At 59.0% G+C, this 115,343-nt stretch carries 105 protein-coding genes and 3 tRNA genes (1 of these 108 only partly in view); 36 read left to right on the forward strand and 72 right to left on the reverse strand.

Going from position 1 to position 115,343, the window contains the following annotated elements; translation table 11 throughout:
* Nucleotides 1-36: 36 nt before the first annotated feature.
* Complete coding sequence (syd, locus tag WCL58_RS19855) at nt 37-585, reverse strand: SecY-interacting protein (protein WP_038878762.1); 549 nt, start codon at nt 583-585, stop codon at nt 37-39.
* A gap of 63 nt (nt 586-648) precedes the next feature.
* On the opposite strand from syd, the gene queF reads away from it, so the two are divergent.
* From queF to xni, 3 genes are all read left to right on the forward strand, one after another.
* The gene (gene queF / locus WCL58_RS19860) at nt 649-1,494 is read left to right on the forward strand and encodes an NADPH-dependent 7-cyano-7-deazaguanine reductase QueF (protein WP_147840322.1); all 846 of its coding nucleotides are present in this window, start codon (nt 649-651) and stop codon (nt 1,492-1,494) included.
* A 192-nt stretch (nt 1,495-1,686) separates the two neighbouring features.
* Entirely contained in the window at nt 1,687-3,051 is a 1,365-nt protein-coding gene (gene ppnN, locus WCL58_RS19865) for a nucleotide 5'-monophosphate nucleosidase PpnN (protein ID WP_336851513.1), read from the forward strand.
* Nucleotides 3,052-3,105: 54 nt separating this feature from the next.
* Nucleotides 3,106-3,864 carry a flap endonuclease Xni gene (gene xni / locus WCL58_RS19870; protein WP_336851514.1) on the forward strand — a complete coding sequence of 253 codons (759 nt, stop codon included), beginning with the start codon at nt 3,106-3,108 and terminating at the stop codon, nt 3,862-3,864.
* A gap of 39 nt (nt 3,865-3,903) precedes the next feature.
* Here the strand turns inward: xni and rlmM are convergent, their stop codons facing one another.
* The 4 genes from rlmM to WCL58_RS19890 form a co-directional block, all read right to left on the reverse strand.
* The gene (gene rlmM, locus WCL58_RS19875; RefSeq protein ID WP_336851515.1) at nt 3,904-5,007 is read right to left on the reverse strand and encodes a 23S rRNA (cytidine(2498)-2'-O)-methyltransferase RlmM; all 1,104 of its coding nucleotides are present in this window, start codon (nt 5,005-5,007) and stop codon (nt 3,904-3,906) included.
* Nucleotides 5,000-5,395: a DUF423 domain-containing protein gene (locus WCL58_RS19880; RefSeq protein ID WP_025160235.1), complete on the reverse strand. Its 396-nt coding sequence runs from the start codon at nt 5,393-5,395 to the stop codon at nt 5,000-5,002. Before WCL58_RS19880 ends, rlmM begins: the two co-directional genes overlap by 8 nt.
* Before the next feature lie 51 nt (nt 5,396-5,446).
* The gene (locus tag WCL58_RS19885; protein WP_004931894.1) at nt 5,447-6,364 is read right to left on the reverse strand and encodes a transcriptional regulator GcvA; all 918 of its coding nucleotides are present in this window, start codon (nt 6,362-6,364) and stop codon (nt 5,447-5,449) included.
* A gap of 385 nt (nt 6,365-6,749) precedes the next feature.
* Nucleotides 6,750-6,974: a YgdI/YgdR family lipoprotein gene (locus WCL58_RS19890; RefSeq protein ID WP_025304050.1), complete on the reverse strand. Its 225-nt coding sequence runs from the start codon at nt 6,972-6,974 to the stop codon at nt 6,750-6,752.
* A gap of 196 nt (nt 6,975-7,170) precedes the next feature.
* Between WCL58_RS19890 and csdA the strand changes: the two genes are divergently transcribed.
* Nucleotides 7,171-8,376: a cysteine desulfurase CsdA gene (gene csdA / locus WCL58_RS19895; protein WP_336851516.1), complete on the forward strand. Its 1,206-nt coding sequence runs from the start codon at nt 7,171-7,173 to the stop codon at nt 8,374-8,376.
* 19 nt (nt 8,377-8,395) lie between these two features.
* Nucleotides 8,396-8,830 carry a cysteine desulfurase sulfur acceptor subunit CsdE gene (gene csdE / locus WCL58_RS19900; protein WP_336851517.1) on the forward strand — a complete coding sequence of 145 codons (435 nt, stop codon included), beginning with the start codon at nt 8,396-8,398 and terminating at the stop codon, nt 8,828-8,830.
* Here csdE and tcdA read toward each other — a convergent pair.
* Both tcdA and mltA read right to left on the reverse strand, forming a co-directional pair.
* Complete coding sequence (gene tcdA / locus WCL58_RS19905) at nt 8,821-9,627, reverse strand: tRNA cyclic N6-threonylcarbamoyladenosine(37) synthase TcdA (protein ID WP_129993592.1); 807 nt, start codon at nt 9,625-9,627, stop codon at nt 8,821-8,823. The two genes, csdE and tcdA, sit on opposite strands and share 10 nt — an antisense overlap.
* A gap of 84 nt (nt 9,628-9,711) precedes the next feature.
* A complete protein-coding gene (mltA, locus tag WCL58_RS19910) occupies nt 9,712-10,848 on the reverse strand; it encodes a murein transglycosylase A (RefSeq protein WP_004931884.1) in 1,137 nt (378 codons plus the stop codon).
* Nucleotides 10,849-11,064: 216 nt separating this feature from the next.
* Between mltA and WCL58_RS19915 the strand changes: the two genes are divergently transcribed.
* The 3 genes from WCL58_RS19915 (at nt 11,065) to WCL58_RS19925 (ending at nt 11,417) form a co-directional block, all read left to right on the forward strand.
* Nucleotides 11,065-11,141 (forward strand) — tRNA-Met (locus tag WCL58_RS19915).
* A 57-nt stretch (nt 11,142-11,198) separates the two neighbouring features.
* A tRNA-Met gene (locus WCL58_RS19920) sits at nt 11,199-11,275 on the forward strand.
* A gap of 65 nt (nt 11,276-11,340) precedes the next feature.
* A tRNA-Met gene (locus WCL58_RS19925) sits at nt 11,341-11,417 on the forward strand.
* Nucleotides 11,418-11,507: 90 nt separating this feature from the next.
* Here WCL58_RS19925 and amiC read toward each other — a convergent pair.
* Complete coding sequence (gene amiC, locus WCL58_RS19930; RefSeq protein WP_336851518.1) at nt 11,508-12,761, reverse strand: N-acetylmuramoyl-L-alanine amidase AmiC; 1,254 nt, start codon at nt 12,759-12,761, stop codon at nt 11,508-11,510.
* Nucleotides 12,762-13,001: 240 nt separating this feature from the next.
* On the opposite strand from amiC, the gene argA reads away from it, so the two are divergent.
* Nucleotides 13,002-14,327 carry an amino-acid N-acetyltransferase gene (gene argA / locus WCL58_RS19935; RefSeq protein ID WP_049296158.1) on the forward strand — a complete coding sequence of 442 codons (1,326 nt, stop codon included), beginning with the start codon at nt 13,002-13,004 and terminating at the stop codon, nt 14,325-14,327.
* 37 nt (nt 14,328-14,364) lie between these two features.
* Here the strand turns inward: argA and recD are convergent, their stop codons facing one another.
* The 12 genes from recD to rppH all read right to left on the reverse strand — a co-directional run bounded on the left by recD (nt 14,365) and on the right by rppH (nt 33,007).
* Nucleotides 14,365-16,215 carry an exodeoxyribonuclease V subunit alpha gene (gene recD, locus WCL58_RS19940; RefSeq protein ID WP_201966090.1) on the reverse strand — a complete coding sequence of 617 codons (1,851 nt, stop codon included), beginning with the start codon at nt 16,213-16,215 and terminating at the stop codon, nt 14,365-14,367.
* Nucleotides 16,212-19,763, reverse strand: coding sequence for an exodeoxyribonuclease V subunit beta (gene recB / locus WCL58_RS19945; RefSeq protein ID WP_336851519.1), 3,552 nt, complete (start codon nt 19,761-19,763; stop codon nt 16,212-16,214). Before recB ends, recD begins: the two co-directional genes overlap by 4 nt.
* A complete protein-coding gene (ptrA, locus tag WCL58_RS19950; RefSeq protein ID WP_070913928.1) occupies nt 19,760-22,648 on the reverse strand; it encodes a pitrilysin in 2,889 nt (962 codons plus the stop codon). The genes recB and ptrA overlap by 4 nt, the downstream gene beginning before the upstream one ends.
* Nucleotides 22,649-22,880: 232 nt before the next feature.
* A complete protein-coding gene (gene recC / locus WCL58_RS19955) occupies nt 22,881-26,252 on the reverse strand; it encodes an exodeoxyribonuclease V subunit gamma (protein ID WP_336851520.1) in 3,372 nt (1,123 codons plus the stop codon).
* A 32-nt stretch (nt 26,253-26,284) separates the two neighbouring features.
* Nucleotides 26,285-26,641, reverse strand: a complete 357-nt coding sequence (locus tag WCL58_RS19960) for a prepilin-type N-terminal cleavage/methylation domain-containing protein (protein ID WP_060441346.1) — start codon at nt 26,639-26,641, stop codon at nt 26,285-26,287.
* Nucleotides 26,631-27,077: a YgdB family protein gene (locus WCL58_RS19965; RefSeq protein ID WP_060441345.1), complete on the reverse strand. Its 447-nt coding sequence runs from the start codon at nt 27,075-27,077 to the stop codon at nt 26,631-26,633. Before WCL58_RS19965 ends, WCL58_RS19960 begins: the two co-directional genes overlap by 11 nt.
* Nucleotides 27,074-27,652, reverse strand: a complete 579-nt coding sequence (locus WCL58_RS19970; protein ID WP_070913907.1) for a prepilin peptidase-dependent protein — start codon at nt 27,650-27,652, stop codon at nt 27,074-27,076. Before WCL58_RS19970 ends, WCL58_RS19965 begins: the two co-directional genes overlap by 4 nt.
* The gene (locus tag WCL58_RS19975; protein ID WP_070913906.1) at nt 27,646-28,149 is read right to left on the reverse strand and encodes a prepilin peptidase-dependent protein; all 504 of its coding nucleotides are present in this window, start codon (nt 28,147-28,149) and stop codon (nt 27,646-27,648) included. Before WCL58_RS19975 ends, WCL58_RS19970 begins: the two co-directional genes overlap by 7 nt.
* A gap of 174 nt (nt 28,150-28,323) precedes the next feature.
* Nucleotides 28,324-29,118, reverse strand: a complete 795-nt coding sequence (gene thyA / locus WCL58_RS19980) for a thymidylate synthase (RefSeq protein ID WP_016929918.1) — start codon at nt 29,116-29,118, stop codon at nt 28,324-28,326.
* A 7-nt stretch (nt 29,119-29,125) separates the two neighbouring features.
* Nucleotides 29,126-29,998 (reverse strand): prolipoprotein diacylglyceryl transferase, encoded by an 873-nt coding sequence (lgt, locus tag WCL58_RS19985; RefSeq protein WP_015378920.1) that lies wholly within the window; start codon nt 29,996-29,998, stop codon nt 29,126-29,128.
* A 222-nt stretch (nt 29,999-30,220) separates the two neighbouring features.
* Nucleotides 30,221-32,467 (reverse strand): phosphoenolpyruvate--protein phosphotransferase, encoded by a 2,247-nt coding sequence (gene ptsP / locus WCL58_RS19990; protein ID WP_038878700.1) that lies wholly within the window; start codon nt 32,465-32,467, stop codon nt 30,221-30,223.
* A gap of 12 nt (nt 32,468-32,479) precedes the next feature.
* The gene (rppH, locus tag WCL58_RS19995; RefSeq protein ID WP_004931849.1) at nt 32,480-33,007 is read right to left on the reverse strand and encodes an RNA pyrophosphohydrolase; all 528 of its coding nucleotides are present in this window, start codon (nt 33,005-33,007) and stop codon (nt 32,480-32,482) included.
* 696 nt (nt 33,008-33,703) lie between these two features.
* Here rppH and mutH point away from each other — a divergent pair.
* The 4 genes from mutH to WCL58_RS20015 all read left to right on the forward strand — a co-directional run bounded on the left by mutH (nt 33,704) and on the right by WCL58_RS20015 (nt 36,828).
* Nucleotides 33,704-34,390: a DNA mismatch repair endonuclease MutH gene (gene mutH / locus WCL58_RS20000; protein ID WP_060441344.1), complete on the forward strand. Its 687-nt coding sequence runs from the start codon at nt 33,704-33,706 to the stop codon at nt 34,388-34,390.
* Nucleotides 34,391-34,490: 100 nt separating this feature from the next.
* A complete protein-coding gene (locus WCL58_RS20005; RefSeq protein ID WP_049273516.1) occupies nt 34,491-35,207 on the forward strand; it encodes a TerC family protein in 717 nt (238 codons plus the stop codon).
* Between the two features lie 155 nt (nt 35,208-35,362).
* The gene (locus WCL58_RS20010; RefSeq protein ID WP_038878690.1) at nt 35,363-35,581 is read left to right on the forward strand and encodes a YgdI/YgdR family lipoprotein; all 219 of its coding nucleotides are present in this window, start codon (nt 35,363-35,365) and stop codon (nt 35,579-35,581) included.
* A 206-nt stretch (nt 35,582-35,787) separates the two neighbouring features.
* On the forward strand, nt 35,788-36,828 hold the full coding sequence (locus WCL58_RS20015) for an NADP(H)-dependent aldo-keto reductase (RefSeq protein ID WP_060423007.1): 1,041 nt from the start codon (nt 35,788-35,790) through the stop codon (nt 36,826-36,828).
* 35 nt (nt 36,829-36,863) lie between these two features.
* On the opposite strand, the gene lplT is transcribed toward WCL58_RS20015, so the two are convergent.
* From lplT to WCL58_RS20030, 3 genes are all read right to left on the reverse strand, one after another.
* Nucleotides 36,864-38,048, reverse strand: a complete 1,185-nt coding sequence (gene lplT, locus WCL58_RS20020) for a lysophospholipid transporter LplT (protein ID WP_060423003.1) — start codon at nt 38,046-38,048, stop codon at nt 36,864-36,866.
* Nucleotides 38,048-40,201: a bifunctional acyl-ACP--phospholipid O-acyltransferase/long-chain-fatty-acid--ACP ligase gene (gene aas, locus WCL58_RS20025; protein ID WP_336851521.1), complete on the reverse strand. Its 2,154-nt coding sequence runs from the start codon at nt 40,199-40,201 to the stop codon at nt 38,048-38,050. The genes lplT and aas overlap by 1 nt, the downstream gene beginning before the upstream one ends.
* A 348-nt stretch (nt 40,202-40,549) precedes the next feature.
* Complete coding sequence (locus tag WCL58_RS20030; protein WP_336851522.1) at nt 40,550-42,808, reverse strand: molybdopterin guanine dinucleotide-containing S/N-oxide reductase; 2,259 nt, start codon at nt 42,806-42,808, stop codon at nt 40,550-40,552.
* 220 nt (nt 42,809-43,028) lie between these two features.
* On the opposite strand from WCL58_RS20030, the gene galR reads away from it, so the two are divergent.
* Both galR and WCL58_RS20040 read left to right on the forward strand, forming a co-directional pair.
* A complete protein-coding gene (galR, locus tag WCL58_RS20035; RefSeq protein ID WP_336851523.1) occupies nt 43,029-44,042 on the forward strand; it encodes an HTH-type transcriptional regulator GalR in 1,014 nt (337 codons plus the stop codon).
* A 16-nt stretch (nt 44,043-44,058) separates the two neighbouring features.
* The gene (locus tag WCL58_RS20040) at nt 44,059-44,799 is read left to right on the forward strand and encodes a 4'-phosphopantetheinyl transferase family protein (RefSeq protein ID WP_230491021.1); all 741 of its coding nucleotides are present in this window, start codon (nt 44,059-44,061) and stop codon (nt 44,797-44,799) included.
* Here the strand turns inward: WCL58_RS20040 and WCL58_RS20045 are convergent.
* The 14 genes from WCL58_RS20045 to lysA all read right to left on the reverse strand — a co-directional run bounded on the left by WCL58_RS20045 (nt 44,784) and on the right by lysA (nt 55,890).
* Entirely contained in the window at nt 44,784-45,224 is a 441-nt protein-coding gene (locus WCL58_RS20045; protein WP_141960075.1) for a MarR family winged helix-turn-helix transcriptional regulator, read from the reverse strand. The two genes, WCL58_RS20040 and WCL58_RS20045, sit on opposite strands and share 16 nt — an antisense overlap.
* A gap of 39 nt (nt 45,225-45,263) precedes the next feature.
* On the reverse strand, nt 45,264-45,710 hold the full coding sequence (locus WCL58_RS20050) for a hypothetical protein (protein ID WP_230490996.1): 447 nt from the start codon (nt 45,708-45,710) through the stop codon (nt 45,264-45,266).
* Nucleotides 45,711-45,745: 35 nt separating this feature from the next.
* Nucleotides 45,746-46,918: an MFS transporter gene (locus WCL58_RS20055; protein ID WP_141960079.1), complete on the reverse strand. Its 1,173-nt coding sequence runs from the start codon at nt 46,916-46,918 to the stop codon at nt 45,746-45,748.
* A gap of 9 nt (nt 46,919-46,927) precedes the next feature.
* A complete protein-coding gene (locus WCL58_RS20060; protein WP_185741752.1) occupies nt 46,928-47,311 on the reverse strand; it encodes a hypothetical protein in 384 nt (127 codons plus the stop codon).
* On the reverse strand, nt 47,308-47,724 hold the full coding sequence (locus tag WCL58_RS20065; protein WP_141960082.1) for an EVE domain-containing protein: 417 nt from the start codon (nt 47,722-47,724) through the stop codon (nt 47,308-47,310). The genes WCL58_RS20060 and WCL58_RS20065 overlap by 4 nt, the downstream gene beginning before the upstream one ends.
* Nucleotides 47,721-48,188 (reverse strand): hypothetical protein, encoded by a 468-nt coding sequence (locus tag WCL58_RS20070; RefSeq protein WP_141960084.1) that lies wholly within the window; start codon nt 48,186-48,188, stop codon nt 47,721-47,723. The genes WCL58_RS20065 and WCL58_RS20070 overlap by 4 nt, the downstream gene beginning before the upstream one ends.
* Nucleotides 48,175-48,828: a hypothetical protein gene (locus WCL58_RS20075; RefSeq protein WP_141960086.1), complete on the reverse strand. Its 654-nt coding sequence runs from the start codon at nt 48,826-48,828 to the stop codon at nt 48,175-48,177. Before WCL58_RS20075 ends, WCL58_RS20070 begins: the two co-directional genes overlap by 14 nt.
* Nucleotides 48,821-49,969 carry a hypothetical protein gene (locus WCL58_RS20080; protein ID WP_141960088.1) on the reverse strand — a complete coding sequence of 383 codons (1,149 nt, stop codon included), beginning with the start codon at nt 49,967-49,969 and terminating at the stop codon, nt 48,821-48,823. The genes WCL58_RS20075 and WCL58_RS20080 overlap by 8 nt, the downstream gene beginning before the upstream one ends.
* Nucleotides 49,966-50,703 (reverse strand): cyclase family protein, encoded by a 738-nt coding sequence (locus WCL58_RS20085; protein WP_141960090.1) that lies wholly within the window; start codon nt 50,701-50,703, stop codon nt 49,966-49,968. The genes WCL58_RS20080 and WCL58_RS20085 overlap by 4 nt, the downstream gene beginning before the upstream one ends.
* Nucleotides 50,700-51,509: a hypothetical protein gene (locus WCL58_RS20090; RefSeq protein WP_141960092.1), complete on the reverse strand. Its 810-nt coding sequence runs from the start codon at nt 51,507-51,509 to the stop codon at nt 50,700-50,702. The genes WCL58_RS20085 and WCL58_RS20090 overlap by 4 nt, the downstream gene beginning before the upstream one ends.
* A gap of 101 nt (nt 51,510-51,610) precedes the next feature.
* Nucleotides 51,611-52,051 carry a hypothetical protein gene (locus WCL58_RS20095; protein WP_141960094.1) on the reverse strand — a complete coding sequence of 147 codons (441 nt, stop codon included), beginning with the start codon at nt 52,049-52,051 and terminating at the stop codon, nt 51,611-51,613.
* Entirely contained in the window at nt 52,044-52,769 is a 726-nt protein-coding gene (locus tag WCL58_RS20100; RefSeq protein ID WP_141960096.1) for an SRPBCC family protein, read from the reverse strand. Before WCL58_RS20100 ends, WCL58_RS20095 begins: the two co-directional genes overlap by 8 nt.
* Nucleotides 52,770-52,794: 25 nt before the next feature.
* Entirely contained in the window at nt 52,795-54,195 is a 1,401-nt protein-coding gene (locus WCL58_RS20105; RefSeq protein ID WP_141960098.1) for a coproporphyrinogen-III oxidase family protein, read from the reverse strand.
* 432 nt (nt 54,196-54,627) lie between these two features.
* Nucleotides 54,628-55,890 (reverse strand): diaminopimelate decarboxylase, encoded by a 1,263-nt coding sequence (lysA, locus tag WCL58_RS20110; protein ID WP_336851524.1) that lies wholly within the window; start codon nt 55,888-55,890, stop codon nt 54,628-54,630.
* 133 nt (nt 55,891-56,023) lie between these two features.
* Here lysA and WCL58_RS20115 point away from each other — a divergent pair, with 133 nt between their 5' ends.
* The gene (locus tag WCL58_RS20115) at nt 56,024-56,947 is read left to right on the forward strand and encodes a LysR family transcriptional regulator (RefSeq protein ID WP_336851525.1); all 924 of its coding nucleotides are present in this window, start codon (nt 56,024-56,026) and stop codon (nt 56,945-56,947) included.
* 27 nt (nt 56,948-56,974) lie between these two features.
* On the opposite strand, the gene WCL58_RS20120 is transcribed toward WCL58_RS20115, so the two are convergent.
* Nucleotides 56,975-57,883, reverse strand: coding sequence for a LysR family transcriptional regulator (locus tag WCL58_RS20120; protein WP_015378928.1), 909 nt, complete (start codon nt 57,881-57,883; stop codon nt 56,975-56,977).
* Nucleotides 57,884-57,992: 109 nt separating this feature from the next.
* Here WCL58_RS20120 and WCL58_RS20125 point away from each other — a divergent pair, with 109 nt between their 5' ends.
* Complete coding sequence (locus tag WCL58_RS20125) at nt 57,993-58,877, forward strand: MBL fold metallo-hydrolase (protein WP_180547644.1); 885 nt, start codon at nt 57,993-57,995, stop codon at nt 58,875-58,877.
* A gap of 68 nt (nt 58,878-58,945) precedes the next feature.
* Nucleotides 58,946-59,593 (forward strand): DsbA family protein, encoded by a 648-nt coding sequence (locus tag WCL58_RS20130; RefSeq protein WP_038878652.1) that lies wholly within the window; start codon nt 58,946-58,948, stop codon nt 59,591-59,593.
* A gap of 32 nt (nt 59,594-59,625) precedes the next feature.
* On the opposite strand, the gene WCL58_RS20135 is transcribed toward WCL58_RS20130, so the two are convergent.
* The gene (locus tag WCL58_RS20135) at nt 59,626-60,333 is read right to left on the reverse strand and encodes a tetratricopeptide repeat protein (protein ID WP_087763667.1); all 708 of its coding nucleotides are present in this window, start codon (nt 60,331-60,333) and stop codon (nt 59,626-59,628) included.
* A gap of 205 nt (nt 60,334-60,538) precedes the next feature.
* On the opposite strand from WCL58_RS20135, the gene WCL58_RS20140 reads away from it, so the two are divergent.
* A complete protein-coding gene (locus tag WCL58_RS20140; protein ID WP_197830801.1) occupies nt 60,539-62,266 on the forward strand; it encodes an SbmA/BacA-like family transporter in 1,728 nt (575 codons plus the stop codon).
* A 22-nt stretch (nt 62,267-62,288) separates the two neighbouring features.
* Here WCL58_RS20140 and agaF read toward each other — a convergent pair whose 3' ends face one another.
* From agaF to agaR, 6 genes are read right to left on the reverse strand one after another with little or no spacing between them, the layout of a single operon-like run.
* Entirely contained in the window at nt 62,289-62,723 is a 435-nt protein-coding gene (gene agaF / locus WCL58_RS20145; RefSeq protein WP_100396825.1) for a PTS galactosamine/N-acetylgalactosamine transporter subunit IIA, read from the reverse strand.
* Nucleotides 62,724-62,733: 10 nt separating this feature from the next.
* On the reverse strand, nt 62,734-63,627 hold the full coding sequence (locus WCL58_RS20150; protein ID WP_016929936.1) for a PTS system mannose/fructose/sorbose family transporter subunit IID: 894 nt from the start codon (nt 63,625-63,627) through the stop codon (nt 62,734-62,736).
* The gene (gene agaW, locus WCL58_RS20155) at nt 63,617-64,396 is read right to left on the reverse strand and encodes a PTS N-acetylgalactosamine transporter subunit IIC (RefSeq protein WP_019455697.1); all 780 of its coding nucleotides are present in this window, start codon (nt 64,394-64,396) and stop codon (nt 63,617-63,619) included. The genes WCL58_RS20150 and agaW overlap by 11 nt, the downstream gene beginning before the upstream one ends.
* Nucleotides 64,397-64,410: 14 nt before the next feature.
* On the reverse strand, nt 64,411-64,887 hold the full coding sequence (gene agaV, locus WCL58_RS20160) for a PTS N-acetylgalactosamine transporter subunit IIB (RefSeq protein ID WP_019455696.1): 477 nt from the start codon (nt 64,885-64,887) through the stop codon (nt 64,411-64,413).
* Between the two features lies 1 nt (nt 64,888).
* A complete protein-coding gene (locus WCL58_RS20165) occupies nt 64,889-66,172 on the reverse strand; it encodes a D-tagatose-bisphosphate aldolase, class II, non-catalytic subunit (protein ID WP_336851526.1) in 1,284 nt (427 codons plus the stop codon).
* A 23-nt stretch (nt 66,173-66,195) separates the two neighbouring features.
* Nucleotides 66,196-66,969, reverse strand: coding sequence for a transcriptional repressor AgaR (gene agaR / locus WCL58_RS20170; RefSeq protein WP_004931804.1), 774 nt, complete (start codon nt 66,967-66,969; stop codon nt 66,196-66,198).
* 503 nt (nt 66,970-67,472) lie between these two features.
* Here agaR and WCL58_RS20175 point away from each other — a divergent pair.
* The gene (locus WCL58_RS20175; protein WP_336851527.1) at nt 67,473-68,693 is read left to right on the forward strand and encodes a CynX/NimT family MFS transporter; all 1,221 of its coding nucleotides are present in this window, start codon (nt 67,473-67,475) and stop codon (nt 68,691-68,693) included.
* Nucleotides 68,694-68,875: 182 nt separating this feature from the next.
* Here the strand turns inward: WCL58_RS20175 and WCL58_RS20180 are convergent, their stop codons facing one another.
* Both WCL58_RS20180 and WCL58_RS20185 read right to left on the reverse strand, forming a co-directional pair.
* Nucleotides 68,876-68,989, reverse strand: a complete 114-nt coding sequence (locus tag WCL58_RS20180) for a YmiA family putative membrane protein (RefSeq protein ID WP_072265486.1) — start codon at nt 68,987-68,989, stop codon at nt 68,876-68,878.
* A 386-nt stretch (nt 68,990-69,375) separates the two neighbouring features.
* Nucleotides 69,376-71,028, reverse strand: coding sequence for a multidrug ABC transporter permease/ATP-binding protein (locus tag WCL58_RS20185; RefSeq protein ID WP_060441335.1), 1,653 nt, complete (start codon nt 71,026-71,028; stop codon nt 69,376-69,378).
* 374 nt (nt 71,029-71,402) lie between these two features.
* On the opposite strand from WCL58_RS20185, the gene WCL58_RS20190 reads away from it, so the two are divergent.
* A complete protein-coding gene (locus WCL58_RS20190; protein ID WP_141960106.1) occupies nt 71,403-71,954 on the forward strand; it encodes a tyrosine-type DNA invertase in 552 nt (183 codons plus the stop codon).
* 231 nt (nt 71,955-72,185) lie between these two features.
* Here WCL58_RS20190 and WCL58_RS20195 read toward each other — a convergent pair whose 3' ends face one another.
* The 17 genes from WCL58_RS20195 to WCL58_RS20275 form a co-directional block, all read right to left on the reverse strand.
* Complete coding sequence (locus tag WCL58_RS20195; protein WP_055313678.1) at nt 72,186-72,869, reverse strand: response regulator transcription factor; 684 nt, start codon at nt 72,867-72,869, stop codon at nt 72,186-72,188.
* Between the two features lie 45 nt (nt 72,870-72,914).
* Nucleotides 72,915-73,610 (reverse strand): response regulator transcription factor, encoded by a 696-nt coding sequence (locus WCL58_RS20200; RefSeq protein ID WP_055313677.1) that lies wholly within the window; start codon nt 73,608-73,610, stop codon nt 72,915-72,917.
* A 51-nt stretch (nt 73,611-73,661) separates the two neighbouring features.
* Nucleotides 73,662-74,189, reverse strand: a complete 528-nt coding sequence (locus tag WCL58_RS20205) for a fimbrial protein (RefSeq protein ID WP_055313676.1) — start codon at nt 74,187-74,189, stop codon at nt 73,662-73,664.
* Nucleotides 74,190-74,245: 56 nt separating this feature from the next.
* Nucleotides 74,246-75,304 carry a fimbrial protein gene (locus tag WCL58_RS20210; protein ID WP_227818439.1) on the reverse strand — a complete coding sequence of 353 codons (1,059 nt, stop codon included), beginning with the start codon at nt 75,302-75,304 and terminating at the stop codon, nt 74,246-74,248.
* Nucleotides 75,305-75,314: 10 nt separating this feature from the next.
* On the reverse strand, nt 75,315-77,864 hold the full coding sequence (locus WCL58_RS20215; RefSeq protein ID WP_336851528.1) for a fimbria/pilus outer membrane usher protein: 2,550 nt from the start codon (nt 77,862-77,864) through the stop codon (nt 75,315-75,317).
* Between the two features lie 106 nt (nt 77,865-77,970).
* Nucleotides 77,971-78,648 carry a fimbrial biogenesis chaperone gene (locus WCL58_RS20220; RefSeq protein ID WP_087763664.1) on the reverse strand — a complete coding sequence of 226 codons (678 nt, stop codon included), beginning with the start codon at nt 78,646-78,648 and terminating at the stop codon, nt 77,971-77,973.
* Nucleotides 78,649-78,744: 96 nt separating this feature from the next.
* On the reverse strand, nt 78,745-79,266 hold the full coding sequence (locus tag WCL58_RS20225) for a fimbrial protein (protein WP_060441332.1): 522 nt from the start codon (nt 79,264-79,266) through the stop codon (nt 78,745-78,747).
* 481 nt (nt 79,267-79,747) lie between these two features.
* On the reverse strand, nt 79,748-80,296 hold the full coding sequence (locus WCL58_RS20230; RefSeq protein WP_044030581.1) for a tyrosine-type DNA invertase: 549 nt from the start codon (nt 80,294-80,296) through the stop codon (nt 79,748-79,750).
* Between the two features lie 545 nt (nt 80,297-80,841).
* A complete protein-coding gene (locus WCL58_RS20235) occupies nt 80,842-81,084 on the reverse strand; it encodes an acyl carrier protein (protein ID WP_060422950.1) in 243 nt (80 codons plus the stop codon).
* Nucleotides 81,085-81,095: 11 nt separating this feature from the next.
* On the reverse strand, nt 81,096-82,349 hold the full coding sequence (locus tag WCL58_RS20240) for a beta-ketoacyl-[acyl-carrier-protein] synthase family protein (protein ID WP_060441331.1): 1,254 nt from the start codon (nt 82,347-82,349) through the stop codon (nt 81,096-81,098).
* 2 nt (nt 82,350-82,351) lie between these two features.
* Nucleotides 82,352-83,731: an efflux transporter outer membrane subunit gene (locus tag WCL58_RS20245; RefSeq protein ID WP_336851529.1), complete on the reverse strand. Its 1,380-nt coding sequence runs from the start codon at nt 83,729-83,731 to the stop codon at nt 82,352-82,354.
* Complete coding sequence (locus WCL58_RS20250) at nt 83,728-85,686, reverse strand: ABC transporter permease (protein ID WP_336851530.1); 1,959 nt, start codon at nt 85,684-85,686, stop codon at nt 83,728-83,730. Before WCL58_RS20250 ends, WCL58_RS20245 begins: the two co-directional genes overlap by 4 nt.
* Nucleotides 85,676-86,770, reverse strand: a complete 1,095-nt coding sequence (locus WCL58_RS20255; RefSeq protein WP_249106094.1) for an efflux RND transporter periplasmic adaptor subunit — start codon at nt 86,768-86,770, stop codon at nt 85,676-85,678. The genes WCL58_RS20250 and WCL58_RS20255 overlap by 11 nt, the downstream gene beginning before the upstream one ends.
* Before the next feature lie 70 nt (nt 86,771-86,840).
* A complete protein-coding gene (locus WCL58_RS20260) occupies nt 86,841-88,964 on the reverse strand; it encodes a peptidase domain-containing ABC transporter (protein WP_100396830.1) in 2,124 nt (707 codons plus the stop codon).
* Between the two features lie 19 nt (nt 88,965-88,983).
* Nucleotides 88,984-89,928 carry an ABC transporter gene (locus tag WCL58_RS20265; RefSeq protein ID WP_336851531.1) on the reverse strand — a complete coding sequence of 315 codons (945 nt, stop codon included), beginning with the start codon at nt 89,926-89,928 and terminating at the stop codon, nt 88,984-88,986.
* On the reverse strand, nt 89,928-90,593 hold the full coding sequence (locus WCL58_RS20270) for a DsbA family protein (RefSeq protein ID WP_336851532.1): 666 nt from the start codon (nt 90,591-90,593) through the stop codon (nt 89,928-89,930). The genes WCL58_RS20265 and WCL58_RS20270 overlap by 1 nt, the downstream gene beginning before the upstream one ends.
* Nucleotides 90,594-90,770: 177 nt before the next feature.
* Complete coding sequence (locus WCL58_RS20275; protein ID WP_060441325.1) at nt 90,771-90,974, reverse strand: DUF4762 family protein; 204 nt, start codon at nt 90,972-90,974, stop codon at nt 90,771-90,773.
* A 426-nt stretch (nt 90,975-91,400) separates the two neighbouring features.
* Between WCL58_RS20275 and WCL58_RS20280 the strand changes: the two genes are divergently transcribed.
* The 3 genes from WCL58_RS20280 to lldD all read left to right on the forward strand — a co-directional run bounded on the left by WCL58_RS20280 (nt 91,401) and on the right by lldD (nt 95,410).
* A complete protein-coding gene (locus WCL58_RS20280; protein WP_033649471.1) occupies nt 91,401-92,321 on the forward strand; it encodes a LysR family transcriptional regulator in 921 nt (306 codons plus the stop codon).
* A gap of 323 nt (nt 92,322-92,644) precedes the next feature.
* Nucleotides 92,645-94,228, forward strand: a complete 1,584-nt coding sequence (locus WCL58_RS20285; RefSeq protein WP_141960112.1) for an L-lactate permease — start codon at nt 92,645-92,647, stop codon at nt 94,226-94,228.
* Between the two features lie 42 nt (nt 94,229-94,270).
* A complete protein-coding gene (gene lldD, locus WCL58_RS20290; protein WP_047570674.1) occupies nt 94,271-95,410 on the forward strand; it encodes an FMN-dependent L-lactate dehydrogenase LldD in 1,140 nt (379 codons plus the stop codon).
* Nucleotide 95,411: 1 nt separating this feature from the next.
* Here the strand turns inward: lldD and WCL58_RS20295 are convergent, their stop codons facing one another.
* Nucleotides 95,412-96,221 carry a MoaF C-terminal domain-containing protein gene (locus tag WCL58_RS20295; RefSeq protein ID WP_336851533.1) on the reverse strand — a complete coding sequence of 270 codons (810 nt, stop codon included), beginning with the start codon at nt 96,219-96,221 and terminating at the stop codon, nt 95,412-95,414.
* Between the two features lie 36 nt (nt 96,222-96,257).
* A complete protein-coding gene (locus tag WCL58_RS20300) occupies nt 96,258-97,523 on the reverse strand; it encodes an MFS transporter (RefSeq protein ID WP_336851534.1) in 1,266 nt (421 codons plus the stop codon).
* Nucleotides 97,524-98,177: 654 nt separating this feature from the next.
* Between WCL58_RS20300 and WCL58_RS20305 the strand changes: the two genes are divergently transcribed.
* Nucleotides 98,178-98,609: a VOC family protein gene (locus tag WCL58_RS20305; RefSeq protein WP_048234779.1), complete on the forward strand. Its 432-nt coding sequence runs from the start codon at nt 98,178-98,180 to the stop codon at nt 98,607-98,609.
* Nucleotides 98,610-98,615: 6 nt separating this feature from the next.
* On the opposite strand, the gene WCL58_RS20310 is transcribed toward WCL58_RS20305, so the two are convergent.
* Nucleotides 98,616-100,160, reverse strand: coding sequence for a BCCT family transporter (locus WCL58_RS20310; protein WP_100396834.1), 1,545 nt, complete (start codon nt 100,158-100,160; stop codon nt 98,616-98,618).
* A 158-nt stretch (nt 100,161-100,318) separates the two neighbouring features.
* Here WCL58_RS20310 and betI point away from each other — a divergent pair, with 158 nt between their 5' ends.
* Nucleotides 100,319-100,915 (forward strand): transcriptional regulator BetI, encoded by a 597-nt coding sequence (betI, locus tag WCL58_RS20315; protein WP_060441322.1) that lies wholly within the window; start codon nt 100,319-100,321, stop codon nt 100,913-100,915.
* Between the two features lie 9 nt (nt 100,916-100,924).
* On the opposite strand, the gene WCL58_RS20320 is transcribed toward betI, so the two are convergent.
* The gene (locus WCL58_RS20320) at nt 100,925-102,694 is read right to left on the reverse strand and encodes an ABCB family ABC transporter ATP-binding protein/permease (RefSeq protein ID WP_060441369.1); all 1,770 of its coding nucleotides are present in this window, start codon (nt 102,692-102,694) and stop codon (nt 100,925-100,927) included.
* Between the two features lie 181 nt (nt 102,695-102,875).
* Between WCL58_RS20320 and WCL58_RS20325 the strand changes: the two genes are divergently transcribed.
* Entirely contained in the window at nt 102,876-103,733 is an 858-nt protein-coding gene (locus WCL58_RS20325) for an AraC family transcriptional regulator (RefSeq protein WP_197848174.1), read from the forward strand.
* Nucleotides 103,734-103,767: 34 nt separating this feature from the next.
* Here WCL58_RS20325 and actS read toward each other — a convergent pair whose 3' ends face one another.
* Nucleotides 103,768-104,523, reverse strand: coding sequence for an amidase activator ActS (gene actS, locus WCL58_RS20330; protein WP_048234629.1), 756 nt, complete (start codon nt 104,521-104,523; stop codon nt 103,768-103,770).
* A gap of 149 nt (nt 104,524-104,672) precedes the next feature.
* Here actS and WCL58_RS20335 point away from each other — a divergent pair, with 149 nt between their 5' ends.
* Nucleotides 104,673-105,242, forward strand: coding sequence for an HdeD family acid-resistance protein (locus tag WCL58_RS20335; RefSeq protein WP_033644791.1), 570 nt, complete (start codon nt 104,673-104,675; stop codon nt 105,240-105,242).
* A 135-nt stretch (nt 105,243-105,377) separates the two neighbouring features.
* Nucleotides 105,378-105,716 carry a hypothetical protein gene (locus tag WCL58_RS20340; protein WP_049194795.1) on the forward strand — a complete coding sequence of 113 codons (339 nt, stop codon included), beginning with the start codon at nt 105,378-105,380 and terminating at the stop codon, nt 105,714-105,716.
* 20 nt (nt 105,717-105,736) lie between these two features.
* On the opposite strand, the gene WCL58_RS20345 is transcribed toward WCL58_RS20340, so the two are convergent.
* Nucleotides 105,737-106,186: a GNAT family N-acetyltransferase gene (locus WCL58_RS20345; protein ID WP_336851535.1), complete on the reverse strand. Its 450-nt coding sequence runs from the start codon at nt 106,184-106,186 to the stop codon at nt 105,737-105,739.
* A 271-nt stretch (nt 106,187-106,457) separates the two neighbouring features.
* Between WCL58_RS20345 and WCL58_RS20350 the strand changes: the two genes are divergently transcribed.
* The 7 genes from WCL58_RS20350 (at nt 106,458) to WCL58_RS20380 (ending at nt 113,972) form a co-directional block, all read left to right on the forward strand.
* Nucleotides 106,458-107,072, forward strand: a complete 615-nt coding sequence (locus WCL58_RS20350) for a 2OG-Fe dioxygenase family protein (RefSeq protein WP_224217742.1) — start codon at nt 106,458-106,460, stop codon at nt 107,070-107,072.
* On the forward strand, nt 107,069-108,301 hold the full coding sequence (locus tag WCL58_RS20355) for a cysteine desulfurase-like protein (protein ID WP_159318579.1): 1,233 nt from the start codon (nt 107,069-107,071) through the stop codon (nt 108,299-108,301). Before WCL58_RS20350 ends, WCL58_RS20355 begins: the two co-directional genes overlap by 4 nt.
* Before the next feature lie 128 nt (nt 108,302-108,429).
* A complete protein-coding gene (locus tag WCL58_RS20360) occupies nt 108,430-108,744 on the forward strand; it encodes a hypothetical protein (RefSeq protein ID WP_075335108.1) in 315 nt (104 codons plus the stop codon).
* Between the two features lie 155 nt (nt 108,745-108,899).
* Entirely contained in the window at nt 108,900-110,897 is a 1,998-nt protein-coding gene (locus WCL58_RS20365) for a BCCT family transporter (protein ID WP_047729946.1), read from the forward strand.
* Nucleotides 110,898-111,694: 797 nt separating this feature from the next.
* Nucleotides 111,695-111,937, forward strand: coding sequence for a helix-turn-helix transcriptional regulator (locus tag WCL58_RS20370; RefSeq protein WP_130016941.1), 243 nt, complete (start codon nt 111,695-111,697; stop codon nt 111,935-111,937).
* Between the two features lie 539 nt (nt 111,938-112,476).
* Nucleotides 112,477-113,046, forward strand: coding sequence for a Panacea domain-containing protein (locus WCL58_RS20375; protein WP_062792636.1), 570 nt, complete (start codon nt 112,477-112,479; stop codon nt 113,044-113,046).
* Nucleotides 113,047-113,498: 452 nt separating this feature from the next.
* Nucleotides 113,499-113,972: a hypothetical protein gene (locus WCL58_RS20380; protein WP_062792637.1), complete on the forward strand. Its 474-nt coding sequence runs from the start codon at nt 113,499-113,501 to the stop codon at nt 113,970-113,972.
* A 255-nt stretch (nt 113,973-114,227) separates the two neighbouring features.
* On the opposite strand, the gene WCL58_RS20385 is transcribed toward WCL58_RS20380, so the two are convergent.
* Both WCL58_RS20385 and WCL58_RS20390 read right to left on the reverse strand, forming a co-directional pair.
* Nucleotides 114,228-114,683, reverse strand: a complete 456-nt coding sequence (locus tag WCL58_RS20385) for a hypothetical protein (RefSeq protein WP_130016940.1) — start codon at nt 114,681-114,683, stop codon at nt 114,228-114,230.
* Between the two features lie 13 nt (nt 114,684-114,696).
* Nucleotides 114,697-115,343: the end of a hypothetical protein gene (locus WCL58_RS20390; RefSeq protein ID WP_336851536.1), read on the reverse strand. Its footprint extends 1,906 nt past the window's final position; only the last 647 of its 2,553 coding nucleotides appear in the window; its start codon lies off the right edge, out of view; the stop codon is at nt 114,697-114,699.

Raw genomic sequence — 115,343 nt, forward strand, 5'->3', positions numbered from 1 at the left:
GATCTCTCACACGGGCGACGGCGAATCCGTCGCGATTCAGTCCAACACCGGGCGCAGCGCATCGAGGAAATTCCCCAGCGTCGCCGCCAGCAGGGTGCGCTTATCGCTGCCGAATTGTTCCAGCACCACGTTGCCGCTGACGTTGCACAACGACACCATCGTCATCTCGGATTCGGTGGTCGCCAGGAACAGCGTTGGCGACAGCTTGAGACGTTTTTGCGTCACCAGATGGCCGATCAGGTTCTCCTGCAGGCGGATAAAATCCTCTTCGCTCCAGACCTGCAGCAGGCTCAGGCGATGCTCGCCGAACTGCGCGCTCATGTCACCGGCGTATTGCTGCGTGTAGAAGCGGTGCGCATCCGGCTGCAAACGCAGCTCCAGCGCGGTTTCTACCTTTTCCAGCGTCGCCGCCGGTTCGAAAGGCCGCGGCAACCACAGCACTTCGTCCTCGCGGTTCTCCACGATGCAGGGCGACGGCACGCCGTACAGCGCCTGGCTGGCCGGCGCGTGGCCGCGCTCTTGCTGCCACAACTCGACATAACGTTGAGTGAATTCACGCAGAGCGTGCGATACATCATGGTCCATATTCTTTCTCGCATACGTTAAACTGACAGCCATTGTACCTATCTCTGACCGAGGTGACAGCAGATGTCCTCATATCAAGACCACCAGGCCCTGTCGGGGCTGACGCTGGGCAAACCCACCGCCTACCGCGATCGCTACGACGCCGCGCTGCTGCAGGCGGTGCCGCGCAGCATGAACCGCGAGCCGCTGGGCCTGTATCCCGATAACCTGCCCTTCCACGGTGCGGACATCTGGACGCTGTACGAACTCTCCTGGCTGAACGCCAACGGCTTGCCGCAGGTGGCGGTCGGTGAAATCAGCCTCAACGCCGACAGCCTGAACCTGATCGAATCGAAAAGCTTCAAGCTGTACCTCAACAGCTTCAACCAAACCCCGTTCGCCGATTGGGAAACGGTGCGCAGCACCCTGCAGCGCGATCTGTCCGCCTGCGCCCAGGGCGAAGTCAGCGTCACCCTGTTCAGCGTCGAGCAGTTGGAAGGCACGCCGATCGCCCGCCTGGCCGGCGACTGCATCGACCAGCAGGATATCCGCATCGACAATTATGAGTTCAACGCCGACTACCTGCTGAACGCCGCCGGAGAAGAGGTGGTGGAAGAGCGCTTGGTCAGCCACCTGCTGAAGTCCAATTGCCTGATCACCCATCAACCGGACTGGGGCTCGGTGCAGATAAGCTACCGCGGCGGCAAGATCGATCGCGAAGCGCTGCTGCGCTATCTGGTCTCCTTCCGCCACCACAACGAATTCCACGAGCAGTGCGTCGAGCGCATCTTCAACGATCTGATGCGCTATTGCCGGCCGCAAAGCCTGACGGTCTACGCTCGCTATACCCGCCGCGGCGGGCTGGATATCAACCCGTGGCGCAGCAACGTCGCGTTCGCTCCCGAGCACGGCCGCCTGGCGCGCCAATAAGTGCGAAACATTGCTCAACAACTGAGCTAACGAGCGGTTTGTGTTGGTAAAAGCACAGGGACGGCGGTAAGGTTAAAACGAGGCTGCGGCCGGGCAGAGCGCCCGCTTCGCCGCAGCACGCCAACCATAACGAGATGCTGTTTTGCTGCGTATGGATTACTACCGCCCCGCACCGGGTGCAAAGGAGTTACCTTGATTACACACATCAGCCCGCTTGGCTCTATGGATTTATTGTCGCAGCTGGAAGTAGACATGCTGAAGCGCACCGCCAGCAGCGACCTGTACCGCCTGTTCCGCAACTGTTCGCTGGCCGTGTTGAACTCCGGCAGCCAAACCGACAACAGCAAGCAGCTGCTGTCGCGCTATGAAACCTTCGATATCAACGTGCTGCGCCGCGAGCGCGGGGTGAAGCTGGAGCTGGTCAACCCGCCGGAAGAGGCGTTCGTCGACGGCCGCATCATCCGCTCGCTGCAGGCCAACCTGTTCGCCGTGCTGCGCGACATCCTGTTCGTGCATGGCCAAATCGCCAGCGCCGGCCGCTTCCAGCACCTGAACCTGGAAAACTCGGCCCACATCACCAACCTGGTGTTCTCGATCCTGCGCAATGCACGCACGCTGCATCTGGATGAAGATCCCAATATGGTGGTGTGCTGGGGCGGCCACTCGATCAACGAAAACGAATACCTGTACGCGCGCAAGGTCGGCAGCCAGCTGGGCCTGCGCGAGCTGAACATCTGCACCGGCTGCGGGCCGGGCGCCATGGAAGCGCCGATGAAAGGCGCCGCGGTCGGTCACGCGCAGCAGCGTTACCGCAACAGCCGCTTCATCGGCATGACCGAGCCGTCGATCATCGCCGCCGAGCCGCCTAACCCGCTGGTCAACGAGCTGGTGATCATGCCGGACATCGAAAAACGCCTGGAAGCCTTCGTGCGTATCGCACACGGCATCATCATCTTCCCGGGCGGCGTCGGCACCGCCGAAGAGCTGCTGTACCTGCTGGGTATCCTGATGAACCCGGAGAACAGCGAACAGGTGCTGCCGCTGATCCTGACCGGGCCGAAAGAGAGCGCCGACTACTTCCGCGTGCTGGACGAGTTCATCATGAACACGCTGGGCGACGCGGCGCGCCGTCACTACACCATTATCATCGACGATCCGGCGGAAGTGGCGCGGCAGATGAAGCAAGCCATGCCGCTGGTGAAGGAAAACCGCCGCAACACCGGCGATGCCTACAGCTTCAACTGGTCGATCCGCATCGCGCCGGATCTGCAGCTGCCGTTCGAGCCGACCCACGAGAACATGGCGAACCTCAACCTCTATCCGAACCAGCCGCCGGAGCAATTGGCCGCCGCGCTGCGCCGCGCGTTCTCCGGCATCGTGGCCGGCAACGTGAAGGAAAACGGCATCCACGCCATCGAGCAGTTCGGCCCGTACAAGCTGCACGGCGAACCGCAAATGATGAAACAGATGGACAGCCTGTTGCAGGGCTTTGTCGCCCAGCACCGCATGAAACTGCCGGGCAGCGCCTATGTGCCCTGCTACGAAATCGTCGCCTGACCCTCAATCCCGGGCGGCGTAACGGCCGCCCTGTTTTTTCTGACCTTATTGCCCATGATGATACACCTACTGATTGTCGACGCCCTGAACCTCATCCGCCGCATTCACGCCGTGCAGGGCTCCCCTTGCGTCAACGCCTGCCGCCACGCGCTGCAGCAGCTGATCCAGCACAGCCGTCCGACCCACGCGGTCGCGGTATTCGACGAGGACGATCGCAGTGACAGCTGGCGCCACCAAATTCTGCCGGACTACAAGGCCGGGCGCTCGCCGATGCCGGAAAACCTGCAGCAGGAGATGCCACAGCTGCGCGAGGCCTTCGCCGAATTGGGCGTCGTCAGCTGGCATTCTCCCGGCAACGAGGCGGACGATCTGGCGGCCACGCTGGCGGCGAAGGTCGCCGGCGGCGGCCACCAGGTGACCATCGTCTCCACCGACAAAGGCTACTGCCAGCTGCTGGCGCCGAACGTGCAGATCCGCGATTACTTCCAGAAACGCTGGCTGGATATGCCCTTTGTGCAGCAAGAATTCGGCGTGCAGCCGCAGCAGCTGCCGGACTATTGGGGGCTGGCGGGGATCGGCAGCAGCAAAATCCCCGGCGTGGCGGGCATCGGGCCGAAAACCGCCGTGCTGCTGTTGCAGCAGTCGGGCAGCCTGGACGAGCTCTATCAGCACCTGGAGCAGGTGCCGGAGAAATGGCGCGGCAAGCTGGAGCAGCACCGCGAGCTGGCCTACGTCAGCAAACAGGTCGCCACGCTGCGCACCGATCTGTCGCTGGACGGTAACCTGCAGCAGCTGCGCCTGCCGATACAATAAGGGCACTGCAAGCAGCGCCCTTTATCAGGCTTAACGCGATTAATCGCGCTCGTCGCGCCGGCCAGGCACCGCCGACCACATGCGGCGCACGTGTACGGTGATCTCTTCGCGGTCGTGATACAGCTGCTTGGCGTGCACTTCGACGCTGATGCCGGCGGAGCCCAACGCTTCGCGGATGCTCGTCAGGTTTTGCGACACTTCCTCATAGCGTTTTTTCATCGGCAGTTTGAGGTTAAAGATCGCTTCGCGGCACCAGCCTTTCACCAGCCACTGAATCATCAGGCTGGTCACCTTCGCCGGTTTCTCCACCATGTCGCACACCAGCCAGTAGATCTTGCTGCTGTTTGGCTCGAACTTGAAGCCGTCGGCGCGGTGGTGCGTCACCTGGCCGGTTTCCATCAGGCTCGGCGCCATCGGGCCGTTATCCACCGAGTGCACCATCATGCTGCGTTTCACCAGCTGATAGGTCCAGCCGCCCGGGCAGGCGCCCAGATCGACCGCATGCATGCCGCTGGCCAGGCGTTCATCCCACTCGTCGGCGGGGATGAACACATGGAACGCCTCTTCCAGCTTCAGCGTCGACCGGCTCGGCGCATCGGCCGGGAAGCGCAGACGCGGAATGCCCATATAGAACGGCGAGTTGTTATTGCTGTAGGAGTAACCGACGTAGCAGCAGCCCGGCGCGATGAAGAACACGTGCACCACCGGGCGGGTCGGGTTCTCGCGCGCCATCAGCACCTTCTGCTCGCGCATCGCGGCGCGCAGCGGCACCGTCAGCTTGCGGCAGAATTTCATCAGCTCTTTGCTTTCGTTGGTGTCCGGCACTTCCACCCGCAGCTCGCCGCCGCGATCAACCACGCCGATCAGCATGCCGACGATCGGCGATACCCGATCTTCCGGCGGCAGATCGCGCAGCAGCTCGCCCACCACGATCATCTGGCGGGCGAAAATCAGTTCGCGGAACGGAATTTCCCGCGCCAGCCGGTCGGCGTCATCAGGCTGGTAGCATTCGAACAGCACGTAGCCGCTATGCTCTTTTACCCGCGCAAAGCCGTAAATCTCCAGTTGGGCGGCCTTGTCGGTGATCTCCGCCGCACACTCTTTCTCAAAACCGGGACGGCAGTACAACGCAATCTTATTCATGGCGCTCGGCCTTTTTCCTCAGACGCAAAGCGCCAATCAACATCAATATCCAGCCGATCAGGAAGCACACGCCGCCAACCGGCGTGATGTATACCCAAACCTTCAGGTGCGACAGCGCCAGACAATATAGGCTGCCGCTAAACAATACGGTACCGAGCGCCAGCAGCGCCCCGCTCCAGTAAAACCACAGGCTCACGCGGCGCTGCATCGCGACCGCCAGCGCCAGGATGGCCAGGGTGTGGAACCCCTGATACTCCAACCCGGTGCGGATCCAGGCCATTTCGTTGGCGCCGAGCGTACCGCTCAGCACATGCGCGCCGAATGCGCCCAACGCGACAAACACAAAGCCGCTGATAGCGGCGAAAACCAGCATGGAACGGCTGCTCATCGTGATCTATCCCATTAAAAATCACCGGCCGCGGCAAGGCGGCGGCCGGCCTTATTGTTCGTAGCGGAAGCGGAACTTTTCTTGTTCGCTGGCGGCGCGCGCCAGGATCCACTGCCGGAAGGCGGCTATTTTACCCAGTTCTGCCTGGCTGTCATGACATACCAGATAAAAAGCGTTTTTGCTGACCAACACATCGTTGAACGGGCACACCAGGCGACCGGCTTCTATCTCGGTTTGCGCCATCACGTTGTTCACCAGCGCCACACCCTGGCCGTGCACCGCCGCCTGCACCACCATGGCGCTGTGGCTGAAGATCGGCCCCTGCTGCACGTTGATGTGCTGCAACCCCAGTTGGCGCGTATAGGCCAGCCAGTCGCGGCGTGAAACGTCATGCAGCAAGGTATGATAAGCCAGATCGTCCGCGGTTTTCAGCGGATGATCGCCGGTCAGCAGGCTCGGCGAACAAACCGGCAGCAAATATTCCGCATACAGACGCTCGGCGCGCAGCCCCGGCCAGTTGCCGCGGCCGTAGAAAATCGCCACGTCGACATCGTCCGCCAGCTTGTCCTCTTCGCGGTCCACCGCCTGGATACGCACGTCGATGCCCGGATAAGCTGAGTTAAAGCCGGACAGGCGCGGCACCAGCCACTGAATGGCGAAGCTCGGCGGCAGACTGACGGTCAATGCCCCCTTGGCGCTGCGCGCCTGCAGCTTGCGCGTCGCCTCGTTGATCGAAGAGAAGATCTCCTTGATATCAAGGTAGTAACTTTGGCCCTCTTCGGTCAGCAGCAGCGAGCGGTTGCGCCGGCGAAACAGCTTCAGCCCGAGGAAGTCCTCCAGCGACTTGATCTGGTGGCTCACCGCGGCCTGGGTCACGAACAGCTCTTCCGCCGCCTTGGTAAAACTCAGGTGGCGAGCGGCCGCATCGAACACACGCAGTGCATTGAGGGGAGGTAAGCGTTTAGACATTAAATTAGCTACTTTTGTGTAACATTAATCCGAATGATTCGGCGCCGAAAATCGGGCGGCTTTGTGTGGCAAGCCATCGGTAAACGCTAACGGCGTATTGCCATTAGTTTTTTTAATCCGAGCCATTATAATTTGTCCGTTGAGGATGCGCCAGCAAATACCTATAGTGGCGGCACTTCCCGGGCCGGAACGAAAAGGGAGTGGGTGTCGAGGACGCCGATGAACTTTTGGCTTGTGGTTGTGATGTTGTGTTTGCAAATTGTCCGGCGATTCCGGACATGGTAGCTAGGCTACTGTTTTTTCACTTCCTGTACATTTACCCTGTCTGTCCATAGTGATTTTATGCAGCACCGCAAAACTTGCGGTGCTTTTTTTTGCCTGACGGTTACTGGTTGCTTTCAACCATCTCTTTCACATCGGCACGGTTGATCTGCTGCTCGACGCCGTTGGCGTCTTTATAGCTGATCATGCCGGTATCGTTGTCCACTTTAGGCTTGCCGTCAGCGACAATGGTGCGTCCGTCATTGGTATGCATCACGTAGTTGCTGGAACAGGCGGCCAGGGTGAACGTAAGCATCAGGGCAGAGAGAACTGCAGCTGTTTTCTTCATTGAGGACTCCTTTGTAGTTTTAAATGCTGAAAAATACCTTTTATGTGTATAGATGCGATTAATTAGCGCACATTTAATAGCATAACAAACTTTCCCAATTTTGCCAGCCGATAAGTCCTAATCGGCGGGAGCGCTTGTCACCGGCGGCAAAATAGGACAGGATCACCCATCGACTCAAGCCAGTGACAATCAGGGTATGACGCCTTTTAACCCCAGCCTTTTTCGCCAACAGTTTCCCGCGCTCGCGCAGGACGGCATCTATCTGGACAGCGCCGCCACCGCGTTGAAACCGCAGGCGGTGATCGACGCCACGCTGCAATTTTATCGCGATGACGCCGCCACCGTGCACCGCAGCCAGCATCGGGCGGCGCAGGATCTGACTGCCCGCTTCGAGCAGGCACGCGGCCAGGTGGCGCAGCTGATCAACGCGCCATCGGCCGACGACATCATCTGGACGCGCGGCACCACCGAGGCGATCAACCTGGTGGCGCAGAGCTACCTGCGCCCACGCCTGCAGCCGGGCGATGAAATCCTGGTGAGCGAAGCGGAACACCACGCCAACCTGATCCCCTGGCTGATGTTGGCAGAGCAAACCGGCGCGCGGGTGGTGAAACTTCCCATCGGCGCCGATCGGTTGCCGGACTTGACGCAGCTGCCCGCCCTGCTCAACGACAAAACCCGCCTGCTAGCGCTGGGGCAAATGTCCAACGTCACCGGCGGCTGCCCGGATCTGGCGCCGGCGATCGCGCTGGCGCATGCCGCCGGCGCACGCGTGATGATCGACGGCGCGCAGGGCGTGGTGCACGGCCCGGCCGACGTACAGCGGCTCGACATCGATTTCTACGCCTTCTCCGGCCACAAGCTGTATGGCCCGACCGGCATCGGCGCGCTGTACGGCAAAACCGAGCTGCTGGCGCAAATGGCGCCGTGGCAAGGCGGCGGCAAGATGCTGACCCAGGCGTCGTTCGACGGCTTTACCCCGCAAAAACCGCCGCACTGCTTCGAAGCCGGCACGCCAAACATCGCCGGCGTGCTGGGGTTGGCCGCGGCGCTCACTTGGCTGAGCGAACAGGACATGGCGGCGGCGGAGCGCTACAGCCGCGAACTGGCTGACCAGGCGGAACAACGGTTGGCGCAGCTGCCGGGCTTTCGCAGCTTCCGCAGCTCCGGTTCCAGCCTGCTGGCATTCGACATCGCCGGCGTACACCACAGCGACATCGTCACGCTGCTGGCGGAGCAAGGCATTGCGCTGCGCGCCGGTCAGCACTGCGCGCAGCCGCTGATGGCTGCGTTAGGCGTCAGCGGCACGCTGCGCGCGTCGTTCGCCCCCTACAATACGCAACAGGACGTCGATACGCTGGTCAGCGCGTTGACTCACGCCCTCGATCTGCTGGCCGACTGACTTGACTCCCGGAGACGCTATGCTCGCCCCCCATCCTTTTGGCCGAGAGATCACCGCCGAAGCGTTGATTGCCACCTTCAGCACGCTGAAACAGTGGGAAGACCGCTACCGCCAGCTGATTATGCTCGCGAAACGGCTACCGCTGCTGCCGGAGGCCTTGCGCAGTGAAGAAATAGCGTTGAGCGGGTGTGAAAACCGCGTCTGGTTGGGGCACCAGTTGCTGGAAGACGGCACGCTGCACTTCTATGGCGACAGCGAAGGCCGCATCGTGCGCGGCCTGTTGGCGGTGCTGCTGACCGAAGTGGAAGGGAAAACGCCGCAGCAGATCGCCGCATTGGATCCGCTGGCGCTGTTCGACCGCCTGGCATTGCGCGCGCAGTTGAGCGCCACCCGCGCCAGCGGCCTGGCGGCGTTGGCCGCCGCCGTAAAGGCGATTGCCGCCCGTTACGCCTGACGCGCCGCCTTCGCCACCATCTTTTTCAGCGCGTGCGACACGGCGACGAAGCCGAAGGTCGCGGTGACCATGGTCGCCGCGCCGAATCCCGCGCTGCAATCCATTCTTTTCGGCCCTTCCGCCGTGCTGCGCGAAGCGCACACCGAACCGTCCGGCTGCGGGTAAACCAGCGGCTCGCTGGAGAAGACGCAGTCGATGCCCAGCTTGCCCTTGCCGTTTTTCACCACGTTGAAATCGTGCTTCAGCCGCTCGCGCAGCTTGGCGGCCAGCGGATCCTGGATGGTTTTCGCCAGATCGGCCACTTCGATCTTGGTCGGATCAGTCTGCCCGCCGGCGCCGCCGGTAGTCACCACCGGGATCTTGAAGCGGCGGCAGTATGACAACAGCGCCGCCTTCGGCCGCACGCTGTCGATCGCGTCGATGACGTAGCTGAAGTTATGGTCCAGCAGCTCGGCGACGTTGTCCGGGGTGATAAAATCGTCGATGCAGGTCACCCGGCATTCCGGGTTAATCGCCAGGATACGCTCCGCCATCACCTCGGTTTTCGATTGCCCGACGTGTTGGCGCAACGCGTGGATCTGGCGGTTGGTATTGGTGACGCAAACATCATCCATGTCGATCAGGGTGATGGCGCCGATGCCGGTGCGCGCCAGTGCCTCAGCCGCCCAGGAACCCACGCCGCCGATGCCGATCACGCAGACGTGCGCCTGCGCGAACACCGCCAGCGCCTGCTGGCCGTACAACCGCGCCGTGCCGCCGAAACGCTGCAGGTAGGCTTCCGAATAAGCTGTGCTCATAACGCTTTAATTACCTTCGTAATGCAAATGATAAGGGCCGGAAAATCCGGCCCTTGCGGGTCACTCTTTTCACGCCGTATGCGTTTAGCGGGTGGCCAGCAACGAACCGCCGCCGTTTGACTGATTGGCGCTGAACAGCTGGCCACCGCCGTTGTTCTTCAGCACCCAGACGCGGCCATAGTGGTTGTAGTATCCCGCCGAGTGGCCGGCTTCCGGCCCGATGCCCTGATACATGTCAAAATGCTGGCCCTTGATGGCGCCGCCCACGTCGAGCGCGACCATCAGGCGCATCTCGTATTTTCCCGTGAATTTGCCCTTGTTGTCCAGCAGCGGCACTTCGGCCAGCAGCGTGGTGCCCGCCGGGATCAGCGAACGGTCGGAGGCCACCGAGGCTTTGGCGATCAGCGGCACTGCGCTGGCGCCCTTCACCGGCGCAAAAGCTTCCGGGCGGAAGAACACGAACGACGGATTTTGCTCCAGCAGCTCACGCACCTCTGCGGCGCTGTGGGTATCCGCCCACTGACGGATCGCCTGCATCGACATGTCCGCCTTGGCCACTTCGCCGCGATCGATCAGCACCTTGCCGATGCTGCGATAGGCGTGGCCGTTCTTGCCGCCGTAGCCGAAGAACACCAGCGGCTGACCGTTGCCGTAGTCGACGTAGCCACTGCCCTGGACTTCCATCATGAAGTTGTCCATCAGCGAGTTGGTGTAAGCGATGATATAGCGATCGTCGAGCGCGCCGGAATAGATGCCCGCGCGATCCGGCAAGCGGCCTCTGCCCTTCGGCGGCATGCGGTACAGCGGATAGCGGAACTCGCCCTGTTGGGTATAGCGCGCCTGCACCACCGGCGTGTAGTAGCCGGTAAACTGCACGTTGCCGTAATTGTCGACGCCTTCCATCTGGTAAGCGCTGAGGCCATACTGGCTCAGCATGCGCGTGTCGGCGCCGGACGCCATCCAGCTTTGCACCGCCTGATAGGTGCTGTTGTTGCGGTTAAACAGCGAAGGCGATGCGTACTTGATCTCCATCAGCTGATCCGAGTAGTCCTTGGCGTTGACCGGCGAACCTTTGGCGTTGGGCTGATTGACCAGCTCCAGCGATTGATCCAGACGGCCGTCTTTATACTGCTGACCCCGATCGGTCGGCTTGGACGAACAGCCCGCCAACACCGCCACCATCAACCCGCCCAACAGGTATTTGCCCCAACGTCCTTTCATCGCGCACACTCTCAAACTGATATGATCTACCGGCTGAACGATAACAAACGCTCATTGATAAAGGAATCGCTGCAAATAAAAAAAGCCGCACGGAGGATGGTGATGAAAAAGAAGGCAAATTGCGGGCAAATCCAGCAGAAAAACGGGTTTAGGCCAATAAAATGCAAAAAGGGTTTGCAACAAAACGCATGGAGAGTATAGTGCGCATCCATCGGACGCGGGGTGGAGCAGCCTGGTAGCTCGTCGGGCTCATAACCCGAAGGTCGTCGGTTCAAATCCGGCCCCCGCAACCAACCGATGCCGCATTAGCGGTATTTGCGTTTGGCTTCGATAACAAAGTATTATACGGACGCGGGGTGGAGCAGCCTGGTAGCTCGTCGGGCTCATAACCCGAAGGTCGTCGGTTCAAATCCGGCCCCCGCAACCAACCGAATGTCGTACCAGCGGCATAACATGAACGGTGGTTTCGTAGTAATACAGCATCAAGACGGACGCGGGGTGGAGCAGCCTGGTAGCTCGTCGGGCTCATAACCCGAAGGTCGTCGGTTCAAATCCGGCCTCCGCAACCAACTCTTGATGACAACAGACAAGCACCCTGACGGGTGTTTTTTTGTATCTGCAATCCGCAAAAATAGCCGGACTCGCGCCCGGCCCTGCTTCTATCGGCTCGCCAGCGCGCCGCCGTTGGCGAAATAAGCCTTGATGCCAGCCAGAATCGACTCCGCCACCTGCTGCTGGAAATGGCTGGTGCGCAGCTTGCGCTCTTCTTCAATGTTGCTGATAAACGCCGTTTCCACCAGGATCGACGGGATATCCGGCGCCTTCAACACCGCAAAACCGGCCTGATCGACGCGATTCTTGTGCAACCGGTTGATTTTCCCCATCCGATTCAACACTTCCTTGCCGAACTTCAGGCTGTCGTTGATGGTCGCGGTCTGAATCAGATCGAACATGGTGTGGTCGAGATAGCGGTCGCCGCTCTTGCTGACGCCGCCGATTTGGTCCGACGCGTTCTGCGTCTGCGCCAGGAACTTGGCCGCCGAGCTGGTGGCGCCCTTGGTGGACAACGCGAACACCGATGAACCGCGCGCCGCGCGGCTGGTAAAGGCATCGGCGTGAATCGAAACGAACAGATCCGCGCGCTGCTTGCGCGCCTTGGCGACGCGCACCTTGAGCGGGATAAACACGTCTTCGTTGCGCGTCATGAACACCTTCATGTTCGGCTCGCGCTTGATCATAGCGCTCAGCTTGCGGGCAATCTGCAGCACGATGTCTTTCTCGCGCGTCTTGTACTTGCCGATCGCGCCGGGATCTTCGCCGCCGTGGCCAGGATCCAGCATGATGACGATCGGCCGATCGCGCCCCGCTTTGCCAGCCTGCGGCGCTTCCGGCGGCAGCGTGCGCTCCAGATCGCCCTTGTTGTAATCTTCCAGTAACGCCAGTAGCGGATCATACTCCTCACCGCCGCTGCCGCCCTTGGTCGGGTAGAGATCCATGACCAGACGGTTGCGATACTCCGGCACCGGCGCCAGCGTGAAAATATGCGGGCTGACGCTCTGCTTGAGCTCCAGCACCAGCCGCACGGTATTCTGATCGAACTGGCCGACGCGCGCCTGCTTGAGATACGGATCGTCGGCACGCACCTGCCCGGCAATGCCTTTCAGCACGCTGTTGAGGTGTTCGCCTTCGATATCCACCACCACGCGATCGGGATTGGTCAGGGCAAACTGCTTGTATTTCAGTTCGACGTTGGATTCGAGCGTGACGCGGGTATAAGTCGAGGATGGCCAGACGCGCACGGCGATCACGTGCGATGACGCGGCGAAGCCCGTGCGACTCACACTCAGCAACCAGCTGGCGGCAACGCCCTGTAATAAACGACGGCGGCCCAGATTGTGATTAGAGTTTGGCATGCGGCTCCGGCAGTAATAGCTGTTTACAACAGATGAAAAAAACACCAATAGAATGGGGATGCCGAAAACTTTAACCAATCATTCCAGCCCTGTCATCAGAAAATCTTTTTATGGTTTTTCAATTTATTAACGATTTAGCACCCTTAGCGCACTCTTCATGACGATTTCCCACTTGCCATTGGCACCATAAAAGAATAAAAATACAAAAATATCGTATAAATATGCAAAAGAGGTTTAGCCGTGAAGGAACGTAGTACAGAGCTGGTGCAAGGATTCCGTCACTCAGTCCCCTATATCAACGCCCACCGCGGCAAAACGTTTGTCATCATGCTCGGCGGGGAAGCCATCGAACACGAGAATTTCTCCAATATTGTCAACGATATCGGGCTGCTGCATAGTCTGGGCATTCGCCTGGTGGTGGTTTACGGCGCACGGCCGCAGATCGACGCCAATCTGGCGCAACATAACCATGAGCCGATCTACCACAAGCACATCCGCGTGACCGACGCCCATACGCTCGAACTGGTCAAGCAGGCCGCCGGTTTATTGCAGCTCGACATCACCGCCCGGCTGTCGATGAGCCTCAACAACACGCCGCTGCAAGGCGCGCACATTAACGTGGTCAGCGGCAACTTCATCATCGCACAGCCGCTGGGCATCGATGACGGCATCGACTACTGCCACAGCGGCCGTATTCGCCGCATCGATGAAGAAGCGATCCACCGCCAGCTCGACAGCAACGCCATCGTGCTGATCGGCCCGGTCGCGGTTTCGGTCACCGGCGAGAGCTTCAACCTGACTTCGGAAGAAGTGGCTACCCAGCTGGCGATCAAACTGAAAGCGGAAAAAATGATCGGTTTCTGCTCCTCACAAGGCGTGACCGACGCGGAAGGCAACATCCTTTCCGAGCTGTTCCCCAACGACGCGCAAAAGCGCCTTGAAGAGCTGGAGGAAGGCGGCGACTACCATTCCGGCACCGTGCGCTTCCTGCGCGGCGCGGTGAAAGGCTGCCGCAGCGGCGTGCGCCGCAGCCACCTGATCAGCTACCAGGAGGACGGTGCGCTGGTGCAGGAGTTGTTCTCGCGCGACGGCATCGGCACCCAAATCGTGATGGAGAGCGCCGAACAGGTGCGCCGGGCGACGATCAACGACATCGGCGGCATTCTGGAGCTGATCCGGCCGCTCGAACAGCAGGGTATTTTGGTGCGCCGTTCGCGCGAACAGTTGGAGATGGAGATCGACAAGTTCACCATTATCGAACGCGACAACCTGACCATCGCCTGCGCGGCGCTGTACCCGTTCTTAGAGGAAAAAATCGGTGAGATGGCCTGTGTCGCAGTACATCCTGATTACCGCAGCTCTTCGCGCGGCGAGATGCTGCTGCAGCGGGTGGAAAACCAGGCGCGGCAGATGGGGCTGAAGAAGCTGTTCGTGCTGACCACCCGCAGCATCCACTGGTTCCAGGAACGCGGATTCACCCCGGCGGAAGTCGACGTGCTGCCGATGCAAAAGCAGGCGCTGTATAACTACCAGCGCCGTTCCAAAATCCTGCTGGCCGATCTGTAATCCCCACGGCGCGGCCGTTGCCGCGCCTCTTCAACGCTTATTCCGTCGCCTGCAGCCGTTCAGCCAATCCGCTACGACGCTGAGTCGGCATGCGAATGGCCCGCAGCAACACCGCCTCCGTGGCATACAGCGAGAGCTGCTTACGCGCGCGAGTGATCGCGGTATAGACCAGCTCACGCGTCAGCACCGGCAGGAAGTGATTCGGCAACACCAGGACCGTATGGTCAAATTCCGATCCCTGAGATTTGTGCACCGTCATGGCATAGGCGGTTTCATGCGCCGGCAAACGGCTCGGCTGCACCGACTTGATGCTGCCGTCCGGCAGTTGGAAATGTACGCGCAGATCGCCGTGCTCATCCGGCAGCGTAATGCCGATATCCCCATTGAACAGCCCCAGCGCGCTGTCGTTGCGGCCGATCATCACCGGCCGCCCCCGGTACCAGCGGCCGAGCACGCCCGGTTTGCGGTCGATCAGACCGGCACGCTGCAGCCCGAGCTCAATACGATCATTCAAGCCGGCGACGCCGAACGGCCCTTCACGCAGCGCGCACAGCACCTGAAAACGGCCAAAGGCCGCCAGCACCGCCGCCGCGTCCGCACCTTCGGCGGTCAGCCGCAAATAGTCGCGATAGCCCGCCACGCAAGCATCCAACAGCGCCTGATACTCTTCGCTCGTCGCCAGCGCATAGCCCGTGACATCGCCGAAACTGCCGTTTAATGCCGCCAGCGCGCGATCCCCCGCACCGGCATTGACCGCCAACGCCAGCTGACCGATGCCGGAACGGGCATCGAAACGGTAGCTCTTGCGCAGCAGACACAGGCTGTCGCGCACCGCCGCTTCCGCATCGGCCTGCCGCCCTGCGAGCGAACAGCCGGTCAGGCGGCTCAGCTCTGCGGCACGCGCGTCGCTGTATCCCTGCTCGGCAAAGCGGCAAATATCTCCCAGCACCGCGCCGGCCTCCACCGAGGCCAGCTGATCGCGGTCGCCGAGGAAAATCACCCGCGCCCGATCGGGCAGCGCGGCAATCAGGCGTGCCATCATCGGCAGATCGACCATCGAGGCCTCATCCACCACCAGCACATCCAAATGCAGCCGGTTGCCACGGTGATAGCGCATGCGCTGACTGTTCGGTTGCGCCCCCAACAGACGGTGCAACGTCGCCGCCTCCGTCGGGAACAGCGCCTGCTGCGCCGGGGTCAGCGCCAACTGGCGGCTGGCGCTGCCAAGCGACTCCGTCAGACGCGCCGCCGCCTTGCCGGTCGGTGCCGCCAGCTGAATGCGCAAGCGCGCGCCTTCATCCAGCTGCACCAGCGCCGCCAACAGCTTGGCGACGGTGGTGGTTTTACCGGTGCCAGGCCCGCCGGAAATGACCGCGATACGCCGCGTGGCGGCCACTGCGGCGGCGATCTTCTGCCAATCGGGTTCATCGCTCGCCGCGCCGAACAAGCGGTCGAGAATGGTGCGCAGCTCAGCCTCCGGTACCGCCAACGACTCGCCTTCACCGCCGATAAACGCCGCCACTTCACCTTCGTTTTGCCACATGCGCTGCAGATACAGGCGCGGCCCGCGCAGCACCAGTGGCGTAGCGCTACTGCCGTCCCCGACCGCTGCGCTGGCCGCCAAACGCTGCTGCCAACGCGCGCTATCCGGTCGCCCGGCCGCCTCCCACACCGCCAACGCCAACGCCGGCTGGCGCCCTTCAAACAACGTGTCCGCCTGCAGTTGCTCCAGCATCAGACAGACGTGGCCGGCCCCCGCTTCTGCGCTCAGGCAAGCGGCGGCCAGCAAAATATCGGGCTCGTCTTCATTCGCCACCACGCGGGCGAACTGCACGTCCAGCGGGCGCAGCACGCCAAGTGCCACCGCCTGCTCCAGCAGTGCGATCATGATCCTTCCTCCGTCGCCGCAGCTTCGCCGCTGAACAAGCGATCCATCCCCTCCACCAGCTCAAACTTGGGGAGACAGGTGAAAATGCCGTTGCCCGGGTGCGCCGCATCCACGCCGCGCAGGAACAGATAAATCACCCCGCCAAAATGGCGCCGATAATCGTAATCCGGCAACCGATGACGCAGATAACGATGCAGCGCCAGCGTATACAGCTGGTATTGCAGATCGTAACGATGCTCCGCCATCGCCTGCTCCATCGCCGGCCGGGTATAGGCGCTACTGTCTTCCCCCAGCCAGTTGGACTTGTAGTCCAGCAGGTAGTATTTGCCCTGCCAGCAGAACACCAGGTCGATAAAGCCTTTCAGCATGCCCTGTACCTGATGAAAATCCAGCGCCGGACAGCGGGTGGAAAGCGGATCGTAACGCTTCACCAGGGCATCGAGCTCCTTCGCCTGCAACAGCCGGTTGATCGGCAAATAGAACTGCAGCTCGGCCTGCTTGTGCTGCGGCGTCAGCGCCGCCAGCGTCACGCCGCTGTCGGCGAGCGGCGTATTGAGCAATACCCGCATCCACGCCAGCAAAATCGGCTGCCAATGTTCGGCGAACCCGTGCTGTTGCAGCTGTGCCAGCAGCCACTGTTCGTCCAACGGCTGAGTGAAATCCAGCGTTTCGAACAGGCTGTGCAGGAAGGTGCCGGGCGTTGCGCCGCGCGGGAAGGTATGCGGTGTGAGCGCTGGCTCACTTTCTTCCCCGCGCTCGCCCGCGGCGTCGACATCCAGACGCGGCAGCAGATCCTGCATCAGGCTCGCGCCGTGCTGTTGCAAACCGGTATAGCTGGTCACCCGCCAAAAATCCTGGATCCGCCGGGTAAAACTTTTCGCCTCCAGCGCTTCGGTCAGCGACGCCTGGGGCTGCCAGGGCACCTCGTCCGGCGGTTCCACCAGCGACAGCGCAATACCGCCGCCCGCCAGTTGCTGCAGCCGCTCTTGCAGATACGCGGCGTCGCCGGCCTGCCCGCCCTGCACCAGATAACCCAATGCGCTGCGGTGCAGATCGGTCTCGCCCTGTTTCTTGCGCGTGCCCTGGAACAACGGCGCAATGCCGATGCTGCAGTGATACACCGAGCGGGTCAGCGCGACGTACAGCAGACGCAGGTCTTCCGCCAACCGCTCCTCCTCCGCCCAGGCCTGGCTCTCTTCATTGGCGTCGAGATCCAGCAATGCCTGGAAGCTGTGGCGATCGTGATACAGCGCCTGTTGCTGCTGGCGGAAATTGCCGACGAACGGCAGCCACACCAGATCGAATTCCAGCCCCTTGGACTTGTGGATGGTGATCACCTGCACCAGATGCCGGTCGCTCTCCAGCCGCAGCTGTTGATTGTCGGACTGGCGATTAGGCTGGGCAATCTGCTGCGCCAACCAGCGAACCAGCGCATGCTCGCTGTCGAGCTGCGCCGCCGCCTCTTGCAACAGCTCCCCCAGGTGCAGCACGTCGGTCAAGCGACGCTCGCCGCCGGCGCTGGCCAGCAGGTTCTCCGCCAGCTGGCGCGCTTTCATCACCTCGCTCAGCATCGGCAACACGCCGCGGCGCAGCCAGAGCGTGCGGTAATTGTCGAATTCATTAACCAACGCGTCCCAGGCACGCTCATCGCGGCTCAGGCCGTCCAGCGTCGGCGCGTCCAACCCCATCAGCCCGGTGGCCATGGCGCTGCGCAGCGTGCGCTCCTGTTCCGGCGCCAACACCGCCTGCAACAACCACAGCAGGTCTTTGGCCTCCGGGGTGTCGAACACGCTGTCGCGGTTGGACAGATACACCGACGGAATGGACAGCGCGCTCAGCGCATCGCGCACCAACGCCGCCTCATTGCGGCTGCGCACCAGCACTGTGATATCGGAGGCTTGTACCGAACGAGGCTCCTTGCCGCCCTGCAACCATGCCTGGCCCTGCTGCCCGGCGCTGAGCCAGTCGCGAATTTGCGTGGCGCACAAGCGCGCCATCAACTGTTGGTAATCACTTACACCGGCGCCTTCCCCCTGCTGCAGCCAGAACTGCATCGCCGCTTGCGGCTTGCCGTGCAGGTCAAACGCCAGCCCTTGGTTCTTTTCCGCCGCGCTGACCTCGATAAAGGGGATTTGGCCGAACAGGAAAGGCTTTTCTACCTGAGAAAACAGGTGATTGACGCTGGCGACCATCGACGGCGACGAGCGCCAGTTGGTCTCCAGCGTATAGTGGGCGCTCACCTCTGAACGCGCCCGCATGTAGGTAAAAATGTCGGCGCCGCGAAAGGCGTAAATCGCCTGCTTGGGATCGCCGATCAGCAGCAGGCCGCAATCGGGCCGGCCGACGTAAAGCTTTTGGAAAATACGGTATTGCTGCGGATCGGTATCCTGGAATTCATCGATCATCGCCACCGGGTAGCGCTGACGGATCGCCTGCGCCAGCTGTTCACCACCGCCGCTTTGCAGGGCGCCGTCCAGCCGGCTGAGCAGGTCGTCAAACCCCAGCTCGGCGCGCTGGCGCTTTTCCTGCTGAATGGAAGTGCGGATCTCGCTGAGCGCACGCGCCATGATCAGGTCGCGCAGCGTCAACGGCTCATCGAACAGCTCGTCGATCGCCGTGAACAGCACATGCCGCGGCGGCTCGCCTTTCTTGGTCTTCTCCAGCAGCACCGACTGGCGAAATTTCTCCAGTTCCTTCGGCAGCTGATAGTCCTGAGTCTCCTGCCCGCTCCATTCGCCGACCTTGTTCAGCCAGTTCGGCAGGTGCTTGCTGCTGTAACTGCGCTTATCGACGCCGGACTGGGCGATCAACGCCCCCAGATCGCCCGCCGCCGCCCGCCATTGCGCCTTGATGGCGTCAATGCGCGCGACGATCTGCTCGTGGCGCATCAGGACGGTTTCTTCGTCCTTCGGCGGGCGACGCAGCGCCGGCGCTTCACCATGCAGATAGCCGGAGAGATCGGCCAGCAACGCTTCCGGGCCGCTCCACTCCTGGCTGACCGCGCGCGCCACGCCCAGCGGCAACGGATAGCAGTGGCGACGCCAGAAATCCGCACAGGCCTGCCGCCGCAGCGGCAGCTCGTCCTGCACCAGCGTTTGCTCAAACAGCATGCCGGATTCGAAGGCGTTGTGCGTCAGCATTCGTTGGCAAAAGCCGTGAATGGTGTAGATTGCCGCTTCGTCCATCTGCCGCTCCGCCGCCAGCAGCTGCGAGGCGGCGTCGGTCAAATCGTCAATTTCAGCCATCAGCGCCGAAAACAGCGGGTTGGCGCTGACGCCCCGCACGCAGGCGATGCGTAATCCGTGAATATTGTCGCGGATACGCCCGCGCAGCTCCTCGGTGGCGGCCTCGGTAAAGGTCACCACCAGGATTTCTTCTACCGTCAGCGGACGAGGAAACGCCGCTTCACCGCCCAATCCCAGCAGCAAACGCAGGTACAGCGCGCCGATGGTAAAGGTTTTGCCGGTGCCCGCCGACGCCTCGATCAGGCGTTCGCCGAACAGCGGCAGCGTCAGCGGCTCCAGCCTCTGCGGGGCCGTTTCCGTCATGGCGTCGCCACTTTGCGCGGTAGGATCTGCTGCAATGCAGACGCGTTCGGATAGGTGACCCAGTCCTTAGGCGCCGCGTAATCCGCCTTGTCTTGCCCGCTGCCGCTCACCTGTGACAGCACCGCCAGCCCCTGTGGCTGGATCACCGCCTGGTGGAAATAATCCGCCAGCTTGGCCGGCGTCAGCTGCTGCACCTGCGCGATCAGCTTCTGACGGGTATCGAAGGCGAAATTGCCGCGATCGAAATCGTTGGCGAACCGGCTGGCCTCTTCGCTCAGGGTTTGCGGCCGCTGCTTCAGCTCATTGATGAGCGCCTGTTTGTACTGCTCAAAGTCCGCCTCGCTCATGTCGCGCAAGCGCTTCTCGGTTTTCGGGTAGAAATCCTGATAACGCTGGTACAGGTAGGCCGGCTGCTTGCTGTTGCTCTGCAACAGGAAGCCCACGCCCCACTGGCGCCCCACCGACATCGGGAAGGCAAAGACCGCATACCCCAATTGCTCCTGAGTGCGCAGTTGGCTATAGAACCACGGCTGAATAATCTGCCCCAGCAGCGAGCTGTAGGCCATACCGGTCACTTCGTCGTAGCCGGTCGGCACATAGACCGCCGCCAGCGCCGAGTCGGTGCTGCTGCCCACCTGTTGCAGGTTGGCCAGCTGATTCTTGTCCACCACCACGTCTTCGCCGTGCCACCATTCGATGCCGGTACAGCCCAGGCGATGCTTCAGCGTCGACGCCAGCGTGTCGACCTGCTGCTTGCTCATGTTGCCCACCACCAACAGCTCTGGCGTGGCCTCGGCCAACAAGCTATCGCGATAGGCCAGCACGTCTTTCAGCGTCAGCGTCTTCAGCACTTCGCGGCGCTCGCTGCGTTCGGAATACGGCACGCGGGAAACCATCTGCACCGGCTGAATGGCCAGCTCAAACGCCTTGCCCTTCTCGGCGGCGTCCAACTGTTCCAGATACCAGGATTTGGCCTGCGCCAGCTGATCTTCCGTCGGCGTGAAGCTGGAATAGCCCTCAATCAGCGCCGTCAGCAACTGCGGCAAACGCTGGGTAAAACCGTTGGCGTTAAACATCAGGCCGTTGTTCGGCGAGGTCGAGAAGCTCAGCCCGCCGACCGATGCCTGATAGCTCAGCTGATCCAGCGCGAGGCCGGCCAGATAATCCGTCAGCGAGAACAGCACCTGGTTACGCGCGGAATCCATGGTTTTGGCGTTGCGGAAAGCGACGGTGACGTCGGCCTTCGGCTCGTCGGCGAAGTAACGGCTCGGCATGTACAGCACGCGCAGGCCAGGTTTATCCACCACCATTTCCGGCTTTTTGAACTCGTGCGACGGCTTGGTCAGGGTAAAGTCATCCGGGATATACGGGTTGAGCGCTGGCAACGACAGGGAAATGCCGCTGCCCAGCTGCTGCCACTGCGTAAAACGCTGCGGCGTGATTTTGTCGACCTGGTAAGGCGCGTTGACGAAATAGGCCGTCTTGTTGTGCGGCTCATCCGGGCTGACGAACCAGATGCGCGCGTTTTGCGGCGTCATGGCATCCAGACGTTCGGCGATCGCCTTAGGATCATAACGATCGGCCAGGTAAGGCGCGTCCAGCGCATGCTCAACCGGCACGCGCAGCATGGTGTCCACCAGCCATTCGATGTAGTCCATGTCGCGCGTGATCGACGGATAACGGAAATCCAGATTCAGAACATGCGAGATTTCGTCGAAGTAGCTCTGCTTGATGCCTTCGCTGCGCAGCATTTTCAGGTAGTTGAAAATGGCGGCGACGACTTCGTCGCGCTGGGCCAGGCCTTTGTCGGTCAGTGAAACGCTGATGGCGAAGACGCCGCCGTTGCGATCGACCATCGGATCGGCGCCGGCATTGATGGCGTCCGCCAACCCCTGCTTCTGCAACCAGTCAGACAGGGTGTTCTTGCTGCGGTTGCCGATCAGGTAGCTGATGTAGGTATCGGTTTTGCTGCGAAACGCGGCGCTGTTGTTATCGATGCGGAACTCGACCTTCAGCTGCTTGCGCGGCTGCGCCGGCACATAGTGAATGATGATGCCCTGCTGTTCCGGCGTCACGGCCGGCACGGTGATCGGCGGCACGCTGGCGTCGTGATTCGGCACGCGGCCAAAGGTTTTCGCCGCAATATCAGCCAGCTGCGACAGCGGCTGATTGCCGTACAAAACGCCCATCATCAGGTTGGCGGAGTAGTAGCGTTTATAGAAGCCGGTCAGCTCATCGTGCAACTTGCTGTCCGGCTTGTCTTTCAGCGTATCGAGATTACCGCCGGAGAAGCGCGCGCTCGGATGCGCCGGGTTAAGGGTTTCCGCGCCGACCTGCGCCATACGCATGCCGTCGCGCGAACGCGCCATCGTCAATTCGGCGTTCACCGCGTTGCGCTCGCGATCGGCATTGCCCGGATCCAGCAGCGGCTCGGCAATGGCGTCGGCCATGCGATCGACCGCCGGCTCCAGCGCGTCATTTTCCACTTCCAGATAGAAGGCTGTGCGATAAGAGGCCGTGCTGGCGTTGTGGCTGCCACCGTGCTTTTTCAGGAATTCGGACAGGTTCTCCGGCTCTGGGTAACGTTTGGAGCCCATCAGTACCATATGCTCCAGATAGTGCGCCAAGCCCAGTTGGCTGTTCGGATCTTCGAGTGACCCGACCGGCAATGCCAGCGCCGCCAGCGATTTCGGAGCCTGGGCATCGGACACCAGCAACACCGTCATGCCGTTAGCCAACTTGATCGCTTCATACTGACGTGGATCGTGTTCGCTCTTGTTGATCTTCTCCGCCAGCGGTTGCCATCCTTGCGCGGCCCAACTCAACGGTGCCCAACACATAGCCAATAATACCAGCCCGGCGATACGGGCCAACTGTCTGCGCATATCCAAAATAAACCCCTATTCTGACGTCGCTACGCCCACTCCCTGACGTTGGCGACGTGCATCAAAACCACATAACCAAATCGGTACTCGCCGGGTTCTTCGCCAATGTGGCGGCCCGAAACACGGCGGGTATATGCCTGTACGTTATGTAAGACCGGGAATTACCCCAATGGTTGAATATAACCTTCGTTATTTTTACCACCTCCCGCTGCACAGCACCACCGGGGGATTGTTACCCCAGGTTATGCCGCGCCACCGGCAACAGATAACGCTCTGTTTCGGCCAGTATTTGCGCCAAGTATTCATTATCCAATTGGCGGAACACTCGCTGCACGTAGGGATCTTCCCCTTCTCCGGGAATGCGCTGATCGCCCTGCCAGGCCTGCAGCAGTTTGGCGCGTGCCTTAATTTGCGCTTCTTCCTCCCAGTCGATTTCCTGCGTTTCCGGCAGATAGCACTGACTTAGCCACGCCCAGCCGCTCTTGTTCAACAACAGCAGCGGCTGACTCAGACCGCGCTGATAGCCCGCCAGCAGTTCCGCCAGCTGCGCCTGTGCCTCTTCTGGCGCCAGCGCGGCAAAGCGCCAGGCGGAATTCTTGCGGCCATACATGCGGCTCTCGCCGGTGCCGCCGGCGCAGCAGTACACCAGGTGCTCCAGCCACAGCAATATGCCGTCCACCGCCGACAGCGTAGCAGGCCGCCAGCGCAGCAGGCCGTCATCCTGCACCTGATGCAGCCAGCCGCTGAGGCGCACGCCGGCGATATCGATATCCAGCTCCAGGCTATGGCTCTCTGCGCGTTCCGCACGCACCTGCTCGGCCAGTTCGCTCATCTCCTCCTGCTGTTTTTGCCAATAGATTTCGCCGAAGGCGCCATAGGGCAAGCCGCCGGCGGCGCGCACCCGCTGGAACAACCGTTCGGGCTCGTCGCCGTCTATCAGCGTATTCAGCAGCTGGCTGTTGAACTGGTAACGGCTGAGGTTATCCAGCGTGAAGGGTTCTTCGTCGGGCAGCTCGGTCTCTTCCAGGATAAAACTGACGCCCAGCCGCAGTTGGAAAAATGCGCGAATCGGATGGCGGTAAAATCGCAGCAGCTCATCCAACGATATTTGCTGCAGCGCTTCGGCAGGCAGCGGCTGGTTGAACGCCGGATGCGCCGCACCGCGCCCATCGGCGGCGGGCAGCCACTCGGCGGCATAGCTTTGCGCCTCCGAGCCCGGCAAGAAATTCTCGGCGGCGAACGGCATGCGCGCGTGCCACTTCAGCAAGTGCTCACCAACCCGCCGGGCGCTGTCGTCTGCGCTGAGTTCCTCATCTCCCGGCAGACAATAGCTTTGCTCCAGGTACTCCAGCAGCTCGGTGACCAGCACCGAAGGGTAGCGCGGGCTGTTGTCTTGAATGGAACGGCCGATGAAACTGATATACAGCCGCTGCTGAGCGGACAAAATCGCTTCCAGGAACAGATAGCGGTCGTCATCGCGACGGCTACGGTCGCCGCGTTTGACCTGCTGCGCCATCAGATCGAACCCCAGCGGCGGCAGCATGCGCGGATACACGCCGTCGTTCATGCCTAGCAGGCACACCACCTTGAACGGAATGGAACGCATCGGCATCAGCGTACAGAAGTTGATTTGCCCGGCGAGGAAGCGCTGGCTGATGCGCTCCTGATCGAGGCGCGCCGCCAGATCGTCGCGCAGAATGGTCAACGGCACCTCGTCGGGATAGCGCGCCGCCAGGCCAAAATTGATGGCCTGCTGCCACTGCTGTTCGATCAGCGCCAGCACAACTTCGGTGTCGCTGTCCGCAGCGAAGAAGGCATCCAGCAGTTGCCGGCACAGCGGCAGCCACGCTTCGAGCGGGCGCGCTTCGCTCAAGATTTGCCGCCAGTGGCTGAGCTGCGCCAGCAGATCCGCCAACTGCCCCGCCAACTCGGCGACCAATCCGCTCGATTCGTCGTAAGGTAAAATGCCCTGCCAATCGCCGGCATTGCTGTCCATCGCGTAGCCGAGCAGCATACGCGTAATGCCGAAGCGCCAGGTATGCTGGCCGGTGGCGGGCAGATCCAGTTCGCGCACGTTATCGTCGTCCAGGCCCCAGCGCACGCCGGATTCACCGACCCAATGACGCAACAGGCGCAGCCCCTCTTCGCCAATGGCGAAACGGGCGGCCAGGGCCGGCACCTCCAGCAGCGCCAGTACCTGTTCCGAGGTAAAGCGGCTTTGCGGCAGATCGAGCAGTGAAATGAACGCCTGCAGCGCCGGATGCTCCTGGCGCGCTTTACGGTCGGAAATGGCGAACGGCAGGTAGCGCTCGGCGGGGGCATTGCCGAACACCGCCTGAATGTAAGGCGTGTAGCTGTCGATATCCGCCACCATCACGATGATATCGCGCGGCGTCAACGACGGATCCTGCGCCAGCATGCTCAGCAGTTGATCGTGCAAAACCTCCACTTCCCGCTGCGGGCTGTGGCAGGCATGCAGGCTGAGGGAGCGGTCGTTCTCATCAAGCGGACGTTTGCTGAAGCTGCTTTCCAGCGTTTCCGCGGTAATACCGATTACCGCATGGTCTTCCAGCTCCAGCATATCGCGCTGAACGGCGTGCAGCATGGTATCGGCCGGGATATCGACAAAGGCGTCGACCTCTTGCGCCCCTTCCATCTGCGACAGCAGATAGAGGTGATCGCGCCCCAGCTTGCCCCAGGAGGCCAGCAGCGGGTTGCTGAGCTGCTGCTGGCCTTCGGCGTCAAACAGGCGCGCCGCGTCATCCGGCTCGCGGAACAGTCCCTGCTCACGAGCCTGGTGGTAGTGACGGCGCTTGCGGCTCTGCAAGCGAGCCAAGAAAGCGTAATCCTGAATGTCGCCCCAGTAATAGCGACAGGGGTTGGTGAACATCAGGTGGATATCGATATGCCGCCCCAGCGCCTGCAGCGCCTCCAAATAGACCGGCGGCAACGCCGAGATGCCGCAGATAAACACCCGCGGCGGCAAACCGGGCGGGCACGTTTTTGCCTGCTCCAGCGCGTGGATAAAGCGGCTGTACAGATTGGCGCGGTGCCATTCCGGCTGCCCCAGCTCTTGCGTGTACTCCACCAATCGCGCCCAGAGCGGCGCCTGCCATTGCTGAGCCTCCGCTAGACCGTCGATGCGCTCACCGCGCTGCCAGCTCTCCAGCCACTGCGGGCGATAAACCAAATACTGGTCGAACAGGTCGGCGACCCGGCCGGCCAACTGGTGGATCTTGCGCTTGTCGCCGTCATCGGTCAGATAGTGCTGCAGTGGCGCAAACGCCGGCTGGGTCAGCATCTCCGGCAGCAACCACATCAGCTTCCAGGTCATCGCGTCCTTGCTGAAGGCGCTCTCTTTCGGGATATCCGGCAACACCCGGGTGAACATGTCCCAAATAAAGGTCGCCGGCAGCGGAAACGCGACATTGGCGGCGATGCCGAACTGTTCCGCCAGCTGCATCTGCAGCCATTGCGCCATGCCGGGGCTCTGCACCAGCACCACTTCCGGTTGAAAAGGATCGGCCAACGGATCTCTGGCTATCAGCGCGCTGGTCAGCGTTTTCAACAAATCCAGCTGATTGGAATGATAAACCGTGAACATCAAGGCTCCTTTAAAACAAAAGACATACCGGCTTAAAAGCGGGTGCAATACCAGCGGCTCAGCGTTGCCCACTGCCGCTGCGGCGTTTGGATCCTGACCGTCAATCGGCGGCAATCACTCTCGGCATCGTCAAGCGCCGTCTCGCGTCGCCACCCTTCCGGCAGCGGTTCAGCCTCGAGCCGCCCGGTGACGGCAAACGCCTCCAGCTGCTGATGCGCCAGCCCCCAGGCTTGCCGGTAGTGCCACTGGCGCTGAAACGACTGCAACAGTACCTGATGATACTGTAACAAGCCCAGCAGCGACACCGAGAACAGCAAGGCCGCCACCAACACTTCCGGCAGGCTGAAGCCGTTGCGGGATATCCGCCCAGCCCGAGCGTTAGCCGTCACAGTCGGCCAGCCTTTTCTCGGGGCAAAAATCCAGCCGACCGCCCGGCTGTGCTTGCACCTTGCCAGCGGCCTCCGCGCCGTTAAAGGTGCCCCATTGATACAACCATAGCGGTTCACCGCCGCGCATCTCGCCAAGGCCGCGTACCGTCACAACGCCCGCTCTGGCAGACAGCCGAGCGCAGGCCGTCAGCTCCGCGCGCTGCCTGCATAACCAGGCCGCCGCACTCAGCTCGGCGCGTGGCCAGCGCTGGCTCATGCCCCAACTCAGCGCCGAAGCGGCCTGATTGTAAGTCTGAAGGTAACGCTGCTGATCGGCAGCCAGTAACAGCGCGTTATCCAACTGCCGATGCTGAGCGTTAAGCAACATCAGCCCGAGCGCCAGCAGCAGCATCACCGCCGCCAGGGTGCTACCGCCTCGCTGGGTGCGCCGGTTCATGGCAGCGCCGCCATTTCGACGCTCCCGCTCAGGCTGCGCCCGATACGTGCATCGCTGGCGGAGCGCCCCGCCAGCGTCAGGCGAGCCAAGGTCGCGCCGTGATTGCCCCGCTCTATCGCCACATGAAACCGCTCAATGCGCACCTCGTCATGGTCGAGCAGCCGCTCCCAGCCACCGCCATCGCATTGGCTCACGCCGCGCTGCCCTTCCAAGCCGCCATTGCGCAGCCGGTAACCAAAGTAGCCTGCATCCTCGCCCGAAGTGAGCCATTGCCCGCTGCGAGCAATGTCGTAGGCAACGATAACGCAGCTGCCCGCCGCTTCTCCCGCAGCCTGGCCGATCAGCAGCGGCCGGCCGGCGCACTGCCCGGCGCAAAAACCGGCGCGGCGCAGATCTTTCTCAATGCCGAACGCCAACTGCCGCAGCGTTGACTCCAGCCGAAAGTGCTGGCCGACGGCCACGCTTTGCTGGCGCAACAGCGGGTAAGTTTTCGCCGCGCCGAGCGCGATTACGCTGCCGAAGACCAACGCCAACATCACCTCCGGCAAGGTAAAACCGCGTTCTAAAGTCAACATAGCGCCATGCCCCTTAGCCGCTGCCCTTCGCTGCACAAACGCAGCCGCCCACGGGCGGACAGTACCAGCCGCAGGCTGCCTGCGTCGTTGCTGAGAAGGATGTGCCCCGCCTGTGCGGTATTGCGCAAACCGTAAAACCCAATCTCTTTGCCGGTGTAGCCGCTCAGCGCAACGTCGCGATAAGACGGCGAGAAGACAGAGCCTTCGGCGGAAGCGCAATCCGGCGGCGGCACGCCACCGCCCAGACACCAGGGCGTGCCGTTCTTGAACCACAGCAGCGTCGTGCGGTTACGCCAGTTGGCGTCCGCCTGCAAGCGCAGCAGAAACGCCAGCAGCTGTTGGGCCGTATGTTCCAGCCGTAGCGCTTGCTGATGATAGCGCCATTGCCCGACGCCCCAGCCGGTCAGCATGGCGGCGATCAATATCGCCGCCAACAGCTCAATCAACGTCATGCCACGCTGGCGATCATCAATGTTCGAGAGAGTATTGTCGTTCATGCCGCCAGTGTAAGGGCCGTAACAACGCGGTAAAGCCACATGCGCAAGCGCTGCGGCAAGCTGCGCAATGTTTCCTCTACGACGGCAGGCGGCGACAAAAAAATGCGGCGCGGTGCGCAATGCGGATAAAAAAAGGGGCGCAATCGCTGCGCCCCTGATGTGATGCGGTTAAGGTCAGATCGCGACCGGCGCCTTGATGGCCGGATGCGGATCGTAACCTTCGATCTCGAAGTCTTCGAAACGGTAATCGAACAGCGAAGCCGGTTTGCGTTTGATCACCAGTTTCGGCAACGGACGCGGTTCACGCGTCAGCTGCAGCTGAGTCTGTTCCATGTGGTTGCTGTACAGGTGGGTATCGCCGCCGGTCCAGACGAAATCGCCCACTTCCAGATCGCACTGCTGCGCCATCATGTGCACCAACAACGCGTAGCTGGCGATGTTGAACGGCAGGCCGAGGAAGACATCGCAGGAGCGCTGGTACAGCTGGCAAGAGAGCTTGCCGTCCGCTACGTAGAACTGGAAGAACGCGTGGCACGGCGCCAACGCCATCTGATCCAGCTCGCCGACGTTCCAGGCGGAAACGATGATGCGGCGCGAATCCGGATCCTGCTTCAGCTGTTGGAGCACGTTGCTCAGCTGATCGATCTGACGGCCGTCCGCTGCGCCCCAGGCACGCCACTGTTTGCCGTACACCGGGCCGAGATCGCCGTTTTCATCGGCCCACTCGTCCCAAATGGTGACCTTGTTGTCACGCAGGTAGGCGATGTTGGTATCGCCGTTCAGGAACCATAACAGCTCATGAATGATCGAACGCAGATGACATTTTTTGGTGGTCACCAACGGGAAACCTTCCTGCAAGTTGAAACGCATCTGGTGGCCGAAAATCGACAACGTGCCAGTGCCGGTACGGTCGGCTTTAGGGGTGCCCTCGGCGAGCACCTTGTTCATCAAATCCAGATACTGTTTCATTTGTCCCTCACGACAGTTGTTGCTGCGGGCGACGACGGTACGCCCAAATCATCATAATAACACCGGCCACCACCATCGGGATGGACAGGATCTGCCCCATGCTGATCACGCCGTCGAACAAGCCAAGCTGGGCATCCGGCTGGCGGAACGCTTCAACGATGATGCGGAATGCGCCATAACCGATCAGGAACAGGCCCGATACGGCGCCCATCGGCCGCGGCTTGCGAATAAACAGGTTCAGAATGATAAACAGCACCACGCCTTCCAGCAGCAGTTCATACAGCTGCGACGGGTGGCGCGGCAGTACGCCGTACTGGTTCAGCAGCGGCAGCAGAGAAGGATCGGCGGCGGCGAGGGCCACGTCTTCGCTGCGCGAGCTTGGGAACAGCATTGCCCAAGGGGTATCGGTGGTCACGCGGCCCCACAGTTCACCGTTGATGAAGTTGCCGAGGCGGCCGGCACCCAGACCGAATGGGATCAGTGGCGCGATAAAATCGGAAACCTGGAAGAAGGTGCGTTTGGTGCGGCGAGCGAACCAGAACATCACCAGAATCACCCCCATCAAGCCGCCGTGGAACGACATGCCGCCATCCCAGACCTTGAACAGATAGAGCGGGTTATCCAGGAACAGCGGCAAGTTGTAGAACAGCACATAGCCTACGCGGCCGCCGACGAATACGCCCAGGAAACCGGCGTAGAGCAGGTTTTCAACTTCGTCTTTGGTCCAGCCGCTGCCCGGCTTGTTGGCGCGGCGCACCGCCAGCCACATGGCAAAAACGAAACCGACCAGGTACATCAGGCCGTACCAATGCAAAGAAACCGGGCCAATGGAGAAAATGACCGGATCAAATTTAGGAAACGCCAGATAGCTATTGCTCATCTATCACCACAACATGTCTGTTATTTTTCCCCATGCGGGGGCGGCAGGTGCCAAGCGGCGACGGAGATTATCCCGCGCCTTGCAAACGGCAGCGTTAGCCGCTGTGGTGTGCAAGGCGACGAGCATGCGCCGCGCTGAGGTTGCGCATCATAACATAGGCTTAGCGCGGTCCGGTCCGGCAGGGCGGGAAAAGTTCTGTAAAAAAATCACACCGCACGGCGGCTATCGGCCCCCACGGATCAGCCCGCCCATGCCGCGCCGCTCCATAAACGCCGCCACCAGATGGCGCACTTCGGTGGTCATCTGGGTGTTCAACACCCGCTGCGCCAGCACTTCGGCGTCGGCAAGGTCGATATGCCGCAGCAGGTATTTGATGCGCGCCACGCTGCGGCCGTTCATGCTCAGATTACGATAGCCCATACCCACCAGCAACAGCGCGCCCATGGGATCGCCGGCCAGTTCACCGCAGAGGCTAAGCTGCAACCCGGCTGCTTTCCCCTGCTCGGCAATCAATCTCAGCACCTGCAACATCGCGGGATGCAAACTGTCGTACAACGAGGCGACCCGGGTGTTGTTGCGATCCACCGCCAGCAGGTACTGCGTCAAGTCGTTAGTGCCGACCGAGATGAAATCAACGCGCCCGGCCAGATGCGGGATCAGGAAAATCATCGACGGCACTTCCAGCATCACGCCGATTTTCGGTTTCGGGATCGCGTAGCCGAGCACTTCTTCCACCTCGCGCCCGGCGCGGTCAATCAGGCGCTTAGCCTCGTCGACCTCTTCCAGGCTGGTGACCATCGGCAGCAGAATGCCCAGGTTGCCGGTGCCGGCGTTGGCACGCAGCATCGCGCGCACCTGAATCAAAAAGATCTCCGGCTGATCCAAGGTAATACGGATGCCGCGCCAGCCCAGGCAAGGGTTCTCTTCGCTGATCGGCATATAAGGCAGTTGCTTGTCGGCGCCGATATCCAGGGTGCGCAGCGTGACCGGCTTGCTCGGGTAAAGCTGCAGCATGCCCTGGTACTGCGCGACCTGCTCCTCTTCGGAAGGGAAGCCGCTTTGCAGCATGAACGGGATTTCGGTGCGGTATAGCCCCACGCCATCCACCCGGCCGCCCAACAGCTGTTCATGTTCCGGGCTGAGGCCGGCATTCAGCATCACCTGAATGCGCTCGCCGCTTTTCAACTGCGCCGGCTGCTCGACGTCGTCTTCCGCCAGCTTGCTCAGCTCCAGCTCTTCGCTGATCAGCCGTTGATATTCCTGCACCAGTACCGGCTCAGGATCGACCAGCAGTTCACCGCGATAACCGTCGACGATCAGCAGCCGCTGGCTGAGCAGAGAAGGCTGGATGTCGGCGCCCATCACCGTCGGCACCCCCATCGCCCGCACTAGAATTGCCGCATGCGAGTTGGCGGCACCGTCGCGCACCACCACGCCGACCAGACGATCCTGCGGCACTTCGGCCAGCAATGTCGCGGTCAGTTCATCCGCCACCAGCACAAAACGCGCCGGCCACTGGGTGGCGCCCTGGGTGGTGTCGTCGAGGTGGAACAGCAGGCGCTGGCCCAGCGCGCGCAGGTCGCTGCCGCGCTCGCGCATGTAGGTGTCCTGCAGTTTGGCGAACTGCTCGGCAAAGGTTTCTATCACCTGTTTCACCGCCCACTCCGCCACCGAACCGTTGTCGATTTCGGCGAACAGTTCGCGCTTGAGACGGGCGTCGTTTAACAGGTGAGAATAAAGATCGAAGATCGCCGCGCTCTCTTTTTGCGAACTGGCGGCAAAACGCTTGCTGAAGCGGCGAAACTCCGCGCCGGCCTCTTCCAGCGCCAGCGTCAGGCGCTCGCGCTCGCTAGCGGTGTCCAGCGTCGACGCGCGGTAAACCTGATCGAGCGAAGGCTGGCTGCTGTCCTGCCACCCTTCCGCCACCGCCACGCCGGGCGAAGCCGCCAGCGCGCGCACGCGCGTTTGGCGATACTGGCCGAAAATGGCGTTGAGCTGCGACTGTGACAGGATCCCGGCCATCTGCGTGGCCAGGGTGACCATGAAAGACTCTTCGCTTTCGTCGAACTGGCGCAGTTCGCGCTGCTGCACCACCAGCACGCCCAGCAGCTGGCGCCGATGAATGATCGGCACCCCGAGGAAGGATCGGAAACGATCCTCTTTCACCTGCGGAACGTATTTGAAACTGGGGTGGCTTTGGGCATCGGCCAGGTTGATAGGCTCGGCCCGGCGGCCGACCAACCCGACGACGCCCTCGTCAAACGCCAATGCGATAGTGCGCCCGCGCGGCTTTTTCAGCCCGCGCGTGGCCATCAGGTAGTAACAGCGGCGATCGTTGTCCGCCAGGTAGATGGAACACACTTCGGTGTCCATCGCCAGACAGGTTTCATTGACCAGCAGATCCAGCGCATCCGTCAGACTGGCCGCCGCGGCCACCTTCTCTACAATTTCTCGCAAGCGCGTGAGCATAGTCGGCTTAACTTAACCTCTCTTTCGGCGATAAGCGGGGGCCTGCCGCGGCGCCGCCTGCTCTTGCATCGGCATCACGGTCACGGCGAATTCTTTCATCACCCGGCGGTAGACGTCGCGTTTGAACGACACCACCTGGCGCACCGGATACCAGAAGCTCACCCAGCGCCAACCGTCGAACTCCGGCGTGCTGCTGCGCTGCATATTGATATCAGCGTCATTGCACAGTAGCTGCAACAAAAACCATTTTTGCTTTTGGCCGATACAAACCGGCTTTGTGTCCCAACGCACCAAACGTTTCGGCAATTTATAGCGCAACCAGTTGCGGGTCGAAGCCAGGATGCGCACATCCTTTTTACTCAGCCCCACTTCTTCGAACAGCTCACGGTACATCGCCTGCTCCGCAGTTTCGCCAGGGTTAATCCCACCTTGGGGAAACTGCCAGGAGTGCTGACCGTAACGGCGGGCCCATAAGACCTGCCCCTGACGATTACAGATTACGATACCAACATTCGGGCGGTAGCCATCATCATCGATCACCGGACTACCTCGATAAGCTTAAATTCGCATAGATGTCCTGATTGTTTCACACAAGCTACAGGCGGTAAACCACTGCTTTACGGCGCTGCGGACCGGATAACATTGGGATAACTCACAGATATAGGCAAAGTTATAAACATACCCCAGCCTTTCGGGCCGGTTTTATTCACTTTTTCTGTGGATAGGTGTGTGCAGAACTCGAGGGATAAGCCGGTACAACTCTTAAACCCCAAAATCCCCCACCGCCCCCAAAAACACACATTTACTTTAAAAACATATAATTAATTAACACCCCATCATTATGTACAGGGTAAAAATGTGATCTATGCACGGTAAGGATCTTACCCTGGCGAAAGATCCACCAACGCCGTTTTTATCCACAGATTATCCGAGCAAGTTACGCACAAAACGGACAAATTCGTAAAAAACCGCCCGAGTCAAGGCTGTAAATTGAACCAGTGATCGGTAAAAATTTGGGTTATCCCATAAATCTGTGGATAAATAGGTGTAAGATCCTGTTTATTGTCGGTGGCTTCAGGTGAACAAGCCCCGCCAGTGCATTGCCTCCCCCGCAAGGAAATGAAAAAAGTCATGTAAAATCATGCTACTATTATTCTTTTCCCCAGGCGATGACGGTTATCGTTCGTCGTGCATAATTGCAGTACGTTTTTCAACCAAATTCGACAGGCTTGATTTATGGCGTTTTTATCCCCTTTGCCGCCCCCGCCGGAAAATGAACGGCAGCTGTTCGAGCGTGCTCAGGCGCTGGCCGGCGCCAGCTTTGGCGAGCTGGCCGCCCGCGCGCAGCTGCCGATCCCCAAGGATCTGAAGCGCGATAAGGGCTGGGTGGGCATGCTGCTGGAGCTGTACCTCGGCGCCATGGCCGGCAGCAAACCGGAGCAGGACTTTCCCGAACTGGGCATCGAGCTGAAAACCATTCCTGTCGACGCCGCCGGCAAACCGCTGGAAACCACTTTTGTCTGCGTCGCCCCGCTCACCGGCAACAGCGGCGTCACCTGGGCCAGCAGCCACGTTCGCCACAAGTTGGCGCGCGTCTTGTGGATACCGGTAGAAGGCGAACGGCAGATCCCGCTGGCCGAACGCCGCGTCGGCTCGCCGCTGCTGTGGAGCCCGAGCGCCGCAGAAGAAGAGAGTCTGCGCCGCGATTGGGAAGAGTTGATGGATCTGATCGTACTCGGCCACGTAGAGCGCATCACCGCGCGCCACGGCGAAGTGTTGCAACTGCGCCCCAAAGCCGCCAACAGCAGGGCGCTCACCGAAGCCATCGGCGAACAAGGGCAACCTATCATGACGCTGCCGCGCGGTTTCTATCTGAAAAAGAGTTTTACCGGCGCGCTGCTGGCAAGACATTTCTCAATCTAAGCGATTTCGTTTAACTCTGGTTTAGCTAACCCTGTCAGCGCCACGATAAACGCGTATAATTCACGCTTTGCATTTATTAAGTATTAAGGTGTGCCGGGCAATGTTCGAATGGATTATGGATCCCAATGCCTGGTTAGCGTTAGGTACGCTAACCATTCTTGAGATCGTACTGGGTATTGATAACATCATTTTTCTGTCGCTGGTGGTGGCCAAGCTGCCCAAAGCGCAACAGAACAAAGCTCGCCGGCTCGGTCTGGCCGCCGCCATGATTATGCGCCTGGCGCTGTTGGCCTCCATCGCCTGGGTGATCCGCTTGACGCACCCGCTGTTTACCGTGTGGGATCACGCTATTTCCGCCCGCGATCTGATCCTGCTGTTGGGGGGGCTGTTCCTGATCTGGAAAGCCAGCAAAGAGATCCACGAAACCATCGAAGGCACGGAAGAAGAGCACCACACCAAGGTGCACAGCTTCTTCGGCGCGATCGTGCAGATCATGCTGCTCGATATTATCTTCAGTCTGGACTCGGTGATTACCGCCGTGGGCCTTTCCGACCATCTGTTCATCATGATGGCAGCAGTAGTGATCGCCGTCGGTGTGATGATGTTCGCCGCCCGGCCGATCGGTGAGTTCGTCAATCGCCATCCGTCGGTGAAAATGCTGGCGCTGGCGTTCCTGATCCTGGTGGGCTTCACGCTGATGCTGGAAAGTTTCCAGGTGCACGTGCCGAAAGGCTACATCTACTTCGCCATGTTCTTCTCGATGTCGGTAGAAGCGCTCAATCTGATGCGCAGCAAGAAAAACCGCTCGCCGGAATAACCCTACCCGGAAGCCGCCATCGGCGGCTTCCATCGCTTCGTTGACCTCTCATTTCACTTTTTCTTATCAGATAAAGACTTATCTGAGACGCCCTTCGCCGAGAGTTTGCTAATCTTGAAATAACAACCTTTTCTGGATAATCGAGGATCCGCAGGATGAAAAAGTGGGTAATGGCAGTGTCTGCGCTGGTGATGGTGGCCGGCCTGGCGGGATGTTCCAGCGACTACGTGATGGCGACCAAAGACGGCAACATGATCCTGACGCAAGGCAAGCCAGAGATCGACAAAGATACTGGCCTCATCAGCTATAAAGACGAGAAAGGCAACCACCGCCAGATCAACGGCGATCAGGTTTCCCAGGTTATCGAACGCTAATCACCGCCCGCCGGCTATCGCCCGCGCGAGCGCGGTAGCCCTCATTCGTGTCCGCACGGAATCCGCTTCCCCCATCTTCACCGCTTGGTTATAGTCAGGAAAGGCGACATCGCCGCCCGACGGACTTTGCGCCGTCTTCTGACATTGGGCTCCTGTTTCACCGGGCCGCGCGGCCCGTCAGCGCTAACAAGAAAGGAAGGCCGTTAATGCAATACCACCGTATTCCCCACAGTTCTTTAGAAGTGAGCGTGCTGGGACTGGGCACCATGACCTTTGGCGAACAGAACACCGAAGCCGACGCCCATGCGCAACTGGACTATGCATTGGCCGCAGGCGTGAACCTGATAGATACCGCCGAACTGTATCCGGTGCCGCCCCGCCCGGAAACCCAGGGCCTGACCGAGAGCTATATCGGCAGCTGGATCAAGGCACGCGGCAATCGCGAAAAAATCGTCCTGGCCAGCAAAGTCTCGGGCCCGGTGCGCGGCACCGACAGCAGCATCCGCCCGCAGCAGGCGCTCGATCGCAAAAACATCCGCGCCGCTCTGGACGCCAGCCTCAAGCGGCTGAACACCGATTATCTCGATCTTTACCAATTGCACTGGCCGCAGCGCGCCACCAACTGCTTTGGCAAACTCAACTATCAATACACCGATGACAAAGCTACGGTTACGCTGCTGGAAACGCTGGAGGCGCTGACCGAGCAGGTGCGCGCCGGCAAGATTCGCTATATCGGGGTTTCCAATGAAACGCCCTGGGGCGTGATGCGCTACCTACAGCTGGCGGAGAAACACGAGCTGCCGCGCATAGTGTCGATTCAAAACCCGTACAGCCTGCTGAACCGCAGCTTTGAGATTGGCCTGGCCGAGATCAGCCAGCACGAAGGGGTGGAACTGCTGGCCTATTCCAGCCTGGCGTTCGGCACCCTGAGCGGCAAATACCTCAACGGCGCTAAACCGGCCGGTGCGCGCAATACGCTGTTCACCCGCTTCAACCGTTATTCAGGACAGCAAACCCAGCTGGCGATCGCCGAGTACGTGGCGCTGGCCAAAAAACACGGGCTGGATCCTTCGCAGATGGCCTTGGCCTTCGTGCGTCAGCAGCCGTTCGTCGCCAGCACCCTGCTGGGCGCCACCACGGTGGAGCAGTTGAAAATCAACATCGACAGCCTCGATGTGGTATTGGATGAGGACGTGCTGCAGGCGCTGGAAGAAATCCATACCCGGTTTACCATTCCGGCACCTTAATACAGCCGAGGCGCAGCCTGGCTGCGCCCCGTTTTTTACCGCCGCTGCGACCACCATAGCACGCTAATCGCCAGCGCAAACACCACGCCAAACCCTACGCCGACGCCCACCACCGGCACGCCCAGCTTCACCACCAGCGAATACAGCGCCAGCATCAGCAACATGGCGGCGTTTTCACCCAGGTTTTGCACCGCGATCGCATTGCCGGCGCCGACCGAATGCTTGCCCCGCTCCTGCAGCAACGCATTGAGCGGCACCACGAAGAAGCCCCCCAGCATGCCGATGATCGCCAGCAAGACATAGGCATTGAGCATGGTGGTTTGCAGCGCGAACACCGCGACCGCGACGCCGATCAGGATCCCGGCCGGCATGCAGCGTTTTACCGTCTTCAGCGTGACGAAGCGCGCGGCAGCGCCGGCCCCCACCACGATACCTACGGCCACCATGGCGTTCAGCAGCGTCGGCGTGGCGTTATCGGCGATACCGAGCGCCACCGGCACCCACAGCACCAGCAGAAAACGCAGCGTCACGCCGGCCCCCCAGAACAGGCTGGTGCCGATCAAGGAGAAACGCGTCTGCCCATCGCGCCATAACGTGACGCAGGCGGTAAAGAAGCTGTTCGTCATGGCCTGCGGGCGCCAGGAGGCCCCCGGGCGCGCCGCCGCCAGACGCGGAATATACAGGTTGGCGACCACCGCTCCCGCGTAAACCAAGGCGCAGGCCGCCAGCGCCGCGACCACATGCCAGTCCGCCAGAATACCGCCGGCCACCGAACCGGTCAGAATGGCGGCGATGGTCGAGGCCTCCATCAGGCCGTTAGCCTTGACCAGCTTCTCGCCGCTGGTGATCTCGCCCAGAATGCCGTATTTGGCCGGCGAATACGCAGCGGCCCCCACGCCGACCAGGCTGTAACCGAGAAACGGGTTGAACCCAAAGCAGATCACCAACGCCCCCGCCAGCTTCAGGGCGTTGGCGAACATCATCACCCGCCCTTTGGCGAAGCTGTCGGCCACCTGGCCGACAAACGGTGCCAGGATGATGTAGGTGGCAACAAAGGCCATCTGCAGGATCGGCTGGCTCCAGTCCGGATACAGCTGCTGCTTGATCAACGCCAGCGTGGCGAACAGCAGCGCATTGTCGCCGAACGCCGAGAGGAACTGCGCGCTGATGACGGCGATCATGCCGCGTGACAACAAAGGGGATTCGGTCGAAGGATTCATCAGGCACTCTCCGGCTGTTCGGCCATATGACGCAGGGTGACAAAATCGGGTTTGCCGCTGCCGAGCACCGGCAGCGTTTTCAACAGGCGAATATCACGCGGCACCGCCAGCTCCGGACTGCCCAGCTCGCGCGCCACTCGCAGCAATGCCTCGCGTGTGATGGCGGGATCGGTGGTGAACAGCACCAGCGCCTCACCTTTGCTGCTGTCGCTTTTGGCGGTGGCGGCATGCAGTTTTTCCGGCGACAGCCGCTGCGCCAGCAATTCGACGCTCTCAAGCGACACCATCTCCCCCGCCAGCTTGGCGAAGCGCTTCACGCGGCCGCGAATGGTGCAGTAACCCTGCTCATCCAGGCTGACGATATCGCCGGTGTCGTACCAGCCCGGCTGCAGCACGCCGTTCTCATCTTCCGCCGCCGGCGGCTCCAGCTCGCCGGGGCGCTCAACCCGCAGATAGCCTTTCATGATATTCGGCCCCTTCAGCTGCAGGCGGCCGCCGTTATCGATGCCCGGCACCGCGATCAGGCGCGCCTCCATCTGCGGCATGATGCGGCCAACGGTGCCCACTTTCGTCGCCAGCGGCACGTTAATGGAGACCACCGGCGCGCACTCGGTCACGCCATAGCCTTCCAGGATGCGGATGCCGTATTTGTCCTGGTAGAGCTGTTTGGTGCTGTCCGCCAGTTTTTCCGCGCCGGCCACCACGTAGCGCAGGCGGGCGAAATCATACGGATGCGCGAAGCGCGCATAGTTGTTGAGGAAGGTCGCCGTGCCGAACAGCACCGTGCAGTTGCGGTCATACACCAGCTCCGGCACCACGCGATAATGAAGTGGGCTGGGGTAGAGAAAAATGCGGCTGCCGGTGATCAGCGGCGTGAGCAGCCCCACCGTCAGACCGAACGAGTGGAACAGCGGCAGCGACGACATGAAGCGGTCGCGCGGCGTGAAGTCGGCGATGGTGCGAATTTGTTCTACGTTGGCCAGCAGGCTGGCGTGCGAATGCACCACGCCCTTGGGGTGGCCTTCGGAACCGGAAGTGAACAGGATCAGCGCCGCGTCTTCCGGGCGTTGCGGCAACGCCGCGCGCTGCGGCTGCAGCAAATGCCGCAAAATCCACAGCTTGTCCGCCAGCGTGACCGTATCTTTCAAATCTTCCAGATACACCCAGTTGGCCTGCGGCACCTGTTCCGGCAGGTGAGTCAGCTTGCCCTTTTCCAGAAACTGGCGCGAGGTGACGATGGTCTTGATGTCGGCGGCAGTCATCGCGCTGTTCAGGCCGTTGGCGCCGGCGGTGTAGTTGAGCATCGCCGGGATGCGGTTACGCAGCGAAGCGCCGAAGATCGCCGCCGCGGTGATGGTGGCGTTCGGCAACAGCAGGCCGACGTGTTCCCCTTCGGCGGTAAAGCGCTGCAGAATACGGCTGACGCCCAGCGATTTCTTGATCAACGTCTGGTAACTGTCTTCTTTGAAAGCGATGTCTTCGATACAGGGCTTGCGGCGCCCGTAGCGGTGCTGCGCCGCCAGCAAGGCATGGAACAGCGTCTGCGGTTCACGCGTATCCATCCGCGCCCGCATCATGATCTGCATCAGCCGATCGCCCGCCAGCGCCCGGCGTTCACGCGCGCGCGGCGCTTCCGGCATCGGCAGCGTGGTCGGCGGCAAGATGCGGATGCTGATTCGCGGGAACCAGCGGATCTTGAATACCCCGGCCATGCGCCCGAACGGACTGAATTCAGGGCCGTCGATCCGCACCGGCACTACAGTGGCACCCGATTTGGCGGCGATAAACGCCGCGCCGTCGTAGATTTTCATCAGCGCGCCGGTCACGGTGATGCGCCCTTCAGGGAACACCACGATCGGCCGCCCCTGCTCGACCATCCGCACCAGCTGTTTGATGGCCATCGGCTTGGTGGGATCGAGCGAGACGAAATCGATGTAGGGCCGCAGCCAGCGCATAAACCAGCTCTCGCCGATGCTGGCGTAAACCGCAAACACCGGTTTAATCGGCAGAAACAGCGCCAGCAGCACGCCGTCGAGGAAAGAGACGTGGTTCGGCGTAATCAGCAGTTTTTGCCGCTCGAAGTGCTGGACATCCCCTTCGACCCGAACCCGAAACAGCAGGCGAAACAGCGCGCGCAGCAGTGAAAAGATCATGCCCTTCTCCCTTGGCCATGGAGGCGTAAATCGTTGTAGGGAAAAGAATACTATATGGCAGGCAAAAAAAAACCTACGCATCCGCGTAGGTTGGTGCAATTGAAAATGGCTTCAACATACAGAGTATGCTGATTTCTCACCAATCAATACCTCTGGGATCACCTACTCTAGAGAGATGGCGTGCAGGAGACTACCGGCGAATCGCAAGAGTTCTGCTCCAAATGCAACCAGCTGTAAATTTCCCGCGATCTGCTGTAATAACTCAATGAAACTTAAACCTTCCCGCAGCGGCGAAAAAATAAATATAACAACGACGACGAGCCGGTTATCCCGACGTGAAATCGTCATTCATCGCGCGCTGACCTCCACCAGGCAGCTCATGGCGTTCGGCCCCTGCGTCAACGATGAGGTGCCGATATCCAGCGTCAGCACATTCGGGTTGCCCGCCTGTTCGACCGGCCGGCGCTGCGCGTCGTAACCCGGCTCGAACCAGGCGCCGGTCGCCATCAACACCACGCCGCGCGTCACGCCGTCGGTGAGGGACGCCCCCGCCAGGCAGCTGCCGCGCGCATTACTGACCAGCACTTCGCTACCCTCTGCCACGCCGCGCTGCGCCGCGTCCTCCGGATGCATATACAGGGTTTCGCGCCCGGCGGTCTTATTGCCCTGCGCCAGCGGCGCCGGATCCATCTGGCTGTGCAGACGATCGCTCGGCTGGATGGAGATCAGATGCAGCGGCCAGGTTTTGGCCTGCGGCGCGCCCAGCCACTCCACCGGCGGCCGCCACTGTGGATGCGGCGCGAAATCCTCGTAGCGGTAACCGGCGATCCGCTCGCTGAACAGTTCGATCTTGCCGCTGGGCGTCTGCAGCGGACTAGCCTGGGGATCGGCGCGGAACGCGTCAAAAAAGACGAACTCCTTGGCCGGCGCGGGCAGTTCGGCATAGCCCCGGCGCCAAAAATCCTCAAACCCGGGCCAGGCGACGCCGGCACGCCGCTGCGCCACGCCGCATTGCCGATAGATCTCTTCGATCCAGGCCCGCTCGTCGCGGTTTTCGGTAAAGCGTTCGCGATAACCCAGGCGCTCCGCCAGATCGGCGAAGATATCAAAATCGTTGCGCGCCTGATGCTGCGGCGCAATCGCCTGATGCATCGCCAGCACGTAGCGATCGCGCGAGGAGCCGCCAATATCGTTGCGCTCCAGCGAGCTGGTGACCGGCAACACGATATCCGCCATTTTGGCCGCCGCCGTCCACCAGATATCTTGTACGATCACCGTATCCGGCTTCTGCCAGCCTTCCACCAGCCGGTTCAGCTGCTGATGATGATGGAACGGGTTGCCGCCGGCCCAGTGCACCAGGTGGATATCCGGGTACTGGCGCGTCTCGCCGCAAAATTGATAGGCTTCGCCGGGGTGCAGCAGCATGTCGCAGATGCGCGCCACCGGGATCGCCAGCCCGGCCGGGTTATCCCCTACCGGCATGGTCGGCGCGGGGGTGTCCACGCGCGGGTTACCGACGCCGTTCATCGATCCGTGGCCGAAGGAAAAGCCGCCACCCGGCAGCCCCACCTGGCCCAGCATCGCCGACAGCGCGATCATCATCCAATACGGCTGCTCGCCGCGGTGCGCGCGCTGCACGGAGTAGGAACAGGTGATAAAACTGCGCACGCCGATCAGCTGCCGCGCCAGCCGCGCGATGCGCGCCGCCGGAATGCCGGTAATGGCGCTGGCCCAGGCCGGCGTTTTCGCCACGCCGTCGCTCACGCCGTTCAGGTAATCCGCCAGCTGTTGATAGCCTACGCAGTGGCTGTGCAGGAAGGCTTCGTCCTGCGCACCCAACTGCTGGATTTCGTAAGCCAGCGCCAGCATCAGCGCCACGTCGGTATTCGGCCGGATCGGGATCCACTCCGCGTTGACGAACCCGGGGCAGTCGTCGCGCATCGGGCTGATGTTGACAACCGGCGTGCCCTTCTGCGCCAGCTTTTGCAGCCAGGGCTTGAGCGCATGCTCCGCCGCGCCGCCGGAAGAGACCTGGGCGTTTTTCAGCGCCAGCCCGCCAAACGCCACAAACAGCTCGCAATGCTCCACCACGCTCGGCCAGCTGGTGACGCGCCCGGTCAACGGCGAGAAAGTGCCGATCACATACGGCAGGAAAAACTGCGCCGCGCCCCAGCTGTAGTTGCCCTGCTGATCGACCCCGCCGCCGCCGCTGAAATAGAACCGCCGTACCAGCGAACGCGCATGATGCAAACGCCCGGCCGACGACCAGCCATAAGAGCCGGTAAACAGCCCGGAGGCACCGTAGCGATCGCGCACCCGGCGGTTCTCCTGCGCCACCAAATCGAGCGCCAGCTCCCAGTCCACCTCGACGAAGTCTTCCCTGCCGCGCAGCGTGCGGTCGCTGCCCTCGCGCTTTTGCAGCCACGAGCGGCGCACCGCCGGCTTGCGGATACGTTTGTCGGAGTAAACCATCGGTGCGATGGAATCGAGCAACGGCGAAGGATCGGGATCGTCGGCGAAGGGTTCACAGCGGATAAGCCGGCCGTCTTCAACCACGGCGGTATAAGCGCCCCAATGGGCGAGCTGCGGATAGCGTTTAATGGACATGGCGTTCTCGGCGCAAATCGGAATGCACAGACGTTACCTCAGCCCGCCGCCAGAGCCAACGTACAAATTGCGCTATCGTTCGGCAGCCGATGGTTATGCGTACAGACTCGAAGAGATTCTGCAACGGCCGCCACAAGTTGCGCACGAGACCGCTTGCAGCCCCGGTTTTTTTCCGCAAAACTGAGGGATGTAAGCGATTACCCAGGATGTGTTGACTGATATGGCTACGATAAAGGATGTTGCCAGGCTGGCGGGTGTTTCCGTGGCCACGGTATCCCGCGTGATAAATAATTCCCCCAAGGCCAGCGAAGGGTCGCGCACCGCAGTGCTGGCCGCCATGGAACAGCTGCAGTATCACCCTAACGCCAACGCTCGGGCGCTGGCGCAGCAATCCACCGAGACGCTGGGCCTGATCGTCTCCGACGTTTCCGACCCCTTCTTCGGCGCGATGGTCAAAGCGGTCGAGCAGGTGGCCTACGCCACCCACAATTTTCTGCTGATTGGCAACGGTTACCACGACGCCGAAAAAGAGCGTCAGGCGATTGAACAGCTGGTGCGGCACCGCTGCGAAGCGCTGGTGGTGCACGCCAAGAGACTGAGCGATCGGGAACTTTGCGGCTGGATGCAACAGATCCCGGGCATGGTGCTGATCAACCGCACGCTGCCGGGTTTTGAAACGCGCTGCGTGGCGCTCGACGATCGCTACGGCGCCTGGCTGGCGACCCGGCATCTGATCCAGCAAGGGCATCAGCGCATCGCCATCATCTGCTCCACCCACCAGATTTCCGACGCCACCGATCGCCTGCAGGGCTATCTCGACGCGCTGCAGGAGCACGGCATTGCGGTGGATGAAAAGCTGATCGCCTACGGCGAGCCGGACGAGATCGGCGGCGAACAGGCGATGACTGAATTGCTCGGCCGCGGCCGTTCGTTCTCCGCCGTTACCTGCTACAACGATCCGATGGCCGCCGGCGCGCTGTCGGTGCTGAGCGACAACAGCGTCGACGTACCGGGGGAAATTTCGCTGATCGGTTTCGACGACGTGCTGATTTCGCGCTACCTGCGGCCGCGCCTGACCACCATTCGCTACCCGATCGTAGCGATGGCCACCCAGGCGGCAGAGCTGGCCCTGGCGCTGGCCAACCGGCAACCGCTGCCGGAAATCACCAACATGTTCAGCCCGACGCTGGTGCGCCGCCACTCGGTCGCCACCCTCAACAACGCGCACGACTAGCAGGCGATTAAACGTGATGGAAACCGACGGCCGTTCCTCCGCAGAAACGCTGTTTTGGTTCGAAACACCGCTTCAGGACGGTTCGATCCTCCGCACGGTTCGATACGCCGAACCGGCACCTGAGCTCGTCATGTGGCATGCGCGGTATGATCCGCGACGCTTTTCCTTTCGCCCGGCTCAAACGCAAGAGGCGTTGCGTCTCGCCGGATTAGAAAAGAGGCCGATCAAGCGCCAGGCAGAATATTGGGCTGGGCGAAACCTGATGATGCTGGCATTCGGTCTACAGACACCGCCAGGCCGAATGCCATCCGGCGCGCCGCACTTGCCGAGCGGCGTCAGCGGCTCACTCTCGCATTCGTCAGACAATATTTTACTGCTGGCGGGCCCGGAAGGGGCATACACGGGGGTGGATATCGAACGCCGGTTAACACCGATCGCTCTGCAATCGGTCATCAACCGGGTGGCGACACAGGCAGAGCAACGCTGGCTGCATGACCTGGCGGCTTCGCAGCAACAGCTCGGCGCAACCGTGCTGTTCTCCGCGAAGGAAACGCTGTTCAAAGCCCTTTGCAGTAAAATGAACGTCAACCCAGGCTATGCTGCCGCAGAAGCCCCGGCCCCACCGCAGCACGGCGTTCTGTCTCTCAAGCTGACCCGAAATTTAGGCCCCGGTTTGGACAGCGGCCAATGTTTCGAACTCAGCTATGCTCAGATGAACGATTTCATGCTGACCTGGTTATGTCAGTCTTCAATATGAACTTTGGCTAAAAACCGCTTGTCTTCCTTTTCCACCAACGGCACAGCCTCTTTCAACGTTCGCAATCCGTGCGGCGTCAAGGTTATCAACCGCTCTCGCCGATCCAGTAAAAAAGGCTGCACCGTGATCAGCTGCCCCTGTTCCAACTTGCGTAATAACAGAGAGATCTGCATCTTCTGCACACCGGATTTCTCAACGATCATTTTTTGCCTGACCGTGCCATCCTGCGTCGCCTGATAATTCTGCTTTGACAACCAGCCAATCACCGCCAGAATGCTGAAGCTCTGCTGCGTCAGATGATAGGGAGCCAGGGCAATATCAATCTGCCTTTGCCACTGCAAGAACGTTTGCCAGAATCTGAAACCAGGGCTTTCCATCGGCGAACGGTGTGAGAATGTCGGCCTTGCATCATCTTCGGTCATCATGTCTTATCTCCCTTTAAATCTTAAAATTAGAGGGAGAGTTTACCTCAATGTCTTATCCTCGGTTAACGCCCGCTGACTCAGTTCCTGCATCGCCTGCCGCAAATGGGTTTTTATCTTCCCGCCAATCAGACGCCCAAACACGGGCGCCAACAGGCCCGACATGGTCACCGAGTGGCAGATTTGCGCTGTCTCGTCCTTCCCCTGAGGGGAAATATACTCATGATCGAACGCCAGGCGCGTCAGGGGTAACTGCGCCACATCAGAGAAAGATCGCAGAGGCACAATATCGCTGAGGAGGAATTTCACCTCCGGGCCGCTGGTGGGTTTCATCCGGCCAACGGTGCCAACAATGAACTCTCCTTCCAACCTCACCCACTCCAGCTCACTGTCCCAACAGGGCCAAGAGGCGGCGTCTTGCCACATCGCCCAAATCTGCTCCGGCGTTGCCCGGGTTGCCACTTTTTCGCTGTAAGTCCATGTGAACATATCCATACTCCTTGCTGTTAAACGTTAAAAAAGCCTCATTTCGCCGGCACGCCGCGCGTACGGAGAAAACAGAATGGCAGCGCCAATGCAACCATCAGCGCAGCCGTCACCGGTAGATACGCCATGCCGTTCAGCGCCACCTGGCGTGTGGCGATAAAAGAACTGAGAGCGAGCCCAAGATTAAACGCCGAAACATTAAAGCTAGCCGATAAACGCGCATTGGCTTGCTCCGCCTCGACAATCGCCCAGGTCTGCACCATTGGTGCCGTCGCGAACGCGCCAAAACTCCAGAGCAATAAGAAAACGATGGGGTTGAATGAGCCGGCGCTCCAAAAGAGCCCGGCCAACCCGACACACTGCAGCAACACGGCGATAATCAGCGCCCTCTGCAAACCGAGCTGACCCGGCAGTACGCCCCCAAGGATGTTGCCCACTAAAGAGCCGCCTCCGACCATCGCCAGAACGAGCGCGACCGAGCCGACATCCAATGCGGCCACATGAGCAAGCCAAGGTTCGACATACGAGAAAAAGACAAAACCGCCGCCAAATGCCAATACGGTGAAACAGTACGGTCGGATTAACGCCGGATTGAACAGCGTGCTTCGCAGCAGCGCGCTACCTCGGGGTACCGGCAGCGCCGGCCCAAAACTTTCCGGCAAAACGAACTGCAACAAACCGCCGCTCACACATGCCACCACCGCTATCGCCTGGAACGGCGCCTGCCAACCATAATCCGCCGTCGCCAGCATCCCTAAGGGGACGCCCAGCACCATCGCCAGCGTCAGACCGGAAAACATCAAGGCGATGGCTATCGGCGCACGCCGCTCGTCGAAGATCATCGATAAACTGGCGGAGGCGATGCTGAAATAGACCCCATGTATCGCGCCGGCGACAATACGTAACGCCAACAAAGAAGCCAGGCTGGACGCCATCGCCGAAGCGGCGCTCACGACGGCAAAAAGCAACATCAAGCCGACGGCCAGAGAACGCGCGTGTAAAGATAGCGTCATTCGCGTCAGCAACGGTGCGCCAAGCGCAATTCCTGCCGCATAGGCGGTGACCAGCAATCCCATCTGCGACAGTGGCGCATCCAGCTCACCGGCCATTTGTCCCAACAGACCAATGACGATAAATTCGGACAGGCCTGCAGAAAATGCCGTGGCAGCAAGCACCGTCATCATCACGGCTGAAATGGCGTTTTTTGACATCGGACGTTCTCACTTCATAAAGGTTGCACACACAAAATCAGCCAGGCGCTCCCGCAAGACCGTGACCAGTTCAGGCCGATAAACGCGGCGATAGCACACGCACAACCCGCTTTCGCGCTCATATTCCCAAACGCCGGATTGCAGCAGCACGCCCTTACTGTCGCGCGCACCGATGAAAATGCGATCGCCACGCCGCCGACGGGTAATCGTCAGGCGATCAATGCCGTCCAGTCCGGCCAACTCCAGCAGCACTTTGTGAGCGGAGAGGGGATGCCAGGCGATGGTTTTTGACCAAGCACGCACTAAAGCCGGCCACTCCAGACGGCGAAAAAAATCCTCCCGAGTGAGCTGATCGAACACCACAACGATGGATGAAGATGAAGAAGCCGTCATTTGTCCCCCTGCATCGCCTTTCTCAGCAAGGCGGCATCATGAGGCCCGATCTCGAAAAATCCGCGACGCGCCAACATTCCCCAGTGAGAATCTGCGGTGAATTCCAGTCCCGCGACCTCTTTCAGCACCACTGGCTGAAAGTGTCTATTGAAAACAACGTCTTTACGGTGTGGGGTGAAACCGGGAAACTGTTCCACCTGATACACGTCGTCGTTTTGGAAAACACAGTGAAACTCGACGGTTTTCAACACGTCCCCGCCCCCCATCTCGCTGCGGGGGCAATAAATAAACACCTCGTCGCCGGAGCGGGTTTTCCGCAGCGGCCCGGCCTTGCCATGGCAGACTTGCAGAAATCCCGACTCAGCGGCAATACGAGCGTGAGCCTGCGATATAACGGCAATCCAATGTTTCATGCCAGCGGCTCCTCCTGGACGGCGAAAGCAGCGAGACGCTGCACGCTGTCAATGACATCGGCGCGCAATTTTTGCAACAGGGGTGGCGGCAATGCGCTCCCGTTCTCCCCCGGAATAGCGCAGATTGAATGGAGCAACTGAACGCTTTGCCGATCCTCACTCAGGGTCAGCGTATGGCCGAAAGAGAGCAATCCCATCGGGCTATTGGCCGTCGTAGTGAAATGCGAACCCTCAACCAATGCGGTCACATTAACCGCGATCGCGCCAGGGCCCCCGTTCGGTAGCACCGCGAAGCGTTTTCCTAAAACCAGGCCATTCTCCGCCGCATCAGTCCCCCGCAACGAAGCATCCCAGCGGTGCCAATTCGCCAATTCGTTCCAGGCGGCCCACACATGGGGGGCTGCGGTTACGGGAATTTCGACGGAGTGGTTGAAAATGAATGCGTTGCCGTTAGCGGTTGTCATGATGATAAAGCTCCTGATGAGTGGTTAAGGCCGCGACAATCGCGGTTTCACTGTCTTGGGAAGAGAAAATGCTGAACGCGCCGAAAACGGCCGGTTTGCCCTGGACAATGTCATGACGACCGACTTTTTCAGGTATCGCTTCAAAAGTCCCCACCACGACCGCTCCGATCTTGTTGTTCTGCAAGTCACGCAGGAACAGACCATCAATCGCGGCGGCCTGCATATCGATGTCTTTAGTCGCCAACGTGAGTGCTTCGGCGCGATTGCCATGTTCTATCGTCAGATACCCCTGCAGGCTCGCGGGGAACCACGCGGTGGCGACATAGCTGTTAACGCTTTCCAGCGTGACGGCTACGTCGTCGCACATCATGTCGGCCACATAGTCCCAATTGGCGTAGCGGTTGAGGATCAACAGCGGCGTCTCTTTCGGATCGGCATCCAACCTAGCCAAACGCTGGTCAAGCCGATAGTGTTGCCAAACCCCGCCGGCCATGCGCGTCGCGGCGGGCAGCTTACCCCGCTGCCGCCGAGGGATCAGGGCCTCGAAATCCTTTCGCGCAACATGCGTTACCGTTCCAGTGGCGCTCTCGCTCAGTTCGACAACATCGTGATGCACCACACAGCTAAAAGTCTCAGACATTGCCGTTCTCCATAATCATTGCGGCGTGAATACCCGAAAAGCCGCTGGCCGTTTTCAGCAGCGAGGCCATCGGGGCGGAAACCGCCTGCTCACGCGGAGGAACGGCTTCGTAGGCATCAACCGGCAGCGATTCCGCCGTGGGAGGCAATAGGCCGGTGGTCATCATCTTCCAGGCCAAAGCGATCTCGATCATATTGGCGCCACCTAACGCATGGCCATGATTCCCTTTAAAAGCGGTGATCGGCGGCAGATTTGGGCCAATGACATCGACAAGGGCTTGGTATTCAGCCTGATCGTTTTGCTGGGTTCCTGAAGCGTGCAGATTCACATGGTCGAGCGCCGCGCCCGTGATGTCGGCGTCCCATATCGCCCGTTCAATACTCTGACGAATGGAACTGCCGTCGGTTGCAATATCGGTCATATGGTATGCGCTTGATACGCAGCCATAGCCGGCAATATGCGGTACAGACGGCGTCGGTTCCTCTGTCGTCACCAAGATCGCGCCGCCGCCATCGGCAAATAAAAAACCGTCCCTGTCATGGCAGAATGGGCGTGACGGGCTACCCGACATGGCGGAGTCATAAGTGCGCGTCGCATTGATTTTGTTGAACGCCTCCAGTGCCAGTGGCGTCAAGCCGAAATCCAGTGACATGATGAGGGCCCGCTTCAGACCAAGACGAGGCATGGTGGTTTTCGCCAAGCCGATCGCCTGCAATCCCGCGCAGCATCCGGTAGGAACGCAGACGAACTTTGTCCCGGCACCATAGGCTGCCGTTTCCGCAAATACCGTCTCCATCGAGGAAAAATCCAACTGCTCAAGAGAAACCGGCCGGTCGGCGTAAATATCGTTTTCCACCTCAGCCAGATTGCCAACTGCGCTGGCGAAGAAGATGGCATCAACAGGCGCGTCAATTTCCAGTTGCTCGACGAGGCGGCGGATCGCCTCTTTAAACAACGAAGCGTAGGCGACGATGTCAGAACCACTGCCTGGCACCGTTTCGGCGACAAAAAAATCGCGCCGGCCGGGCAAGCGCGCATGGCCGTAGGCGACGGTACCTTGCAAGATCTGCCGCCAAATCTCATTTAAACTGCCGCCGAGCGGGCTTAGCGCGGCCGCATTGGTGATGTACAGCTTGCTCATTCTATAATCCTTGCAACGGCGCGCGCCCAAGCGGCGCCGCAGTGCAGTTTGATGGGTAATGCGATAAATTCGACCAACCGGGCCGCCTCAAAATCCTTGAGGTTTGCCAGCCGCTCAATCTGGAAATACGGACGTTGACGGCCCAGCACATGCGCAGGCCATAAGACCGAACGATCCCGAGTCGCGACAAATTCGCGCGACATCACCGCGAAAGGGGGATCGAGACTGAACGCATCGGTGCCAATCAGGGTGTATCCCCGATCCAATGCCGCCTCGACATAGGGGGCCGGCACACCTTTGAACTCGGTGAAATAACTTGATTCGCCATAGCGTTCGTAAGCGCCGGTAATGAAAAAGACCGCACGCGCCTGCCCTGCGTACCGGTCGAGACGCGCCAGATACTCTCGCCAGTCGAGCTCAACTTCATGCCCCGAAGAGATGCGATCGGTGAAAATAACGGCCTGGCCCATAAAGTTATCAATATCTGCCGCCGCGATGTCGAAGCCATCTGGCGAGTAATGCAGTGGCGCATCAATATGCGTGCCCTGATGGGTCGAAAGCGTGACGATCTCATTAGAAATACCGTAGCCATCCGGCCAATCTTCCGGTGTGATGTCGAAGCCACGGCACAGATGAGCTACGCCGGCAACGTGATCCAACGTATCAACCTGAATCGAGATAGGTTCACCGTTACCGGGATAGAGCGCCGTGGAAATACAGGTGAAAGGTTTCATGAAAACAGCTCCTGCGGTAAATGCGGATCGACTTCTTCATTTGGGGTACGGCGCAGCGCAGCCTCCGGCAGCGACTCGCCGCCGGCCAAAGCCATAATCTGCGAAAGCGCTTTCAACACGCCATATTCAGTCAACGGACACGGGGTTGCGCCGGCGTCGCCCAACGGGGTGACATGCGGAATGCGGCAATGCATGGCGAGTGGTTGCGGAACAGCAGCGCCGCTAAACAGCACGGCCTCAGGTGACACCCTTGCGCCTTCTTGCTGTTCTAACGCCGCATGCAGTTCGTCATCGGACAGCAAGTCATCCGGGAAACAAGAGCACCCCAACGATACACGCCCTCTACCCACCGGCACCCGAAAGAAAGTGCGCCTGTTGCCACCAGGCGCCGTTTCCGCCCAAAACCTCATGACGCCGTCATGACCTTTAGGTGAGACAGAAACGACGAGATAACGGCAAGCCGTGCGCGCGGAATGAACCACCTGATGCTGATAAGCTGGATCGTTTTTCACCGCTCTGGCTCCGCGACAATCGAAGACCCGGTCAAACCCCTGCAATTCGGCGATCTCACCGACCTCTCCGGTTATCCGGCGCGCCACCGATGCGCCATCAAGCAGTAACCTCGCCAATCGCGTTTTGTCGTAAACCAAGAAATCCTCGGTAGAGGCCAACCGAACTGTGCGCACGCGGGCTCCCTTACGCCAACTCACCTCGGTGAGAGACGGTGCCATTGCGGCAACCCATTCATCTTCCCCGCGTTCCCCCAGCGCGCTGAAAAATGGCCGACGCGGCACAATTTCAGGCATGCCGCTCGCGTGAGGGGTTCCCGGCTGAATCAACGTCGTTTCGCCCAAAGGGGCGAGCAAGCGCGCGGCCATGCCGGCAGTCACCCCGCCCCCTACAATTGCTATTCGCTGTCGCATGACGGGCGCTCCATCAATTTGCCGACATTTTCCCGCAGCAAACCAAACATCTTGCGCGCCATCGTGGGGGTATACGCCGCTTCATCTATCAGCATGCGCCGGCAGACGAACAAAATCCCCGGGTACTCCGCTTCCGTCCACCAATCGGCCGACAGCGCCTGAATACCCGGTGGTGGAATGAGGTGAATCACGGATATCCGAGAATCCGTACGTGTTCGTTCCACCTCGACCCGGTCCGCCTCAGGTCTGTCAGCATCGAAATGCAGGATAAAGCGCTGCCTGACAGCGCTTTCTTCAATCCGTTGAATGCCGCAAACCCGTTCCAGGCTGCCGAGCCAATGATCCAGCGACCAGATGAGCGCCAGCGGTTCAACGCCGTGCCGCACCCGCTGTTTGGTCAGCAGATTGAGACAAAGCTCAGACATTGTACTCACCGTTGCCAAGGCGCGCCCACGTGCTCAGCGCGGCATGAATGTGCTTTCTAATCAAAATAATGGCTTCATCCGCCTGAATATCGTCATGCAGTGAGAAACCGTGATAACTGATTAAACGGGTACGTCCATCGGCAAGTGGTTGGAAGCGCCAGCCGCCCTTGTGGCTGCGGAATCCTTTGGGCGGCAACGGTTGGGAAAAATCGATGATCCGATGCTCGTCATTGACATAACGCCAGGACTTAACAAAGTAATCTTGTTTAGTGCCCAGCTCCTCAATATGCATAATGAAACTTTGCAGCCGCCCATCATCCATATCTTCTTCAATTTTAGTGACGTGCGCCAACATCTCCGGCCACTTCCGATAATCCCGAATATAAGAAAAAACCGTATCTATATCCTGGGATATAATCGTGCTGCCTTGCAATACGAATGGAACATCGGTATGCAGCCAGCGATCCCGATGTTCGGCAAGGTAGTTAACCAAGTCGGCAAGCGTTGTGACATTATCCTCATCCAACGGAGCCGCGGAAAGCCCTAACGAAGAAACAATCTCCACCAGGGTCATTAACTCTTGGCTATCCAGACCAAGCCCCTGACGAATATCCTGTTCCATTTCCACACTGTCATTATTAGAGTCTATAACGCCTAATTCAAATAATGTATTAGTAACGTCCAAAGCGGCACGCCGAACACCACAATCATGCAACATGATAAGTTAATCCCTGAGCAGTTAATTATATTTTGTCTAACCAGAAACTTTTCTTTGCAGCACTAATATCGATCATGTGATTATTCATAGCCCAAGAGCTTTGCTGTTGCCTCAAGGCCTGAGAATTTTCCCACATGCTATCGTCGAAGAATTCCAACATGATATTTTGCAACCATGACTTCCCTTTTAGCGTAAGCAAGAGCTCCGCCCCATTATCCTGCATGAAGCCATCCAGAATAAGGCCGTTAATAATCGCGTTGAAATCCTCCCGGCATTCCGTTCCCCACGCCTTGCGGTAATGCGCCTTATCAATTCGATAGTACAGCAGATTGAAAATCATATAACGCTGACGACTTAGCTGTGGCGTAAGCTGAATGCTGGCAGTAGTGAAGGTGCTGTCCCCATTCTGCACGGCGTCGATATAGCGATCCACGCTCTTCGAAATCCCAGTACGCCGCTGGTTTATAAAGCTGTATGCCCCTGGGCCGATTCCCAACGCGTCGACACACTCCTTCATCGTCCAGTGATTGTATTTGGATTCAAAACCCGGCAGCGCGTAGTGTTCGTGCATGTAGTTGCGCATACCCGCCTCCGCGGCGAACTGGCCGATCATCGCTTGCATATCCTTGACCAACACGCTTTCCGCATCGGCGACAGGCGCCACCTTGCCGGCTTTAATCAACGCTTCTTGCCGCGTGCCCGGAGTAATGCGATACAAATAGGTCGTCAGATGTTTAATACCCAATTCATGGAGTACTTTAAAATCTTTTTCCCAATGCGCTAGCGTATGCCCCGGCATGTTATACATCATATCGAGTTGGATATGTTCTAATCCGGCATCTTGCAACATGCGGATGGAGTCAATCGTCTGCTGCGCTTTATGCGGTGAACCGACGGTGCGTAATACTTCAGGTTGGAAAGATTGAGCCCCCAGAGAAATCCGATTAATAATCGAATCAGCAATATAAACCGCTTTCTCTTTGGTGAAATCCTTAGCATTCCCTTCCAGGGTAATTTCACAGTCCTTCGCCAAATTAAAGTATCGAGTTAACGTTGTGAGAATTTTATCGAGATGGGTAATTTCCAACAGAGAACCAGTTCCGCCTCCGATGTATACCCCTCTCAACCGCGCATTGCCCCAGCGACGTGTTGCGGCATGGCGCTTCAAATCCAGAACCAAAGCGTCAACATAGCGGTCCAATAAATCTTGCGACTTTCCTTTATTCATCGGCAGCAGGTCAACAAAGTATGGGCACGCTTTACAACACACTCGGCAATAAGGGACTGAAAGATACATAACAAAATCAGTCCCATCGCTTTCAAGCGACAGCGATTTAATAAGATTATTCTCAGACTCGCCATCTGAGACATCATACATATCGGGTGGGTACAGAATGAATGGCATATAGCAGCGATTTTTGTACATTGCTCTTACTCCATATTGTTTTAGGCTAACTTTTTTGTGGTATGAAGAATATATCCGCCAAAACAAAAATCAAGTAAATTCTTTTACCATTTCGATACTAATTTAACGTTTTATTAATCTCATCACTCAACAAAAACCAAGGAGCTCGAAAAACAAACAGATTAATTGCATTTGTTAATGATAAAAAAACATAAAGAAAGCCAAAGTTTAATCGGTATGAAATAATTAACCAATGCTTAACGAAGCATTGGTTAATATATAGATAGCGAAATATATTTATCTATGCCAAGAAGGCGTCGATGAAGAGAGATAACTCTATGATGAAACCTGGCAATCCCGTAGGCGACACGCTGTCGCTAAAGGTGCAATTACCTAACCGACCAGCACCGCCGCATGACGCTGTAAAGCGGGCGCAGCACGCCCGCCCGCTTATCAGATAAGCTCCAGCGCGATCAGTTCTTCGATGGTTTGGCGGCGGCGGATCAGGCGAGGTTCGCCGTTTTCGAACAGCACCTCCGGCAACAGCGGACGGCTGTTGTAGTTGGAGGACATCGATGCGCCGTAGGCGCCAGTGTCGTGGAACACCAGATAATCGCCGATCTGGACCGGCGGCAGTTCGCGGGTTTCCACGCCGCCGCCCGCCTGCTGGGTGAACACGTCGCCGGATTCGCACAGCGGCCCGGCGATCACCGTTTCGCGCAGCGGTTGCCCCGAGGTATCGCGCCCATCGGCCGGCAACAGCGAAATATGGTGATAGCTGCCGTACATTGCCGGGCGCATCAAATCGTTAAAACCGGCGTCCACCAGCACGAAGTGGCGGCTGCCCATGTCTTTTACCGCCCGCACTTCGGCCACCAAGACGCCCGCTTCCGCCATCAGGAAACGCCCCGGTTCGATCTCCAGCTGCACCGGATGCCCCAGATGCGCGGCGATGCGTTCACGCGCCCGGTTCCACAACCCGAAATAGTGTTCGGTATCGATCGCCTCTTCGCCGTACTGGTACGGGATAGACAGGCCGCCGCCGGCGGAAATGGCGCTGATGTCATGACCGAGATCGATCACCTGCTGCACCATCGCATCGCAGACCCGTTCCAGATGCTGGTAATCGACGCCGGAACCGATGTGCATGTGCACGCCGATCAGCTTCAGGCCGTAGCGGAGGATCTTCTCCACCGCCTGCGGCAGGTCGGCATACCAGATACCGTGCTTGCTGTTCTCGCCGCCGGTGTTGGTTTTCTGGCTATGGCCGTGGCCAAACCCCGGGTTAATGCGCAGCCACACCGGGTGCCCTGCGGAAACCTGGCCGAGCTGATCCAGCATGTCGATGGAACCGGCGTTGACCGGGATCTTCAATTCGCTGACGCGCGCCAGCGTGGCGTGATCCAACACGTCCGCAGTAAACACGATCTCGCTCGGTTCGCCGCCCGGCTGAAAACCGGCCCGCAGCGCCCGCTCGATCTCGCCCAGCGACACCGAATCCACCTTCACGCCCTGCTCGCGCATCAAGCGCAAAATATGAATGTTCGAACAGGCCTTCTGCGCGAAACGGACGGTATCGAAATGGCGCAGCTGAGCGATGCGCTGGCTGATGATGTCCGCATCATAGGCCCAGACCGGGCAGCCGAAACGTTGCGGCAAGGCCAACAGGTTAGCGGCGTTCAACGCGGTGGAGGTGTCGTGCAACGGGCGTGGCATGGCGATATTCCCAATTCGAAAATGACGGCAGATAACGCCATAGTGCCGCACGCTGAATCGGGTGGAAAATATCTATTTAGCCGTAGTCTATTCATTTATGATATGGCATTCCCCTTAATCGAGCGGCCTCACCATGCACAGCATCTCTTTGCGGCAGATCGAAATTTTTCGGGCGGTGATGACCACCGGCAACCTGACCGAGGCGGCGGCCCTGCTGCAGACCTCGCAACCGACCGTCAGCCGCGAGCTGGCGCGCTTTGAGAAGCTGATCCGGCTGCAGCTGTTCGACCGGGTGCGCGGTCGCTTGTCCCCCACGGTGCAGGGCCTACGGTTGTTCGAAGAGGTGCAGCGCTCCTATTACGGCCTCGATCGCATCGTCAACGCCGCCGCCGGCATTCGCCAGTTTCAGCAGGCGCAGCTGTCGATCGTGTGCCTGCCGGTATTTTCTCAATCGCTGCTGCCGGCGGTGTGTCGGCCCTTTATCGAACGTTACCCGGAAGTCAGCTTCAGCGTCATCCCGCAAGAGTCGCCGCTGCTGGAAGAGTGGCTGTCTGCCCAGCGTCACGATCTCGGGCTGACGGAAACCACCCTGACGCCGGCGGGCACCGAGCGGGTGACGTTGATGACGTTGAACGAAGTCTGCGTGCTGCCGACGGGCCACCCGTTGCTGATGAAAGATCGGCTGACGCCGCAGGACTTCGCCGGGCAGAACTTTATCAGCCTGTCGAGCACCGACAGCTATCGCCACCTGCTGGATGCGCTGTTCGGCGAACAGGGCGTCGAGCGCCGCATGGTGATGGAAACGCACAGCGCGGCGTCGGTGTGCGCCATGGTGAGGGCCGGCGTGGGGGTGTCGATCGTCAACCCGCTGACGGCGCTCGACTATGCCGGTAACGGTGTGCACGTGCGGCCGTTCAGCATCGACGTGCCGTTCACCGTCAGCCTGATCCGGCCGCTGCACCGCCCTTCATCGGCGCTGGTCACCGCCTTTATCGACCACCTTCATCAGCAGGCCGCCGCCTTTGCCGCCCGGCTGGCCGCCGCCGTCAGGCGCTGAAAGCGGCGTGGGAATATTGCCGAAGCATCAGCGCAGCGTCGCCTGCCACTGCGGATCGGTGGCGAACCACTCCACCAGAAAGTCCAGCATGGTGCGCAAGGTGGCGGGCATCTGGCGGCGTGAGGTATAGATGCCGTAGATGCCCATCGACTGCGGCCGGTAATCCGGCAGCAGTTCGACCAGCTCGCCGCTGGCCAGCAGCGGCGCCGCCGAATAATAGGGCTGCATGGAAATGCCTGCCCCCTGCACCGTGCCGGCCATCAGCACCACCGACTCGTTGGCGCTCAGGTTGCCGCTGACCGCCACCGCCGATTTCACGCCCTGAGCATCGAAGTGCCACAGGCTTTTGCCGAAATAGGAGTAGGTCAGGCAGTTGTGCAACGCCAGATCCTGCGGTTGACGCGGGGTGCCGTGCGCCGCCAGATACGCCGGCGCGGCGCACACCACCGATGCGCAGGTGGACAGCGGGCGGGCGATCAGGTTGGGATCCAGCTCGTTGGTGATGCGCAGCGCCAGATCGATGCGCTCTTCCACCAGGTTCACCGCCCGGTTGTTCATCTGCAGATCGACCGCCACCTGCGGGTGACGCTTCAGATACTGAGCGACGGCCCCCACCAGCGCCGTTTGCCCGAGCGACTGCGAACAGGTGATGCGCAGCAGGCCGCGCAGCTCATCGCTCTGCCCTTCCTCCACCAGGTCGATCTCCCCCGCCAGCGCCAGCATTTGTCGGCAGCGCTCCAAAGTACGCTCACCGGCGTCGGTCAGACTAAGCTTACGGGTAGTGCGATGCAGTAAACGTGCCCCGGCCCATTGCTCCATCTGCGCCAGGTAGCGCGTCACCATCGCGCGCGACATCTCCAGCGTTTCCGCGGCGGCGATCATGCTGCCGCGATCGACGATGGTGACAAAAACCTCAGCGGCGGTAATGCGATCCATGAATTAGTCCGATTTATGCAACGAATAATTGCTTATTATCCGGTTTTTCTATCGCTTTATGCAACCTAACATCATTACAACATTAACTGATACCTAAGGACCTCTGCCCATGTTTAAAAAATCACTGTTAACTCTGGCCTTCACCGGCGTCGCCACCCTGAGCACTTACGCCACCGCTGCCGATACCCTGACCATGGAAGTGTATAACCCGGGCGAGAAAAGCGTGTTCCCGGTGTCTTCCGAAATCATCAGCGGCAAACACGAAGTGGCACTGATCGACGCTCAGTTCCAGCGTAACGATGCTGAAGAGTTGGTGAAAAAGATCAAGGCGACCGGCAAGAAGCTGACCACCGTTTATATCAGCCACTCAGACCCGGATTTCTATTTCGGTCTGGACGTGATCAAGGCGGCCTTCCCGGAGGCGAAAATCATCGCTTCGCCTGGCACCATCAAAGACATCAATGCGACCAAAGACGGTAAAGTTGCCTACTGGGGCCCGATCCTGAAAGACAACGCGCCGAAAACCGTGATCGTGCCGCAGCCGCTGCAGGGCGACAGCTTCACCATCGACGGCCAGAAAGTGGAAGTGAAAGGCCTGAACGGCCCGACCCCGGATCGCACCTTCGTATGGATCCCGGCGCTGAAAGCGGTCGTGGGCGGTGTCGCGGTCGCCGGTGACAACATCCATCCGTGGATCGCCGACAACCAGAGCGTACAATCGCGCCAGCACTGGCAGCAGACGCTGAAAAACATCGAGGCACTGAAGCCACAGGTCGTCGTGCCGGGCCACTTCCTGCCGGGTGCAGCGCAAACGCTGGCATCGGTGCACTTTACCCAAAAATACCTGACCACGCTGGAAGCTGAGCTGCCGAAAGCCAAGGATTCCGCCGCGCTGATTGAAGCGATGAAAAAACACTACCCGACGCTGAAAGACGAGTCGAGCCTGGAACTGAGCGCGAAAGTGCTGAAAGGCGAGATGAAGTGGCCGCAATAAGCGCCCGTGCGTGATTGAACCAGCCCTGGCGCCGCGGTGAACTGCCGCGCGCCAAGCGAGGAGTAAAAATGACCGAAACCACTCTGCATTATATTTTCGATCCGCTGTGCGGCTGGTGCTACGGCGCCGCGCCGCTGGTGAAAGCGGCTCAGAGCCTCCCCGGGCTGAAGGTGGTGCCGCACGCCGGCGGCATGATGACCGGTAACAACCGCCGCCAAATCACCGACGAATGGCGCAACTACGTCATTCCGCACGACAAACGCATCGCCGAGATGACGGGCCAGCCTTTTGGCGAAGCCTATTTCAACGGCCTGCTGCGCGACACCACGGCGGTGATGGATTCCGAGCCGCCGATCACCGCTATCCTGGCGGCGGAAAAGCTGGCGGGACGCGGGCTGGACATGCTGCACCGCATTCAGCAGGCACACTATCAGGAAGGCCGGCGCATCGCCGACACGCCGGTGCTGGAAGCGTTGGCGAAAGAGCTGGGGTTGCCTTCGGCGGCGTTTATCGCCGAAATGCGTTTCAGCAGCGGCGCGCCGACCGCGCAACACATCGCGGAAAGCCGGGCGCTGCTGGCCAAAGTGCAAGGCCAGGGCTTCCCGACCTTTGCGCTACAGGACAGCGAAGGCCGCCTGCATCTGCTGCCGGCCGGCAACTATCTGGGTAATGTAGAAGCCTGGAAAAACCTGCTGGGCGCCGCCGCGCTGGCGTAACCAACCTTTCTCGCCCCGGCTGCCGGGGCGGGTCATTCGACCCGCACGAACCGCCCTTCAGCCCGTACGTTGTGACCGAACCCGCAATCCCCGCGCGTGTGCATCTCCAACGTTTGCTCGCCAAACGCCAAGGTGACGTCGCAGACCTGCGCGCTTTCCGAGTCATGCTGATGATAAACAGCTTTGCCGTGCTCGATCGGCAGTTCGGCGGTGAAGTCGCCCATGTTCGGGCCGTAATACAGCCCCATCTGCGGCATGGCGTAGCCGGAGAAATCGATCAGCCAGCGCTCGCCCTGCGGCCTCACCACCACTTCGCTCCACACGCCGCGCCCGGCGTATTGCCAATACACGCCGCCCGGCCCCTGCGGCTGCGGCCGCTGCGCCAGCCGTTGGCGCAACAGGCTCATGTTGTGCTGCGATTTGTCATCGTGCGGCGCCAGCGCCAGATAGGCCTGCGCCTTGAGCAATTCGCCGGCGTGCATCAGCGACAGCGCCACGTTGTTGTAGGCCGTGGCGACGGCCTGCTCGCTCAGGCCGCAAAACTCGCTCCAGGCCGCCTGATCGCGAAAGATGTCGGCAGCTTTGGCGTAATCCTGCCGCTGATAGGCCTTTTTTCCCAGCTCGGCGTAGCTCGCCACCTTTTGACAATCGGCGGCGATGTCCGGCTCGTCAATGTGCGCCCAGGCCCGGGCGCTGGCGAAGACGCCGCAGGTCAGCAACAGGGGAACCCAAGCCTTCATCGTTTATCCTTTCTGCAAAAATTCGGCGCCAGTATAACCGCCCGGCGGCGGAGTGTATGCCGCAATTGCGCCTATCTGCGCACCGCTGACGATTCAACCGCCTTATTTCAAACGGTTAGCGAGGTCAAAACTGCTTACAGTCGCGGTTTGTTTGTTACCGGCCCGCGGCCCATGCTGAACAAAATGCCGCAATTAACGAGTCGCTATGAACGCAACCCCCTTGCAGAAACACGCCGTTTGGCAGCTGATCAAACCCTTTTGGGTGTCGGAGGAGCGATGGCGCGCCTGGATGATGCTGATCGCCATCATCGTCCTGTCGCTCGGTCTGGTCTATATCAGCGTGCAGATCAACCAATGGAACCAGGTGTTCTACGATGCGCTGCAGAACAAAAACTACCCGGTATTCAAGGCGCAGTTGTGGCGCTTTACCTATCTGGCGCTGATCTTCATCGTGCTGGCGGTCTACAAGATCTACCTGACTCAGGGGCTGCAGATGCGCTGGCGGCGCTGGATGACGGAAAAGTTCATGGAAAAATGGCTGGCGCACCAGGCGTATTACCACACCGAGCAGCAGCAGATCGTCGATAACCCCGATCAGCGTATTGCCGAAGATCTCAACGTGCTGACCCAATATACCCTGTCGCTGTCGCTCGGGCTGCTCTCCAGCCTGGTGACGCTGTTTTCCTTTATCGACATCTTGTGGCACGTCAGCGGGCCGATGACCTTCGCGCTCGGCCAGCACGCCATCACGCTGCCCGGTTATATGGTGTGGTTCGCGCTGCTGTATGCGGTGCTGGGATCGCTGCTGATCTGGTGGGTCGGCAAACCGCTGGTCATGCTGGGCTTCAATCAGGAACGGTACGAGGCGAACTTCCGTTTCGGCCTGATCCGCATCCGCGAAAACAACGACGCCATCGCGCTGTACCACGGCGAACCGCGCGAGGCGCAGCAGCTGGGCGATCGTTTCGACACCATTCGCAGCAACTGGTGGGCAATTATGCGCATCACCCGGCGGCTGAACATCGCCACCAACTTCTACGGCCAGTTCGCCATCGTGTTTCCCCTGCTGGTGGCCGCGCCGCGCTACTTCTCCGGCGCTATTCAGATGGGCGGCCTGATGCAGATAGCCTCAGCCTTCGGCCAGGTGCAAGGTGCGCTGTCATGGTTTATCGACGCGTTTAACGATTTGGCGACCTGGAAAGCCTGCGTCAACCGTTTGGCCGGCTTCAACGCCGCCGTCGATCAGGTGCATCATCAGCCGCGCGGCATTCAGCTGCGGGAAGAGACCGCCCATCCGTTAACGCTGGATAACCTCAGCCTGAACTTGCCCGACGGCCAGCCGCTGCTGGCCGGCGCCGAGATGACGCTGCAACGCGGCGAACGCCTGCTGATCGTCGGCCCTTCCGGCTGCGGCAAGTCGACGCTGCTGCGGGCCATCGCCGGTATCTGGCCTTACGGCGCGGGGACTATCGGGGTAGCGGCCAACGCCAACACGCTGTTCCTGCCGCAGCGCAGCTACATTCCGATCGGCACGCTGCGCGAAGCGTTGAGCTACCCGAGCCTGGCGTCGGAATACAGCGATCCGCATCTGATGCGGGTGCTGGAAAACTGCCGCCTGAAGCACCTGCAGCGCTGGCTGGATACCTCCGCCAACTGGAGCCATCGCCTGTCGCCGGGCGAGCAACAGCGGCTGGCGTTCGCCCGCGCCCTGTTGATTCGCCCGAGCATCCTGTTCCTCGACGAGGCCACCAGCGCGCTGGACGACGAAACCGAACAGTTGATGTACTGCCTGCTGGTGGATGAACTGCCGGACGTAACGCTGATCAGCGTGGCGCACCGCAACAGCGTGGCGAAGTACCACCAGACCTGCTGGCGCTTCAGCCGCAGCGAAGATCAACCGGCGCGCCTGGCGCTGAGCCCGCTGCCGGTATAACCCGCAGACCGACGGCGTTCGTTCAGATGCCGTCGGTTTGCACGTCTTCGCATTTCACCCGGCGGCGCTCATGCCACAGGCTCGTCAGGCCGCGTTTGCCGCACGCCAGCGCCACCTCGCGAAACTCATCCAGGCTCAACCCGTCGCGCTCCAGCATCATTTCCGCCGCCAGCTGCATATTGACGCCGGTCAGCACTTCGCAATCGCCCTGCGCATCCGCCAGTTCGCAGGCGCAGCGGAACGGCGAGCCGCCGAGCATGTCGGTGAGAAACACCACGCCGTCCGGTTGCGCCACCGCCGCCAGCGCCGAGCGCAAGGCGTCGTTGAGCTGCGCGGTGCTCATCTGTTCAGGGAAATCGACCGCCGCGCAGTGCGGCTGCGGCCCCACCACCTGCTCCACCGCCTGCAACAGCCCGGTGGCGAAGCCGCCGTGGCCGGTAATCACAATGCCTGGCATACCCCACTCCTCACAAAATGCCGATAAATTTGCCCGCTACGCCGATCGCTACGGTGACGCCAATCAGCTTCACCGGCGAGAAGCCGCGCTTCATCAGGAAGAAAATGAGCAGCGTGAAGCACAGCGGCAACAGGTTGGGCATCAACTTGTCCAACACGTCTGTCTGCAGCGCCACGCTGGCCTTGCCGGCATGCATGACCAGCGGCGTGGACAGGTGCACATACGAGGCCACCAGTGCGCCGATCACCGTCATGCCGACGATCGACGCGGCATGAGAAATGCGCCGGGTGTGGGTCTTCAACAGCGCCAGCGCGCTGGTGCCGGCCTGATAGCCGTAGTGCGCCAGCCCAAAGCGCAGGCCGAAGTGGAACAGGTTGAACAGCAGCAGGAAGACGATCGGCCCGAACAGGCTGCCCTCCAGCGCCAGCGAAGCGCCTATCCCGGCGCAAATTGGCAGCAGCGTCAGCCAAAACAGCGCGTCGCCGATGCCGCCGAGCGGCCCCATCAGCGCCACTTTCACCGCGCGAATGGTGGAGATCTTCTCCTTGTTCTGTTCCATCGCCAGCACCAGGCCGGACAGGAAGGTGACGTCGAACGGGTGCACGTTGATAAATTCCATGTGCATCTTCATCGAGTTGGCCAGATCCTGCGGGTTGCGGTGGATCTTGCGCAGCCCGGGGATCAGCTGATACAGCCAGCCGCCGGCCTGCATGCGTTCATAGTTGAACGACGCCTGCAGCAGCAGCGAACGCCAGGCCATGCGGTTGATGTCGCCACGCGTCAGCGCTTCGGCGGGTTGGCTGTCCAGGTAGTCGTCCTGCTCCACCTGGCTGGTGGCCAGCGCCTGCGCCATGCGTTGCTCGGCCTTTTGCGCCAGCAGATCGTCGGAATCGTTAAATGCCATCTTCGGCGTCCTCCTGCGGAGCGGGCCGGGCCGTCGCCTCTGCCGCGCCGCGTTGCGTGTTGAAGAAGTCGATCAGGGCGATCGCCAGGGCACCCAGCGCCACCGCCAGGATCGGCAGCTTGAGGAACGTGACCGAGATGAAGCCAAGGATAAAATAGGCCACGTAGGTTTTTTTCATCATCACCTTCATCAGCAGCGAGAAGCCGATCGCCGGCATCATGCCGCCCGCCACCGCCAACCCGTCCAGCAGCCAGCCCGGCGCCTTCTGCACCATGGCGCTGGCCGCATCGGCGCCGAAGTAAATCGGCAGGAATGCCACCACGAAATAGAAGATGAACAGGATGCTGATGCCGAGATAGTTCACCCGTTCGATGCCGCGCCAGTTCAGCTCCTTCACCATGCGATCGCAGCGGTGCATCATCGGCGAGAACAGCGTAAACAGCAGCGTGATGCAGCCCTGCACCGCAATCGAGAACGGTACCGCCACGCCGATCGCCACTTTCGGGTCGGCCTTGGTCAGAATGGCGAACGCGGTGCCGATCACCCCGCCAATCACCACGTTAGGCGGTTGGGCGCCCGCCAGCGGCACCATCCCCATCCACACCAGCTCCAGCGTGCCGCCCACCAGCAACCCGGTGTAGACATCGCCCAAAATCAGCCCCACCAGCGGCCCCATCACCACCGGCCGGTGGAAGTGGGTCAGGCCGTCGAACAGGTCAACCCCCGCCAGCCCGGCCAACAGCGCAATCAATAACGCATCCGTCAACATGCTTTCCCCCTGGCTCAAAAGAGCAGTTTGCCGATCGCCTCGCCCGCCTCATCCGGCACCCGGCGCACTTCGCACTCCACGCCCAGCGCCGCCAGCGCGCGAAACGCGGCCACGTCGCCGTCGTCCAGCGACACCGTTTTGTGCACCTGCCGCTTCCCCTCGGCGAAGTGCATATTGCCGACGTTGACGAACCGGATCGGCACCCCGCCGCGCACCAGCGTCAACACGTCCTGCGGCGTTTTGCACACCAGAAAAATCTTCTGCCGATCCGCCGCCTTGTGGATCACGTCGATGGTTTTCTGCAGCGTGAAGTAGCGGGTCTGCACCCCTTCCGCCACCACCATGTCCATCAGGTTCTGCTGCACCGGATCGGCGGCCGCCTCGTCGTTGGCCACCACCACCAGGTTGGCGCCGAGGGTGTTGGTCCAGGTCACGCCCACCTGGCCGTGCACCAGGCGATTGTCGATACGGGTCATTAAAATGTTCGGCATGCTAGCGGCCCTCCGGGTAGCAGGCGGCGTGATAATCGTCGAGCACCTGCGTCACTTTATGCAGCACCCACTCCTGCGGATCGGCGCTCAATTCGCCGGCGTTCAGCGCCCGTGCCTGCTCCGGCAGGTACTGGCTGAGCAGCGCCAGCGGCGCCGGGCTGCGGCGCAGGTTGTCCAGCAAACCGTCGACCGCCTGCTGCACCTGCGGCTGCGGCCAGTAGTAACGCACCCGATCGCTCAGGCTGTAGTGGCGATCGAGATACTGCTGGTGCGGCGTGCCGTGGTAGTAGCGGCTCCACTGCTGCGGCTGCTCGCGCATCACCTGCTCCAGCGTGGCGCACAGCTGCGCCGACTGGCGTTCCCCCAGCCATTCACGCTCGATGCGATCGAGGGCGAACAGCGCTTCGCGCAGCGCGAAGGTCAGCGCCGGCCCCACCTTCAGGATGGCGAAGTGATCGCGCACCAGTTGGCGGTAGGCCTGCGGTGGTTGGTAGTCCGTAGAGTGCGCTTCATAGATCATGCCCGGCTGCCGTTCGATGAAATGGCTCAATGCGTCGGCGCGCTGCGGTTGGTAATGCTCAACGCTGTGGTGATCGAACTCGACGCCCGGCTGTACCACCAGCGCGATAGTTCGCTGCCAGGCATCGTTCAGCTCGGCTTTTTGCCAGGCGATGCGGTGCGTTTCCAGCGTTTGCGCCACCGCCTGCGGCGTGGTGACCTGCAGACCCGCCAGCGCCTCCTGCGCGCCGCCCGGCACCGGCACTTCGGTGCCGATCACATAAACCGGCGCTTCGCCGCCGCTCTGCGCCCAGGCCCGCTCCGCCACCGCGCACAGGCGCGCCGCACGCTCAGCGACCGTGGCATCCCCTAGGGGCGAGGGATCGCCGGCGCACGACATGGAACAATCGAGGTGAATTTTGCGAAATCCGGCGCGAACGTAATCGTCGATCAAGGTTTCCGCCAGCACCATCGCCTCCTGAGCCGGGCGATCTTGCCAGGCGTTGGGCCCCAGATGATCGCCGCCCAGCCACACTCTCTCGCGCGCCAGGCCAACCTCATCCGCCAGGCGCCACAGCGCATCGCGGAACTGGGCCGCCGTTTGGCCGGTATAGCCGCCGAACTGATTGACCTGGTTGGACGTCGCCTCTACCAATACCGGCGTGCCGCGCGCTTTGGCCTGCCGCAGCGCGGCCTTCAGAACCCAGGGATGGGCGGAACAGACGGAAAAGATCCCGACCGGCATACCGGCCTTGTGCTGCTCGACAAGCTGTAACAACTGCTGCATGAAGCCCCCATGCAGGCGCCCTGCTACCGATCGGCGATGATGACCTCCACGCCCAGCTCGGTTAACGCCCGCTCGTAATCGTCCGGAAGACGGCTGTCGGTGATCAGCCGATGGATTTGTCCGGCTTCGCGAATCATGCAAAAGCTCTTGCGACCGAATTTGCTGGCATCCGCCACCGCGATAATCTCGCGCGCCACCTCGCACATTACGCGATTGAGGTGCGCCTCACCGGGGTGAGGCGTGGTGATGCCGGCGCTCAGATCGAACCCGTCGACGCCCAAAAACAGCTTGTCGAAGCGGTACTGACGCAATTGCTGCTCGGCAGCCGGACCGTAGAGCGAGTAAGAGTTGCGACGCACGCTGCCCCCCAGCACCATGACCTCCACCCCGTCGTTTCCCGAAAGCTCGTAGGCAATGTTCAGCGCATTGGTCATCACCACCAGATCGCGCCGCCCCTTCAGGAACGGCACGATCTGCGCGGTGGTGGAACCGGAATCGAGGATCAGCGCATCGCCGTCGCGCACATAGCCGGCCGCCGCGTTGGCGATCAGCGTTTTGACGTCGCGATTCAACCGCCCTTTGTCCCGCAGCGGCCGATCGAAAGCGAATTGCTGATTGAGCATCGCGCCGCCGTAAGCGCGCAGCGCACACCCTTTTCGTTCCAGAAAGCGCAGATCGTTGCGGATCGTCACCGTGGATACCGCAAACTGTTTGCTGAGCTGCTCCACGCGCACGCTGCCGTGCTCGCATAACAGATCGATGATGTGTTCACGTCGCTTTGCGGTATTCACTGGCATGAGCTGCGGTCCTCAGGTTTCCGGCATCGCCGGGGAGAAGATGGCTTTCGCTCTACTGCGCTGGCATTACAGCAAAGCGAAAGCAATGAAATTGTGATCGGGCTTACAGCCCCGTTTTAGCAAAAAAACCGCCAAAAAACCTTTCGAATCGAAACGGATCGAAAAGCCAAAAAGCGGAAAGGGGGAAAAGTGAAATGCCATGACAGGCGCGAACGCCGGGGGGCCACGGAGCCGGCGGTGAGGAAAGCGAAAGCGGCGCATGGCGCGCCCCGCGCCATGACTTTTAGTTCACTCAGTGACCAGGATCACATAATGGCAATTATCCTGCGGCCGGCAGGGGTTAACCGCCATCATCCCGCCGGCCCGTCCCCTTGTCAGCGTGAGCCATCTTCCCTACACTTGCGATCGGATACCGCCAATTTGTCGGTACGTAAGCGTTAACGTCAATCAACGCATCACGCCATGCAGCACTGATTGACTGCATGCCCTGGTGCGAGGAACCCATGCCGCAACCCGCTTCATCCCCAACGTCCACCGCGACCCCGCGTCGCCGTTTACACCGCCCTGTCCTGCTGATCGTCGGCATTATGCTGATCGCGGCCAACCTGCGCGCCGCCCTGACCAGCGTCGGCCCACTGTTGGAGCAGATCCAGCAACAGCTGGCGTTGTCCGCCACCGCCGCCGGCCTGATCAACTCGTTGCCGCTGATCCTGTTCGCCGTTCTCTCGCCATTGACTCCGACGCTGGCGAAACGCATCGGCATCGAGCGCACCCTGGGCCTCGCCCTCGCGCTGCTGGTCTGCGGCATCGCGCTACGTTCCCTGCCGCAAGACGCCATGCTCTGGCCGGGCAGCATCCTGATCGGCGCCGCCATTGCCTTCGCCAACGTGGTGCTGCCGACGCTGGTGAAAAGAGATTTCCCGCATCGGGCCGCCGCGATGATCGCCGCCTATGCGGCGGTGATGTCACTGGTTGCCGCCATCGCCTCCGGTCTGGCGGTGCCGCTGGCTGCCCTGGCCGACCTCGGCTGGCGGTTCTCTTTGCTGTGCTGGGGTTTGCCCGCCTTGCTGGCGCTGCTGGTGTGGCTGCCGCAGCTACGGCGCTCGGCCACTCCCGCCACCAAAGAACCGCAGCCGACGGAGCCACAGCGCTATCGTTCTCCCTGGGGCAGCGCGCTGGGCTGGCAAGTGGCGATGTTCATGGGGCTGCAATCGATCGCCTTCTACACCATCATCGGTTGGTTCAGCGCCTTTGCCGCCAGCCACGGCACTTCCGCCCAGCAGGCAGGATTCGAGCTGTTCGTTTACCAGGTGGTCGCGATCGTCGCCAACTTTGTCATGGTGGTGATTTTGCCGCGGGCGCGCGATCAGCGGGCAATCGCGCTGGGCAGTTCCCTGCTGATCTTTATCGGCGTCGGAGGATTATTGGTGCAACCCGCCAGTTCACTGGTGTGGCTGACGTTTGCCGGGTTGGGGGCGGGGAGTTCGCTGGTGCTGGCACTGTCGTTTTTTGGCTTACGCAGTCAGCATCATCATCAGGCGACGCTGCTGTCGGGTATGGCGCAATCCGTCGGCTATTTGTTGGCGGCGCTGGGGCCCACGTTGTTCGGCCTGCTGCACGATCTGACGGATGGCTGGCGTTTGCCGCTGATCGTCCTGCTGTGCCTGACCGTTTTGCAAATGCTGTTCGGCGCGTTGGCCGGCCGCAGCCGCGTGATCAGCTAGCGCCGTTGGGCGATGGGCCGTGCCGGCTCAGGCGCGCTATCCTGCCACAAGTCTTCAATGAAGGCGCGTTGCTCATCGCTCAACACCCACGAAGGCGGAATTTTGGACTGCGCACGACGCTGTGCGCCCTCACGGTTTTTAGCCTGCTTTTTGTTCACAAGTCGCCTTCCTGCTTAACCTACTTAATTCAGTAACCAATAAATCACGGCGCCGATGAGTAGCCAAAACAGCCCACTCCCGATAAATACGCACAGCCATGCTTTACGTTTGATATCTGATCCATCCTTGCTCACCACAGCGCCCTCAACCAATAGATTAAACCATTCAAATTGAGATTATTGATCTATTTTAACGATCGATAAAGTCGTTTTTTCCTATGGCATTTTAAAAAACTGCTGCTACCCATAGACCTGCACTGCAGCCTCAGTAAGGACGGCACCGTGGATACCCTTGTTATCGGCAGCCGTTAACTTGTATTGATAGGCGAACGAATGTGCAGTGTGCCACACCTTGAGAGATCAAAATTAAACCACTGGTAAATAATTCAGCAGTCAATTATTTGACTGGTCATAAGGCAAATCGGCAACAGACCGCGCTGAAGGGGGGAGAGAAAATGAAGCGACGTACTGAAATCCTGCGGGGGAGCACCGGCCCGTTTTGGTCTCGCCCGGGCCGGCGTGAGTTAACCGATTCTACTGACGGAATCCCGGCTGGCGTGTTCACGCTCAATGCCGGTCAACTCGCGTAAATGGCCTGAGCGCATCTCAAGCAGCCGATCGGCGTGTTCAAAGTAGTGATCGTCATGGCTGATGGCAAACACCGTTTTGCCCAGCGCGCGCAATTCAGGCAACAGCTCGCGATAGAAAATCCGCCGGAACTGCGGATCCTGATCTGCGGCCCATTCATCCAACAGCAGAATATCGCGCTGCTCTGCCACCGCCAACAACAGAGCCAGGCGTTTACGCTGCCCCTGCGACAGCTGCGGGTTGGTCACCCTGGTGCCGTCGAACTGCAGTTTGCTTTTCATATTCAACCGCTCGAGCCAGCCGGCGACCAATTCCGCATCGGGTTCACCACCTTCCGGCCCCTGCAAGCGATCGAACTGATGAAAATCGGTGAAAATCGCCGAAAACAGCCGACGGTAGTCCGGCATATCCGCCGCGGTCTGTGCGACGCCATCCAGAACGATGTGCCCGCTCACCGGTTGGTACAACCCGGTCAACAACATCGCCAGCGTTGACTTGCCGCTGCCGTTGCCGCCGATCAGAAAGACCAACTCACCACGGCGCAGCGTCAGATTGAGCGGCCCGACGGCAAAACCGGGCTGCTGTTCGGTATCCGCATAGTGAAAAACCACGTCGCGTAGCTCCAGCGTCTGCCAGGAACGGCCAACGGCGGCAGGAAACGCCGCTTGATACTCGGCCAGGCGCAGCGTCTTCAGCTTGTTAAAGGCCACTTCGGCGCTGACCAGCGTCGGAAACGCCCCGACCGCCTGCAGTAATGGCGTGCGCAAGAACAGCAGCGTCAGTGAATAGGTGGCGGCCACCGCCGAGTCCGCCCATCCCAGACTGTTGGCCATAAAGAACACCAGCCCAATCGCGCCCAACATCATGATATTTGACCAGTTGAGCGCGCTCAAATGGAAGGTGTCGGCGCGAATGATATGGTAGCGATAAGCTTGCGCATCGGGCTGATAGGCCTGTTCGTACAGCGCCTGCGCCCGCTTGCGGTTCAACGTCAGCTCCTTACGACCGTCAATCACCGACTCATAACGATGATAGAGACGCTCTTCAGACTCACGCAAACTGGCCATATGACGATAAACCCGTGACACCAGGCAGCCGCTGCCCACGACGGTCACTGCCACCCAGACTGCCGTGACCGCCAGCATTTTCGGTGATAGCCACCCCAGATAGGCCGCCGCCCCCAGGGTTAAAATCACCCCTTGAACCAGCTCAGGCAAGCGCACGAAGGCGACGGTAATATTGCGGATATCGCTGGACAGGCTGGCCAACAATGAGGCACTACCCAATTGTTCAAGGCGTTCAATATCGGTATCCAAAATGCGCTTCACCAGCTGCCCACGCAGGCGATAGACGAAGTAATGGCCCAATGTCGTCAGCGCCAATTGCGAGCCCAGCGTGACCGCCATCAGCAATGCCAGCAGGGCGAGAAACATCGGCAGCACGGCCAATGCATTGCCGCCGGCCTCCATCAGGTATTGATTGATAAATGCAATGATACCGATGCCTAAACCGGCGCTGGCCATGGTCAGCGCCATGACAGCCAGAAATGGCCAACGGTACTGGTGATAAACCACCCGTAGCAGTTCCATGAAAAAACCTCTGAAGTCGCGATCTGGCAGGCATTGTAAGCGGCGTGAGAATGAGATCAAGACGAATTCTCATCACAATTTATCAAGCACCGATCAGAGAGAGGGTATCTCATGGCTGTCTGACGGATGAAAACTCTCCATGGGGCTCTTAAAGAGATGCTAAATATTCGCTAATTAAATAGCCTCATGAAACAAATTAAATAACCATATAAAACACAAAATATATTCACTTGAAAAATGAAAAAATAGAAAAGATAAAAAAACCATCTATTAAAAAATGAAATTATTTATTTCCTTTGCTGCCCATTATGCTCCAATGCTTTAATAAAACTTCATGATAGAAATCGCCAACATCAAAGACGCAGGAAAGAAAAATGAAAAAAAGGAAATTTCTCAGTCAGGTTGAAATTGAGCAGCTGATTGCTGCCGTGCATGAGGGGAAAAATAGCATTCGAGATCGTTGTCTACTATTAATGTGCTTTATTCACGGTTTGCGGGTTAGCGAACTGCGTGCTTTACGCCTGGAGGACATTGATCTTACCTCCAATCGGATCCATATATCCCGGCTGAAAAACGGGTTTTCCGTTCAGCATCCGATCCAACCGCGAGAACGGCAGGCGCTGTTACATTGGTTGACCCAGCGGACGAGCTATCCTGACGCAGAAGCTCCATGGTTATTCCTGTCGCGCCACGGCGGACAAATATCACGTCAGCAGCTGTATCGATTAATGAGAATGTATGGCGAAATGGCCGGTATTAGCGTTCAGGTCCATCCTCACATGTTGCGACACTCCTGCGGCTACGCCCTTGCGGATAAGGGGATCGATACGCGTTTGATTCAAGATTATTTGGGACACAAAAATATCCAGAATACGGTGATCTACACCGCGACCAACGTAGAACGATTCCGCGCAATCAGCATTTAATCTCACAATGAGAATAACTACGCGGGATCTCGTCCTTTGCTAAACAGCGCATCGAGTTTGGTACAAACATCAGATGGGAAGATGCAGCCCGGCACGTCATCAACGGCCGACTCCAGCACGACTTTAACGCCGAGCTGCTTTTCATGCCTCAGCGCCCAGGGGCACGCCGCACTGGTTATGCTAGCGGTAAACCTGCCGATAAATCATAACGCCATACCCTTCCATTAAAGGCTAGGTCCCCTTTGACCATTTCCCCCCCAATTGCCGCGTAATATTGCCGTGCAAAGAAAACAGTTCGCTGTCATTCTTTACCTGCAGTTTACGCATGGCGCTGCATTTATGCGCGCTGATCGTCTTGATGCTGCGGCGTTGCAACTCGGCGATTTGCCGCAGGCTCATACCGTTAAACAAAAAGGCCAAAACGTCGCTCTCACAGCGGGTCAACTTTCGCGTGCTAACCTCCTCTCCACTCACGGAAGGCGCCAGAAAAGCCCCAATCTGCGGACTCAACACACGTTCCCCCAGCAACACGCGATTAAAAAACTCCGCCACCAGCGGCAAAGCGTCATCTCTGGCAACGATGCTGACATTAGGCTGGTTCAACAGGCGCCCTAACTCTTCTGCATTCTGGCAGCAGGTATAGACGATTACCCGCAAGTCGGGCAGCTGCGTGCTCAGAGCCAGCAATGTTTCTCTGCCCTGAGCCACGGTCTCATCTTCGCCGTCCATTTCGGTAATCAGCACGTCGGCCTGCTGATAGACCACGCTGTCCGCCACCGCGCGGACGCTGGTTTCCTTTACGACGACTTTTGCCTGGGTTGGCAGCGTTTTTAAAAAACTCGCCAACCCTTCCAACGTTAATGGACATCTGTCCATTATCGCTATGTTCAGCGGTTGCTGACGCCATAAATGCATAATCTGCTCCTGTGCTTGCTTAGCCGAAAGGCATTTCGCGCATGCCTAACGAACAAAGGATGAACCTTGCGCAGCCATCCATTTCCCCTGAAGGTACAATTCCCCATCGCTGTGAAATCCCAACTTCAACATCGCATTGCGTTTATGGGTGCTGACGGTGCGTATATCACGGCACATCGTTAACGCCACGTTGGTTACGCTTTTACCGGAAAACAGCTGGGTCAGCACATCCAACTCCTTCGCCGTCAGGGGCTTGTCAGCCGTCGCTTCATGCAACTGACGTTGACGCACCCGATGGCTGAAACTGCTGCAGCCCGTCAAAACCTGTTGGACGCAGTGAGTCAACGCAATGGCCGGCTCCTGCTTCAACATCAGGCCGCTGATGCCGGAGGCGATCAGTTGCCGCAGCAGTCTGGGTTCATCCAGCGCCGTGCAAATGACTATCGCGGTGTCCGGCGAGTTTTCGCGGACTTCAGCGATCAACCGGAAACCGTCCAATACCGACTCTGATTTACCGCACAAATCCATCACCAATAAGCGGTGCACATGCTGAGTGAATAAGGTTCTCAATGCCACCAGGTTCGTCACCTGCCGAACGTTGTCGGGCTGCAGGCCGCAGGACTCAATCAAGCGATTTCTCATCCCCAACGCCGTGATGAGGCAGGGCTCCATGATGGCCACGGCCCCCGTCGTTGCCTTACCGGCCGCCAAAGTCGCTCTTGATGGATAATTACTATTCATATCATCACCTTAAATCTGTCGTTAGCATTCCACTTAGGACGGTCTTTTTGTCTACTGATAGACAAAAGTGACCTGCAGGACACCCTCTATCGAGCCAGGTGTAGAACCGCCATTGGTGCTGTATGCCCGCGCCCGCAAATTGAATTTGGCTTCATGCGTCGCCTGATTAACTGACTGGGTCATGCTCTTGCCATTGCCCAAGTTCGCTCCCTGGTTGTTTTGCAATTCAATTTGGACCCGACGAGAACCGCCGGTGCTTTTATATAAGCTGGTGCTTTCCTCAGCGGCCGTCCCGCTGAAGGTCGCGACAACCGACGTGGTGGTACTCGGACAGTTTTTTAGCGTCAAAGGGAACTCCACCCAAGGGCTGGAGGCCCCGGAGGTCGCCAGGACGGCGGCGGAAATGTCATCCCCCAGATTGACCGAAATCGAGCCGTTTGCGCCGTCGATTTCGCAGGGCGCCGCTTTGATGTTGCCGGTAATGACTAGTTTTGATGTGGCTTGCGCTGTCGGCATGGCCAAGAGCAACAGGCCAGCCAGCGCCAATTTGCAGCTGATACCGCTAATAACCTTCCCCATACTTTATTCCTTCTCGTTAAACGCCGGGCACGGCCCGCTACCGTTGAAATATCCGTTTATTGAATTTCTGCCTGAATGGTCGCCGTTGCATTGAACTGCCCGACGGCAGGGAGCTGGCCGGTGGTGTTGATCGGATAGATGCTGATCCGTGAACTGCCACTCTGATTGGGATATTGGAAGTTATCGATTGGCAAGCGCCCGCTCTGAGGCCGAATCACATTGCCCTGCATATCCTTAATCATCACGCCAATGTCGCGATTGCTGGTTTTCAGCGCCTCAGGCATGCTGCCGTCAGCCTCGCCGCGGAATGACAGGCTGACCTTGACGCCGGCGGAAATATTGCGACAGGCCAGCGTCAGCGTTCTCTCTTCTGGAGTAAAACGGGGCGGCATCGCGCCCTTGGTTTGGATATTCGAGGTCAAGATGTCGCCAAAATTGACCGTAACCACTTGCGGATCGATAACACAACTCTGCGGCACGGTGACGGTGCCACTCATTGATATCGTGGAGACCGGCACATCGCTTTTCACGCCACTCGCCACCGAGACATAGGTGTCCACCAGGCGGGTGCTGGGGATTGTGGTCACGCCAACGAAAGGGCGGCGGAAATACAGATGAATTCGCCCGCGAGCGCCGCTGTTGTAGGGCGTGCTGGCACAGGATTCGTCATCGCCATCCATATCGGTCTTAAAGTTAGACTCATTGGTGAACGGTGCGGCAATAAACTCATTGCGATATCCCGCCACGAAAACTTCGCTCGCGACCCCCAGGTATTCATTCAACGCGTAATACGTTAACCCCCCGCTGCTGAATACTGGCTCGCTCAGCAGCATTTTGGCGGTGACATAAGACGCCGTACGCGTCTGGCATTCGCACTTCACCCGATAAGAACCGGGCAAATTCCAGTTGCCGCCGTCAGCATTCTTAATAATCCGCCCCACTACGTTTTGCGACGGGTCGGTTAAAACCGGGGAAAAGAGGAATGAAAACCCATGAGTCCCCGAAATAGGAGCACACTGCCCGAAAGCCGCCTGTACTTGTGGTGCGCTGAACGTTGCGCACGCCAATAGCCCGCCGACGATGATCCCTCGTTGAATCGATATTCCTGTCGCCATCATATGTACCTTATAAACACTGCCCGTTAACGAGACGAATCCCACCGCTCTCGAGCTGATTAGCCAATTGATAGTTGACCTGACATTGCTGAGCCGCGTCATTGCCCCACTTCACCCGCAGCTGCCCACTCTCCGCCAGGCCGGCCAGATAAACCTGGCCACCGTCGCCGACGATGCCGGCATTGTCAGAGGGGCTGTTGAGATTGCTGACGGTGGCGCCGAACGGCACCGGGTCACCGCTGCGCGTCAGCAAGGTCAGCAACACGCGGGCACCGACGTCCGGATTGAAGCGGGCACGCACCACGGCGCCGCGGGTTGGGATCACCGTTTGGCTGCTCAGCGTCATGTCGACATCTTCAGCAAAAGATTCACCGTCCAATCCGACGATATTGCGCCGGTAAGGCGTCAGGTAAGGCACGACCGCATAGCCGCGCCAATCGGTGCTCACCCCGGTTTGGTTCAGGACATCCACCCCTGACGCGCCGGGCGCCTGCACCAACGCCACCGTATCGCCCAGCGGCTGCGACAGCGTGACGCCGTTTTGGTGCACCAGAACGCCACCCTGTACGCCGTAGTTCACCTGCCGGCGATGGCGATCGTAGCCATACCCCAGGTTCCACTCGGCGAGGGCGCCTTTGTAGTCTGCCTGAATATTGCCGTTCGCCCCCACGCCCCTGCCGGTATAGCCCTGGTTGATGCTGTAGTTGAGGTTATTGCCCGGCAAGGCGGTACCGCTCAACCCAAGGTTATTGCTGGTAGCGCCATTGCGGCTGGCGTTCATGCTGTAGGTGGCATAGCTGCCCGGCAGCCATTTGCTGAGCGGTACGCTGACGTTGAACGCTACGATATGGTCACGAATACTGCTGCGATTGCCGTTACTGTCGTAGCCGTTCTGGTTGAAGGTGTAATTCAGCCCGTAACTGACGGCCTCCCAGCTGTTGTTGTAGCTGAGGCTGACAGACTGCGAACGGCGGTTATCGTCCCAGTAGTCTTCGTTAAACAAGCTGAGCGACAACGTTCCCCCCTGCTCCCACAGGCTTTGGCTCATCGTCAGCTCGGCGCGACTCTTCTTGTGATCGTTATAGATAGCGCTGTTGCCGCCGTAGCTCTCCAGCGCCTCTTGCAGGTTATAAAAACCGCGCGTGGAATAGCGGTAGCTGGCCAGACTAAAGTTGGTGCCGGTTTCAATGAAGTTCTTGCCGTAACGCAAACGCCATGACTGCCCCTGCTCCTTCGGCCGGGTTTCCTGCTTGGTCCAGGCCTGGGTGACATCGGCAGACAGCGCGCCCACCGCCCCCAGGTTCTGCCCCCAACCCAGCGCCAGGGACTGATACTTACTGGCCGCCTGCACGCCGCCATACAGCGTGGCCCCCCACGGAAGACCGTAGATCCCGGTCGCCTGGCTGAACGGGCGTTCATCAACGCCACCGCCGTATGAACGGTATTTCCCGCTGGTCAGGCTGTATTTAAAACGCCCTTCGCGCTGCAATACCGGCACCACGGCGTACGGCACCACAAAATGCTGCTCCTGGCCGTCAGCCTCACGCACGTTCACATTCAAGTCGCCGCTGCCGCCCGTGGGATACAGATCGGTAATTTCAAATGCCCCCGGCGGCACATAGCTTTGATAAATCACATAGCCGTTTTGCCGGATTACGATTTGCGCATTAGTACGCGCGATCCCGCGCACCACCGGCGAGTACCCTTTCATGCTGTCCGGCAGGATGTCGTCCTCAGAGGCCAATTGCCCCCCACGGAACTGCACGCTATCGAACACATCGCTGGGCGTTGTGCTGTCCCCCAGGGTCAGGCGGCTTTGCAACGCAACGATATCGCGCTGCAGGTAGGTGTTGATTGAGCGCCAGGAAGAAGAACCGCCGGTGTAATGGTTCCAGATCGAATAGTTACGCAGGCGCCAGGCGCCCCAGTTGATGCCCGAGCGCAGATTGAGGTAATAGTTATTGTTGTTTTGCCGTTCGCTGTCGCGCATCTGGTTATTGGCGCCGCTGAAGTTGTAATTGACCAACAGCGCCGGTATGCCGGAGTCCCATTTATCCGGGGAAACGTAGTCGCGCGCATTCAAGCGCAGTGCCGCTTGCGGGATGCTCAAATTCAGCCTCAGCTGATTGAACAGGAATACCGCAGAGGCCTGTGGAATGGTCTGTGCCAGGTTGACGCAGCTATCCCCGGGCACCATCGCCGGAAACATGGCCACCCTCACGCCCAGTTCCGCCAATTTTTCCGTGCTGAAACAAGGCTGCAGCGCTTGCTTCCCGTCGGCTCCCGGCATAAGCCGAAACTCGACGTCAAGGCTGTCGATCTGTTCGCCGTTAAGGTAAAGATCGACCCGGTAGTTCCCGGGCGCCTGGCTGCTGTTCTCCTCAAACACCGAGAGATCGGCGCCGCGCAGCGCCGGATTATCAATTTCCAGCAGCGCCGGGTTGAAATAATCGCGCGCATGAGCCGTGCCGATCAAGCTCAGCAGCGCCATTTGGCAAGATATCAGGCCGGCCAGAACCGATCGCGCCCCTGGTAAACCAATGCAATTCGGGTTATTCATCCTTTTAACTCCCTGTCCCGATTGGCTCGGCCCGACGAAGAATCAGGTAAGCCGAACGCCTGCTCCAGCGTTATCCCAGAGCAAAAAAACACGCACCGCGGCCCGGTTATAACGTGCTGGTGAAGGTCTGGCCGGTGCCGCCATAGTCGTTGATGATTTGCCAGCTCAGGCTGCCACCTGCGCCACTTGCCGCCGGCAACGGGAAACTGGCGCTCGCCTGCGGCGCCACCATGGTGTTGCCGGTAATGGCGCGGCCATTCAGCTTCAAATTGAAAAAGGTGAGGTAGTAGGGAGAAGGGTTGGTCACCTGCAAACGATCGCCGCTGCGCCGCCACGTCACTTTACCGGCCGCCTCTTCCAGATTGCCGACGAGCCCCTGCGGGCGATAAATCAGCTTGATGCGGGTCTTGATCGCAATTTGCAGCGTGTTCTCTTTCTTTTCCACCGAAGGAATAGCCTTCACATTCAGCCAATACAGCGACTCTCTGTCCGTCGGTAAATTGCCGCCCGCACGTACCACGCGCAGCAGGTTATTTTGGCCCCCGTCTAAACGAAATAGCGGCGGCGTGATAATAAAAGGTGCTTTCGCGCTATCGCCCTCTTGCGCATCGACCCAGGATTGGATCAGATAAGGCACCGCATCCGGATTGTTGATATTCAGAGCAGACTCTTTTTTACCGCCGTCATAGATGAGGCGCGTTCCACCCACTACCACGCCGGCCTGTACCGGAGCCCAAAGCGTCATCAACAACGCCGCCGTCAGCGCAAAGTATCCAGCTTTCATCTCTTTCTTCCCGTTCCCATCACCGATGAACAAGAGCCAGAGAACACGCCCTCTGGCTCATTTTTCTAACTGTTTCGCCGCCGTGACGGCATAGCCTTACTGATAAACGATGGTGAAGTTGGCCGTAGCGTTAGCGCTACCGACGGAAACGTCGTCATAAGCGAAATAGCGCGCGACAAAGCCCAGGGTGTTGTCTTTGTTTTCTTCCAGCGCATACACGCGGGAATCGTTGCCGATATTGAGCACGTTGCTGCCGTCGTCCAGCAGCTGTACGCCAATACCGCCCGCGACCCCAGCGGTGCCGGCGCCGGTCAGTTGCAACAGCCCGGACTGCCCCTGCACCTGAGTACCGTCAAAACGCACGGTGGCGCCGGTCACAGTTTTCGGGCAGTTTTTCAGCACCAGGTTGAAGGCTTTGGCGCCAGCGGTTTTAGACAGGGTGAATGCGTCTTTGGCAATCTTACCCAGAGCGACCTGCTTGTTCTGGGAGTCCGGATCGACGGTGCAAGACTGATCGGTAATGGTGCCAGTGATATTCAGCGCGCCGTCAGCAGCAAATGCAGAGGGGATAAATGCGGACGCGGTCAATACAGCTACAGCCAACAGATTCTTTTTCATCCTACTTTCCTTAAAATTATGCAAAATATGCATGGGGTTTATTTCCGACATATCCTTAATGTCATTCCTTTTATTTAGTTCCATGAATGTGAAGGGCCGTAGCCAGACTGATTAATGGCTTCGGGCTTATTCACCCAAACGATTCATTTTGAACTAAAGTGACTCCTTTGGTTTTTAAAACCAATAAAAACCCATTTAACAGGATTTAAAACCAGCTGAGTAACAAAGTGATATTAAATCAGACTAAAAAACCAAGGCGTAAACTCAATGATTTAAATTCGCGGATTTTTGATTAGGATTTTGCTTAGATTAAGAGGAGGTAGGGGATACGAGAAAAAATCACAACACACTGTTTTCAAAAAGAATTAAGCTTTAAGCAGGAAAGAGGGCATGGGAATATTGACATTGTTTTTACGCGTCCTTACAGTATGTTTCAGTTTAGTTCAAAGTGACTCCTTATCGTTATTAACTTAAATCACACTTACCAAATTTCCTTAAAGCGCTGTGCATTGCTGGCGGTATAAATCACCGTATTCTGGATATTTCGGTGCCCGAGGTAATCCTGAATTAAACGGGTGTCGATACCGCGGTCCGCCAATGCAAATCCGCAGCCATGCCGCAGCATATGTGGATGAGCGTTGACCTCCAATTTGGCCACCTTGCTGTAATGGCGAATCAACCCGTAAATACGTTGGCGCGACAGACGGCCACCGCGGTTGGACAGGAACAGCCACTCTTGATCGGCCCAGCGGTGCCGTTGACGCTTATCCAACCAGCGCCGCAGACATTGCCTTTCGCGCAGATAGAGCGGATGGACGGTGGAAAAGCCATTTTTCAACCGATGTACATAGATATTACCGCCTTCCAGATCGATATCCGATAAGCGCCACCCCCCTATTTCGCTGGCGCGACACCCATGAATAAAACACATATAAATCAAACAATAATCGCGTTCTGGATTCTTTCCCTGCAGCGTGACCTCAAGCAGTCTCTCCACTTCGGAAGGCGTCAGATGTTTACGATTAGACATACAACCTCATTACTTTGCTCGGAAAAATGTGGCTGTCATTTTCCTTTTACGTCACCACAATGGACACTCAGGGTAGCCCCTGGCTTATGGATAGGTTCCTGCATCCAGCGCGGAGTATAGCGGATTTGCCGAATGCGAACAGCGCGACAGGCGTTATTATCACGGGCATCAACCACCCTTGTGAGTCGCTCTTGCGAATGGGTTCCGCAGATTCCCGGCATTATCACCACACGGCTTCCTGTTTGCTTTAGCTTGCGTTATCACTGCCTGGCACGATGTGGCGTAAGATTGATAAATTAACCGGCAAAACAAAGAATATTCCTAAAAAATATTGCCATGTCATTAACACTCGCCATTAATAACACCGCCAAAATGAGAATGAAAAACCGCCATCACGGGTTCATATTAACCTGACGGATAAGCATTAATAATTATGGATATCGATAACAGAGTGAAACTGGAAGGGTAAGAGATGAAATGGCAGTCACAACAGACGAAAAAAACCCAGGCCTGACCTCAACAAGCGATCGCCTGGGGGGATGAAATTATTGACGGATTATCACGTGGCACAATTCACCGAGCGTCAACTCAGGGTGTTCGATAAGCATTTCCGCAGTGAGCGTAATGCCGAATTCTCGCCGAACCACCAGCATCAGCTCCATATAATCCAGGCTGTCCAGCCCAAGCTGTTGCAGCGGCATATCTGCCGACAGCTGCGTTCTCTCCAGCCCTCTGGCTTCGTACAACATGCCGCAAATCGTCTCATATAACCGATGATACTTTTCCATAGGCCCTATCGCTATTCATTGTGATAACCAAATACCAGCGCCGCATTGGCGCCGCCGAAACCGAAGCTGAGGCTCATGACATTACGCAGACGGCCATGCCGATGCCCCTCGCGAATATAATCAAGATCGCATTCGGGATCGGTCTCGTGCAAATGGCAGGTTGCCGGCATCATTTGTTGCTGTAACGCTTGCAGGCAGACGATGGCCTCAAAACTGCCGGATGCGCCAAGCAGATGCCCAGTATAGGATTTCGTGCTGGAAATCGGCGTGCGGTAAGCATCGCGCCCCAGAGCCGCCTTGATCGCCTCGGTTTCGCTCACATCGTTTTGCAGCGTAGAGGTGCCATGCGCATTGATATAGTCGATTTTATGGCTGTCGAGCTGCGCCTGCTCTAAAGCCCGTCGTATGGTTTTCACTTTCGCCTGCTGATCCTCCGCCGGGGCGGTAAGATCGAAAGCGTCTGAAAAATTGCCGTACCCTTTGATCTCCCCCAGGATCGTCGCACCACGCGCTAAAGCCGCTTCCCGTTCCTCAAGGCATAACACGGCGGCCCCCTCCGCCAGGACGAAACCGTTGCGATCCCGGCTGAACGGGCAGCTGGCTTTGGTGATATCTTTCTGCTCCCGGCTCAACAAACGCAACGCATCCATATTCCAGATCGCACCGTTGCCGCTCAGCGATTCCGACGCGCCGGCCAGCATCATTGCGGCGCGGCCGCTGCGAATCACTTCAAACGCATCGCCAATCGCGATGCCGCCAGTCGCACAGGCCGCCGCCGGCGAGCCTTGATAACCCCGTAGCAGCCAATGCTGGCCGCATATGGCGGTCGCGATATTGGGCATCGCGTGAAAACAGCCAAACAACTGCCCCAATCCGGATTGCAGATAGTCCGCATTGTTTTGCATGATCTCATCCTGCCCTCCCCAGCCGCTGCCGATAATCGCCCCGCACTCCAACGACGAATAAAAGTGCGCAGGCCCCCTGTAAGAGGATGAAAACGCCATTTCGATCGCCTCTGCGGCGGCGGCAAGCGCCAACCTGGCGAATCTGGGTAGCCGGCGACTTACCCGCGCAGCAACGCCCTCCAGCGGCGGTTCAGACTCCAGCAAAGCAAAAAAGCGCGCGTGGATCCCTGCCGCCGATTTATCGTGATAGCGATAGGCCAGGCGGCTGGCCATGATAGCCTGCCAGTTTTGCTGCGCATTGCCGCCCAGCGCGGTGACGGCACCGTAACCGGTGACCACCACTCGTCTTATTTTCTCCATGCTTATTCTCCTTGCCCCGATGCGAAAGCCTCGTTGCCGCCCAGCGCCAGCCAGAGCTGCATCGTGGCGTTCAGGTAGCGGTATTGCAGCGCCGACAGCGAATTTTCGCTGGTCAACACCGCCTCTTGCGCATCCAGCAGCGTTTGCAGCGCGACGGAACCGGCCTGATATTGATGCCGCGCCAACGCCACGGCTTGCCGGCTCATCGCCAGATGCCGCCGCTGGTTGCCGATTTGCCGCTGTGCTTCCAGGCGTTGTCGCATGGCGTTGTCCACATCGGCCAGCGCGCGGTAGACCGCATCGCGAAATTGAATCTCCGCCCGCTGCGCCTGCAACACCGCTTTGTCACTGGACAAGCGCATCTTGCGCCATTCGATAAACGGCAGCGTCAACGTGGCCCCCAGCGAACGCGAAGGTTCACTGAACCACTGGCGGAAAAGCCCACTGCCGGCATCCAACCCGGCTTCCAGGCTCAGCGTCGGATAAAAACTCAACCTGGCCGCCTCGGCACCGGCCAGCGCCGCTCTCAGGCGGCGCTCTGCCGCCTGAACATCCGGCCTGCGTGCAATCACCGCCGCCGGCAGGCGCTGCGCGATAGCCACCTCTTCAAGCGGCAACGAACGCCGTTCGCTATAGCGCAGCAGCGGCGATCGCCCAAACAATAACGCCAGCGAGTTACGCGCGTCTTCCCGCTGCCGCTCCAGCTCATGCAGCTGATTCTCTCTCGCCAACAGGTTCTGTTCCGCCTGCAACAGCTCGAATCGGCCAACGTCGCCCGCGGTGTGACGTGCCGCCACCAGCCGCAAAGTTTCACGCGCGATCGTCACCATCCGTTGCTGATGGATAACTTGCTGATTCAAATCGGCAATCTGCCAATACCCGCGCGCGGTAGCACCTATCAAGGTCAACGCGGTATTGCGCCGGTCCAACGCCGAGGCGACGGCCTGCCATTCTGTCTGTTCGCGAATGCGCGCCAGCTTGCCCCATAAATCCAGTTCATAGCTCAGAGAAAGCCCTGCACGGTAGCTTTCCTGCGGCGTAGTCGTGCCCCGCAGCGCTCGGGTATTGCGGCCACTCAGGCTGGCGGCCAGATCCGGCGTCAAATTGCCCTGCGCTAATCCGGCCTCCAACATGGCCTCACGCCACTGCAATCCGGCCAGCGCCAGATCCTGATTCGCAATCAGCACGCCGTCGATCAGCGCCGACAGTTGCGGATCGTTGAAGTTTTCCCACCAGGCGATGCCCGCGCGCAGTGAACCGGAGCGCTCATCGACCACGCGCCACTGCGGCGGCAACGACGGTGGCGTCGTGGCGTCGATCGGCCGCCATCCGCAGGCGCTCAGCGACAGCATCACCAGCCCACAAACCCAAAGTCGGCTCATTCTCGCGCCAGCGCCTCCACCGGCTGCAGGCGCGCGGCGGTGCGAGCGGGAAAGAACCCGAACCCGACACCGATCAACGCCGAGAATCCGCAGGCCAGCAACAGCGGCGGCCAGGTAAAGATCATCGTCACCTGCGGCGCCAATCCGCTCAGAGCCCCTTTAACCAACGCGGCGCAGGCGATCCCCAACACGCCCCCCAGGCTGCAGATCACCACCGCCTCGATCAGAAACTGCCGCATAATGTCTCTCTCAGCAGCGCCCACCGCCAATCGAATGCCGATCTCATGGGTCCGTTCCGTCACCGAAACCAGCATGATGTTCATTACCCCCACACCACCCACCAGCAGCGAGATGGCGGCAATCGCGGTAATCAGCAACTGCATGGAGTCTGAGGCGCGCTGAATGGATTGCGTCAGCTGATCGTCGGTCAGGGTGAAGAAATCCCGCCGACCGTGTTCTACGATCAAACGCCGGGTCGCATCCCGCCCCGCCTCTTCCAGCGTCAGTTTTTCATTCACTCGCATCACAATGGATTCCAGCGGCATATCGCCGGCGATGCGGCCGGTGAGGGAGGTATAGGGCAGCCAGGCAAGCGGTTGAGAGCCGGCGTATTGAGCGCCGCGACGCTGCGCGACGCCAATCACCCGATAAGGCACGCCCGCTATCAGCAATACCGCGCCTACCGGGTCTAGCCGGGAAGAAAACAGCGCCTGCTTTAACAAGGGATCAATCACCGCTACCGGTGCACGCTCACTCAGATCCTGCGCGGTTAACAGGCCGCCGGAAAGCAGGCGAATGCCCTGCGTGCGGAAATACCCTTCGCCGACGCCCATCACGGCGAGTGGCACCTGTTTGCCTTCGCGAACGGCCAGCAGTTGGGTGCCAATCACCGGCGAGACGCTGTCGACGTAAGGCAGCGCCGCCAACAATGCAGCATCGCGCGCGCTCAGCGAACGCGCGAAATCAGGGCGCGATTTTTCCCACCCGAGGCCAGGGCGAATCTCCAACGTGCTGGTGCCAAGCTGGCTGATTTCCTTGAGAATATTACGCCGTGTGCCCTCCCCGATGGCGATGGCGGAGACCACCGCCGCAATGCCGATAATGATGCCGAGCATCGACAACACGGCCCGGACCCGATGCCCCAGCAATGCTCGCCAGGCCATACCGACAGCCTCTTTCAGCGCCACACCCGGTGCCATGCGCTTCAGGGGGGCTACCGGCGATAGCGGCCGTTCGAACGTAGCAGGCAGTCGGGAGGCCTCATGGCGACGATCCGCCACGATCTCGCCGTCGCCGATCTCAATGATCCGCCGTGCCTGCTCGGCGATCCGCCGATCGTGCGTCACGATAACGACGGTGTGCCCGACCGCGTTCAGCTCGTGCAAAATGGCCATCAACGCCTGACCGCTGGCGCTATCCAGCGCGCCGGTCGGTTCATCGGCCAAAATGATTTCCGCACCGTTCATCAGGGCACGGGCAATACTGACCCGCTGCTGTTGCCCACCGGAAAGCTGCGCCGGGCGATGACCGCCGCGCTGCGCCAACCCGAGCCGAGCCAACAAATACGCTGCCCGCTGGCGGCGCTCTGCGGCCGGCATGGCGGTATACAACGCCGGGATCGCCACATTCTCGCCGGCGGTCAGATAGGGCATCAGATGATAGCGCTGGAAGATAAAGCCGATATGCCGGCTGCGAAGCTGCGCCAGGCGATCGCCGTCGGCTTGCCCAATAGCCACCCCGTTGATGTACACATCGCCCTGAGAAGGCTTGTCCAGACAGCCGATGATGTTCATCAGCGTCGATTTTCCAGAACCGGAAGCGCCAACGATAGCGACCATTTCCCCCCGCTGAATGCTCAGGGATACGCGCTTGAGGACCGCAATTTTCTGCTCCCCGGCCTGAAACTCGCGCGAGACGTTTTCCAACGCAATAATGGGCTCGGCGTTAACTGACATGGCCTTCCTCCGCATCAGGCTGCTGATCCAGCAGCACCCGTTCCCCTGCGCTCAGCCCTTCCAGCACTTCGGCATAGCGACGATCGCGGGTACCGATACGCACTCGGCGTACCACGGTCTGCTCGCCATCCAACACCTTGACCTGGTAATCCCCTTCATCCAATGCCTCGCCCAGCGCAGCCATCGGCACCCGCACCACGCCCTGCGCGCGTTCGGTAATGATAAATACCTGCGCCGTCATCGAGGTGCGCAATCGGCGTTCGTCGTTGGCGACGGCAAACACGCCGTTGTAATACACCGCCGCCGTTTGCTGGCTTGAATTCCTGCCCAGCGGGTCGGTTTCCAGCGCCTCCGCCGGCGCCTGCTGTATCGCACCCATGGCCCCCTCATATCGGCGGCTGGGATCGGCGGCGACGTAAAACCACAGCGGCTGCCCCGTCTTCACCTGCAAGATGTCATTTTCCGATATGCGGGTGTGCACCATCATGGTATCCACGTCTGCCATCACCAAAATGGTCGGCGCGCTTTGCGACGAGACGATGGTCTGCCCTTCCTGGGTGACAATGCCCAGTACCTCGCCGTCGATAGGGGCGGTAATACGGGTAAAAGCCAGATTGGCCCTGGCGGTTTCCTGCGCCACTTCAGCCTGGACGATCTGCGACTCGTTCACTTTCAACTGCGCCAGTTGCGCGTCGCGCTGCGCCTGCGCTTTTTCCAAATCGCTGGCCACGCCGGCGCGGTCACGCGCCAGCGCCCTTTGCCGCGTCAGTTCCAGCTGGTACTGCTTCAGCTGCGCCTGGCTCGCCAGTTTCTGTGCCTGTGCGCTGCGTAATTCGGCCTGTGACTTGCGCAGCTCGTTAAGCTGCAGCGTCGGATCTATCTCGGCCAACAGCTGCCCCTGGGTCACCCTGTCCCCCTGTTTGACATACAGTTTTTTCAACTGCCCGTTGACCTGTGCGCCAACGTTCACCTGCCGGATCGGTTTTAGAATACCGGTCGCCAACACGCTTTTTTCGATGTCCCCGCGCTCAACGCGCGCCGTTTGCGGTGGTTGCATGTCAGGAGACCGATTCAGCAACGACAGCCCGCCAACCACCGCCACCAAAACGCCCAGCGCCAGCGCCACTCGCCGCCAGCGTCTCTTCCCGGACTCGTCACTCCACCGCAGCACAATCATTCATCCTGACGTCATGGGGGAATTCAGGCACCAACCGCCCCTGGGACATGCGCAAGACCCGATCGAACAACGGCAACAGCCGCGGATTATGGGTGACCGTCACCAGGGTTTTACGATTTTCACGGCAATGCGCTACCAGAGCCGACATCACCGTCGCCGCGGTCTTTTCATCCAGATTTGCCGTCGGCTCGTCCAGCACCAACACCGGGCAACGGCTGTACATGGCGCGCGCCAACAACAGACGCTGGCGTTGCCCCAGCGACAGCCCGGCATGGCTCTCCCGCACCAGGGCATTCACGCCCCCCGGCAGCTGCGCCACCGCGTCCGCCAACCCCAGGCTGCGCAGCGCCTGCTCCACCTGCCGTTGCTGGCCCGGCGCCGACGGCGCGAACAGCGTGATGTTCTGCAACACCGAGGCATTGAACAGAATGTCCTCCTGGCTTTGCAGGAAAAACAGCCGCTGCGCGGCGGCGCTTGCCAGCACGCGCCCATCCAGCGCCAGCGCCCCCTGCTGCGGCGTCAGCAGGCAGGCGAGCACCTTCAGCAACGTGCTTTTACCCGCGCCGGAACCGCCGCAAATGGCAATACACTCTCCCCGTTCCAGCGTCAGAGACAAATCGCGCAACACCGGTTGGCCGGCATCGTAAGCGAAGGTCACCCCCCGATACGCCAGCCGCGCGTCAAAATGGCTCACGCTTTCGTCCTCAGACGGTGCCCGAACGGATACCGCAGGAAACAGGTCCCGCGCGCGTTCATCGATGACGTGCAGCTGGTTTTTCTGCAAAACGGCGAAAAAGATCTTGCTGCTGTACGAGGTAAAGATTTCGCGCAGAAAGCTGTAGGCGAAGAATGCCCCCAGGCTGAGCTCGCCCTCCTTGAGCAGCGGCAACGCCAGCAGCATGAACAACACCATCTCCAGACTGCCGATCAGCTGGTAAATGCTGCCCTTTATCTGCTCATAGATCTTTTGCTGCTGCAGGCAGTTGAACAGCGAGCGGGCATGTTCGGCGAACCCTTCCTGCCGCTGGCCGGCCAGGCCGGCGGACTTGATGGTCGAAAACCCCTGGATGGTTTCCAGGATGAAGTCATTTTGCACCGCGCCTCGTACCTGCAGCTGCTGGGTGTAATGCCGATCGCGGTAGATGGCCCACACGCTGACCGCCCCCATCAGCAGCACGCCGACAACCGGCACCAGTGCCAGCATCGGGCTCAGATACCCCATCACCGCCAGCGCGATGGCCCCAATGATCCAGTCGGTGCGCAGGCCGTTATCCAGTTCGATTTTCTGGCCGGCGGCCATCTGCCAACTGGTGAAACGGCTGAAGATCTCGCCGGGGGCGCGTTTGCTGAAGAAATTGAGCGAGTTTTCCAGCAGGCGAGAAAAACCGGCGGCGCCGTGCAACAACACGAAATTTTTGATGAAGCGTTCGGTAAAGATGCGAGCAACCAGCGCCAACGCCGTGGACGCCACGAACGCCAATAGATAGTAGGCATAGGGGAACGCGACCTCGCCGGCCATGGCGAACACCTGATTGATCGCGCTGGCGACCATCATCGGCATGATGAACAGCGTCAGCGAGATAAAAAACGTCATCGCCGCCAAGCGATAAATGCCGGCGATGCCGGCGGTATCCTTCAGGCTTAAGCTGGCGAAAGCGCGCCGGCGGCCGCTGCGCGGGGCCGGTGCACCAGCCGGTATCTCATCGCGATCCAGCACCAACGCATAACCGCTGATTTCCGCTTTCAGGGCAGCGTACGGCAGCAGTTGCTGCCCCAATGCCGGATTCATTACGCATACGTACCCCCCCTGGCGATACGCCAGCAACACATAGTGGCCTGCGCCGTAATGCAAAATGGCCGGTAAAGGCAGCGCCGCCAGATCCTGATGCTCAAACGCCACCGGATAAGCCGGTAGCGCCAGCTCTCCCAAAATGGCGCACAGCGTCGCCAGCGAAGTGCCGTGCTGCGAAGCGGGATAACGCTCCCGCAGTTCCGTCAACGGTGCGCGAATGCCCTGAGTTTCCGCCAGCATGGCGATACAGGCCAGCCCGCACTCATTGATTTCGCTCTGCAAGACCGGCGTAGGAAGGATGTTTTCCATACGTAGTGATATCCCTGACTTATTCGTTGATGAAAAATAAAGAGTGCGAATGCCATAACAGCCAATCATCCGCATGCCGCCGGAGGGTTCGCTCGACGATCGCCGGCATGGCGCGGCCGACCCGGTCTGCAGCGACCGGCTCTTCGATGTGAATGCGGATGCCGCGATCGAAATAAAGCGAATAGAACACCACCTGAGCCCGTAGCGCCCGGGACAGCCGAACGAGGCCGCTGTGCAAATGCGCCGGCCGGCCGAACAGATGACAGGCCAGTTTGGCCGCAACATCCTGACTGCTGTGCAGGGTGTAATCCGGCGTGATGTCCGGGAAGAGGATGATGTTGCGCCGATGTTCCGCCGCTTCCAGCATCGCCTGCGATAAGGTACCGGCGATGTGCCGCGGATCGTCGTGAATCGAGCAATAGTCGAGCTGCTGCCGCCATTCGTCTTCCGGTGCTCGCCGCGCAAACGCCTGCACATCGCCGGAAACGATCACCGTGGCTCGTCTGGGATAAACATTCGCACCGACCAGCGTCGCCAACACGTCGGAGACCGTATGCATCGGCGCCAGCAGCACCGGCACGCCCGCGCGATGCAACGGTTCCACGACCCGATCGAGCTGTGCGGAACAGTGCGCCAAATGCTTCATCAGCGCCGCATTGCGAGCATAGACCGCCGCGATATCCAGCCACTGCCGCCGCTGCATCAGCCAGGCGAAGTCCAGCTTGCCCTCCCCCAACAGGCTCTGGCGGTTCGCCAGCGCTACCGCATGCCGGTGGCGAAAGCGGCGCTGCGGTCTGCTTCCCCCCAACCGCCGGCGCACCTCCAGCCACAGGCGATAATCCACGCGCCGCAGCAGAGCACACGTCAGGCGGTTGCCCATCCCGGCACCCGTTGCCGATAAGCGAGCCATCGCGTCCAGGCCGTTGCGCCAGGCCAAATACCCCCGAACCGCGAGCAGGCGCATCACGAGCCCAGCGGCTTATCGTGCTGCAATAGCGACAGCAGCTGCTGGCTGAAAGCGGAAAACTCGCGGTCTTGCAGCGCCAGCCATTTGCGATTGACGATAAAACTGGGGGTCGCGTTGATCTGGTAATAGCGACTCACTGCCGTCATATACGCCAACAGCTCTTTGACCCGTTCCGACTCTCTGGCCTGCTGATAGGCGGTCTTATCGATACCGTTGGCCGTCAGCCAGGCGCTGAGCTGCTTGTCGTCCGCCAGGTTGAGGTTTTCTTTGATAATGGCGCGGTAAGCGGCGGGGCGATGTTGCGCTTCGATCCCCATGATCGTCAGCGTGGCGAACAGGGGCGCAAAGGCCGCCATGCCGGCTTGACTGTCGTCGCTGAGGTGCAAGCGCACCAGTTTGGCCCCCGCCGGTAAACTTTTTTCCAGCTCGGCCACACCGCTTTCGTTGACTTCACAATAGTGGCAGGCATAAGAGAAGACTTCGACAATGGTATTATCTTCTTGCAATGGGCTTTGCTCGATTTTTTCCGGGGCGATAAAGCTCAGGCTTTCTGCCTCCGGCGGTTGCATGACGTAATGTTTAAAATAAAAGGCGGTCAGAAAAGAAGAGGCAAAAACAATGACCAGCATGTAGCTAATGAAAAGCAAGGGACGTTTATACATAACGGACGCATCCTGCGCATATATTAATACCCACCCGGCAGAGTGAATACATGAAAAAGAGTTAATACCGTAAATAATGAGATCGTAAAGATGACTTTGTCGCCCGGTATCAGGCGGGCCAGCGTGAACGCTGCCCGCCTGCCCACCGCTAATCTAAATGCAGGGGATTAACCCGCCTCAGCTTGGCGTGGTTGGGTTAGACGGGCAGCTTGCCACCGGCGCCGGGTAATAGAACTTCTGTACGCCACCGAATTTGTTCGCACAGGTTTTCACCAGCTGGCAGGTACGGTTATTGCCGCTGCCCACCCAGGCAAACTCCTTGGTACAAACAAAAGTACCGCCGACGATGTTTCCCGCTTCTGACAGATTGATTTTCTTCATTACAATATCCTTATATATATTAAAATATAAACACACTACCCATTACTCTGTCGGCAGACAGAGCAATTCTTCAATACATTTTAAAACCATCTGATTAATAACAATGAGAGCGCTTCGAGAAAAAGCATAGCCATCCCAAACGAGCAGATCAATACAATTATTTACACTGCAAGAGAAAGTTAGTCGAATAAGTAAGCCGTGAATACGGGACTATTCCAATTTAAATTAGTCTAAAAACAAGAAAAGTAGATCAAAGCCTATTAAAGCAAGAAAAACATAAAAGGATAATTCTCAATAAAATGAAAAAACAAATAAGAAAAATTCAGATCTGACCAGTTGGCGACGACGTGCAACACGCTGAAAAGATTGCTTCCTGCCGCGCCGGATTTACACTGGGCAGCAGGACTCTCACTCTACAGGATGCCCATGCTCGCCACTCACGAATACGCCAACGACCTGATTCTGTTCGCCCTGATTGTCGACTGCGGCTCGTTCAGCAAGGCCGCAGAGAGCGCCGGCATCACCAGCTCGGTGATCAGTAAACGCATCGGGCGGCTGGAAAAATCGCTGGGTGCCCGGCTGTTATACCGCACCACCCGCAGCCTGACGCTGACCGAAAGCGGCCAGGCGCTCTACCAGCAGGCCAAAGAGATCGGCGCCAAAGTGCAGGAGGCGCTGTACGCCGTCAGCGAAAAGAGCGAAGAGTTGACCGGCACCATTCGCATGTCGGTGCCGACCATTTCCGGCGAGCTGCTGCTGAGCGAGAGCGTGGCGGAATTTTGCGCTCTGCACCCCAGCCTGAAGGTCGAGATGCGGCTGGAAAACCGCTTTGTCGATCTGGTGGAAGAAGGTATCGATCTGGCGATCCGCACCGGCACCATGCCGGATTCGAGCCTGATTGCCCGGCCGATCTTCGATTCCCGCTGGGTGATCGTCTGCTCGCCGGGGTACCTGGAAAGCCACCCGGAACCGCGTAGCGCCGAAGACCTGCTTGGCCACAACTGCCTGACCTACACCTACCAGGAGAGCGGCACCGCCAACTGGCTGATGAAACGACCGGGACGCAACGAAATCTACGAGCTGCAGGTTAACGGCAACCTGTCGGCCAACAATGCGCGAGCGATCCGCAAAGCGGTGATCGGCGGCCACGGTATCGCCATGGTGCCGCGCTGCATGGTGTATGAAGATTTGCAGGACGGCAAGCTGACCGAGATCCTGGCCGGCCACTGCGGCAAAGTATTGGGCATTTACGCCGTCTATCCTTACACCCGCAATCTGCCGTTAAAAACCCGTCTGCTGATCGAACATATCATCGGTTCCTACCAAAATATCAGCCATTATTTTTGAGTTCCCTGCTCTGATTATTTCCCCGCGGCCGCAAAAAGCCGCGGGGATTACCGCATTTTTGGACATAATCTATTGAACATTACCGCTTAATTAATGTGAACCCACGCATTTATCACACAAAATCGCTTCCTATCAAACTGATTTTAAAGCAGTTAATTTAACCCCTTCTGCCGGCCAGTTTCCCACCGCCGCCGCCGTTCGCCGATGTTAAAAAAATACCGCATGGCATCGTCACCAACGTTGTGATTAGAATGAAAATGTTGCGGTAATTAACCTTTCAGCTACATATCTCTGCCCATAAAAATAATAACCCTGAGGATCTTATGCCCCTGCTTTTCAGTATTGCGCCCATCGTCCTGCTGATTTGGATGATGACCAAAAGGAATGGCGTGCCCTCTTACCTCGCCCTGCCGCTGACGGCCGCCGTGGTGTATGCCGTACAGCTCCTGTGGTTCGATGCCTCGCTGCGGCTGCTGCATGCCAATATCATCACCGCGCTAGTGTCGACGCTGACGCCGATCACCATCATCGCCGGCGCCATCCTGCTCAACAAACTGATGCAGATAAGCGGCGCGGAAAACGTGGTGCGGCGCTGGCTGGAAACCATCAGCCCCAATCCCGTGGCCCAGCTGATGATTATCGGCTGGGCCTTCGCCTTTATGATTGAGGGCGCCAGCGGCTTTGGCACACCGGCCGCCATCGCCGCGCCGATTCTGGTCGGGCTGGGCTTCAACCCGCTGCGCGTCGCCCTGCTGACGCTGGTGATGAACTCGGTACCGGTCTCCTTCGGTGCCGTGGGCACCCCCACCTGGTTCGGCTTTGCCAACCTCGGTCTGTCGGACGCCAGCCTGCTGGAGATCGGCCGGCAGACCGCGCTGATCCACTTTGTCGCCGGCTTCGTCATTCCTCTGCTGGCGCTGCGCTTTATCGTTTCCTGGCAGGATATCCGCCGCAACCTACCGTTTATCCTGCTCAGCGTGCTGAGTTGCACCGTGCCCTATCTGCTGCTGGCTCAGGTGAACTATGAATTCCCGGCGTTGGTCGGCGGCGCGATCGGCCTGGCGCTCTCGGTACTGTTGGCACGCTGCGGCATCGGCCTCACCCGCAGCGACAAATCGCAGAGCGCCGGGCAGGCGGTGCCGTTCTTACAGGTGGTCAAGGCCATGACCCCGACCCTGCTGCTGATTGCTATTCTGATAGTGACACGCGTCCACCAGCTGGGCCTTAAAGCGCTGCTCAACAACACCGCGCTGCTGTGGCAGGAAAACCTCGGCTGGCTCGGGGAACTGCGCATCAGCCGGGCGCTGATCGTCGAACTGCAGCAGGTGCTGGGTACCTCCGCCGCTGCCGGCTACAAAACGCTGTATGTCCCGGCGCTGATCCCGTTCCTGCTGGTGGTGCTGCTGTGTATTCCGCTGTTCCGCCTGAATGGCGACCAGGTGCGGCAAATGTTCAGCGAAACCGGCGGGCGCGTCGCACGGCCCTTTATCGCCCTGTTCGGCGCGCTGGTGATGGTCAACCTGATGATGCAGGGCGGCGACAACGCGCCGGTGATCCTGATCGGCAAAGCGTTGGCGGCGCTTACCGGCGAGAGCTGGCTGCTGTTCTCGTCGTTCCTCGGCGCGCTGGGCTCGTTCTTCTCCGGTTCCAATACCGTCTCGAACCTGACCTTCGGCGGCATTCAGCAGTCGATCGCCCAGAGCAGCGGCCTTGACGTCAATCTGACGCTGGCCTTGCAGTCCGTCGGCGGCGCCATGGGCAACATGGTGTGCCTGAACAACATTATCGCCGTCTGTTCGATCCTCGGAATCGGCAACGCCGAAGGCAAAATCATCAGAAAGACCGTGCTGCCGATGCTGGCGTACGGCGGGATTGCGGCCGGTATGGCAGCGATCCTCACGCTCTGACTGAACACTCGTTATCGCAAGCAAGACAAGAAGGTAAACACTATGATCATCTCCGCGTCAACCGACTACCGGGCCGCCGCCCAGGCCAAACTGCCACCGTTTCTGTTTCACTACATCGACGGCGGGGCCTACGCGGAGCATACGCTGAAGCGCAATACCGCAGATCTGGCCGATATTGCCTTGCGCCAGCGCGTGCTGCGCAATATGTCCGAACTCAGCCTGGAGACCACGCTGTTCGGCGAGCAGCTGGCGATGCCAGTGGCGCTGGGGCCGGTGGGGTTGACCGGCATGTACGCCCGCCGCGGCGAAGTGCAGGCCGCGCGCGCCGCGGCTAAAAAAGGCATTCCGTTCACGCTGTCCACCGTGTCGGTCTGCCCGATCGAAGAGGTGGCGCCGGCGATCGATCGGCCGATGTGGTTCCAGCTTTACGTGCTGAAAGATCGCGGCTTTATGCGCAATGCGCTGGAGCGCGCCAAGGCCGCCGGCGTGAAAACGCTGGTGTTTACCGTCGACATGCCGGTGCCGGGCGCCCGTTACCGCGACGCCCACTCAGGGATGAGCGGCCCTAACGCCGCGCTGCGCCGCGTGCTGCAGGCGTTTGCCCATCCGCAGTGGGCCTGGGATGTCGGCCTGCTCGGCAAGCCGCACGATCTGGGCAACGTCTCGGCCTACCGCGGCAAACCCACCAGCCTGGAAGACTACATCGGCTGGCTGGGTGCCAACTTCGATCCGTCGATTTCCTGGAAAGATCTGGAGTGGATCCGCGAATTCTGGGACGGCCCGATGATCATCAAAGGCATTCTGGATCCGGAGGACGCCAAAGACGCGGTGCGCTTCGGCGCCGACGGCATCATCGTCTCCAACCACGGCGGCCGCCAGCTGGACGGCGTGCTGTCGACCGCGCGCGCCATGCCGGCGATCGCCGACGCGGTGAAAGGCGACATCACCCTGTTGGCCGACTCCGGCATCCGCAGCGGTCTGGACGTGGTGCGCATGATCGCCCTGGGGGCCGACAGCGTGCTGCTGGGGCGCGCCTTCGTCTATGCGCTGGCGGCGGCCGGCGAAGCCGGGGTGGCTAACTTGCTGGATCTGATCGACAAGGAAATGCGCGTCGCCATGACGCTCACCGGCGCGAAAACCATCGCGGAGATCAACGCCGGATCGCTGGTCAGAAACGCCTGAATCAAAGCGGCTGCACGCCTTCTGGGTAGGCGTTGTAGCTCATCTTGCTGATGAAGGCCCCGGCCGGTGACACCAACACCCGGCCGGCGGCGTCCAGCCCGAGGAAGGTACCGGTGCAGCGCCCGGAAATAAAGTCGAAGAAGAACACCGAGCACACCGGGATAATCTTTTCCCGGAAGGTGAACAGGAACATCTCGTCCTCAAACTTGTAGTAGGTGGCGTAGTCCATATCGCCGTGGCCGAATTGCTCGCCGCGCAGGTTTTGCCAGGCATAGCGCTCGGTATTGACGTAGAAGTGTTCGTAATAGTGGTTGGGGCTGTAGACATTCAGCGTACGATAGCCGATCAGCTCGCGGGTCAGATGCGGCGCGACGCCACTCGGCGTGACGCCGACAATCCGGCCGACGTGGAAGCTTTGCTTGAGGCGCGAGCCCTTTTCCACCGTCTGTTCCGGCAACAGCGCGCTGCGCACCAGCAGCGCCCGGCCGCTGTCACGATTGAGTACCAGCGTCAGGCACTCGTTGCCCGGTGACTGCAGCGGAATATTGAAGAAATAGCGTGCGGCGGAGGTTTGCACCTCTTCGTAAGCGTCCTCACCGCTCTCCCCTCCCCAGGCCCACAGCACCCGTTGCCGATCGGCACTGAAGCGCAGCGTGATTTCCCCGTCGTTGTCAAAGGCGATCTGCAGCGTTTTGCCCCGCCAGTCCTGGGTGCCCGGCAGGCGGTTAGTGTCGATACCGCGCGCGAAATCGTCGTAATTCTTCCAGTCCGGCTCGGCATTTTGATTCAGTACGGATTGTTCTGCTGACATCTTCGCTCTCCTTGATTGAATGGGATGAAAACCGCCTCAAACGTCGGCGACGCTCGCCGGTTTCACCGCTCTGCGGCTCACCACCGCGGGGGCGGTTTCATCGAGAAAACAACTCAGTACGCCGGCGCACACGGCGCCCGCGGCCGCCAGCCACATCACGCTGACCAGCCCGTAGCGATCGGCGATCAGCCCGGCGATAAACGGCGCCAGACAGCCGCCAATCACCTCGCCAATCCCCATCACCAGCCCCAACGCGGTGGCGATACGGGCCGGCGATACCGTTTCCGACGGGATGGTGGCCATAAACAGCGTGAAGCAGCCAAGGCCGGTATAAGACAGGAACACCAGCACGCCCAGCAGCCACGGGTTATCGACGTAGCTCAGGAACAGCGGGCAGCACACCGCCAGCAGCGAAAAGAAGATCAGCGTCGGCTTGCGGCCGAGGTGATCGGAAATCGCCGGCACCGCCACGCCCCAGAACACCCAGGCGGCGCCGATGGCGCTCATGATGCCGCCCATCGTGCCTTCGCCGAAGCCGCGGTCGGTCACCAAAAAGTTGGGGGTGAAGGTAATGATGATCATGAACCAGGTGACGAACACGCAGGAGATCAGAATGCACAGCGCCACATTCTTGATTTTAAACAGCTCGCCGTAAGCGGCTTTGTTCGCCGCCTTGCCGGCCGCCGGCGCGGCGCTGAAAGCGGGATCCTTCTTGCCGTTCACATAGCGATAGATCAGCCACGCCAGAATGATGCCCGGCACGGCGGTCAGATGAAACGCCATGCTCCAGCCCCATTTCTGCGCCAGATAGATGATCAACGGCGGCGCGATAATGCCGCCCAGCAGCCCCGGCGCCGCCCCCTGGATCAGCCCCATGTTGAAGCCACGGCGCTGCGGCTGCGATTTTTCCACCATCAGCGATTGCGCGATCGGCAGCACCGGCCCTTCGGCGATCCCCATCAGCGCGCGGAAGATCAATAACATGGCAAAGCCGCTGACCAGCCCCGACAGCGCGGAGAACAGCGAAAACACCAGGATCGACAGGATCAGCATCGGTTTACGGATATTGAAGCGATCGGCAATCGCCCCCAGCCCCGCCCCGGACAGCGCCCAGGTCAATGCCAGCACCGCCGACAGCGTGCCAAGATGCACGTTGCTCAGCTTCAAATCGGCGGCGATCATCGGAAACAGGAAAGAGATAGTCAGGCGATCGACGAACACGCAGCCGAACACGAAGAATAAAATAATCAACAATCGGTTCTCTTCGCTCAATCGCGAGCGCTGCCCTGGCGAGTTATTCATAGCGTCATTGGTCCATAAGTTAACTTATGAATGGCGAGCGGCCATGGCATAAGTCGGTTAAGCGCGCAGCCAAGAGAAGCATTGGCCATCGGTCACGATAACAACTCATTAACATGTTAACGATATAAACTTATCTCAAGTAACGGGCATGTCAAACGGCCGTTGAAAACGACGACCGGGTGGCAAATCAGGTATTTTTCACAGAGCGCGAATGACATGAAAATAAATCAACATTATGTTTTTACTGATTTAAATAAAATTACCCGGCACTTTTTAATTTTATTGAAAAAGCCAAAATGCCGTGATTTATAAACAGGTTAATAAATAAAACTTAACCTTCCCTTATAAATTGACGCTATTTCCCTTTTCATCGGTCGTATTGCCCCACCCGCTTTATTATTTGAATCCGTTTGCTTTATCGCGGTTATGGCGCGAACGATTAACTCCATTGTGTTAATCAATAATCACGTTATGACATTATCAATGCTGAATAATAATAAAAGCGTAGGCCGTGACAGGAATCACAAACAGAACGCCCTTTAACGCCCTGTGAGCGGGTTATTACCGGCGCGGCTAGCTTATGCCAACTCGATCCAACCCCGGATGGAAAAACGGCGGCATGATAAGCGGCAGGTAACCAGCAAGGAGATGAACATGACGACAGCACTGACAAAAGCCGGTTTCTGGCGCAAAACCGCCGACTCTTCATCGCTGCGTGAGCCACGCGTGCTGATTCGGGTCTACGTTGGCGAAGGCGAAATCGATCGCACCATCGCGTTTTACGAGCAGCTGCACGGCGTAACGGCGGACATGCGCTTCGATTTTCCCGAGCATCGGCTGGTATTGGCGGCGGTGGGGCCGTTTCTGATCCTGGAGGGGGCGGAAGAGCAATTGCGCCCTTTCCGCAGCACCGTCGGCACGCTGCTGGTCGATGACATTTATCCCTACCACCAGCGGCTGCTGGCCGCCGGAGCAGAGATTTTCTTCGGCCCGGTGGAGGTGCCCACCGGCGCCTGTTTCAATGCGCGCCTGCCGGACGGCACGACTGTCGAGTACGTGCATCACCGGCCGCGTGCAGACGAATAAACCGCCTCAGGGCAGCACCGGCTTCATGGCGTAACGACACAGATCCTTGCGCAGGCTGACCATGTACAGCACGATCACCGCCGAGAACGGCAGGCCGCACAGCACCACCGCCGTCTGCATCGCGCTGAAACTGCCGGCATACAGCAGGCCGGCGCATACCAGCGTAGTCACCGCCGCCCAGAATACCCGCAGCCAGGCCGGCGCGTCATCATGGGCGGAACCGCCCTGGCAGGAGAGGTTCGCTATCATCAGCGTGCCGGAATCGACCGGCGTCAGGAACAGCACGAAGCTTATCACCACCACAAAGCCGGCGGTCAGCTGGGTATAGGGCAAGTATTCGAACAGCTTGAACACCGCCATCGGCGGATCGCTTTGCGCCACCTGCCCCAGGATCGCCTGTCCGCCTTCCAGCACCAGGCTGATGGCGGTATTGCCGAAGATGGACAGCCACGCCAGCGTGAAGCCCAGCGGAATCAGCAGCACGCCGAAAATCAGTTCGCGAATGGTGCGTCCTTTGGAAATGCGCGCGATGAACAGCCCGACGAACGGCGCCCACGCCACCCACCAGGCCCAGTAGAACAGCGTCCAGGCGCCCTGCCACTGGCGCGCCTTGCCGTACAGATACATATCGAAGCTGCGGCTGACCAGCGAGGTCAGATAATCGCCGAGGTTCTGCAACATGCCGTTCAGCAGATTCAGCGTCGGCCCGGCCAGAAACACGAACAGCAGCAGCAGGCACAGGAAGCCGACGTTGATGTTCGACAACATGGCGATGCCCTTCTCGACGCCGGTGACCGCCGCCAGCGTGGCCACCACCATCATCACCACGATCAGGGCCAGCAGCACGCCGGTGCTTTGCGGAATATCGAACAGATAAAACAGTCCAGAGTTCACCAGCAGCGCGCCGATCCCCAGGTTAGTTACCATCGAGATCACCGTCACCAGAATGCCGAAACTGTCCACCAGATGGCCGACGCCGCCGTGGGTGCGCTCGCCGAAGATCGGGTATAACGCAGAGCGCAGCGCCAGCGGCAGGCCGCGGCAATAGGCGAAATAGGCCAGCGCGGTGGCGATCAGAGCATACAGCGCCCAGCCGTGCAGCCCCCAGTGCAAAAAGGTCAGCGCCATCGCCTGTCGCGCCGCCTGCACGGTACCGCCGCTGCCTTCCGGTGGCGACAGGAAATGATCCAGCGGTTCATAAGCGCCGTAGTACACCAGCGCAATGCCGATGCCCGACGAGAACAGCATCGCCACCCACGAGGGATAGCTGAACTGCGGCGGCTCGTCATCCTGGCTGAGGCGAATATGGCCGAAGCGCGACAGCGCCAGCCAGAAGACGAATGCCATACAGGCGACCATCAACAGCATGTAGTACCAACCGAACACGTCGGCGACCCAGCTTTGCGCGGCGTTCAGCCACAGTTTGCTGGCGGAGGGAAACAGCACGACCAGCGATCCCAGCAGCAGGATCACCGCCGCCGAGCCGAAAAATACCGGAGCATTCAATCTGACAGGTTCTTCGTCAAGCGATGGAGGAGTTTTTGTTGTCATTGGCAGGCTTCCATGGTGCGAAAGACAGACGATTTCAATGCAACCTTCAGTTAACATTTTATCGTCATTTATTTGACATTTTTGCAGCATATAGAGTATTGATTGACCGTTCAATCAATCAAATCCAAAGTGTGATTGGCCTATCAGTTGGGGAAAATATGTACCGCAGAGATATTCCGGAGCAGCGTAAGGAGCAGCTGATTAACGCCGCCTTCGAGACCATTAACGTCGTCGGGCTGGCCGGCGTCACCCTGTCTCAGGTGGCGAAAGAAGCCGGGCTGTCGACCGGCATCGTCAGCCACTATTTTGGCGATAAAGAGGGGTTGCTGAGCGCCACCATGCGCAAAATCCTGCGCGATCTGCGCGACGCAGTGGCCGAATGCCGCGCGCAGGCGGCGAGCGACAGCCAGTCACAGCTGTTCGCCATTATCCAGGGCAACTTCCATCCCAGCCAAACCAACGCCGTGTCCATGCGCGCCTGGCTCGACTTCTGGGCCGCCAGCATGCACCAGCCGGTGCTGCGCCGCCTGCAGCGCGCCAACGATCGGCGACTCTATTCCAACATTTGCTGCCAGTTCCGCCGCGAGCTGCCGCTGCGGCAGGCGCGTGATGCCGCGCGCGGGCTGGCGGCCATGATCGATGGGCTCTGGCTGCGCGGCAGCCTGGCCGGCGACGAGACAGACCTGAAGCAGGACTGCCGCATCGCCTGCGACTACGTGGCACAGCGGCTCAATGCCGCGCAGCCGCTGGGGTGAACGCCCTCGTCAGCGCGATTCCTGCTCTTCGCTGTACTGGGTTTGCCACATCGCGGCGTAGCGGCCGTTCGCGGCCAGCAGCGCCTCGTGCCCCCCGCGCTCGACGATCGCCCCCGCTTCCAGCACGATGATCTCATCGGCGTCCACCACGGTGGATAGCCGGTGGGCGATCACCAGCGTGGTGTGGTTGCGGCTCACCTCGCGCAGGTGCCCCTGGATTTCACGTTCGGTCTGGGTATCCAGCGCGCTGGTCGCCTCGTCGAACACCAGGATGGCCGGATTTTTCAAAATGGTGCGTGCGATCGCCACCCGCTGCTTTTCACCGCCCGACAGCTTCAGCCCGCGCTCACCCACCCGGGTGTCGTAACCGTCGGGCAGACCGACGATAAAATCATGGATATGCGCCAACCGCGCCGCCCGCTCGATTTCTTCATCGCTGGAGCCGGTTTTGCCGTAGCCGATGTTGTAGCGCAGCGTATCGTTGAACAGCACCGTATCCTGCGGCACGATGCCGATCGCCTGCCGCAGGCTGGCCTGGGTCAGTTGGCGAATGTCCTGGCCGTCGAGGGTAATGGCACCGCTCTGCACGTCGTAGAAGCGGAACAGCAGGCGCGACAGCGTGGACTTGCCCGCGCCGGAGGCGCCGACCACCGCCACCGTGTGGCCCGCCGGAATGGTAAAACTCACCTGCTTGAGGATCGGCCGGCGCGTGTCGTAACCGAAGCTGACCGCATCGAACCGCACTTCGCCGCGATCGAGGCGCAGCGGCTGCGCATCCGGGCTATCGACGATTTCACGCTTTTCCTGCAGCAGATCGAACATGTTCTCCATGTCGATCAGCGCCTGGCGCACCTCGGAATAAATAAAGCCGAAGAAGTTCAGCGGCTGATACAGCTGCAGCAGGTAGGCGTTGACCAGCACGAAGTCGCCGACCGTCATCGTCCCCTGCGTAATGCCCTGCGCCGCCATGGCCATCATCACGATCAGCCCGATCGAAATAATGGCGGTTTGCCCCAGGTTGATCGCCGTAAAACTGAATTGGTTCTTGATGGCCGCGTATTCGTACAGCCGGCGTGACAGGTCGAAACGCTCGGCCTCGAACTCTTCATTGCCGAAGTACTTCACGGTCTCATAGTTCAGCAGGCTGTCGATGGATTTGCTGTTGGCGTCGGCGTTGGCCTTGTTGAGCTCGCGGCGAAAGCGGGTGCGCCAGCTGACCGCCAGCACGGTAAACAGGATGTAGCAGCCGACCGTCGTCAGGATAGCCAGCGCGAACCAGCCGTTCAGCATATGCCACATGATCGCCGTGACCAGCGAGAGCTCGAACAGGATCGGCACGATGGAGAACAGCAGCCGCGACAGCACCGTGGACACCGCCTGGGTGCCGCGCTCGATGGACAACGACAGCCCGCCGGTCTGGCGCTCCAGATGGAAGCGCAGACTCAGCGCATGCAGCTGGCGAAACACCCGCACGCCCAGCAGGCGCGTGGCGTTCTGGCTGACGTGGATGAACATCACGTTGCGCAGTTCCTCAAACAGCGCGCCGCCCACCCGCGCCACGCCGTAGGCGACGATCAGCCCCAGCGGCACCGCCAGCATTTTCGCCGTCTCGCCGCTCAGCGCATCGACCATCGCTTTGTAGGCCAGCGGCACCAGCGTGGTGCTGACCTTGGCCGCCACCATGAACACGAAGGCCACCACCAGATACCCCCGCAGGCGCGGGTTGTCTTTCGGCCACAGGTAGGGCAGCAGGAATTTCAGCAAACGGGAACGATCCATCATGTAATATTCATCTTCTCGGTCGGGATCGCGGCACACGGCCGCGCGGGGGTTATGAGTTTGGCCTGGCCGGCGGCAAACGCCGCAGCCATCCCGTTGTCCTGCGGCGGCAACTCAGCATCATCCGTCAGGAGAAGCGGCGGCGGCTCGGGCAAAGTTCAGGCATGGAGGAGACAATCACATGACCCAGACGTATGCAAAGCGCTTTGCGCAGGTCTTTGACTATATCGATCGCCACCTGGACGAGGCGCTCACCGTCGAAAAACTGAGCGAAGTGGCCCACTTTTCGCGCTTTCACTTTCAACGCCAGTTTAGCGCGTATTGCGGCATCTCGGTGTGGCGTTATATCCAGTGGATGAGGCTCAAACGCGCCTCGTACCGCCTGGCGTATAACCCGCTGGAGCCGGTGATTGACATCGCGCTGGACGCCGGTTTTCAAAACCCGGAGTCCTTCAGCCGCGCCTTCAAACAGGCGTTCAGCCAAACGCCAAGCCAGTTTCGCAAACGGCCGGCCTGGATCGATTGGCAGCAGCGCTTTCCCGAGCCGAAACACAAAAGGAAACAACCCATGAAGGTAGACATTGTCGACTTCCCGGCCACGCCGGTGGCGATGATCGAACATCGCGGCCCGTCCGCGCTGGTCAACGAAACCGCCGCGCGCTTTATCGAGTGGCGCAAAACCAGCGGCCTGTCGCCGGTCAGAAGCAGCCGTACTTTCGGCATCGCACCGCACGATCCGGCCACCACCGAAGCGCAGGACTTCCGCTTCTTCATTTGCGGCGAGGTTACTGCACCGATCCCGGAGGGTAATGCCTTCGGCGTGGTGAACAGCACGCTGCCGGCCGGGCGCTGCGCGCTGCTGCGCCATCACGGCTCGCTGGATGGGCTCTCGGAAAGTGCCCATTATCTGTACCGCGAGTGGTTGCCGGCCAGCGGCGAGGAGCTGCGCGATTTTCCGCTCTATTTCCACTACCACAACTTCGTGCACGAAGTGGCGGAATATGAACTGGTGACCGATCTTTACCTGCCGCTGAAGTAACTGACATCTGGCTCCGCAAGGAGCCAGATTGACGTTAACAGGACGGCGACGAACCTTGCGGCGGCAGATAGCGCTGCGGATCGAGCGCGGTCGCGCGGTAGCGGATCTGGAAGTGCAGGAACACCGAATCGGTGCCGGTGCTGCCCATGGTGCCGATCTTCTGCCCCGCCTTCACATCCTGGCCGTTGCGCACCAGCGTGGTGTCGTTGTGGGCATAGGCGGTAATGAAGTCTTCGCCGTGCTTAATCATGATCAGGTTGCCGTAGCCGCGCAGCTGGTTGCCGACGTACACCACTTTGCCCTTGGCGGAAGCGTAGATCGGCTGGCCGCGTTTGCCGGCGATGTCGATGCCCTTGTTGCCGCCATCTGAATTGGAGTAGGCCTGCACGATCCGGCCGCTGGTCGGCCAACGCCAACAGCGGGCAGCGCCCGGCGGCGGCGTTTGCTTGGCGATCGCGGCGGAAGAAGAAGAGGTTTTACGGCGCGTGGCGGCGGTTTTGGTCGGTGCGCTGCCGCTCAGCCGCAGTTTCTGCCCCACTTCCAGGCTATAGGGCGGGCGTATCTTGTTGATTCTGGCGAGATCGCTGACTTCGCTGTCGGTGATCCAGGCAATGTAGTACAGCGTATCGCCCCGTTTGACGGTGTAGGACTTGCCGGTGTAGCTGCCCTTCGGCAGTTTGTCGTAATCGCGGTTGTAGGTGTTTTTACCCGAACACCCGGCCAACAACAGCCCCAATGTCAGACACACCGCGATGCGGCGCCACCCAGCCCATTTGCTTCCTGTGCTCAAATCCAGTCCTCAGTCGTCGTTTCGGTTCTGATACGCGTCAGCCGCACAGTGTAACATTTGCGCCGGGTCAGTCAAAAACCCCCAGACGGTCTATGCTAAACAGGTAAGGATGACTGATTAATTACCCAACGACGAAATGGAGTACTGTCATGTTGAACCTCGACCGCAATAATCTGCCCCTCCTGAGCGAAGAACTGCTCAAAAAGCAACGCACCACCCTGCTGATCATCGCCTTCCTGCTGCTGGCGGGCGGGATACTGTGCCTGGTCAATCCTTTCGCCTCCGGCGCAGCGCTGAGCATCGTGGTCGGCATCCTGCTGCTGTTGAGCGGCGCCGGGCTGATTATCGCCATGATCGCTAACCGGGCACAGAATACCTGGCCGATGATCGGCGGCATTTTGCTGGGCGTGGCCTACCTGATTATCGGCTATGTGTTCATCACCAGTCCGCTGGCGGGCATTCTGGCGCTGGCGGTATACCTCGCCGTGCTGTTCGCGCTTGGCGGCATCGCTCGCCTGGCAGCGGGCTACATGCGCCGCGGGCTGCCGGGCAACTGGCTGCAGTTCGTTATCGGCGTGCTCGACTTGATCATCGCCTGGATGCTGATCGGCTCAGGCCCGGCGGCATCGGTCACGCTGGTGACGGCCATCGTCGGCATCGAGATGCTGGTCAGCTCCTTTGCGCTGTTCCAGGCGGCGAATCTGTTTAAACGCGCCTGACGCTACCGGCCCGCCGCCGCGGGCCTCATCGCTTTCGTTGTTTCCAGACAAAACAAGGCGATACCCCCTCTGCTTGTCCGTGGTTATCTTCATCGGTAAGTGCCAATATAGGCGCAGACAAGGGAGCTGAAACCGATGACAACCCATTCCAACCCGTTGAACTCGCGGGAAGTCTGCCTGCAATTACGCCACTTCAATCAGGTAATCGGGCAACAATGCCGCAATATGGCGCGCCAAAAAACCACCTGCCCATGCTGCCTGACGGACATTGCCACCGGCTGCGACGCCGGTATCAAACTATGCGGGCAACAGTTAGCCAAACCCAGCCCGCAAACCCCGTTATTCCAGCAGATTCGCAACTTGCTGCTCGATCTGCGCGCCGAAGCGAAAGGGGTTCGCCGAATCGAGACGCTTAATCGCACCAACAACGAAATATCCTGGCTGTTGCGCGAGCTGTATTTCGAGACGTTCTGACCCCGCCTTTGTCGGGGCAGCTAAAGCGCCAGACTGTAGTAATGTTCTTCCTTTTCAATCTTGCCGATAAAGCGAAAGCCGAAGGTGAGATACAGGCTTTTGGCGACGAGATTATGTTCATCAATCATTAGCGTCACCTGCTCTATGCCGTGCAACCTAAAATCCGCGAGTATCGCGGCGAAGCTCTCACGCCCCAATCCCTGCCCCATAAACTTATGGTCAAGCATATAGCGACACAGCTCGGCCTCATGTGGGTTATGCGGCCAGCACTTGTACATGAAAAAACCGATGAGCTCGCCGTCGCGGTAAAGCGCGCGGGGCTGGCATTCCGGAAAAAACGCCGCCTCGGAAATAGAGATGGCGTTACAGCAAATAAACGCCTCGAACACGGTGCCAACGCCGTCTTGATTCGACGTCAGTTCGCACACGTCAAACAGGTTATCGCGGTTAATCTCGCGTATTTCAATCATAACGGTATCCCAGTAGAAGTAAGCGGCGAACTCCAGCATTCACCCTGGCGCTAACCATTGCTCTGCAGTCAGCTCGCTACTTTAACGCATCGCCGCCGGCATACAACGCTCCCACTGTTCACCCCACTTTACGACCGCCGTCACACCTCACCACCGCCAAATTGCGTTGGTTATAGAGTCGTCTACAATTCAATCGAATTACCCCCTACAACATCAGAAATTATTATTATTAGAGGTGATTATGTTACAGAAACACGAAAACGTAATAAGTATGACTGTACTAAGCCCGCAAGCCACCCAACAACTGATGCCTTCGTTTTCCTCCTTGCCCCACACGCAACACGCCGACGGCAAATATCGCCTGCGCCGTTATTCGGTCGTCAAATACCTCAACCCCAACGTCGCCGAAGTGGGGCCGCGTACCTTCATGCAGTCCGATCAGATCAACCACTTCCAGGGCAACGTGGTGCGCCGCTTCGAGCCTATCGACAGCGCCGTGCTGCAGAGCGCCGGCATGGCGGAGATGTGCAACCTGTTTGCCGAAAATAACGAACTGCCGGAGGGTGCCGAGATAGAGATCCACCAAATGCGCGTGGTCGCCATCCAGAAAGATACGCTGGTGGCGCCGGAAGGCATTCACCAGGACGGTTTCGACCATATCGCCATGATCGCCATTCACCGGCACAACATCGTCGGCGGTGAAATCATGCTGTACGACGACAGCCACCACGATCCCTTCTTTAAAAAAGCGCTGGCGGACGGTGAGGCCGTGCTGCTGGCAGACAGCAAACTGTGGCACAACGCCACGCCGATCAACGCCGTAAGCCCGAAAGAAGAAGGCTATCTGGATCTCTTCGTCCTCACCGCGCGGGGAGAGAAAGCATGACCTTTACGCCCGAGCTCGCCCGCGCCCAGTTCAGCGCCCTGTCCCAGCACATCGACGGCAAGCCGGCGATCTTTTTCGACGGCCCCGGCGGCGCACAGGTTTCACGGGGCGTGCTGGAAAAGATGACGGACTACCTGGGGAAATACAACGCCAACCTGGGCGGCCACTACTTCTCCAGCCGAGTCACCGGCGAAGTGATGGGCCAGGCGCGAGAATCGGTGCGCGCCTTGTTAAATGCGCCTTCGCCCGACAACATCGTTTTCGGCATGAATATGACCACGCTGACTTTCCATCTCAGCCGCATCATCAGCCGCGACTGGCAAGCCGGCGATGAGGTCATCGTCACCGCGCTCGATCACTACGCCAACGTCTCCAGCTGGCAGCAGGCCGCCGCAGACCAAGGGGCCGTGGTGCATCAGATACCGCTGGAGAGCGCCGACTGCGCATTGGACGCCGCAAAGGTGTGTGAGCGCATCAACGCCAATACCCGCCTGGTGGCGGTCAGCTACGCTTCCAACGTCACCGGCAGCATCGTCGATATCAAAACCATCGTCGAAGCTGCGCATCGGGTCGGCGCGCAGGTGTATGTCGACGCCGTGCACTATGCGCCGCATAACCTGATTGACGTGCAGGCGCTGGGCTGTGATTTCCTGGTGTGCTCCGCCTACAAGTTCTTTGGCCCGCACGTCGGCATGGCCTATATCGCGCCGCAGTGGCTGCAAAGCCTGCGGCCGTACAAAGTCGAGCCGGCCACCGATGTCGGCCCCGGCCGTTTCGAGACCGGCACGCAAAGCTTCGAGGCGCTGGCCGGCGTCGCGGCGGCGATCGACTATCTGGCGCAGTGGGGGACGCCGGGCGCGCCATTAAGGCAGCGTTTGCAGGAGAGTTTCGCCGCCTACCACCGGCATGAAGAGGCGCTGTGCCGCCACTTTTTGCAACGGCTGAAGCAACTCGACGGCGTGCGGCTCTACGGCCATTCACAGGCGGACAGCACGCGCCGCACGCCAACCTTCGCCCTGACCTTCAGCGGCCAGACGCCTGACGCGATCGCCCGCCGCCTGGGGCAGCACAACATCTGCGCCGGCAGCGGGCATTTCTATGCGCTGGGCCTGATCCAGCAGCTGGGGTTGCAAGACGGCGGCGTGCTGCGCATCGGCATGATGCACTACAACACCCAAGGCGAAATAGACACGCTGTTTAAGGTGATCGCCGAAGATATCCTCAGTTAACTCGCCACATCGGCCCGCTTACCTTATTGAGCGGGCCATCGCGGCACGCTGGGGGTAGAATCAAGGGGATTTTATTTTAGAAATGGATTTTTATTTTGCGAAAATATGCAGTTATCGCCGCCGCATTGATGATGTCTTCCTGTGCCACGCCGGAGAAATGGGAAGCGCAAACGGCAACCCCAACGCCCCTTGACGCGGCCAGAACCCACTGCCGGCAAGAAGCCGAACAGCGCTATCCCGTGAACCTGTCTTTGCACGCCAGCTCGCCGACCTTCTCCTCCATGACGATCAACGGCACGGAGATCCCCAACGCCGGTGGCGGCGCTTTCCCCTCGGACAGTAATGAAATGCGCAGAACAGAATTCGTTAATGCCTGCATGAAATTGGAAGGATGGGAAAATAAAAATAAGGTGACGGGATTATTGGCATTTTTATTTAACTAGCGGCAACACGGAATAACTCGGAATTACCGCGTTCAGGCAGCGGTAATTCCGCCCTATTGACCGGCACCGACAGCCTGACTATTTTGCTACGATATAACAGGTTACACCTCTCCTCCATTCAGGGCGATAATCAAACAAATGGAATAAATCAATTTATGAGTGAGAAAGACACCCCCCTAAAAAAGCCGCAGAGCCATATCAACAAAGCGGTATTCTTCACCTCTGCAGTCCTCATTTTTCTTCTGGTCGCGTTCGCCGCCTTTTTCCCCGACGTCGCTGACAAGAACTTCAAGCTTCTGCAGCAACAAATTTTCACCAACGCCAGCTGGTTTTATATTTTGGCCGTGGCGCTGATTTTGCTCAGCGTGACGTTTCTGGGGCTTTCCCGCTACGGCGACATCAAACTTGGCCCCGATCATGCGCAACCCGATTTTCGCTACCACTCATGGTTTGCCATGCTGTTTTCAGCGGGGATGGGCATCGGCCTGATGTTCTTCGGCGTGGCAGAACCGGTTATGCACTATCTCTCGCCACCGGTCGGCACGCCCGAGAGCGTCGAGGCGGCCAAACAGGCCATGCGCCTGACCTTTTTCCACTGGGGGCTGCACGCCTGGGCGATCTACGCCATCGTGGCGTTGATTCTGGCCTTCTTCAGCTATCGGCATGGCCTGCCGTTGACTCTGCGCTCTGCGCTTTATCCGATCATCGGCGAACGTATTTATGGCCCTATCGGCCATGCCGTCGATATCTTCGCCGTCATCGGCACCGTATTCGGGGTCGCAACCTCGCTGGGTTATGGCGTGTTGCAGGTCAACGCCGGGCTTAACCACCTGTTTGGCGTGCCGATCAACGAAACCGTTCAGGTGATCTTGATCGTGGTGATTACCGGGCTGGCCACCATTTCCGTGGTTTCAGGGCTGGAGAAAGGCATACGCTTTCTGTCAGAGCTGAACCTTGGCCTGGCGTTGTTGCTCCTGGCCCTGGTCTTGCTGTTGGGGCCAACCGTCCTGCTGTTGAAATCCTTTGTGGAAAATACCGGCGGCTATCTGTCCGAGCTGGTCAGCAAGACGTTCAATCTGTATGCCTACGAGCCAAAATCCAGCAACTGGTTAGGCGGATGGACGCTGCTCTACTGGGGGTGGTGGCTCTCCTGGTCGCCTTTCGTCGGTATGTTCATCGCTCGGGTTTCCCGCGGCCGAACCATCCGCGAATTTGTCACGGGCGTGCTGTTCGTCCCGGCAGGCTTCACCCTCATGTGGATGACGGTGTTCGGCAACAGCGCCATTTACCTCATCATGGAACAGGGCGCGACAGACCTCGCCACTACGGTACAGCAAGATGTGGCGTTGGCGTTGTTTAACTTCCTGGAGCATTTCCCGTTCTCCAGCGTGCTTTCGTTTATCGCCATGGCGATGGTGATCGTCTTTTTTGTCACGTCCGCCGATTCCGGCGCCATGGTCGTAGATACGCTGGCTTCGGGCGGCTCCAGCAACACGCCGGTTTGGCAACGCATTTTCTGGGCGTCGCTGATGGGCATCGTCGCCATCGCCTTGCTGATCGCCGGGGGGCTCAGCGCGCTGCAAACCGTCACCATCGCCAGCGCATTGCCGTTCTCGGCCATCTTGCTGATATCCATTTACGGTTTGCTTAAAGCGCTGCGCCGCGACCTGACCAAGCGCGACAGCCAAAATATGGCCACCATCGCCCCCACCGCCGCCCGCAACCCCATTCCCTGGCAGCGCAGGCTGCGCAATATCGCCTATCTGCCAAAACGCTCGCTGGTTAAGCGCTTTATGGATGAGGTTATCCAACCGGCCATGACGCTGGTGCAGGAAGAGCTGAGTAAACAAAACACGCTCAGCAGCATCAACGCCACTGCGGAAGACCGCATTCGTTTCGAGGTCGATTTGGGCGATGAGCTTAACTTTATCTATGAAGTCAGACTGCGCGGCTACAGTTCGCCGACGTTCGCTCTGGCCGGGCTGGATAACGATGAACAGCAAGCCGAGCAGCACAAGTATTATCGCGCGGAGATCTACCTGAAAGAAGGCGGCCAGAACTACGATGTCATGGGCTGGAATCAGGAACAGTTGATCAACGATATTCTCGACCAGTACGAAAAGCACCTGCATTTCTTGCATCTGGTGCGCTAAAGAGCGACATGCCGTCCCCCGGGGCGGCATTTTTTTGCCCTGCTTTCCTCACCACGGCGCTGATGATGCTGATGGGATGGCGGACAACCAGTGATAACGCTTACAGGGGCAAAGGATTGGGTTGGAGTAATCTTTCGGAGAATCAGGATATTTTCAGGAGGGAGTGCGGAGGGTGAAGGGAGTAGAACGCCATCAAGTAAATCCAGTAAACACGCCAATCACTAACTTTACAAAAATTAAACTACACACATTCCTATACACATTTGTTTTCGCTTGCTGCGATTTCGTATAATTTTTAACCATGCAGGGAGGGGATTCTATGGGGGCAGCAAGTGACGACAACTTACTCAGCAGTAAAGTCGTGTCCGCGCACTGCGAAGGATCTCCACTCTGGTGTGCAGTCTGGTACAAGCCTCTGATACAGAAACCGGCCAGGGGATAGAGGTTGAACCACAAAAGACAGAGCAATAATAAAATAACTGCCCGCGAAGCCCCATCCCACCGTTTGAAAGAGTGTCACCCCTGATGTTTCTCTATATATAAACAAAAACATGTTGGTTCAGTCAGTTCAGTTGGTTCAATTTGTAAGGATGATTGTTTTGTATGGTTTTATTTCAAAAAAGTGAACCAACAGCACACCATTTTGAACCAACAAATGGAGTTTAGGTGTTGGTTCAGTTCCAATACCGCTCTTTAGCTACCCACCAATGTCACAGATCTCTTCAGCAAATCAGATAACTGACACCGACCGCGGTCTACACCTCTGAGCAGTTAATCGCAAATACGGAGATATATCTATGAAAGCAGCAATTGATAAAAAAAAGCTCATGCAAATAGTGCCGCTGTCTTGGTCCACCATCAATGCGCTAGAGAAGGCCGGAGAATTCCCTAAACGATTTGCCATCACAGAGAGTCGCGTAGCGTGGAATAGCGATGAAGTAGAGGTTTGGCTTGATGGCCGGCAAGAGGCTGGCACCGGTAAAAAGCCAACAAACGCTCCAGATGTTAGGCAACGCAAGACGCGCCCTGTGCGAAAGTGATTGCAATATAAGTCACGGTAAAAAGTGATCCCGGCCCTGCTCAGTGATGAGCACTACCTGCAGATCACCGCGTTGGTTGAGGAGTTGGCAGACAAGGTCCATAGCGTTGCCAGCATCGTGCGTTAAGTCGAGGTGATGCGCTACTATAACATTCTGCAGTGCGCCAAGAACATGGCGGCGATCGCCACACACGCAACCTTCATCGCGCTACAGACGAAGGTGCAGTAATCAGCCAGAAACTCGGCCGCTTGAAGATGCGTCCACAACTGGACGCATCCCTCACCCACATTCTCTTAGTTACTTATCTTTAATTATCAACATTATCCAGGCTTGGATAATGAAACCCAGGCCATCCATATCGACCACGTAATAGGAAGGATGAGACCACTACACTTTTTGTGTAGTTCCAGTAGTTTACTCTTATTTTGTTTCAGCACTGGCAGGCAAACTACCGCCCGGGCTGAGATTGACTACAGTATTAATTGTACTCATAATGAACACGTAGATTACCAGAATGGTAATCGAACTGGAGGTTGACTATGTTCAGCGAAAATAAAACAGCTCAAATGGCTGGTTACCTGCTGCTGAAACGCGGCGGGCGCATGGCATACATCAAGCTCATGAAGTTGCTGTACCTGGCAGATCGTGAGTACATGATCTGCTATGGAGACTCAATGACCGGCGATAGGGCTGTATCAATGAATAACGGCCCGGTGCTCTCTCGTACTTATGACTTGCTGAAATCAGGAAGCCCAGAGGAAGAATCTCCTTGGGATGACTGGATTTCTGGTGAGGCTAACTACGAGGTTTCAGTCAAAAAAAATGTTCATAGTGTTGATGATGAAGACGCTTTTGACGAATTGAGCCGCGCCGACAAGCGGATTTTGGATCGTATCTTTGCTGAGTACGGGCATTACAAACGCTTTGAACTCTGCGATCTTACGCATCAAGTCTGCCCTGAGTGGCAGAACCCTCATGGCTCATCGGTGCCGATCAGCCCAAAAGCCATTTTCATGGCCGGCGGGAAGTCGGAAGAAGAAGCCATTCTCATTCTGGAAAGAATGAGAGAGCGTGAACTCCTGAAGCAATTTAGTAGCGAGCTTGCATGACAGCGTACTCACCATACAGGAAAGGCACCGTCCTCGCCCCTGTTGGTGGGTCTAATCACCTGCACGTAATCTGCAATGACCCAGTTCATTATCCTGTCCATGGCTGCGATTGCGTTCTAGCGGTGAACATCACCACAATCTACCCGGCGCCGGCACACCATGATCCTGCATGTATACTCCGCGCCGGGGATCATCACTTCATTCATCATGATAGTTACGTCTACTATGCTGATGCCATCATCTGGAAAGTTCCAAACGTTGTATCCAGAGAACAAAGCGGCGAGATTACGATTCACAGGGCAATGGATGAGGTAGTGTTTCAACGAGTTCTTGCTGGGTTTGAAGCATCAGACTTTACCACCGGTAAGGTATTAAAATTCTTCCGCCAGCATTGTTAATCAAACCCCGCAAAGGGATTTTTGTTGCCCATTGAATTATTTCAGGATGAATAAATGGATAGTACACTTCTCGGGGCGTTGATTGGTGCAGGTGTAACACTGGCGGCCGTAGCTCTAACCGCTGTAGTGAACTATCACTTCACACAGAAACAAGAAAACTTAAAGCTCAAAAAACAAAAGAAAGAGGAGTTGTACCTTTCGATAATAGATATGGAAAGGGCAATGTATCTTTACTTTATATGCATTAGCCACGCGTACAACAATGTAGAATACAGCATTGATAGCATTGACATGGCTCGAGACAAATCCATAGCAAAGATGGAACTTATCACCACGGTTTACTTTCTGGAATTGAACATTGAAAGATCAATGGAAGCAATTTCTACCTTTGAGCAATCTTTTGTATACTACCTAAGAGATGGTTTCAGAAGAGAATTTTCGGCTTCTGACGTGGTTAATGCGACAACCTTGTATAGGAATATCGAGAAAGAAACCACAGCTATGAAAGCAGAACTGATGGCATTATAAGCCCCATTATGGCTTGGTGGTTGGCCACCTAAAAATTTACCGTGACGTAATGAAGACCCTACTTTCCTATCAGTGTATCTAGCTTACTGGCGAGAAGTTCCGACGCAGCACTTAGCCTCGCTTTGTACTCCTCTGAGCGGCGAATCGTTAGTCGGTGCGGTCTTTGCTTACCTTTCTTTTCCATGAGGTTCATTTCCTTGCAGTGATAAGCATAAGTACAAAAAATGACAGGGTGCCCATAGAGCCCCTCTTAAATTATCTTAGGTTATTCCTTTTCATTCTTAATAATAGAAACCCAATTAATAGAATGACAATAATTGTTATTGGTGATGATATAAAGCAAAACGTAGCTGATAGATAAGATAGCGGAGTTCCATCTACAACACCGCAAAGAGTTTGTTCATTGTGAATTTGCGTTATCCTATCATCTATAATTGCATTAAAAACATCTTTCTTAATGCCATGTTCTGGCACGTTAACAAAGCTAACCCCATAGTTCATAAGCGCTTCGTCAGCTATACCTTTTTCAACAAAATCAGAACTACTTTTTGCTGACATACCGTCTAGCTTTGAATTTCTAAAGTACGAAACCAAAGCACTATCATGCCATCCGGATGATAGAGAAGCGGTTAACGCCTCACTGAAAGATGGCGGAATATTGCATAAAGACTGATTAACCCCTGCTACGGGGTTATCTGTGTATATTGTCACGGTTCCTCCTTGGCTATCTTCCAAGCATAAACTGAGAAGGTGGAACAATGAAGGTATTCCCCTGCTCTTTTTCTACCCGCTGGCGATATCGCTCAAGAGAACCTGGGCTAAGCCATTCTTGCGCACGGTTAAGAATGAGATAATTCATCGCCGGGCGCACTACGTGCAGGTTCATGAACGGCGTATGGTCAATACCAAACTTCAGCAGATCAGCCGCTTTCGCGTCACCGTCTCTCGCTCGCAAGAACAAGTTGCGGATCTGGTCCAGGTCGCCAACGGCAGGGCCCGCCAAGCTCGATGCCAGACCACCGCCAAACCGGTTATATTCACCAAAAAGGAAATCACCCATGATACCGAGACCACCACCCTGCGCCGCTGCAGCCAGGAACGTTTTGGCATCCGCCGGGCGTGGTGTCTGACCTTTCAGTAACAGCTTGGTTTGCATCGATACATAGCCCAATGCCGTCATCCAAATAAACAGTTGGGCCAGCCCCATCTTTTCGCCGTTACCATTGCGCATGGCATTGGCCAGGCTGGTAAAGCGACTTTGCCCCAATTCTGCCGGCGTATAACCTCGACCATATATTTCACGCCCGATGGTATTCTGCATGAAAGAACCAGTAAACGATTTGAACTGTCCACCAAAGCGGATGGCCTCAC

Source organism: Serratia sp. TMDUHS_CL (assembly GCF_037137105.1).
In the GTDB taxonomy this organism is placed as follows: Bacteria; Pseudomonadota; Gammaproteobacteria; order Enterobacterales; family Enterobacteriaceae; genus Serratia; species Serratia nevei.

Bases quoted from the DNA above. Each gene is read 5' to 3' on its own strand.
- syd (WP_038878762.1), bottom strand. From the start codon at position 585: ATGGACCATGATGTATCGCACGCTCTGCGTGAATTCACTCAACGTTAT.
- queF (WP_147840322.1), top strand. From the start codon at position 649: ATGTCCTCATATCAAGACCACCAGGCCCTGTCGGGGCTGACGCTGGGC.
- xni (WP_336851514.1), top strand. From the start codon at position 3,106: ATGATGATACACCTACTGATTGTCGACGCCCTGAACCTCATCCGCCGC.
- rlmM (WP_336851515.1), bottom strand. From the start codon at position 5,007: ATGAATAAGATTGCGTTGTACTGCCGTCCCGGTTTTGAGAAAGAGTGT.
- WCL58_RS19880 (WP_025160235.1), bottom strand. From the start codon at position 5,395: ATGAGCAGCCGTTCCATGCTGGTTTTCGCCGCTATCAGCGGCTTTGTG.
- WCL58_RS19885 (WP_004931894.1), bottom strand. From the start codon at position 6,364: ATGTCTAAACGCTTACCTCCCCTCAATGCACTGCGTGTGTTCGATGCG.
- WCL58_RS19890 (WP_025304050.1), bottom strand. From the start codon at position 6,974: ATGAAGAAAACAGCTGCAGTTCTCTCTGCCCTGATGCTTACGTTCACC.
- csdA (WP_336851516.1), top strand. From the start codon at position 7,171: ATGACGCCTTTTAACCCCAGCCTTTTTCGCCAACAGTTTCCCGCGCTC.
- csdE (WP_336851517.1), top strand. From the start codon at position 8,396: ATGCTCGCCCCCCATCCTTTTGGCCGAGAGATCACCGCCGAAGCGTTG.
- tcdA (WP_129993592.1), bottom strand. From the start codon at position 9,627: ATGAGCACAGCTTATTCGGAAGCCTACCTGCAGCGTTTCGGCGGCACG.
- mltA (WP_004931884.1), bottom strand. From the start codon at position 10,848: ATGAAAGGACGTTGGGGCAAATACCTGTTGGGCGGGTTGATGGTGGCG.
- amiC (WP_336851518.1), bottom strand. From the start codon at position 12,761: ATGCCAAACTCTAATCACAATCTGGGCCGCCGTCGTTTATTACAGGGC.
- recD (WP_201966090.1), bottom strand. From the start codon at position 16,215: ATGATCGCACTGCTGGAGCAGGCGGTGGCACTTGGCGTGCTGCGCCCG.
- recB (WP_336851519.1), bottom strand. From the start codon at position 19,763: ATGACGGAAACGGCCCCGCAGAGGCTGGAGCCGCTGACGCTGCCGCTG.
- ptrA (WP_070913928.1), bottom strand. From the start codon at position 22,648: ATGCGCAGACAGTTGGCCCGTATCGCCGGGCTGGTATTATTGGCTATG.
- recC (WP_336851520.1), bottom strand. From the start codon at position 26,252: ATGTTCACGGTTTATCATTCCAATCAGCTGGATTTGTTGAAAACGCTG.
- WCL58_RS19965 (WP_060441345.1), bottom strand. From the start codon at position 27,077: ATGAACCGGCGCACCCAGCGAGGCGGTAGCACCCTGGCGGCGGTGATG.
- WCL58_RS19970 (WP_070913907.1), bottom strand. From the start codon at position 27,652: ATGTTGACTTTAGAACGCGGTTTTACCTTGCCGGAGGTGATGTTGGCG.
- WCL58_RS19975 (WP_070913906.1), bottom strand. From the start codon at position 28,149: ATGAACGACAATACTCTCTCGAACATTGATGATCGCCAGCGTGGCATG.
- thyA (WP_016929918.1), bottom strand. From the start codon at position 29,118: ATGAAACAGTATCTGGATTTGATGAACAAGGTGCTCGCCGAGGGCACC.
- lgt (WP_015378920.1), bottom strand. From the start codon at position 29,998: ATGAGCAATAGCTATCTGGCGTTTCCTAAATTTGATCCGGTCATTTTC.
- ptsP (WP_038878700.1), bottom strand. From the start codon at position 32,467: ATGCTCACGCGCTTGCGAGAAATTGTAGAGAAGGTGGCCGCGGCGGCC.
- mutH (WP_060441344.1), top strand. From the start codon at position 33,704: ATGGCGTTTTTATCCCCTTTGCCGCCCCCGCCGGAAAATGAACGGCAG.
- WCL58_RS20005 (WP_049273516.1), top strand. From the start codon at position 34,491: ATGTTCGAATGGATTATGGATCCCAATGCCTGGTTAGCGTTAGGTACG.
- WCL58_RS20010 (WP_038878690.1), top strand. From the start codon at position 35,363: ATGAAAAAGTGGGTAATGGCAGTGTCTGCGCTGGTGATGGTGGCCGGC.
- WCL58_RS20015 (WP_060423007.1), top strand. From the start codon at position 35,788: ATGCAATACCACCGTATTCCCCACAGTTCTTTAGAAGTGAGCGTGCTG.
- lplT (WP_060423003.1), bottom strand. From the start codon at position 38,048: ATGAATCCTTCGACCGAATCCCCTTTGTTGTCACGCGGCATGATCGCC.
- aas (WP_336851521.1), bottom strand. From the start codon at position 40,201: ATGATCTTTTCACTGCTGCGCGCGCTGTTTCGCCTGCTGTTTCGGGTT.
- WCL58_RS20030 (WP_336851522.1), bottom strand. From the start codon at position 42,808: ATGTCCATTAAACGCTATCCGCAGCTCGCCCATTGGGGCGCTTATACC.
- galR (WP_336851523.1), top strand. From the start codon at position 43,029: ATGGCTACGATAAAGGATGTTGCCAGGCTGGCGGGTGTTTCCGTGGCC.
- WCL58_RS20040 (WP_230491021.1), top strand. From the start codon at position 44,059: ATGGAAACCGACGGCCGTTCCTCCGCAGAAACGCTGTTTTGGTTCGAA.
- WCL58_RS20045 (WP_141960075.1), bottom strand. From the start codon at position 45,224: ATGATGACCGAAGATGATGCAAGGCCGACATTCTCACACCGTTCGCCG.
- WCL58_RS20050 (WP_230490996.1), bottom strand. From the start codon at position 45,710: ATGTTCACATGGACTTACAGCGAAAAAGTGGCAACCCGGGCAACGCCG.
- WCL58_RS20055 (WP_141960079.1), bottom strand. From the start codon at position 46,918: ATGTCAAAAAACGCCATTTCAGCCGTGATGATGACGGTGCTTGCTGCC.
- WCL58_RS20060 (WP_185741752.1), bottom strand. From the start codon at position 47,311: ATGACGGCTTCTTCATCTTCATCCATCGTTGTGGTGTTCGATCAGCTC.
- WCL58_RS20065 (WP_141960082.1), bottom strand. From the start codon at position 47,724: ATGAAACATTGGATTGCCGTTATATCGCAGGCTCACGCTCGTATTGCC.
- WCL58_RS20070 (WP_141960084.1), bottom strand. From the start codon at position 48,188: ATGACAACCGCTAACGGCAACGCATTCATTTTCAACCACTCCGTCGAA.
- WCL58_RS20075 (WP_141960086.1), bottom strand. From the start codon at position 48,828: ATGTCTGAGACTTTTAGCTGTGTGGTGCATCACGATGTTGTCGAACTG.
- WCL58_RS20080 (WP_141960088.1), bottom strand. From the start codon at position 49,969: ATGAGCAAGCTGTACATCACCAATGCGGCCGCGCTAAGCCCGCTCGGC.
- WCL58_RS20085 (WP_141960090.1), bottom strand. From the start codon at position 50,703: ATGAAACCTTTCACCTGTATTTCCACGGCGCTCTATCCCGGTAACGGT.
- WCL58_RS20090 (WP_141960092.1), bottom strand. From the start codon at position 51,509: ATGCCTGAAATTGTGCCGCGTCGGCCATTTTTCAGCGCGCTGGGGGAA.
- WCL58_RS20095 (WP_141960094.1), bottom strand. From the start codon at position 52,051: ATGTCTGAGCTTTGTCTCAATCTGCTGACCAAACAGCGGGTGCGGCAC.
- WCL58_RS20100 (WP_141960096.1), bottom strand. From the start codon at position 52,769: ATGTTGCATGATTGTGGTGTTCGGCGTGCCGCTTTGGACGTTACTAAT.
- WCL58_RS20105 (WP_141960098.1), bottom strand. From the start codon at position 54,195: ATGTACAAAAATCGCTGCTATATGCCATTCATTCTGTACCCACCCGAT.
- lysA (WP_336851524.1), bottom strand. From the start codon at position 55,890: ATGCCACGCCCGTTGCACGACACCTCCACCGCGTTGAACGCCGCTAAC.
- WCL58_RS20115 (WP_336851525.1), top strand. From the start codon at position 56,024: ATGCACAGCATCTCTTTGCGGCAGATCGAAATTTTTCGGGCGGTGATG.
- WCL58_RS20120 (WP_015378928.1), bottom strand. From the start codon at position 57,883: ATGGATCGCATTACCGCCGCTGAGGTTTTTGTCACCATCGTCGATCGC.
- WCL58_RS20125 (WP_180547644.1), top strand. From the start codon at position 57,993: ATGTTTAAAAAATCACTGTTAACTCTGGCCTTCACCGGCGTCGCCACC.
- WCL58_RS20130 (WP_038878652.1), top strand. From the start codon at position 58,946: ATGACCGAAACCACTCTGCATTATATTTTCGATCCGCTGTGCGGCTGG.
- WCL58_RS20135 (WP_087763667.1), bottom strand. From the start codon at position 60,333: ATGAAGGCTTGGGTTCCCCTGTTGCTGACCTGCGGCGTCTTCGCCAGC.
- WCL58_RS20140 (WP_197830801.1), top strand. From the start codon at position 60,539: ATGAACGCAACCCCCTTGCAGAAACACGCCGTTTGGCAGCTGATCAAA.
- agaF (WP_100396825.1), bottom strand. From the start codon at position 62,723: ATGCCAGGCATTGTGATTACCGGCCACGGCGGCTTCGCCACCGGGCTG.
- WCL58_RS20150 (WP_016929936.1), bottom strand. From the start codon at position 63,627: ATGGCATTTAACGATTCCGACGATCTGCTGGCGCAAAAGGCCGAGCAA.
- agaW (WP_019455697.1), bottom strand. From the start codon at position 64,396: ATGTTGACGGATGCGTTATTGATTGCGCTGTTGGCCGGGCTGGCGGGG.
- agaV (WP_019455696.1), bottom strand. From the start codon at position 64,887: ATGCCGAACATTTTAATGACCCGTATCGACAATCGCCTGGTGCACGGC.
- WCL58_RS20165 (WP_336851526.1), bottom strand. From the start codon at position 66,172: ATGCAGCAGTTGTTACAGCTTGTCGAGCAGCACAAGGCCGGTATGCCG.
- agaR (WP_004931804.1), bottom strand. From the start codon at position 66,969: ATGCCAGTGAATACCGCAAAGCGACGTGAACACATCATCGATCTGTTA.
- WCL58_RS20175 (WP_336851527.1), top strand. From the start codon at position 67,473: ATGCCGCAACCCGCTTCATCCCCAACGTCCACCGCGACCCCGCGTCGC.
- WCL58_RS20185 (WP_060441335.1), bottom strand. From the start codon at position 71,028: ATGGAACTGCTACGGGTGGTTTATCACCAGTACCGTTGGCCATTTCTG.
- WCL58_RS20190 (WP_141960106.1), top strand. From the start codon at position 71,403: ATGAAAAAAAGGAAATTTCTCAGTCAGGTTGAAATTGAGCAGCTGATT.
- WCL58_RS20195 (WP_055313678.1), bottom strand. From the start codon at position 72,869: ATGCATTTATGGCGTCAGCAACCGCTGAACATAGCGATAATGGACAGA.
- WCL58_RS20200 (WP_055313677.1), bottom strand. From the start codon at position 73,610: ATGAATAGTAATTATCCATCAAGAGCGACTTTGGCGGCCGGTAAGGCA.
- WCL58_RS20205 (WP_055313676.1), bottom strand. From the start codon at position 74,189: ATGGGGAAGGTTATTAGCGGTATCAGCTGCAAATTGGCGCTGGCTGGC.
- WCL58_RS20210 (WP_227818439.1), bottom strand. From the start codon at position 75,304: ATGGCGACAGGAATATCGATTCAACGAGGGATCATCGTCGGCGGGCTA.
- WCL58_RS20215 (WP_336851528.1), bottom strand. From the start codon at position 77,864: ATGAATAACCCGAATTGCATTGGTTTACCAGGGGCGCGATCGGTTCTG.
- WCL58_RS20220 (WP_087763664.1), bottom strand. From the start codon at position 78,648: ATGAAAGCTGGATACTTTGCGCTGACGGCGGCGTTGTTGATGACGCTT.
- WCL58_RS20225 (WP_060441332.1), bottom strand. From the start codon at position 79,266: ATGAAAAAGAATCTGTTGGCTGTAGCTGTATTGACCGCGTCCGCATTT.
- WCL58_RS20230 (WP_044030581.1), bottom strand. From the start codon at position 80,296: ATGTCTAATCGTAAACATCTGACGCCTTCCGAAGTGGAGAGACTGCTT.
- WCL58_RS20235 (WP_060422950.1), bottom strand. From the start codon at position 81,084: ATGGAAAAGTATCATCGGTTATATGAGACGATTTGCGGCATGTTGTAC.
- WCL58_RS20240 (WP_060441331.1), bottom strand. From the start codon at position 82,349: ATGGAGAAAATAAGACGAGTGGTGGTCACCGGTTACGGTGCCGTCACC.
- WCL58_RS20245 (WP_336851529.1), bottom strand. From the start codon at position 83,731: ATGAGCCGACTTTGGGTTTGTGGGCTGGTGATGCTGTCGCTGAGCGCC.
- WCL58_RS20250 (WP_336851530.1), bottom strand. From the start codon at position 85,686: ATGTCAGTTAACGCCGAGCCCATTATTGCGTTGGAAAACGTCTCGCGC.
- WCL58_RS20260 (WP_100396830.1), bottom strand. From the start codon at position 88,964: ATGGAAAACATCCTTCCTACGCCGGTCTTGCAGAGCGAAATCAATGAG.
- WCL58_RS20265 (WP_336851531.1), bottom strand. From the start codon at position 89,928: ATGCGCCTGCTCGCGGTTCGGGGGTATTTGGCCTGGCGCAACGGCCTG.
- WCL58_RS20270 (WP_336851532.1), bottom strand. From the start codon at position 90,593: ATGTATAAACGTCCCTTGCTTTTCATTAGCTACATGCTGGTCATTGTT.
- WCL58_RS20275 (WP_060441325.1), bottom strand. From the start codon at position 90,974: ATGAAGAAAATCAATCTGTCAGAAGCGGGAAACATCGTCGGCGGTACT.
- WCL58_RS20280 (WP_033649471.1), top strand. From the start codon at position 91,401: ATGCTCGCCACTCACGAATACGCCAACGACCTGATTCTGTTCGCCCTG.
- WCL58_RS20285 (WP_141960112.1), top strand. From the start codon at position 92,645: ATGCCCCTGCTTTTCAGTATTGCGCCCATCGTCCTGCTGATTTGGATG.
- lldD (WP_047570674.1), top strand. From the start codon at position 94,271: ATGATCATCTCCGCGTCAACCGACTACCGGGCCGCCGCCCAGGCCAAA.
- WCL58_RS20295 (WP_336851533.1), bottom strand. From the start codon at position 96,221: ATGTCAGCAGAACAATCCGTACTGAATCAAAATGCCGAGCCGGACTGG.
- WCL58_RS20300 (WP_336851534.1), bottom strand. From the start codon at position 97,523: ATGAATAACTCGCCAGGGCAGCGCTCGCGATTGAGCGAAGAGAACCGA.
- WCL58_RS20305 (WP_048234779.1), top strand. From the start codon at position 98,178: ATGACGACAGCACTGACAAAAGCCGGTTTCTGGCGCAAAACCGCCGAC.
- WCL58_RS20310 (WP_100396834.1), bottom strand. From the start codon at position 100,160: ATGACAACAAAAACTCCTCCATCGCTTGACGAAGAACCTGTCAGATTG.
- betI (WP_060441322.1), top strand. From the start codon at position 100,319: ATGTACCGCAGAGATATTCCGGAGCAGCGTAAGGAGCAGCTGATTAAC.
- WCL58_RS20320 (WP_060441369.1), bottom strand. From the start codon at position 102,694: ATGGATCGTTCCCGTTTGCTGAAATTCCTGCTGCCCTACCTGTGGCCG.
- WCL58_RS20325 (WP_197848174.1), top strand. From the start codon at position 102,876: ATGACCCAGACGTATGCAAAGCGCTTTGCGCAGGTCTTTGACTATATC.
- WCL58_RS20335 (WP_033644791.1), top strand. From the start codon at position 104,673: ATGTTGAACCTCGACCGCAATAATCTGCCCCTCCTGAGCGAAGAACTG.
- WCL58_RS20340 (WP_049194795.1), top strand. From the start codon at position 105,378: ATGACAACCCATTCCAACCCGTTGAACTCGCGGGAAGTCTGCCTGCAA.
- WCL58_RS20345 (WP_336851535.1), bottom strand. From the start codon at position 106,186: ATGATTGAAATACGCGAGATTAACCGCGATAACCTGTTTGACGTGTGC.
- WCL58_RS20350 (WP_224217742.1), top strand. From the start codon at position 106,458: ATGACTGTACTAAGCCCGCAAGCCACCCAACAACTGATGCCTTCGTTT.
- WCL58_RS20355 (WP_159318579.1), top strand. From the start codon at position 107,069: ATGACCTTTACGCCCGAGCTCGCCCGCGCCCAGTTCAGCGCCCTGTCC.
- WCL58_RS20360 (WP_075335108.1), top strand. From the start codon at position 108,430: ATGATGTCTTCCTGTGCCACGCCGGAGAAATGGGAAGCGCAAACGGCA.
- WCL58_RS20365 (WP_047729946.1), top strand. From the start codon at position 108,900: ATGAGTGAGAAAGACACCCCCCTAAAAAAGCCGCAGAGCCATATCAAC.
- WCL58_RS20370 (WP_130016941.1), top strand. From the start codon at position 111,695: ATGAAAGCAGCAATTGATAAAAAAAAGCTCATGCAAATAGTGCCGCTG.
- WCL58_RS20375 (WP_062792636.1), top strand. From the start codon at position 112,477: ATGTTCAGCGAAAATAAAACAGCTCAAATGGCTGGTTACCTGCTGCTG.
- WCL58_RS20380 (WP_062792637.1), top strand. From the start codon at position 113,499: ATGGATAGTACACTTCTCGGGGCGTTGATTGGTGCAGGTGTAACACTG.